This is a genomic window from Streptomyces sp. NRRL WC-3605, from assembly GCF_001509795.1.
GTDB classification, from domain to species: Bacteria; Actinomycetota; Actinomycetes; order Streptomycetales; family Streptomycetaceae; genus Streptomyces; species Streptomyces viridochromogenes.
Map to the genome: position 1 here is coordinate 1 of NZ_LLZN01000062.1, position 108,606 is coordinate 108,606.

Consider the following 108,606-nt stretch of genomic DNA (forward strand, 5'->3'; position numbering starts at 1 on the left):
CACCCCCCAGATCATCAACAACAGGAGGGGGAAGTCATGCCGGACCCGAAGGCCGGAAGCCCCATTGCGGAGCCACGAAAAAGGTAACGGGGGGGGGGAGGCTTCTTCCGTCCCCTACGGCCGGTAGGGCACCCGGTGTTCCGCCAGGCGGGCAAGGACCGCGTGGTTCGCCTCCCAGCCGTCCGGGCTGTGTTCTTCGGCCGCCTCCGGCGGCGGTGCCGGACTCCGTCCGGCGGTCGGGCGGTGCGGGGGTGCCCTACGGCCGGTAGGGCACCCGGTGCTCCGCCAGGCGGGCCAGGACCGCGTGGTTCGCCTCCCAGCCGTCCGGGAACTTCACCAGCGTGCCCAGCTGGACCGGTTCCGTGGACGGGTAGTCGTCCAGGAGTTCCCCGACGCCTGCCCGGCACACCACGATGCACGCGTGCCGGTGCCGGGAGGTCAGGACGCACAGGCGGCCCGTCTCCAGGTGGAACGCCGTGGCGTCGGGGCGGCCGGACAGGGGGTGCAGGACGACCGTCACGTCGTACTCCCGCCCCTGGAGCCGGTTCGCGGTGTCGACGGTGACGTCCGTCACCCCCAGCTCGGCCAGGGCCGCGCGGACCGCCGCCGCCTGGTCCCGGTGCGCGGTGCCGACCGCGATCCGGCCGGCCGCGAGCGGCACCGGGTCGGGGGAGCGCTCCGAGGTGGCCGCGCCACCCCGGTCCAGCAGCCGCCGTACCACCGCGGCGACCGCCCGCACCGCCTCCGGGTCCGTGCGCGGAGTGTGCCGGGCGGGCAGCTCCAGCAGTCCCCAGCCCGACACGGCCGCCTCGTCGATCACCCGGTCGGGGCCGGAGCCGTCCGACGCCACGGCGAAGGAGAGCCGCCGGTCGCCGGGACCGGTGCCGCTGCGGAACGGCGTGTACGGGTAGAACGCGTCGGAGACGAGCGGCGCCGCGGACGCGGGCAGCCGCCACGACACCGGCAGCCGGTGCTGGGGCAGCTCGGGATTGTGGGCCAGCAGCGTGGTGACGGCGGACGCCGCCGGGTCGTACGACAGGCCCGCCCACTGCTCGCCGCCCACGATCGAGAACGGGTCCAGCTGACCCGGGTCACCGACGAACAGCGCCCGCTCGAACAGCCCCGCCACGGCGAGCAGCGCGTCCGAGCGCATCTGGTACGCCTCGTCCACGATCGCGTGCGGCCACGGCTCGTCCGTCTTCACATGCCCCCACTTGGCCGCCGTCGAGACGACCACCGGCAGGCCCGCCAGATCACCTGCCTTCGCGGACGTGCGGACCTGCGGCAAATCGTCCAGCGCCTTGTCGTACGGGTCCGTGTCACTGCTGTGCAGCCGGCCCACGGGCAGCTCGGGGTTCTTCGCGGCGAGCGACAGCACGAGGTCGTCCACCTGTGCGTTCGTCTGCGCCACGATCATCAGCGGCCGCCCCGCCTCGGCGAGTTCCAGCGCCGCGCGCACCACGAGCGTGGACTTGCCCGCGCCGGGCGGGGAGTCGACCACCACACCGCGCGCGGTGCCGTGCAGCGTGTCGTGGAGGATCGCCCCGGTGGCCTCGGCCGCCGCGGCGCCCGGATCGAACGTGACGGTCACAGGACGTCCTCCTCGGTCAGCGCGTCGGCGGCCTCGGGCACCGGCTCCCCGGGCGGCCCGCCGTGCGTCCACGGTGTCTGCTCCGGCTCGGGCAGCTTCGGGCCGCCCCGCTGCTCGTGCTCGAACAGCGTGAAGCACAGCAGGTCGCCCTTCCCGGGCACCGAACCCTCCTCCGGCTCCTTGCCGCGCCCCATCTTGTCCAGCACCCGCAGCACCACCAGGACGTCCCCGTCCGCGCCGAGGGGGCCCTCGTACCCGACGAACTCCGCCGACTGCGGCTTCCCGCCCAGTGAACGGAACACCTTGGCGCGCTCGCCCAGATGCGGCCGGTCCCGCGTGCGGACGGTCACCAGCGGGCGCGGGCTGGGCCGCTTGCCCTCGCTGTACGCCATCACCACGTCGACGACCTCGCCCGCGAACGCCTCACCGGCCAGCCGCCGCCCCGCCATCACCAGCGGGTCGTCCAGAGCCTCCTGCGCCTCCAGCCGGGCCTGCTCCCGCTCGCGCGCGGCGAGCTTGGATGCGGCGGTCACCGCGTCGTCGCGGCGCGGCTGCGGGGGTTCCCCGGCGAGCACCCGGTCGCGGTGGCCGGTGAACGACCAGCGGTCGCGGGTCCAGCGCTCCTCCACCCGGCTCCCCTCGGGCAGCTCCCGCAGCCGGTCGAGGCCCCGCCACACCGCGTCCCAGGTGGGCCGGGTCCGGCTCTCGACGAGGGCCCGGATCTCCCGCTCGGCGGCGGTGAGGTCACCGAGCCGGTCGTCGGCCTCCAGCCCGTCCTCGGCGGTGGCGAGGGCGGTGCGGGCACGGTCGTAGCGCTCGATGGCCGGGGCCAGCAGCTTGTTGTCGAACGCCGGGTCGGTCGCGGGGCCCGCCGGCGGGCACAGCAGCTGGCCGTCCCGGTCCCGGGCGAGCTCGGCGCGCAGGGCCGCCTCGGCGCCCGACCCGCCCTCGGGCGGGTCGATCCAGGCGAGCAGCGCGCCCAGGTGCTGGTCCTCCAGGGTGGACTGCCCGGTCGCCCAGTGCCGGGCCAGGACGTCCGTCATGGCCAGCAGCAGCGAGGAGCCGGGCACCCGGGCCCGCTCGCCGAAGTGGGTCAGCCACCGGCCGAGCAGCGGCACGCGCGGGGGCGCCGGATACGGAGCCTCCGGGTCCTGCTCCGCCGTCCGGCGGAACCGCATCGAGCGGCCCAGCAGCCGCACGAAGTCGACGCCCGCGCGGCTCGGCACGATCAACTGCGGGGCGTCCGCGCACAGGTCCACCTCGACCTTGACCCGCTTGCCGGTCTCCGGGTCGGTCTCGGTGCGCTCCGCCGCCTCCACGGCCTCGGCGTGCGCGTCGATGTACGGCAGGACGATGTCCGCCAGCTCGGCCAGGAAGGCGAACCGCAGGTCGCGGTCGCGCGGCTGCGGCACGGCCAGCAGATGCGGGGCGTCCCGGTCGGTGCCGACCAGCGCGCCGAGCGGGGCTCCGGCCTCACCCGCGGTGGTGAGCGGCACGAAGACCAGCGGACGGTCGGACAGATGCCGGTGCCGCACGGTCGCGGCGGGCTGCGCGCGGCCGGACTCGACCGCCTCCAGCCGGGCGAGGGTGGCGATCAGGGACACGGGACCGCCTCCTTCGCCGCGAGGGCCTCGGCCCGCAGCCGGGCCGCCCGGCGCAGGGCCGCGACCGCCGGGTCGTCCGGGTCTCCGGACATGCCACGGGCCGCCGACAGGACGTCCTCGACCGTGCTGAGGCCGCCGAGCTCGGCCCGCACCGAGCGGCCCAGCGAGGTCACCGCGCCGGACGCGCGGGAGCGGGCCCGGCAGTGGAACGCCAGCTCGCACGCGGACAGGCACTCCGGCGCGTAGCTCGCCGGGACGGACTCGACGGCGGCCGTCAGCGCGGGGGCGGGCAGCTCGGGCGAGAAGCACGTGCCCTCGGGGAGCGCGGCCGCGATGTCCTCGATGCGGGTGAGGCGGGCCAGCTGGCGGGCGGTCACCGCGCGCTGCTTGCGGATGTCCACGGCGGCGGCCGTGGGCAGGTTGGAGAAGTCCTTCGGGCAGACGAGGAGGACGCGGTGGCGCACCCTCGGGACCTCGGCCCCGCTCGCGCCGAGGCGGTCGGCGGCCTCTTCCAGGGCCAGCACGTACACCGCCGCCTGCCGGGCCGCCGCGCCGACCTTCGCGGGGTCCGCCGAGCCGTCCAGCATGGGGAACGACTTGATCTCCACGACGGTCCAGTTGCCGTCCGGGTGCACGACGACCGCGTCCGGCTCCAGGTAGGCCGGTGACCCGGCCACGTCCAGCGCGAGCATCGGATGGTCGAGCAGCGTCCACTCGCCGCGCGCCTCGGCGGCCTCGCGCAGCGCCAGCTCCGTACGGGCCGTCCGCCCCGCGGGGCCGGTCGCGGCGAGCTCGGGCACCCGCGCGCCGCCGGGCGGCTCGGCGCGGCGGTCCAGTCTCTCGTGCACCAGCCTCAGCAGCTCCGCGCCGCCGTCCGCCTTCACCTTGGCCTCGAAGGCGTTCCCCCGGGTGAAGGCGAACTGCGACTGGCCGAAGGCCGAGGGTGCGCCCAGCGCACCGGCCAGCGCCGCCTTGTTCACCCCGGCGCCGTCCAGCAGGGCGCGCCGTCTGCAGCCCGGGTTGGCGGCGAGGGCCGCCAGGGCCCGGGCATCCAGCGCCTTGGCGGGTACCTCGGGACCGCGCAGCTCAGCGAGCCGGTGCCGGAGCCCCGTCCCCCGCGTCCTGGGGGGCGGCACTCGGCTCGGCTCCGGATCCGAACCGGGACTCGCGCTGCCGTGGAATTCGCTCACCCGCGGAAGTCTGGCATCCGGCACTGACAACCGGGACGGGGGCGTCGCCCGTGACCGCCGTGGCGGAGGCGGCGGAGGTGACCGCGCGCCGGGTCGCGTACCGGGAGCGCACGCGCTCGGCGGTCCGCAGCACGTACGGCGTCAGCAGCAGCCCCACGCCCATCACGGCGGCGCCGGCGACCGCGTCGAGGAAGTAGTGGTTGGCGGTGCCCATGACAACGATCGTGGTGATGAGCGGATAGGCGACGGCGGCCGTCTTCGCCAGGCGCGTCCCGCCGTGGCGCCACAGCATGACCCCGCACCACAGCGACCAGCCGACGTGCAGGCTCGGCATGGCGGCGTACTGGTTGGTCATGCCGCCCATGCCGCGCGGAGCGCTCGCCTCGCCGCCCCACCAGCCGTACGAGCTGTACTGGGCCATCGTGTCGACGAAGCCGTGGCCCTCGGCGAGCAGCCGGGGCGGGCAGGTCGGCAGCAGGGTGAAACCGATCAGGCCGATGAAGGTCGACGTCATCAGCCAGGTGCGGGCCGCGCGGTAGTGCACGGCACGGGACCGGAACAGCCAGACCAGGATCACGGGCGTGACCAGGTAGTGCAGCGACGCGTACCAGAAGTCGGCCGGGACGCCGATCCACGGCTCGCGCGTGAAGAGCCGGTTCAGGGGGTGCTCGGCGTTGAGGAACAGCGCCTTCTCGATGTCCAGGATCGCCACGCCGTGGTCGACGGCGGTACTGACGTCGCCCCGGGCGAGCAGGCGGCCCGCCGAGTAGCAGGCGTACACCAGCAGGAGCAGCGGCAGCTCGGTCCACCAGCGCGGGCGGGTTCGAGGCGTCGCCTCCACGCCAGCTATGTCGGCGTGCGGCATCCGATCGCCTCCCCCTTCTCGTCACGGCGTCCGGTGGACAGGTCGTGACACTTTACGGTGTCCTCGGGCGCGTCCGTCGGCCGCCCTGGCCCACTAGACGCAGAGATCGCCCCCCGGGTTGCCCGGGCGGGCCGTACGCGATGATGGACGGGTTCCACCGCTCGTACCTCCCCGGAAGGTCCCCCGCCCATGGCACCGCGCATGCTGCTGGCCCGGCACGGACAGACGTCCTGGTCGCTGGCCGGAAAGCACACCGGCAGGACCGACGTCCCGCTCCTGGAGGAGGGCCGCCGGGGCGCGAAACTGCTGGGCGAGCGCCTGCACCGCGCGCCCTTCGACGGGCTGGCGGACGTCGAGGTGCGCACCAGCCCGCTCTCCCGCGCGCGGGAGACGTGCGACCTCGCCGGCTTCGGCGAGCGCGCGCAGACCTGGGACACGCTCATGGAGTGGGACTACGGCACCTACGAGGGCATGACGCCGGCGGAGATCCAGGCCGTCCGGCCGGGCTGGCTGATCTGGCGGGACGGCGTCCCCGGCGGCGAGAGCCTGTCCGAGGTCACGGCCCGGGCCGACGAGGTCGTCGCCTGGGCGCGCGAGGCGGACCGGGACGTGCTGGTCTTCGCGCACGGCCACATCCTCCGGTCCATCGGCGCACGCTGGCTGGGGCTGCCGCTCGACTTCGCGGCCAGGCTCCGGCTGAACCCGACCTCGCTGTCGGTGCTGGGCTGGGCCTACGGCGAGCCCGCCGTCGAGAGCTGGAACGACCTGGGGCACCTGAACCCCTGACGACGGCCGTCCGCGGTGTTCCTCACGCGGTGCGCGGCAGCGACGCGTGCCGGTCCAGGAACGCCGTCACCCCGCTCGCGCGCCGGTGCGGCAGCAGCACCCGGGCCGTGCCGGCCAGCATGGTCTGCACCCGCGAGGACTGCACCTGGTCCAGCAGGTCCAGCACCCGCATCCCGGCCGCGGCCGCCTCGTCCGGGCTGCCGCCGCGGGCCAGGTCGTCCGCCAGCTCCGCCGTGTACAGCGCGATGTTCCGGGTGAAGTGGGGGTCCTGCAGGTGCGCCGCGCGCCCCGCGTGCCGGGCCGCGCGCCGCCAGTTGCCCAGCGTCGACCAGCACTGCGCCTCAAGGATCTCCAGCTCGGCCTCCCCGTAGAAACTCATCCACTCGGGATCGGCGTCCGAGCGGCCCCGGTCGTAGAGGGCCTGCGCGCGCACCAGGGCCTGTTCGCAGCCGGTGCGGTCGGCGAGCCCGGCCCAGCCGCCCGCCTCGCGCAGCGACAGCAGGCTCATCAGCCGGTTCGAGCCCAGGGCGCGCGCCACGCGCTGGGCGGCCTGCGCGGCGCGGACCGCCTCCCGGGGCCGGCCCGCGTCGCGGGCGAGGAAGGAGGTGTTGCAGAAGGCGTGCGCCTCCAGGGCCGGGTCCCCGGCCATCCGGGCGGTCGCCAGGGCCTCCGCGTAGTGCGAGCGCGCGTCGTCGAACCGGCCGGAGTCATGGGCCAGCCAGCCCACCGAGATGGCCAGTTCGCCCGCGCCGGAGTGCAGCCGGTCGCTGGTCGCCCGCCGGGTCGTGCCCGCGTCGAGCAGTTCGTACGCGGCGCGCAGCGGTGCGGCCGCGCGCCGGTAGAGGCCGTCGGCGCCGTGCCGGTCGTCCAGCAGCCGGATGCGGCGTACGGCGTCCTCGAGCGCGCCGGCCTCGCGTACCCCGACGCGTCGGTAGGGACGGTCGGTGGCGGCGGCGTCGTGGGCCAGGCCCAGGGGGGCCAGTGAGGCGGCGGCCACCGTGGCGCCCCCACCGGTCATGAATGCGCGACGCAGCACGTCGCTCTCCTCGTGGTTCTCGTGGTTCTGCGCGGTGCCGAACGGCACGTGCGCGGCGTACGGATCCTGCGGGTTCTCACGGTCGTACGGCTCGTCGGCCCCTCTCGTCCCACCCGTGGCGCGGGCCGGGCGCGCGATGCGTGCGCCGGGCGCCTCCTCCGCCGCGCGCGCCCGGCGTCCGCGGACGGACGAGCGGGGAGCGAAGCCGAGGTCGGTGAGCGTGCGGCCGGGGAACATGTGCAGGAACACCCGTTCGTACGCGTAGTTGGGACAGCGGATCTCGCCGGCCTCCACCCGCCCGATGTACCGCGCGTCACAGCTGACCCGCTCACCGATCTCGCGAGCGGCCCGGCGGACCGCCGCGGCGAACTCGGCCGGCGAATGCTGCCCGCGCAGCTGCCGGAAGGCGGTGTTCGGCCGCGATGGCCTGGGGGGCTGGGACGAGGTCGGGTCTGACGACGCCATGGCCGGGTCCTCTCGTGCGAACCGTCGAACCATGCCGGGATGTGGACGGGGCGGACCGTGATCCGGTGATCGTGAGCCGTGACCTCTGATCCGTGGGACGTCCTTGTCCCCGGCGGGCATGAACGTACCTGCTGTAGCGAAGCCGCCACACAGTGTTTAGCTACAAAACGGATATCTCATCCGTGATCTGCCATGAACTGCCATCCTTTGCGGCGGACTTCCGCCGTAGCCGTTGACGCCGTGCCGCGTTGAACTCATCGGACTTGCCGAAAGGGTTCCGTCGTGGAGGTCGGGATGGAGACCAGCCGGAGCAGCGTTCCCCGAGCCGCGTCGACGGCGGCGGGGCACACGCCGACCGGAGAGTGCGGCGAGCCGCCGGGCACGGGGTGCGACGTGGTCACGGTCCCGGCGCGCCAGGGCCTCGAGGCGGTCGACATCCTGCGGCGCGGCGCCGGGGACGGGGTCGGGCTCGTCCTGCACGACGACGGCTGCGGCACCCTCGGCTTCGTCGTCCCGCCCGGCACGGCCGCCGCCTGGGACGTGCCCGGCAGCACCTGTACCGAGACGGACGGCAGGGGACTGAGCCTGGACGCCCACCCCGAGCCGCCCGTCGACGGCTCCGACTGGCTGCTGCCGCCCGGCGAGGCCGACCTCGCGACCGACCCGGCGGTGTTGCGGGCGGCGCTCGGCGAGGCCGCCCGGCTGATCCGGGCCGCCGACGACTGCCGGTGACGGACGGCTGAGAGGCGGTTCACGGGCGAGGCGCGTGCCGCACGCCGGGATAATGGCCGCATGGGAAAGTCCAGGAAGTCCCGGCGCGGGGCCGCCGCGGCCTCCGTCACCGAGACGGTCGACGGCGGGCTGGCCGAGCTCGTACCCGACCCGGACCGGGCGCGGGCCTGGACCCTGCTCCTCGACGGGGCACCCCAGTCGCACGTCGACCTGGACGACCCCGCCTACCTCTCCTTCGAGTACCAGCGCCGGCTCGGGCACGTCATCGACCTCGTCGCCCCGCCCGGCAAGCCCGTGCAGGTCGTGCACCTCGGCGGCGGCGCGCTGACCCTCGCCCGGTACGTCGCCGCCACCCGGCCCCGCTCCACCCAGCAGGTCGTGGAACGGGACGCGCCCCTCGTCGGCCTGGTCCGCCGGGAACTCCCGCTGGACCGGAACGCCCGCATCCGGGTGCGCTCCACCGACGCGCGCGAAGGGCTCGCCAAGGTGCCGGACGGCTGGGCGGACCTCGTCATAGCCGACGTCTTCAGCGGCGCCCGCACCCCGGCCCATCTCACCTCTGCCGAGTTCCTCGACGAGGTCCGCCGGGCGCTCGCGCCGGGAGGCTGGTACGCGGCCAACCTCGCCGACGGCCCCCCGCTCACGCATCTGCGCGGCCAGATCGCCACCGCCGCCGCCCGGTTCGCCGAGGTCGCCCTGGTTGCCGACCCCACGGTGCTGCGCGGCCGGCGCTTCGGCAACGCGGTCCTCCTCGCCGCCGACCAGCCCCTCCCGGTCACCGACCTCACCCGCCGCGCCGCCTCCGACCCGCACCCGGGCCGCGTCGAACACGGGCGCACGTTGAGGGACTTCACGGGTGGCGCGACCCCGGTGACGGACGCGTCGGCGGTGGACTCCCCGGCTCCACCGGACTCGGTGTTCACCTAGGTCCGTAGTCCGGCGGTTCCTTCAGAACTGCTGCTGCTTCGCGCCGGGCGGGAGCATGCAGGGGGTGCGCAGAGACGACGGCGGCGCGGAGTGTGCCGGCTCGTGACATCAGCCGAAGTCGTTCGTGCCGGGGGTGGGGCGCGTACTGACGGTCTCGTCGTACGTCGGCATGCTGGTTCCGTAGGAGGCGCGCGGGTCGGGGAGGCCGCCCGGGGTCGGGCGCAGGACGGCGGGCATCACGCCGGGCGTGGCCTGGGTCGTGGTGTCCGTCTTCTCGAAGTCCTGCGACGTCCGCTGGTCGTTCCAGTCATGGCCGTCCGCGGACGACCGGAGGTTGTCCCGGCCGGCCTCGATGCGGGCGTGCAGTCCGTCGAGGGCGGGCTTCCAGCTGGTGGCGATCTCCGTCAGGGCGGGGCCGAGGGACCAGCCGGTGAGGGAAGCGGCCGCCGTCCTCGACTCCTTGACGGCCTTGTCGGCCGGTTCCTTCAGGGTGTGCGCGATGCCGTCGCAGGCGCCGGCGGACGCGCGCAGTTCGGCCGGGTCGACGTCGGTGGTCCGGGACACGTTCGGCTCCTCTCAGCCGGTCAGAACTGCTGCTGCTTCACGCCGGGCGGGAGCATGCAGGGGGTGCGTACGGCGAATGAGAAGCGCTGGGGCTTGAGCTTCCCGGAGCCGACCGTGTCAGCCTCGACCGTGTAGTTGTTCTTCTTGTTGCGAGCCCAGAGTATGGCCGACTCGTAGGCGCTCTTGAACTCTCGGTAAGCGGTCACCTCATAGTCCCGCTCCGTGAGTTCGCTGCGCAGTCGGCGCACGATGCGCGTGTGGTCGCTGGCCGGGGCGGGGGAGTAGATGTAGTAGTAGAGGCTGTACCGGCCGTCCTCGGCCACCTCGTCGTTCTTCCCGAGGCAGTCCTCGAAGTGGACCTTCTCCGTGTCCGGAAGCAGTTCCACGTCGGTGAGCTTCGCTACGTAGGCGGTGTAGTCCTTGGCCCACCGCAATGCCTCGTCCTTCGCCATGCGCGGCAGCGGGGCGTTGACGTCGTCACCCTGGGACACACAACCTCCAGTTGAGAGCAGGATCGCGAAGACAGCGAGCAGCGTGCGGAGAACGGACCTAGAGCCCGGGGACGATGTAGCCCTCGGGGGGCAGTTCGGAGCCTCGCTTCGGAGCCTCCGCGGGCGGCTTGCCCGCGATGATCGCCCCTTGATTGCCCAGCGATCGGCTTCCTTCGTCCCAGTAACCGCTGTGTCCATGCGTGTCGATCCGGATGTTGTTGCCACCGAAGCCTCCCAACGACGGGTCGCGGCCGAGGGTGTAGTCGGAGGTGTTGTTGGCGACGGCGTCGTCGTCCGCGGTGCCGATCCAGACGTGCTCCGGGTCCATCTGGAGGTCGGAGGCGTGGTCCACGGTCATGCCCGGGCTGCCGACCGCGACCACGTCGTCCGCTCCCAGCCCTTCGCCTCCCGCCGCCGCTGCGCCGACCACCGTGGTGCCGTAGCTGTGCCCGAGGACGGTGGTGTGACTGGGCGACCCGTCGTGCGCGGCGTGGGTGCCGGCGACGAACTGCCGCAGATCCGGGGCCGCGTCCTCGGCCCGGTCCCGCGTGGCGACGCTGCCGGGGTCGGTCGGTTTGAACTCGGGGGCGTCGTAGCCGATCCACGTGATCATCGCCACGCTCTCGCCGTCGGCCTGCTTCTCGGCGGAGTTCTGGAGCTTGTCGATGCGGGCGAGCTGGCCGGGCACACCGGACATCTCCGTGTTGGTCCCGGGTACCAGGATCCCGGTGTGCGCCGCGGTGTCCGGGTTGCCCATCGCGATGATGGCCCGGCCGTCGTCCTTGGAGTCGTAGCCGAGGAGGTACAGCTCCTTGCCCTCGGGGGCACTGTCCGACGCTTCGAGCCGGTCGTTGAGCATCAGCAGGTTGTCGAGGCGCTTGTTGACCGTCTCGTCGCTGTCCCCGGGGAACCCCTCGTCCCAGTTGCCTTCCTGGATCAGATTGAGTTCCTGGCCGAGCGCCGTGCGGTTGGCGTCGTCCCGTACGTCCGTCGGCAGACCGTCGGTCGCTCCGATCCGCTTCGGATAGAGCGTGGTGTAGGCCTGGCGCTCCTCCGGGCTGAGGGCCTTCCACCACTCGGCGGCGGCCTTCGGATCGTCCGAGGGGATCTGCGGCGCCTGGACGCCCACGGCCTTCATCGCGTTCTCGACGTCCCGGGCGGACTCCGCCGCCGCGTCATGGCTGAGCGGGTCGGTGAGGATGTCGCCGTTCAGCTCCCCGAGGGCCTTCGCGCCGTCGTCGCTCGCCTTGCGCGCCGCTGTCAGGGCGTCGTCGATGGCGGCGCGGTGCTCCGTGAGCAGGGCGTTGCGGTCGGCGATGATCTGCTGGGTGTCGGGATCCTGGCGGGGGAGGTCCGAGGTCGTCCGGTCGCTCACCCAGCCCTCGTCGTCGACGTCGAAGCCGTCCTGCTCCGCCCGCCGCACCGCGCTGCGCAGGTCGGTCTGGGCCTGCTCCATCCAGAACCGGGTGGTGTCGAGGACCTCGGCGATGGCCATGGCCTCCGTCTCGACCACGCCGATGCGCGACTCGACGTCCTCCAGGTAGAAGAGGGCCGCGTCCGCGTCGTCGCCCTTCCAGGACTGGTGCAGCGGCCCGGTCACCTGCCGGCGGTGGCGGTCGGTGAGCGAGTCCGTGGTCGTCGACAGCCCGCGCCAGACCTTGACGGCGGCTTCCAGGTCGGAGAAGTCCTGCTTCATCAGCCGCGCGAAGTCAGACGCCACGTCGGCTCCCGCCCGGCCGGCCGGAGCGCTCCCCGGAGCATGGCGAAACAGCCCAAGTGCGCATGTGGCAACCCCCGTTGCTACTCACTCATGAGTTCGAAGCACTCAGCGTAGCCGATGCGTTTCCGGGGACTCTCGGGGGTGCCGGGACGGATGGGTCAGTAGGTCCCGATCTCCACCCGAGGCGGCCCGTCGTGCCAGGTGCAGAACACCGACACCCGGTCCGCGCCCGCGCTGAACTCCACCCGGATCCAGGACTCCGTCTTCCACACCTGCATCGACCAGCCCGCGCCGGGCGCGGCCGAGACCAGGGACGCCGAGGACTCGCCGATGTCGAAGACGACCCGGCCGCCGTCGGTGTCGTAGCTCTTGACCCGGCCCGAGGTGTCCGGGGAGGAGGAAGGGCTGGAGGTCTTCGGCGGTGGGGTCGAGGTGGCCGGAGCGCTGGGCGTGCGGGTCGGCTTGGGGGAGCGCGGCGGCGGACTGGGCGACGGCGTCGGCCGGTTGGTGGACGACGCCAGCGGCTCGGAGTCCCCCGCCGTCACGTCGGCCGCCGTGATGGGCAGGGCGCGCGGCCGGTCGTAGACCGTGCCGGCCATGACCGTGTGGACACCCCACCACGACAGCGTGACCGCCGCGCCCGTGGCGAGCGACCACGCGAGTACGTGTACGACTCCTCTGTGCATCGCGGGCCATACTGCCTCACGTGTCCCACGGGTGTCGCCTCCCGTCCACAGGAGCCGAGTTGTCCACAGGCCCGGACCGGTCTCGCCGGCATGGCGTACGGTGCGGCGCATGGCAAGTGTGCTCGTGGTCGAGGACGACCAGTTCGTGCGCTCGGCGCTCATCCGGCACCTGACCGACGCCACCCACACGGTGCGCAGCGTCGGCACCGCGCTGGAGGCGCTGCGCGAGGTCGCCCATTTCCGTTTCGACGTGGTCATCCTGGACCTCGGTCTGCCCGATCTCGACGGCTCCGAGGCCCTGAAGATGCTGCGCGGCATCACCGACGTGCCGGTCATCATCGCCACGGCACGGGACGACGAGGCGGAGATCGTGCGGCTGCTGAACGCCGGCGCGGACGACTATCTGACCAAGCCCTTCTCGGTCGAGCACCTGTCGGCGCGGATGGCGGCCGTCCTCCGCCGGGCCCGCGCCGGCGGAGTGGAGGCGGCACCCTCCAGCGTGCTGCGCGTCGGCGGGCTCACCGTCGACCCGCTGCGCCGCCAGGCCGAGTTGGACGGGGTGCGCCTGGACCTGACCCGGCGCGAGTTCGACCTGCTCGCCTTCCTCGCCGGACGCCCCGGTGTCGTCGTCCCCCGCAAGGAGCTGCTCGCCGAGGTCTGGCAGCAGTCCTACGGAGACGACCAGACCATCGACGTCCATCTGTCCTGGCTGCGCCGCAAACTGGGCGAGACGGCGGCCAACCCGCGCTATCTGCACACCCTCAGGGGCGTCGGCGTGAAGCTGGAGCCGCCGGCCGTGCCGTCCTTCGGCGCGGACAGCCCGGGGGAGCAGCCGCGATGAGATGGGCTCTGGTCAAGGTCAGCCTGGCGGTCACCACCATGGTCGTCCTCGCCTTCGCCGTCCCGCTCGGCCTCGTCATCCGGGAGATGGCCCGCGACCGCGCCTTCTCCAACGCCGAGCGCCAGGCCGCCGCCGTCGCCCCCGCGCTGTCCATCACCACCGACCGGGACCAGCTGGAGCGGGTCGTCGCCTCCGCCGGGTCCGACGACGGCATGGCCGTCCACATCCCGGCGTCGGGCAGGAGCGCCGCCGTCGACCTCGGCCGGCGGCGGGCCGCCGCCGACGACATCGCGACCGTGCGCCGGCTGGGCCGTGCCTCCACCACCGAGGTGGCCGGCGGCTCCACCCTGCTCCAGCCGGTCGCGCTGAGCACCGGCGAGATCGCGGTCGTCGAGGTGTACGTCCCCGACGCCGAGGTCACCAACGGACTCGCCACCGCCTGGGCCGTCCTGGCCGGGGTCGGCATCGCCCTGATCGTCGGCTCGGTCGCGGTCGCCGACCGGCTGGGCGTGCGCATGGTGCGGCCCGCGCAGCGCCTGGTCGAGGGCGCGCACGAGCTGGGCGAGGGCAAGCTCGGCGCCCGCGTCCCGGAGGAGGGGCCGAAGGAACTCCGGCTCGCGGCGGTCGCGTTCAACGCGATGGCGGACCAGGTCGTGCAACTCCTCGCCAACGAACGGGAGCTGGCCGCCGACCTGTCCCACCGGCTGCGCACCCCGCTGACCGTTCTGCGGCTGAACGCGGCCTCCCTCGGGGACGGCCCGGCCGCCGACCAGACCCGGGCCGCGGTGGCCCAGTTGGAGGGCGAGGTCGACACCATCATCCGCACCGCACGCGAGGCCAAGCCGCAGACGGTCGCGGCCGGACCGGGCGCCGGGTGCGACGCGGCCGAGGTCGTGCGCGAGCGGATGGCGTTCTGGTCGGCGCTGGCCGAGGACGAGGGCCGCAAGGTGCGGGTGGCCGGCGTGGACCGGCCGGTGCGCATACCCGTGGCCCGGGCCGACCTGGCGGCCGCGCTGGACGCCCTCCTCGGCAACGTCTTCCGGCACACCCCCGAGGGCACCGCCTTCGCGGTCGACGTGCACAACGGCGAGGACGCCGTGATCGTGCTCGTCTCCGACGCCGGGGCCGGCATCGCCGACCCCGAGGCCGCGATGGCCCGTGGGCACGGCTCGGGGAGCGCCGGCTCGACCGGCCTCGGCCTGGACATCGTGCGGCGGCTCGCCGAGTCCACCGGCGGAGACGTGCGGATCGGCTCGTCCGTGCTCGGCGGGACCGAAGTACGCCTGTGGATACAGCTCGACGGCCGGGCACCGGTCCGCAGGGGGCACCGCGGTGCCGTGCGGCGCCGCCGCCCCGGCCGACTGGTCTCTACCTTTAACCGGTCCCGATCCCTTCCTTAAGCGCACCCTAAGGCCCCCGGCCGCCGTCCGGATCAGGACCTTCGTCCGATTCTCGATCGCTAGCGTGCTGCCGCACCCACCCCCCACCCCCGAACAGCGAAGGCAGACACGCGATGAGCACCCACCGGCGCAGGATCAGCGGCAGGAACAAGGCGATCGGCGGTCTCGTCGCCGCGGCCGTGGTCGGCGGCGGCGCGCTCGTGGTCACCGGCACGGCCCAGGCGGCCGGCGCCGGCGCCGTCTACACGAGGACCAGCGACTGGTCGACCGGGTACACCGCGCAGTACGTCGTCACCAACGACACCGGCGAGGTGAAGAAGGACTGGAAGCTGGAGTTCGACCTGCCGTCCGGATCCAAGCTCAGTTCCCTGTGGAACGCCGAGTCCGGCGTGCGCGACGGCCATGTCACCGTCACCCCGCCGAAGTGGGACACCGACGGCCTCGCGCCCGGCGAGTCCGTCACCGTCGGCTTCGTCGTCAACGGCACCGCGTCGCCGAAGAGCTGTCTCATCGACGGCGCCAAGTGCTCCACCGACGACACCGCGACGCCCGAGCCCAGCGGCCGACCCACCGAGTCCGCGACCCCGAAGCCGACCCCCACGGCGACGGCACCCGAGCCCACCGCGACGCCCTCCGGTTCCGCCACCCCCACCGGCAAGCCCTCCCAGACCCCGGGCACCGGCACCAAGGCCGCCGCCGGCTTCGCCCCGTACATCGACACGTCGCTGTACCCCGCGTTCGACATGGCGGCGAGCGCCGCGGCGACCGGCGTGAAGAACTACAACCTCGCCTTCGTCACCGACGGGGGCGGCTGCACCCCGAAGTGGGGCGGCGTCACGGACATCGGCGCCGACGCCGTGGCCGCCCAGATAGGCGACCTGCGCGCCAAGGGCGGCGACGTGCGCATCTCGTTCGGCGGCGCGGCCGGCAGCGAGCTCGCCACGACCTGCTCCTCGGCGGACGCGCTGGCGGCGGCGTACGCGAAGGTCGTGGACGCCTACCAGCTGACCAAGGCCGACTTCGACGTCGAGGGCGGCGCGCTTCCCGACAAGGCGGCCAACACCCGCCGTGCGCAGGCCATCGCCAAGCTCCAGAAGCAGCACCCGGACCTGGACGTCTCCTTCACCCTCCCGGTCATGCCGGAGGGTCTCACCCAGCCCGGCGTCGACCTCCTCGCCGACGCGAAGCAGAACGGCGTGCGGATCGGCGCCGTCAACATCATGGCGATGGACTACGGCCCCGCGTACAGCGGCGACATGGGCACGTACGCCGAGCAGGCGGCCACCGCCACCCAGGCCCAGATCAAGGGCGTGCTCGGCCTCTCCGACGACGCCGCCTGGAAGGCCGTCGCGGTCACCCCGATGATCGGCGTCAACGACGTCGTCACGGAGATCTTCAAGGTCGACGACGCGAAGCAGCTGGTGGACTTCGCCAAGTCCAAGGGCCTGGCCTGGCTGTCCATGTGGTCGGCGACCCGGGACCAGCAGTGCGCGGGCGGCGAGAAGCCGGCCGCCGACGCCACCTGCAGCTCGATCCTCCAGGACAAGTTCGCCTTCTCGAAGGCGTTCGCGGCCTACAACTGACGGCCTGCAACTGACGGCCTGTGACCGAAGGCTGCAACGAACGTCGCCCGGCTCACGCCCGACGACGCGCGGCCCGCACACGACCGAGCGGGCCGGGCCACCCACGGGGGGCGCGCCCCGGCCGGACCACCCCCCACCCGGCCGGGGCGCGGCGCGTCCCCTATACGCGCCGCGCCCCGCCCCCCGTTCCCGCCACCCCGGTCGGCTAGAACACCTCGTCGACCTCGGGCAGCGTGCCTGTGCGGGCGGCCTTGCCGTACCAGTGGGCGCTCGACTTCGGCGTCCGCTCGAGCGTCGTGTAGTCCACGTACACGGCGCCGAAGCGCTTCTCGTAGCCGTACGCCCACTCGAAGTTGTCCAGCAGGGACCACAGGAAGTAGCCCCGGACGTCCGCGCCGTCGGTGATCGCGCGGCGGACCTCCGCGAGGTGGCCGTGCAGATAGGCGATGCGCTCCGGGTCGTGCACCCGGCCCTCGGGGTCGGGCTTGTCGTCGTAGGCGGCGCCGTTCTCCGTGATGTACAGCGGCAGACCCGGCACCTCGCGCTCGTACCGCATGATCAGGTCGTACAGTCCGGTCGGGTCGATCGACCAGCCCATCGCCGTCCGGTCGCCGGGCGGCTGGTGGAACAGCACGTCGTCCGCGGCGGGCCACGGCGAGTGCTCGCTCGCCCCGTGCCCGTCGGCGCGCGGCCCGGTGTGGTCGGGGCCGGCCGCGGAGACCAGCGCCGGCGTGTAGTAGTTCAGGCCCAGCGCGTCCAGCGGCTGGTTGATCGTGGCGAGGTCGCCGTCCTGGACGTAGGACCAGTCGGTGAGCTGCCGGGTCGCCGTGAACAGGCTCGCCGGGTAGGCGCCGTGCAGGATCGGGCCGTGGAAGATCCCGTTGGCCAGGTCGTCGATCTTGCGGGCCGCCGCCAGGTCCGCCGCGTCCTGCGTCAGCGGGCGCACGGTCGAGGAGTTCAGGCTCAGCGCCACCGTGTTGCGCGCGGGCATCACCGAGCGCAGCGCCTTGGCGCCGAGGCCGTGGGCGAGGTTCAGATGGTGGGCCGCGCGCAGCGTCGCGGCCGGCTCGGTGCGGCCCGGCGCGTGCACCCCGGAGCCGTAGCCCAGGAAGGCGCTGCACCACGGCTCGTTCAGCGTGATCCACTGCTCCACGCGGTCGCCGAGCGCCTCGCCGACGATCTGCGCGTACTCGGCGAAGCGGTAGGCGGTGTCGCGCTCGGGCCAGCCGCCCGCGTCCTCCAGCTCCTGCGGCAGGTCCCAGTGGTAGAGGGTGACGGCCGGCTTGATGTCCTTGGCCAGCAGCTCGTCCACCAGCCGGCGGTAGAAGTCCAGGCCCCGCTGGACGGCGGGCCCGCGCCCCGTGGGCTGCACCCGCGACCAGGAGACCGAGAAGCGGTACGCGCCCAGGCCGAGGCCGGCCATCAGCGCCACGTCGTCGCGGTAGCGGTGGTAGTGGTCGACGGCGACGTCACCGTGATCGCCGCCGGCCGTCCTGCCCGGGGTGTGGGCGAAGGTGTCCCAGATCGACGGGGTGCGTCCGTCCTCCCGGACCGCACCCTCGATCTGGTACGCCGAGGTCGCGGCGCCCCAGAGGAAGGTGGAGGGGAAGGACACGGGGGACATGGGCTCAGGCATGGAAGCGCTCCCATAGGAGGTCGTGGAGACCGACGAGTACGGGTAGGGGGGAGGGGAGGGAGATGGCCGGGGGCCGGGGCGACGGCGACGCGGCCCCCGGTGGCCGTGCGACTTGGAAGCGCGTCAGCCCTTGACCGCGCCCTGCATGATGCCGCCGACGATCTGCTTGCCGAACAGCAGGAAGGCGATCAGCAGGGGCAGCGTGCCGAGCAGGGCGCCCGCCATGATCACCGCCTGGTCCGGGACATAGCCGGTGCCCAGCGAGTTGAGCGCGACCTGCACGGTCGGGTTCTCCTGGTTCAGGGCGATGATCGGCCACAGGAAGTCGTTCCACGCGAACACGAAGGTCAGCAGGCCGAGCACGGCCATGGCCGGCCGGGCCGCCGGGAACACCACGTGCCACACGACCCGCAGACTGCTCGCGCCGTCCACCCGCGCCGCCTCGATCAGCTCCGTCGGCAGCGCCTGGAGCAGGTACTGCCGCATGAAGAACGTGCCGAAGGCCGTGCACAGGGTCGGCAGGATGACCGTCTGGAGCTGGTTCGACCAGCCGAGGTCCGCCATCCACAGGTACAGCGGCACGACCGCCAGCTGCGGCGGGATCATCATGGTGCCGATCGTCAGCAGCAGCAGCACACCGGAGAACCGGAAGCGGAGCTTGGCGAAGGCGAAACCGGCGAGCGTGGAGAACAGCACCGTACTGATGGTGATCATGCTTGCCACGAAGATCGTGTTGAACATGGCCGTGCCGAGGCCGCCCTCCTCCCAGGCCCGCTCCATGTTCTTGAAGAGGTTCCCGCCGAACCACAGCGGCGGCGGTGTCTCGGCGAGGCGCTGGTTGGTGCGCGAGGCCGCGATGGCCGTCCACACCAGCGGCGCCAGCGAGACCAGGGCGAACAGGGTGAGCACGACATAGGTGAGCGGACCGGCGTGCAGCTGCTTGCCGGCACCCATCACCCGGGGCCGCTCGCGGCGGGGCTTCGCGGGCTCCTCGGCCCGAGGGGGCGTGAGTTCTGTCGCGGTCATTGGGACTTCCTCAGCCGTCGGGAGATCAGCAGCTGGATCACGGCGACGATCAGCAGGATCAGGAACATCGTCCAGGCGATCGCCGACGCCTTGCCGAGGTTGCCGATGATCCAGCCCTGGTCGTACATGTACAGGCCGAGCGTCTGGTACTGGTGCTCGGAGCCGCCCTTCGAACCGGAGACGCCGCCGAACAGCAGGGGCTCACCGAAGAGCTGGGTCGCGCCGATCGTCGAGACGACCACGGTGAACAGGATCGTCGGGCGCAGCTGCGGGATCGTCACATGGATGAACTGCTGCCAGCGGTTGGCGCCGTCGATCGCCGCCGACTCGTAGAGGTCGGCCGGGATCGCCTGCATCGCGGCCAGATAGATCAGCGCGTTGTAGCCGGTCCAGCGCCAGATCACGATGGAGGACACCGCGAACTGCGAACCCCAGTCGGACTCCCGCCAGTTGACCGGGTCGATGCCGACGAAGTCCAGCAGCCAGTTGATCATGCCGCCGTCCCACGAGTACAGCAGCACGAACACCAGCGTCGCCGCCGCCACCGAGGTGGCGTACGGGGTGAGCATCACGACCCGCCACACGGTCGAGCCGCGCAGCTTGTAGTTGAGCAGGTGGGCCAGGCCGATGGCCATGACGAGCTGCGGCACCGTGGAGATGACGCCGATGGTGAGCGTGTTCCACAGCGCGTTCCAGAAGAAGTCCGAGGACAGCAGGTTCTCGTAGTTCTTCAGGCCGGCCCAGGTCTGGCCGTCGAGGTTGGCCAGCTGCACGTCGTGCAGCGAGTACCAGGCCGTGTAGAGCAGCGGGACGAGCGAGAACGCCCCGAAGACGATGAAGAAGGGGGCGATGAACGCGTACGGCGACGCCTTCATGTCCCAGCGGTACAGCCGGCTGCGCCAGGAGTCGTTCCCGGGAGGCGGCGTACCGCGACCGTGAGCGCGGGGCGCCGCGCCCGGCTGATCACCGGGCGCGGCGTCGGCGCTCGACGCGGGATGCGCGAGAGCCTGCTTGGGACTGCTCACTGGCCGAGCACGTCCTTGATCTCCGCGGTGGCGGCGTCCCAGCCCTGGGCCGCGGACTTGCCCTTCTGCTCGACCTGGAGGATGCCGATGTCGGTGATCGCGGTGCCGATCGGCTGGTCCTTGGTGCCCAGGTACTGGGTCGGGATCGTCTTGGCGGAGTCCGAGAAGATCTGGGTGATCGGCGCGCCGGAGAAGTACTCCTGGGTGGCGGACGCCGGCTTCAGGCTGCCGTACGCCGACGGGGTCGACGGGAAGCTGGCCTGCTTGGCGAAGACCTTCGCCTGCTGCTCGGGGGCGGTCAGCCACTTCGCCAGGGCGATGGCCTCCTTCTGGTGCTTGCCCGCCGTCGGCACGCCGACGAACGAACCGCCCCAGTTGGCCGCGGTCGGCGCCGCCGCCACGTCCCACTTGCCCTTGCCGGCCTCACCGGACTTCTCCTGGATGTAGCCGATCATCCAGGCGGGGCAGGCCACGGTGGCGAAGGTGCCGTTCGCGTAGCCCTGGTCCCACGGCTTGTCGAACTGCTTGAGCTTGGCGGACATGTCGCTGGTCGCCACGTCCATGGCGACGTTCCAGGCCTTCTTCACACCGGCGGACTTGTCCCAGACGACGTTGCCGTCCTTGTCGTAGTACCGCTCGGTCTCGCCGCCGAGGGCCGCGTTGTAGACGGAGGACGCGGAGTCCACGAACTTGGTGCCGCTCGGCGCCTTCTTCATGTACTGCTTGCCGAGGTCGACGTACTTGCCCCAGTCGCCGTTCCACTGCTCGGCGAGCTTGGCGCGGTCGGTCTCGAGGCCGGCCTTCTCGAAGAGGTCCTTGCGGTAGCAGATCGCCATCGGGCCGATGTCGGTGCCGAGGCCGATGAGCTTGCCGTCCTTGGTGGTGGCCTGGGTGTTCTTCCAGTCCAGCCACTGGGACTTGTCGACCTCCTTGCCGAGGTCGACGAACTTGTCGGCCTGGGTCTGGACGGCCTCGGTGATGTTGCCGACCTCGATCGCCTGGATGTCGTCGGTGCCGGAGCCGGCCTGGAGCCGGGTCAGGGTCTTGGGCCAGTAGACGTCGGTACGCGTGGTGACGTTCTCCTTGATGGAGATGTCGGGGTGCAGCTTCATGTACTCGTCGTAGAGGCCGGCCTGCTTGTAGCCGAAGACACCGAAGGTGCCGATGGTCAGCGTGGTCTTGCCCCCGCCGCCGTTGCCACCGCCCTCGTTCGAAGAGCCGTCGTCCGAGTCCTCGGCGCAGCCGGCGAGCAGCCCTGTCGTCAGCGCGGCTACGGCCGCGAGGGCCATCAGCCGGCGGGACCCGCGGGTACTCGTGCGCATTGCGTCCTCCTGTTGCCTGACGTGCCGACCCCCCGGCCAACTGCACTGTTGGGCCCGTTCATCTTGCTAGCTGCGGCTCGGGCGGGGAACGTGCGGGACATGTATGTGTCAGGTACTGTGGGAGCGCTCCCACAGGTGATGAGTTGAAGGTTCGTCGGTCGGAGCGGGGGTGTCAAGGGACCGGACACGCACTCGTGCGTTCAGTTATCGGCCTGTTAACAAACTCCGCACCCCGAGCACCCGGGGAGCGAAACCGGCCAAAATCGGCGGCACTTGGCCGAGGGGGGAATGTCGATCACTGCCCCCGCACACGGTTCCGTCCCGGACGGGGCTGTTAAATTCCAGGCCGACGACACGGTCAACGGGAGGCGGAGCCCATGGCAACCCACGGAACGCGGGGCCGCAGCGGCGGCCGGCCCACCCTCGAAGAGGTGGCGGCCCGGGCCGGCGTGGGCCGTGGCACCGTCTCCCGGGTGATCAACGGCTCGCCGCGGGTCAGCGACGCCACACGCGCCGCGGTCGAGGCGGCGGTCGCGGAGCTGGGCTACGTCCCGAACACGGCGGCCCGCGCGCTGGCCGCGAACCGCACCGACGCGATCGCGCTGGTCGTGCCCGAGCCGGAGACGCGCTTCTTCGCCGAGCCGTACTTCTCGGACATCATCCGGGGCGTCGGCGCCGAGCTGTCCGACACCGAGATGCAGCTCCTGCTGATCTTCGCGGGCAGCGACAAGGAGCGGCGCCGGCTCGCCCAGTACCTGGCCGCGCACCGCGTGGACGGCGTCCTGCTGGTCTCCGTGCACGCCGACGACCCGCTGCCCGACATGCTGGCCCAGCTGGAGATCCCCGCGGTGATCAGCGGCCCGCGCTCCGCCGCGGAGACCCTGACCTCGGTCGACTCCGACAACTACGGAGGCGCCCGCTCGGCCGTGGAGCACCTGGTGTCCCACGGCCGGAGCCGGATCGCCCACATCACCGGCCGCCTCGACGTCTACGGCGCCCAGCGGCGTGTCGACGGCTACCGCGACGCCCTGCGCGACGTCGGCCGGCCCGCCGACGAGCTGCTGATCGAGGCGGGCGACTTCACCGAGGAGGGCGGTGTCCGGGCGATGCGGGCGCTGCTCGCGCGCTGCCCCGACCTGGACGCCGTGTTCGCCGCCTCGGACGTGACGGCCGCGGGCGCCCGGCAGGTGCTGCGCGAGGCGGGCCGGCGCATCCCGGACGACGTCGCGCTCGTCGGCTACGACGACTCGGCCATCGCCCGTCATATGGATCCGCCCCTCACCAGCGTGCGTCAGCCCATCGAGGAGATGGGCCGCAAGATGATAGATCTCCTGCTCACGGAGATCGCCGACCGGCGGCCCGCGGTGTCCCGGGGCCTGGCGGAGCGGACACAGGTCGTGCTGGCCACGGAGCTGGTGACCCGCGCCTCGTCCTGAGGGCGGGGCCGGGCCGGCAGGGGGCCGGGAATGCGATCAGCCGGTGACCTCGGGGAGGTCACCGGCTGATCGGTGAGGGTGAGTGACGGGACTCGAACCCGCGGCATCCTGGACCACAACCAGGTGCTCTACCAGCTGAGCTACACCCACCATGACCGGCTTCGGGTTTCCCCGACCGGCCGAGAAAAAGTGTACAGGGTCCGAAGGGGTGCTCGCGCACACATTCCGCGGCGCCCCCCGGTACCCCTTCCGCACCCCTACTGAGCAGGCAGGACGTGCTTCGCGGCGATCGCTTTCGCGGTCTCCGAGTCGGGCCCCGGCTGCGGGACGAAGACGGCCTCGCGGTAGTAGCGCAGCTCGGCGATCGACTCGCGGATGTCGGCGAGCGCGCGGTGGTTGCCGTTCTTCTCGGGGCTGTTGAAGTAGGCGCGCGGGTACCAGCGGCGGGCCAGTTCCTTGATCGAGGAGACGTCCACGATCCGGTAGTGGAGGTAGTCCTCCAGCGTCGGCATGTCGCGCAGCAGGAAGCCCCGGTCGGTGCCGACGGAGTTGCCGCACAGCGGCGCCTTGCCCGGCTCCTTCACGTGCTCGCGGACATAGGCGAGGACCTGCTCCTCGGCGTCGGCGAGCGTCGTGCCGCCGGCGAGTTCGTCGAGCAGACCGGACGCGGTGTGCATCTGACGCACCACCTCCGGCATCGTCTCCAGCGCCGAGTCCGGCGGGCGGATGACGATGTCGACCCCCTCGCCGAGGACGTTCAGCTCGGAGTCGGTGACGAGGGCGGCAACCTCGATGAGCGCGTCGTCGGACAGCGAGAGGCCGGTCATCTCGCAGTCGATCCACACCATGCGATCGTTCATGCGACCACCCTAAGGCGGGTGCTCCCGTTTGGGAGGACCGGTGCCGCCCCCGGCGTACGCGGGGCGCGCCCGGACGCCGGGCGGGCGGTGCTCCGCCCGCCCGGCGTCCCTGGGATCACGCTCCGCTGCGCTGCCCGGGAAGGCTCGCCCGGCCGCCGACGTACAGCTCGCGTCCGTGGTCGGCGGACGCGGGCGACCCCACGGAGGCGGGGGTGCGCCGGGTCTGCAGCGGGACCGGTCCGCCCTCCGGGTAGGGGGCGGGCGGCGGGCCCTGCGGTGTGTGGCCGGTGCCGACCGCGGGATCCGGGTCGGTGGACCGCTCGCCCTGCGGGCGCCGGGCCCGGTACGCCGCCCGGTACGCGGCCGGCGACGAGCCGAGCTGGCGGCGGAAGTGCCCGCGCAGCGCGACCGGCGAGCGGAAGCCGCAGCGTCCGGCGACCTCGTCGACCGAGTAGTCGGACGTCTCCAGCAGGCGCTGCGCCTGGAGGACCCGCTGGGTGATCAGCCACTGCAACGGGGCGCTGCCGGTCAGCGAGCGGAAACGGCGGTCGAAGGTGCGGCGGCTCATGTACGCGCGGGCCGCCAGCGTCTCGACGTCGAACTGCTCGTGCAGGTGCTCCAGCGCCCAGGCGACGACCTCGGCGAGCGGGTCGGCGCCGATCTCCTCCGGTAAAGACCGATCGAGGTAGCGCTCCTGACCGCCGGTCCGGCGCGGCGGGACCACCAGGCGGCGGGCGAGTGCTCCGGCCGCCTCGTTGCCGTGGTCCGTCCGCACGATGTGGAGACAGAGGTCGATTCCCGCCGCGGTGCCCGCCGACGTCAGCACGTCGCCGTCGTCGACGAACAGCTCCCGTGGATCGACGTGGACCGACGGATAGCGCTTGGCCAGCGTCGGTGCGTACATCCAGTGGGTCGTCGCCGGACGGCCGTCCAGCAGGCCGGCCGCCGCGAGCACGAAGGCGCCGGTGCACAGCCCGACGATGCGGGCGCCCTCCTCGTGGGCCCGGCGCAGCGCGTCGAGCGCCTCCTCCGGTGGTGGGGAGGTGATCGAACGCCAGGCCGGCACGACGACCGTGCCCGCCCGTGAGATCGCCTCCAGGCCGTGTGGCGCGGTGAGTTCCAGGCCCCCTGTGGTCCGCAGTGGGCCTTCCTCGCCGCCGCACACCAGCAGTCGGTAGCGCGGCACGCCGGCGTCCTGGCGGTCTATCCCGAACACCGACAGCGGTATGGAACTCTCGAAGATGGGGCCGCCGCTGAACAGCAGCACCGCGACGATCTCCTTGCGGCGTCGCCCGGAGAGTTTCCGGGCCGCGGCTTCCGGCGCGGCAGTGGAGTCGTGGCTCATCCTGCTAAGCCCCCCTCGGTGGTCGCGGCTCCTCGGTTGTGTCGCTCCTGCACGTTTCCCCTCGGTCCTGCACGAGTCCCCCGCCGTAGACAGTCAAGATCGAATCTACTGTGTCGCGCCGTGCCGCAGTGGCCGGTTCGGCACTCGGCACATTGTCGACTTGGCAACTTGGCGTGAAGCATTCGATCACGAAGCGTTGCACTCCCGCGCCGTGCAGGGAAGTACGCCTTGTGGCAGTGGCCGATCCCCATACGGTGCGCGGGGGCCTCCGGGACCTTTTCGCGCAGGTGGGGCGGGGGTTGGGGGGTGTGAAGGGCAGGGAACGCCCGCGCGGCGGAAGTTGGCTGAAAACCAACGCACGTGTGCGCGGAAACCGGTCAGCCGCCCGGTGTAATCCGTCCCGTGTGCCGCCCGCCGCGATGCGCACCGGTCCCGGTGCGATGGTGACGGCCGCGCCGGCGCGGGGACGGGCCGGCGCGCTCCATGTCCCGGGCGCGGGCCGCGCCGCGCTCCGACTGACGCAGCAGCAGGCGGCAGGCGGCGGTGACGGCCGCGAGACCGAGGGCGGTGCCGGCGGCGCCGGCGAACGAGGTGCCGTACCAGAGGAGCACGACGGGGACCAGGACACAGCTGAAGGCCGCCCAGCGGACCACCTCGGTCACGCTGTCCTCGGAGGGGGTGCGGGGTCCGGTCATGCGTGCGTGTGCTCCTGGGGTCCCTGGCGGACGGCTCGTGGTGATCAACGCGGGGACGGGCCGTCGGTCACTGGTGGATGATCGGCTTCTCGCCGGGCGGGGCGGGCGTCGGCGCAAACCGCCTGTACACCGCAGCAACCATTGCGTTACGGGCGCACCCTCGTGCATGCTCCCTGGAACCCGTGCGGACCGCTGCGGGTATCTGGGCTAAGGAGGAGTGCCGCCGTACCCTTGGGGTATGGGCTTGGGAAGACCATTCCCGGACACCGCTCAGCCGCAGACCGCCACATCCGTCAAAGAGCTCCGCTCGCGAGCCCATCCATAAAGGATCACAACGCCGAGACAGCCATGGCCGGTCACGAATTCTTCGAACCCGCGGACCGCAAGCGGCCCGTCGCCGATCCCACGGCGGCCGATCCCCTCGCGGCGGAAGAGTCACGCCACCCCTGCGATCCCGCCTTCAAGCACGGCGTCGTCGTGGGCTTCGACGGTTCCACGTCCAGTGAGCGGGCCCTCGCCTACGCCATCGGCATGGCCCACCGCTCCGGGGCGGGCCTGATCATCGTCCATGTCGCCAACCGGCTGCCCACCACGGTGTGGGCGGGCTGCGAGCCGCCGGTCTTCGTCGACGTCCCGGACCACCGCACCGAGGTCCTCGGCCTCGAACTGGCCTGCGCCGACTACCTTGCCGAGGTCCCCTGGATCCTGGTCGAGCGCGGCGGCGACATCTGCCACGAACTCGAGGAGGTCGGGGTGGAGTACGAGGCGGACGCGATCGTCGTCGGCTCCACGCACGGCCTCGTCGGACGGCTCTTCGGCTCGGTCGCCGGGCGGCTCGCCAAGCGGGCCAAGCGCCCGGTCGTCGTCATCCCCTGACGCGCCCTCCCCGCACGGGCCTTCGCGTCCCTCCCCGCACGGGTCCTCGCGTCGCTCCTCGCGCGGATCTTCGCGTCCCACCCCGCCCAGACCTTCGCGCCCTCCGGTGCGCGGAACCCCTCGCGCGCCGTGGCGTCACGAGGGGTTCCGTGGTGTTCCGGGGCCGGTCGGGCTACTCGACGGTGACCGACTTGGCCAGGTTGCGCGGCTTGTCGATGTCCCGGCCCAGCGCCAACGCCGTGTGGTAGGCGAGGAGTTGCAGCGGGATGCCCATGAGGATCGGGTCCAGCTCGTCCTCGTTCTTCGGGACCACGATCGTCTGGTCCGCCTTCTCCTGCGGCTGGTGCGCGACCGCGAGGATCTTGCCGCTGCGGGCCTTGATCTCCTCCATCGCGGCGCGGTTCTTCTCCAGCAGGTCGTCGTCGGGGACGATCGCGACCGTCGGCAGGGCGGGCTCGATCAGGGCCAGGGGGCCGTGCTTCAACTCGGAGGCCGGGTAGGCCTCGGCGTGGATGTACGAGACCTCCTTGAGCTTCAGCGAGGCCTCGCGGGCGACCGGGTAGCCCCGGACGCGGCCGATGAAGAGCATCGAGCGGGCGTCGGCGTACTGCTTGGCCAGCTGCTCGATCTCCGCCTCCTGCTCCATGATCTCGGCGATCTGCGCGGGCAGCTTGCGCAGGCCCTCGATGATCCGCTTGCCGTCGCGCACGGACAGGTCCCGGGTGCGGCCGAGGTGCAGGGCGAGCAGCGCGAAGGCCACCGTGGTGTTGGTGAAGCACTTCGTGGAGACCACGCAGACCTCGGGGCCGGCGTGCACGTAGATGCCGCCGTCGGCCTCACGGGCGATGGCGGAGCCCACCACGTTCACGACGCCGAGGACCCGGGCGCCCTTGCGCTTGAGCTCCTGCACGGCCGCGAGGACGTCGTAGGTCTCGCCGGACTGGGAGACGGCGACGTAGAGCGTGTCGGGGTCCACGACCGCGTTGCGGTAGCGGAACTCGGAGGCCGGCTCGGCGTCCGCGGGGATGCGGGCCAGCTCCTCGATCATCTGGGCGCCGATCTGCCCCGCGTGGTACGAGGTGCCGCAGCCGAGGATCTTCACGCGCCGGATCTGCCGGGCCTCGCGGGCGTCCAGGTTGAGGCCGCCGAGGTGCACGGTGGAGAAGCGGTCGTCGATGCGGCCGCGCAGCACGCGGTCCACGGCCTCGGCCTGCTCGTGGATCTCCTTGTGCATGTAGGTGTCGTGGCCGCCCATGTCGTAGGAGGCGGCCTCCCACTCGACGAGGGTCGGCTCGGCGGTCGTGCGGGTGCCCTCGGTGGTGTACGTGCGGAAGTCGTCGGCCTTGAGGGTGGCCATCTCGCCGTCGTCCAGGGTGACGATCTGCCGGGTGTGGGCGACCAGTGCGGCGATGTCGGAGGCGACGAACATCTCCTTCTCGCCGATGCCGAGGACGACCGGGGAGCCGTTGCGGGCCACGACGATGCGGTCCGGGAAGTCGGCGTGCAGGACGGCGATGCCGTACGTGCCCTCGATGAGGCGCACGGTCTCGCGGACCTTGTCCTCCAGCTTCTCCGCCTCGGAGCGGGCGATCAGGTGGACGAGGACCTCGGTGTCGGTCTCCGACAGGAACTCGACGCCGTCCGCCTCCAGTTTGCGGCGCAGGTCGGCGGCGTTGTCGATGATGCCGTTGTGGACGACGGCGACCTTGCCCTCGGCGTCCAGGTGGGGGTGGGCGTTCGCGTCGGAGGGGGCGCCGTGGGTGGCCCAGCGGGTGTGGGCGATGCCGGTGGTGCCCTTGAAACGCGCCGGGACCTTGGCCTCCAGGTCGCGGACCCGGCCCTTGGCCTTCACGGTCTTGAGGCCGGCGGTCTTCGGGGAGGTGACGGCGATGCCCGCCGAGTCGTACCCGCGGTACTCCAGGCGCTGCAGGCCCTCCAGGAGCAGGGGCGCGACGTCACGCTTCCCGATGTATCCGACGATTCCGCACATATGAACAGGTACCCCTAGCCGTAGACGATCCGGCGCAGCTGCCGGAGCGACAGCTCCGGCGGTGCCACCGCCCGGTATTTCAGGTCCGCCTCGATCCGTTCGAAGATCGTCGCGTTCACCAGGCCCTGGGCCTGGAGCTCGCGGTGGCGGCGACGGACGAACTGCTCGGTCGTCTCGTCGAAGTAGGCGAGCACGTCCTGGATCACCCTCAGCGCCTCGCCCCGGTTCAGGGGCGTGCTGCGGGTCAGATGATCAACAAGGTCGTCGTGCACTCGCTAGATCCTGGGGTATCGGAGATCGCTTCGCAAGAATTCTGCCCGATTTCGGGCAGGCGTGCGCGACTGGTGGGGGTATCTGCTACAAGCGCTTCAGTACGGCCTGCTTGGCGGCCGCGAACTCCTCGTCCGTCAGGACGCCCGTGCGGTGCAGGTCGCCGAGTTCGCGCAGCCGGCGCAGCAGCACGTCGTGGTCCTCGGCGTCCGCCTGCCGTGGGATCGGCTCCCGGGGAGCGGGTGCGGCCGGATGGGGGACACGGGCCTGCACGGCCGCCCCGACCAGCGCCATCAGCGGGTCCTTCTTGAACCCCCACAGCTCCACCGCGTGCGGGTCGTACTTCGCCGGGGTCGTGGCGGACCCGTTGCGCACGACGAAGCGGAGGTGGCCGTTCTCCAGGCCCGCGGCCGGCTGCCACTCCACCGCGCGGACGTCCGCGACGGGGATCGTGCGCGGTCCGCCCGCGGCCTTGGCCTCCTCCGTCTTCCAGTTCCACTCCAGACGGATGTGCTCGCCGTCGAAGGCGGCCGTGCCGTCCCCGGCGGAGAAGGACAGCGGCAGCGAGGGGCCCGGCAGCAGATACCGGTCGACCGGGCCGGCCGGGACCTCGTCCAGCAGCAGCGCGTTGCGGACCTCGTCCACGACGTACTCCGCGACGCCGTACCGGTCGGGCTCCACCACGAGCTGGTACGGGTCGTGCGGCTCGGTGAGCCGGCCGCCCGTGGCGAGCAGCAGCGGGTCGGCGCCGTCCCGCAGTCGCAGCCTGAGCCGGCCGGCCCGCCTGCCCTGCTCGAAGGAGATCCCGGCCAACGCCTCCAGGGGCACGACGAGTTCGCCCAGTGCCGCGCGCAGCAGGCCGACGCTCTTGTCACGGCCGGGGATCAGCCGCAGGGCGTCGCCGTCGAAGATCCACGTGCCGTCCTTCTGGATGATTTCCGCCATGGGGTGGATTGTTCCATCCGGGTCGCGAGAGGGTGGTCCAGACCTCTTGGAGCGTCAACGGCTCATGGAAGGGACGGTTTTGTGAAACACAGAACGCTGCGCCTTCTCGGTTCCCTGTTGCTGGTCGCCACGGGCGTCTCGGTGACGGGGGCCGCTCCCGCCCCCCGCCCGACGGCACCCACCCCGTTCGACCACGTCGTTCCCGCGCCCGCGCACGCCGCCCCGGGCGAGCACCCGTACCGCATCACCCGTGGCACCCAGATCCGGGTCGACGGCTCCCGGGAGGCGCGCCGCGTCGGCGAGTACCTCGCCGGCCTCCTGCGCCCCTCCACCGGCTACCGCCTGCCGGTCACCGACCGCGGTGCCGGGGGCATCCGGCTGCGCCTGCACCAGGGCCCGTTCGGCGCCGAGGGCTACCGCCTTGACAGCGGGCCCGCCGGCGTCACCATCACCGCGGCGGCCCCCGCCGGCCTCTTCCACGGTGTGCAGACCCTGCGTCAGCTGCTCCCGGCCGCCGTCGAGAAGGACTCCGTGCAGCCCGGTCCCTGGCTGGTGGCGGGCGGCACCCTCCAGGACACCCCGCGCTACGGCTGGCGCGGCGCGATGCTGGACGTGTCCCGGCACTTCTTCACCGTCGAGCAGGTCAAGCGGTACATCGACCAGCTCGCCCTCTACAAGATCAACAAGCTGCATCTGCACCTCAGCGACGACCAGGGCTGGCGCATCGCCATCGACTCCTGGCCGCGGCTGGCCACGTACGGCGGCTCCACCCAGGTCGGCGGCGGCCCCGGCGGCCACTACACCAAGGCCGACTACCGAGAGATCGTGCGGTACGCCTCCTCGCGGTATCTGGAGGTCGTCCCCGAGATCGACATGCCCGGGCACACCAACGCCGCGCTCGCCTCGTACGCCGACCTGAACTGCGACGGCGTCGCGCCCCCGCTCTACACGGGCACGGCGGTCGGGTTCAGTTCGCTGTGTGCCGGCAAGGAGATCACCTACGACTTCGTCGACGACGTGATCCGCGAGCTGGCCGCGCTGACCCCGGGCCGCTATCTGCACATCGGCGGTGACGAGGCGCACTCCACCAGCCACGAGGACTACGTGGCGTTCATGGAGCGCGTGCAGCCGATCGTGGCCCGGTACGGCAAGACGGTGGTGGGCTGGCACCAGCTGACCGGCGCCACCCCGGCCGAGGGCGCACTCGCCCAGTACTGGGGCCTGGACGGCACCGGCGCCCAGGAGAAGGAACGGGTCGCCGCCGCCGCGCGCAACGGCACCGGGATCGTCCTGTCCCCGGCCGACCGCGTCTACCTCGACATGAAGTACACGGCCGACACCCCGCTGGGGCTGTCCTGGGCGGGCCTGGTGGAGGTGCGCCGGTCCTACGACTGGGACCCGGCCGCGTATCTGCCCGGGGCGCCCGCGTCGGCGATCCGCGGGGTCGAGGCCCCGCTGTGGTCGGAGACGCTGACCCGGTCCGACGAGATCGAGTACATGGCGTTCCCGCGGCTCCCGGGCGTCGCCGAGCTCGGCTGGTCGCCGGCCTCGACGCACGACTGGGACGCCTACAAGGTGCGGCTCGCCGCGCAGGCCGGGCGGTGGGAGGCGCTGGGCATCGACTTCTACCGGTCGCCGCAGGTCCCCTGGCCGACGGCGTAGCCCGCGACACGACGACGGGCGCCCCCGGAGGACCGTACTCCGGGGGCGCCCGCCTGTCCGTGGGGCTACCGGCCCGCGATGGGGTTCTTCAGGGTGCCGACGAGCTGGAGGGCTCCCGCCGGGTCCGTGAGGTCCACCATCTGCCGGTTGTTGCGCAGCTGGAGGCGGTTGAGGCAGGACAGCGCGAACTCGGGGACGAACATGTCGTACCGCTCGAACTTCTCGGCGAGCTCGGGCACCGACCGCTGGTAGTCGCGCGTGACCTCGGCGACCGTCCGCCAGAAGGCGTCCTCGTCGAGGACGCCCTCGGCGGCGAGGCCGGCCGCGAGGAAGCGGAAGAAGCAGTCGAAGACGTCCGTGAAGATCGACAGCAGCTTCGTGTCCTCGGGCACGTCCACGCGCACCCGCTCGACCGCCGGCGGCAGCACCGCGTCCGGGTCCATGACGGCGATCTCCTCGGCGATGTCCTTGTAGATCGCGCGCCGCACCACCCCGTCCCTCAGGACGAGGATCACGTTCTCGCCGTGCGGCATGTACACCAGGTCGTAGGCGTAGAAGCTGTGCAGCAGCGGGACGTAGTAGGCCCGCAGATAGTGCCGCAGCCACTCCACCGGATCCAGGCCGGACCGCTCGATCAGGGCGCCCGCGAACGACGCGCCCTCGTCGTCGACGTGCACGAGCGAGGCCATGGTGGCGAGGGTCTCGCCGTCCTCCAGACGGGACACGGGGCTCTCGCGCCACAGCGCCGCCAGCATCTTGCGGTACGGCGAGTACCGGTTTGTCGCCGACTCGTACTCCAGGTGCCGGTAGCCGGCCGCGGCCCGCTCCCGGATGATCGACAGGCCCGTCGAGCGCAGCACCGGATCGCTGTCGATGAGCTGGGCCAGCCAGTCGTTGATGGCGGGCGTGGCCTCCATGTAGGCGGCCGAGAGCCCGCGCATGAAGCCCATGTTGAGGACGGACAGGGCCGTCTTCACGTAGTGCTTCTCCGGGCTCGTGCTGTTGAAGAACGTCCGGATGGACTGCTGGGCCAGGTACTCGTCGTCCCCCTCGCCCAGCACGACCAGGTGCTCGCGGGCGACCTCGGCGGCGAAGGTGACGGCCAGCTTGTTCCACCACTGCCACGGGTGCACCGGGATGAGGAGGTAGTCGCCGGGGTCGAGGTCCCGCGCGCGCAGCACCCCGTGGAAGCGGTCGACGGTCTCCGTGCCCAGCTCCTGGCGCAGGAACGACTCGTACTCGACGCCGACGCCCGCCGTGAACGCGGCCCGCGAGCGGTGGGCCGCCAGCCACACCAGCCGGACCGGGCGCGCGGTCTCCGGGGCGTAGTCCAGGTACTCGTGGACGCCGAAGCCGAGCCGCCCGTTGTTGGCGACGAAGCAGGGGTGGCCCTCGGTCATCCCGGCCTCGATGGCCTGGAAGCCGGAGCGGGCCAGCTCGGCGGCCGGGACCCGGGGCTTCGTCAGCTTGTAGCAGGTGCCCGAGAGGGTGGAGGAGATCTCCTCCAGGTACACGGGCAGGATCTCGTCGCTCAGCCCCAGGGACTTCTGCAGCTCGACGAAGAAGTCCAGCGCCTCGAGCGGGAGTTCCTTGTCGTCGCGGTGACGGGTGATCGAGTCGGCGTCGATCTGCCAGTGGTCCAGGGCGCGCCGCACCGCGGTGAACGTGTACCGGGTGCGCCCGTCGTCGCTGCGGACCGTGTGGCGGCCGTCGCCGGACGACTCGGGGGTGAGCAGGCGCTCGTGGGCGAACTCGGCGAGCGCCTTGCGGACCAGGAGGCGGTTGGCCCGCGCCCAGCGGTGGGGGGACAGATGCGCCACGGCGTCGGACAGGGTCATACGGCGGCTCCTCGGGCTGCCTCGAACTGCGCACGGGTGCAGAAGCTCAGCAGCGCCTTCTTCTCGGGCTTCTGGATCTCACGCTCGGGCACGAACCCCACCACCGCGTTCAGCGCGTGGACGGCCTTGTTGGCGATGTCCGGCTCGACGACGACCCGCCGGACCTCGGGGTCCTCGAAGAGGTGCTCCATCACGGCGGTGATGACGGCCCGGGTGAAGCCGTGCTCGGGACGGTCGGTCGCCGGCGTGAGGAAGTGCATGCCCACGTCGCCCGGCAGCGGGTCGTACAGGCCGGCCAGCTCGCGGTGGGCGGGGTCGTACCGCTCCATCAGGAAGGCGGGCGTCCCGCGCTCGTCGAGCCCGAGCAGGGCGTGGTGGTGCTCGTCGGCCGCTATCTCCATGTAGGCGCGTTCGACGTCCTCCAGCCTGGCGTCCTGCATCATCCAGAACGCGGCCTTGGGGTGGGTCACCCAGGAGTGCAGGAGCTCGGCGTCCCTCAGCGGGTCGAGGGGGCGGAAGGTGAAGCTGCGGGTGCTCATACGGAGAACTCCTGGAACGCGATGGTCTTCTCGACCGGGTAGTACTCGGTGCCGAGCAGCTCGCGGATGATGTACGCGTTGCGGTACGGCCCCATGCCCAGGTCGGGGCTGGTGATGCTGTGCGTGTGGACACCGGCGTTCTGCAGGAAGATCCCGCGGCCGGTGACGTCGACGGCGTAGTTGCGGGCGACGTCGAAGTTGCCCCGGCTGTCGCGGACCAGGCGGTCGCGCACCGGACGCAGGAATTCCGGCTCGGCGTACTTGTAGCCGGTCGCCAGCACCAGGCCCTGCGACTCGATCGTGAAGTCCTTGCCCTGCTCCTCCTGGCGGAAGGACAGGGTGTACGTGCCGTTCTCGTGCCGCGCGCCGGTGAGCGCGGAGTTGGTGAGCAGCCTTGTGGGGACCGGGCCGCCGAGGCTCTTCTGGTAGAGCAGGTCGAAGATCTCGTTGATCAGGTCGCCGTCGATGCCCTTGAACAGGCCCTTCTGCTCGGCGGTGAGCCGGTAGCGGGTGTCCTCGGGCAGCTCGCGGTAGTAGTCGACGTACTCCGGGGACGTCATCTCCAGCGTGAGCTTGGTGTACTCCAGCGGGAAGAACCGCGGGGAGCGGGTGACCCAGTTCAGCCGGTAGCCGTGGACGTCGATCTCGCCGAGCAGGTCGTGGTAGATCTCGGCGGCGGACTGCCCGGAGCCGACCAGCGTGATGGACTCCTTCTTCTGCAGCTCCGCCTTGTGCTGGAGATAGCGGGAGTTGTGCAGGAAGTCGCCGCCCAGGCCCTCGCACGCCTCGGGTATGTGCGGCGGGGTGCCGGTGCCGAGGACGAGGTGGCGGGCCCGGTAGAGGTCGCCGGCCTCGGTGCGCACGGCGTAGACCGCGGCCTCGTCCTCGTACGTCACCTCGGTCACCGTCGTGCCGAAGCGGATGCTGCTGAGCCGGCTCGCGGCCCAGCGGCAGTAGTCGTCGTACTCGACGCGCAGGGGGTAGAAGTTCTCGCGGATGTAGAACGAGTACAGCCGCCCCTTCTCCTTCAGGTAGTTCAGGAAGGAGTACGGCGAGGTCGGGTCGGCGAGGGTGACCAGGTCGGACATGAACGGCGTCTGGAGGTGGGCACCGTCCAGGAACATGCCCGCGTGCCACTCGAAGTCGGGCTTCGACTCCAGGAACACGCCGTCGAGTTCGGCGATCGGCTCGGTCAGGCAGGCGAGGCCCAGGTTGAACGGGCCGAGCCCGATGCCCACGAAGTCGTGGATCACGGACGGGTTGTCAGGACGCGCGGTCAAGGGAGTCTCCCAGGTACTGCTCGGCGTGGCCGGCGATCAGGTCGAGAACGGCGGCGATGTCTTCGGTCGTCGTCTCGGGGTTGAGCAGGGTGAACTTCAGGTAGTGGCGGCCTTGGACCTTGGTGCCCGCGACCACCGCGTCGCCGGAGGCGAACAGGGCCTTGCGGGCGTACAGGTTGGCCCGGTCGATCTCGGCCGGGTCGGTGGGGGCGGCCGGGATGTGACGGAAGACGAGGGTGGACAGGCTGGGCTCCACGACCACGTCGAAGCGGGGGTCGGCGGCCAGCAGCCGCCAGCCCGCCGCGGCCAGGTCGCAGACCTCGTCGAAGAGCTGCCCGATGCCGTCGGCCCCCATGGTGCGCAGGGTCATCCACAGCTTGAGCGCGTCGAAGCGGCGGGTCGTCTGGAGGGACTTGTCGACCTGGTTGGGGATGCGCTCCTGGACCATGCGGCGCGGGTTGAGGTACTCCGCGTGGTAGGTGGCGTGCCGCAGGGTGGCGGCGTCGCGGACCAGCACGGCGGACGAACTGACCGGCTGGAAGAAGGACTTGTGGTAGTCGACGGTGACGGAGTCGGCGCGCTCGATGCCGTCGATGCGGTCCCGGTACTTCACGGAGGCGAGCAGGCCGCAGCCGTAGGCGGCGTCGACGTGCATCCAGGTGTCGTACTGCTCGCAGAGCCCGGCGATCTCGGGCAGCGGGTCGATGGAGCCGAAGTCGGTGGTGCCGGCGGTGGCGACGACGGCCATGGGGACGAGGCCGTCCCGGGTGCAGCGCTCCAGCTCGTGGGCGAGCGCGACGGTCTGCAGGCGCTTGTCGTGGTCGACGGGGATGGTGACGACCGCGTCCGGGCCGAGGCCGAGCAGTTTCGCGGACTTCTTCACGCTGAAGTGGCTGACCTCGGAGGCGAAGACACGCAGTTTCGCGAGGCTGTCGGCCTTCGTCTCCTCGCGGGCCAGCAGCAGTGCCTGGAGGTTGGACTGGGAGCCCCCGGAGGTGAACACGCCGTCGGCGGCCGGGCCGAGGCCGATCCGGGCGGCCGTCCAGTCGACGAGCTTGCGCTCGATCAGGGTGCCGCCGGCGGACTGGTCCCAGGTGTCCAGGGAGGAGTTGACGGCGGACAGGACCGCCTCGCCCACCACCGCGGGTATGACGACGGGGCAGTTGAGGTGGGCGAGGTAGCGCGGGTGGTGGAAGTAGACGGCGTCCCGGAGGTAGACGTCCTCCAGTTCGTCGAGGACCGCGGTGGTGTCGTGCAGCGGGCGGTCGAGGTCGATCGCGTCGATGGCGGGGGCGAGGTCGTCGACCGAGACGCCGGTGAACGGACGGTCGGTGGCTGCGAGTTTGGCGGCCACCCGCTCGATGCCTTCGGTCACGGAGCGGCGGTACCGCTCCGCGGTCGTGTCGTTGAGCAGGTGCGAGCGCATGGGGAGGTCCTCCGGTGGGGACGGGGCTCTGGGGTGCGGAGCGGAGATTAACTTAGGTTAGCCTAACCTAAGTTGAACGTTCTTGTGCCGCGTTCGGGCATGTGGCCGGGATCACGGGGGGCGCGCGGGGCGCTCGAGGTCACGCCGACGCGCGCAGCTGTTCCTCGCTCATGCCCTGCCGCCAGTAGCCCACGAAGGTGACCCTGTGGCGGTCCAGGCCGCGTTCGGTGACGAAGTGCCGGCGCAGCGCCTTCACATGACCGGACTCACCGGCGAGCCAGACGTACGGCCGCTCGGCCGCGGGGAGATGGGCGGCCCGGACGCAGTCCAGGGCCAGGGGAGCGCCCTCGGGGTGCGCCCGGTCCCGGATCAGCCAGGTGATCTCGGCGTCGGCGGCGGTCGGCAGCTCCTGGACGTCCCCGGCGTCGCGCACCTCCAGCCACACCTGGGCGCGCGTGCCGGCGGGCAGCGTCTCGAGGACGGCGGCGACGGCGGGTACGGCGGTCTCGTCGCCCCACAGGACGACCGGCCCGGTGTCGGCGGGAGGCCGGAAGCGGATCGCCCGGTTGTCCGCCACGGCGGGGCCGAGCACCAGCACCCGGTCGCCCTCGGCGGCCCGCGCCGCCCAGGAGGAGGCCGGGCCGGCCGGGGTGTGCAGCACGAAGTCGACGTCGATCTCGCCGGCGTCGCGGCGCAGCGCGCGCAGCGTGTACGACCGCATCACCGCCCGTTCGCCGTCCGGCAGTTCGCGCCAGCCCTGCCACCAGCCGTCGCCCAGTTCGACGGGGACGCGGGGCTCGCTCTGTCCCGGCTGCGGCAGGAACAGCGAAAGGGACTGGTCGCGTCCGTCGGAGAGGAAGTGCTCCAGGTCCGCGCCGCCGAAGGTGACCCGGACCAGGGACGGGGTGAACCGCCGGGTCCGTACGACGTGGAGCGCGAAGAAGCGGAAGGGGGCGGCGACGGCGGTGGTCATGGGGGCGGCTCCCGGATCGGGTCGACGTCGGTGTGCCTGCTCGAAGGGGGCGGGGGACCGGTGACCGGTCGGGACCGGCCCGCGGTCGCCCCGCGCCCCGAGTGGCCGCCTGTCAGGCGACCTTCTTGGCCTTCTCGATGGCCTCGGCCAGGTTCGTCAGCAGCGGAGTGCACTTGGCGTACGACAGGATCGGCTCGGGCGAGCGCGGGACGACCTGCCCGGCCTTCACGGCGGGCAGCTTCTTCCAGGTGCCCTCGGAGATGTCGGCCGGCTGGATGGTCTGGGTGCGGTCGTCCATCATGATGATGTCGGCCGGGTACTTGTCGACGTTCTCCCAGCTCAGGCTCTCGTACCAGCCGCCGCCCTCCTTCTTGGCGCTCTCCGGCGGCTCGACGAAGTTCACGCCGAGGGCCTTGAAGTACTCCAGGTCGATGGAGAGGTTGGTGCCGGAGACGTAGAAGATGTCCTGGCTGGCGGAGCCGGCCATGACCTTGATCTCCGGGCGCGCCTTGGCGGCCTTGCGCAGCCGCTCGGCGGCCGCCTCGAACTCCTTCTTGGCCTGGGCGGCCTTGCCGCTCTTCAGGTCGGCACCGAGGGACTCGGCCAGCGCCCACACCCGCTCCAGCGGCTGGGTCAGCTGACGGTCGTAGACGGAGACGGCCACGCTCGGGGCGAGCTTGGCGATCTTGTCCTTGGACGCCTCGGGGACGTACCAGAGGGTGCCGGCGCTGTCGAAGGTCGTGGAGATGAGGACCTCGGGGGCGAACGCCGCGTACTTCTCGACGCTGAACTGGTCCCAGACGTTGCCGAAGACGGTCAGCTTGCTGACGTCCATGTCGCCGGCCTGGACGTCGGCCTTGCCCTCCTTGGTCTTCGTCGGGCCGAAGACGCCCTTGACCTCGATGCCGTAGTCGTACAGGGCGGCCGCCACACCGACGAAGGCGACGATCTTCGTGGGGACCTTGTCCAGCTTCACGGTGGTGCCGCGGTCGTCCTCGAACGTCCAGGGGCCGGACTTGCCGGCGCCCGCGGCCTCGTTCGACCCACCGCTCTTGGCGTCGTCGTCCCCGCAGGCCGCGAGCACGGCGCCGAGGCCGAGGGCGCCGCCGGCGGCGAGGATGCCGCGGCGGGTGAGGTGGGTGGCTCTGGCGTTGGACATGGCTTCGCTGCTTTCGAACAGGGCTGATCACCGCTGGACAGTTCAAAGGTAGGTTAGCCTAACCTCAGCTGATGTCCAGAGGGCGGGGTGCTCCGAACGGTCCCCCGTCCGGCCCCGCACGCCGCGAGGCCCAACGCCCCGGTGCCTCCGGGACGTTGGGCCTCGTGCGGATCGTGCGCGGCGGGTCAGCCCGCCAGCCCCAGCTCCCGCGCGATCAGCATGCGCTGCACCTCGCTGGTGCCCTCGCCGATCTCCAGGATCTTGGAGTCCCGCCACATCCGGGCCACCGGGTACTCGTTCATGAAGCCGTAGCCGCCGTGGACCTGCGTGGCGTCGCGGGCGTTGTCGACCGCGACCGTGGACGAGTACAGCTTCGCCAGCGCCGCCTCCTTCTTGAACGGCTCCCCGGCCACCAGGCGGGACGCCGCGTCGCGCCACGCCAGACGGGCGGTGTGCGCCTTCATCTCCATGTCGGCGATCTTGAACTGGATGGCCTGGTTGGAGCCGATCGGACGGCCGAACGCGTGACGCTCCTTGGCGTACTTGACCGACTCGTCCACACAGCCCTGCGCCAGACCCGTCGCCAGCGCCGCGATCGCGATCCGGCCCTCGTCCAGGATGCGCAGGAACTGCGCGTACCCGCGGCCCTCCTGGCCGAGCAGGTTGGCCGCCGGGACACGGACGTCCACGAAGGACAGCTCACGGGTGTCGGAGGCGTTCCAGCCGACCTTGGAGTAGGGGGCGGCGACCGTGAAGCCGGGGGTGCCGGAGGGCACGATGATCGAGGAGATGAGCGGCTTGCCGTCCGGCTTGCGGCCCGTCACCGCCGTCACCGTCACCAGACCGGTGATGTCGGTGCCGGAGTTGGTGATGAAGCACTTGGTGCCGTTGATCACCCACTCGCCCGTCGACTCGTCGAGGCGGGCCGTCGTCCGGGTCGCGCCCGCGTCGGAGCCGCCGTCCGGCTCGGTCAGGCCGAACGCGCCGAGGATCTCACCGGAGCACAGCTTCGGCAGCCAGGTGCGCTTCTGCTCCTCGGTGCCGAACAGATGGATCGGCATGGCGCCCAGCGAGACGCCCGCCTCCAGCGTGATGGCCACCGAGGAGTCGACGCGGGCCAGCTCCTCCAGGGCGATGCCCAGCGCCAGGTAGTCGCCGCCCATGCCGCCGTGCTCCTCGGGGAACGGCAGGCCGAACAGCCCCATGCGGCCCATCTCCCGCACGATCTCGTACGGGAACTCGTGACGCTCGTAGAAGTCGCCGATCTTCGGCGCCACGACGTCGTGGGCGAACTCCTCCACCGTGCGGCGGAGGTCCTCCAGTTCGGGGGAGAGACGGTGGTCCATGGCGATTTCACTGCTCCTTGTGGGAGAGGGCTCGTACGGTGCGGGAGGGGCTGGGCCGTCCCAGTTGGCCGGCCATCCAGTCGCTCGTGGCGACGAGGAGGCCGAGGTCGACTCCGGTGTCGATGCCGAGGCCGCGCAGCATCCACACGAGGTCCTCCGTGGCGAGGTTGCCGGTGGCGGACTTGGCGTACGGGCAGCCGCCCAGGCCGCCCGCGGAGGCGTCGACGGTGGTGACGCCGTGCTGGAGGGCGGCGTAGGTGTTGGCGAGGGCCTGCCCGTAGGTGTCGTGGAAGTGCACGGCGACGACGTCGGTCGGCACGCCCTCCTCGTTCAGCAGCGAGAGCAGCGCGCGCACGTGGCCCGGGGTGGCCACGCCGATGGTGTCGCCGAGGCTCAGCTCGTCGCAGCCCATCGCGACGAGCGCCTTGCACACCCGGACGACCTGGGGGAGCGGCACGGCGCCCTCCCAGGGGTCGCCGAAGCACATCGACACGTACCCGCGCACGTGCACGCCCTCGCCCTTGGCGCGCCGCACCACCGGCTCGAACACCGCGAGGGACTCGTCCAGCGTGCGGTTGAGGTTGGCCTTGGCGAAGGACTCGGTGGCGCTGGCGAACACCGCGACGCGCCGGGCGCCGAGCGCGAGGGCGCGGTCCAGGCCCCGGTCGTTGGGGACCAGGACGGGCAGCTCGACGCCCTCCAGACCGGAGACGAGCGGGAACAGCTGCTCGGCGTCCGCGAGTTGGGGGACCCACTTCGGGTGGACGAAGCTCGTCGCCTCGATCGTCGTCAGACCGGCCTCGGCGAGCCGGCGGACGAACTCCGCCTTCACCTCGGTCGGCACGGTCGACTTCTCGTTCTGCAGGCCGTCGCGCGCGCCCACCTCGTGGATGCGCACCCGGGCCGGCAGACCCGGCGCCGGGACGGTCACGGGCAGCGTCATCAGTCCTCCTCCGCCGGGGTGACGACCGCCAGGACCTGGTCCATGGCGACCGTCGTGCCGGGTGTGACGTCGAGTTCGGCGACCGTGCCGGCGTGCGGGGCGGAGATGACGTGCTCCATCTTCATCGCCTCCACCACGAGCAGGCTCTGGCCCGCCGTCACCTCGTCGCCCACGGCGACCTTCACCACCGTCACCGTCCCGGGCATGGGCGCGGTGAGCGAGTCGGCGCCCGCGTGGGCGGCACCGGTGAGCGAGGCGGCCACCGGGTCGTGGTCGCGCACGTGCCAGGCGTCGCCGTCGCGGCCCAGCCAGTCGGAGGCCCGGTGGAAGGTGTGCCGGACGCCGTCGAGGGTCACGGACACCTCGTCGTCCGTGACGGTGGCGGAACCGCGCGGGGTGTACTCCACCGGCTCCTGCACCCGCAGGGGGAAGCTCACCGGCCGCGGGGTGCCGCCGAGCCGCCAGCCGCTCGGCACCGCGAACGGGTCCGTCCAGCCGTCGGTCCGGGGGCGCAGCGCGTCGAGGCGGACGGCCGCCGCCGCCTCGTACACCTCCTCGGGCACCTCGGTGGTGACCAGGTCGTCCACCACGCGCTCCACCAGGCCGGTGTCCAGCTCGCCCGCCACCACCGCCGGATGCGCCAGCAGCCGCCGCAGGAAGCCCGCGTTGGTCGGCACGCCCAGCGTGACCGTCCCGGCGAGGGCCGCGCGCAGCTTCCGAAGCGCGGTCGCGCGGTCGGGGCCGTACGCGATCACCTTGGACAGCATCGGGTCGTACAGGCTGCCGACCTCGGTGCCCTCGCTGAGCCCGGAGTCGGTGCGCACGCCGTCGCCCTGCGGCTCGCGCAGCCTGAGGACCGTGCCGCCGGACGGCAGGAAGCCGCGCGCAGGGTCCTCGGCGCAGACACGGGCCTCGACGGCGTGCCCGGTGAGCCGGATGTCGTCCTGCCCGAAGGCCAGGCGCTCGCCGGCCGCCACCCGCAGCTGCCACTCCACCAGGTCGATGCCGGTGATCAGCTCGGTGACGGGGTGCTCCACCTGGAGCCGGGTGTTCATCTCCATGAAGTAGTACGAGGACGGGTCGCCGCCCGGCACGATGAACTCCACCGTGCCCGCGCCCCGGTAGCCGCAGGAGCGGGCCGCCTGCACGGCCGCCTCGCCCATGCCCGCGCGCGTCGCCTCGTCGAGGAGCACGCTGGGCGCCTCCTCGATGATCTTCTGGTGCCGGCGCTGCAGGGAGCACTCGCGCTCGCCGAGGTGCACGACGTTGCCGTGCCCGTCGGCCAGGACCTGGATCTCGATGTGCCGGGGCCGGTCGATCCACCGCTCGACGAGGAGGGTGTCGTCGCCGAAGGAGGCGCGGGCCTCACGGCGGGCGGCGGCGATCTCGTCCGCCAGCAGCGCCGCGTCCCGCACCAGGCGCATGCCCTTGCCGCCGCCGCCCGCCGAGGGCTTGAGCAGCACCGGCATGCCGATCTCGCGGGCGGCGTCGGCCAGTTCGGCGTCGGTGAGGCCGCTGCCGCTGGAGCCCGGCACGACCGGGACACCGGCGGCCTTCACGGTCTCCTTGGCACGGATCTTGTCGCCCATCAGGGAGATGGCGTCGGCGGGCGGCCCGATGAAGGTCAGCCCGGCGTCGGCGCAGGCCCGCGCGAAACCGGCGTTCTCCGCGAGGAAGCCGTAGCCGGGGTGGACGGCCTGGGCGCCGGTGCGGGCGGCGGCCTCCAGCAGCCGCTCCACGGACAGATAGCTCTCGGCCGCCGGCGCCGGGCCGATCCGCACCGCCGTGTCGGCCTCGCGCACATGGCGGGCGTCGGCGTCCGCGTCGGAGAAGACGGCCACCGAGCGCACGCCCAGCGCGCGCAGCGTCCGGACGACCCGGACGGCGATCTCGCCCCGGTTGGCCACGAGTACGGTGTCGAACATGGTCCCCCTCACATCCGGAAGACGCCGAACTGGGGGTCACCCAGGGGCGCGTTGGCACAGGCGGTCAGGGCCAGACCCAGCACCTGGCGGGTGTCCAGCGGGTCGATGACCCCGTCGTCCCAGAGCCGGGCGGTGGCGTAGTAGGCGTTGCCCTGGCGCTCGTACTGCTCGCGCACGGGCGCCTTGAACGCCTCCTCGTCCTCGGCCGGCCAGGACTCCCCGCGCGCCTCCAGCTGGTCGCGCTTGACGGTGGCGAGGACCGAGGCGGCCTGCTCACCGCCCATGACGGAGATCTTGGCGTTCGGCCACATCCACAGGAAGCGGGGCGAGTAGGCCCGGCCGCACATGGAGTAGTTGCCCGCTCCGTACGACCCGCCGACCACGACCGTCAGCTTCGGCACGCGCGTGGAGGCGACCGCCGTGACCATCTTGGCGCCGTGCTTGGCGATGCCGCCGGCCTCGTAGTCCTTGCCGACCATGAACCCGGAGATGTTCTGCAGGAACACCAGGGGGATGCCGCGCTGGTCGCACAGCTCGATGAAGTGGGCGCCCTTCTGGGCGGACTCGGAGAACAGGATGCCGTTGTTGGCGACGATGCCGACCGGGTGCCCGTGGATGCGGGCGAAGCCGGTGACCAGGGTCTGCCCGAACTCGGACTTGAACTCCGCGAAGCGGGAGCCGTCGACCACGCGCGCGATGATCTCGCGCACGTCGTAGGGGGTGCGGGAGTCGACCGGCACGGCGCCGTACAGGCCGTGCGGGTCGACCTTCGGCTCGACGGCGGGGGTGACCTCCCAGGGGAGGTCGCGGCGGGCGGGCAGCGTGGCGACGATGTTCCGCACGATGCGCAGCGCGTGGGCGTCGTCCTCCGCGAGGTGGTCGGTCACACCGGACACCCGGGAGTGGACCTCGCCGCCGCCGAGCTCCTCCGCGGTGACGACCTCGCCGGTGGCGGCCTTCACCAGCGGGGGTCCGCCGAGGAAGATCGTGCCCTGGTTGCGGACGATCACGGCCTCGTCGCTCATCGCGGGGACGTAGGCGCCGCCCGCGGTGCAGGAGCCGAGGACGGCGGCGATCTGCGGGATGCCCGCGCCGGACATCCGGGCCTGGTTGTAGAAGATCCGCCCGAAGTGCTCGCGGTCCGGGAAGACCTCGTCCTGCATCGGCAGGAAGGCGCCGCCGGAGTCGACCAGGTACAGGCACGGCAGCCTGTTCTCCAGGGCCACCTCCTGCGCGCGCAGGTGCTTCTTGACGGTCATCGGGTAGTAGGTGCCGCCCTTGACCGTGGCGTCGTTGGCGACGATCACGCACGCGCGGCCGCTGACCCGCCCGATGCCCGCGATGACGCCCGCCGCCGGGGCCTGTCCGTCGTACATCCCGTCGGCGGCGAGGGGGGCCAGCTCCAGGAAGGGCGAGCCGGGGTCGAGCAGGGTGTCGACCCGGTCGCGGGGCAGCAGCTTGCCGCGCGCGGTGTGCCGGGCGCGGGCCTTCTCACCCCCGCCGAGCCGCACCGCCGCCAGCTTGGCGCGCAGTTCCTCCCCGAGCGCCCGGTGGGCCTCCTCGTTGGCCCGCCAGGTCTCCGACGCGGGATCCGCCGCGCTCTGGAGCTCCGGTGCCTCGTGCATCCTCGCGGTCCCCTCACCTTGTTAATGAGCGTTAACGCATTTCCATCAGGTTAACGACCGCTAACCTCCCTGTCTAGAATCGTTCCCATGGCCACCAGAACCGACGCCCCCACCCGCCGCGAGCAGATCCTCAAGGAGGCCGCGCGGCTCTTCGCCGAGCGCGGCTTCCACGGCGTCGGTGTCGACGAGATAGGCGCCGCGGTCGGCATCAGCGGCCCCGGCCTCTACCGGCACTTCCCCGGCAAGGACGCGATGCTCGCCGAGCTGCTGGTCGGGATCAGCGGCCGGCTGCTGACGGGCGCGAAGCGGCGTCTGGCGGAGGCGGACGGGGTGCCGGCGGAGGAGGTCCTCGACTCCCTGATCGAGGGCCACATCGACTTCGCCCTCGACGACCGCCCCCTGATCACCCTGCACGACCGTGAGCTGGACCGCCTGCGCGACAGCGACCGCAAGCTCGTGCGCCAGCTCCAGCGGCAGTACGTCGAGCTGTGGGTGGAGGTGGTGCGCCGGGTCTATCCGGAGCTCACCGAGCCGGCCGCCCGCTCGGCCGTGCACTCGGTGTTCGGCCTGCTGAACTCCACCCCGCACCTGGGCCGTCCGGGTGTCCTGCCAGGGCGCGGGACCATGGCGGGCCTGCTGCACCGGATGGCGCGCGGGGCCTTCGGGGCGGCCGGGGACGGGGCGCGCACGCCGGCGGAGTGACGAGCGTTACGGTCGTTCCACCCTGGACGTTCTTCGCTACCCGCCGGTACCTTTGATGAGCAAGCGCTTAGACATGTACCGGTGGAGGTGGACGGCGTGCGCCGTACGGTGTTCAACGAGGATCACGAGGCGTTCCGGGAGACCATCCGCGCCTTCATCGAGGCCGAGGTCGTCCCGGTCTACGACGAGTGGTTCGCGGCGGGCCAGGCGCCCCGCGACTTCTACTACAAGCTCGCCGAGCTGGGCGTCTTCGGCATCCGCGTCGACGAGGAGTACGGCGGCGCCGGCATCGACTCGTACAAGTTCGAGGCGATCATGTACGAGGAGACCGCCCGCGCCGGTGTGCAGTTCGGCGGCTCCGGCGTGCACGTGCTGCTCGGCCTGCCGTACCTCAAGATGCTCGCCACCGACGAGCAGAAGAAGCGCTACCTGCCGAAGTTCGTCTCCGGCGAGGAGATGTGGGCGCTGGCGATGACCGAGCCGGGCACCGGCTCCGACCTCGCGGGCATGAAGACCACCGCCAAGCTCTCCGAGGACGGCACGCACTACGTCCTCAACGGCTCCAAGACCTTCATCACCGGCGGTGTGCACGCCGACCGGGTGATCGTGTGCGCCCGCACCGCCGCGCCCACCGCCGAGGACCGCCGCCACGGCATCTCCCTGTTCGCCGTCGACACCAAGTCCGAGGGCTACTCCATCGGCCGCAAGCTGGACAAGCTGGGCCTGCGCACCTCCGACACCGCCGAGCTCGCGTTCGTCGACGTCAAGGTGCCCGTCGAGGACCTGCTCGGCGAGGAGAACAAGGGCTTCTACTACCTCGGCCACAACCTCGCCTCGGAGCGCTGGGGCATCGCCTACGGCGCCTACGCCCAGGCCAAGGCCGCCGTCCGGTTCGCCAAGCAGTACGTGCAGGAGCGCACCGTCTTCGGCAAGCCGGTCGCGTCCTTCCAGAACACCAAGTTCGAGCTGGCCGCCTGCCAGGCCGAGGTGGACGCCGCCGAGGCCGTCGCCGACCGCGCGCTGGAGGCCCTGGACGCCGGTGAGCTGACGCCCGCCGAGGCCGCCTCCGCGAAGCTGTTCTGCACCGAGGTCGCCCACCGGGTGATCGACCGCTGCCTCCAGCTGCACGGCGGCTACGGCTTCATGAACGAGTACCCGATCGCGCGCCTGTACGCGGACAACCGCGTCAACCGCATCTACGGCGGGACCAGCGAGATCATGAAGACGATCATCGCGAAGGACATGGGCCTGTAAGGCCCCTGACGTTCCCTGCCAGTAGAAAAGGTGCCATGAACGAGGCACTTCAGAGCCTCCTCGATCTGCTCGACCTGGAGCAGATCGAGGTGGACATCTTCCGCGGCCGGTCCCAGTCCGCCGTCGTCCCGCGTGTCTTCGGCGGACAGGTCGCGGCCCAGGCGCTCGTCGCCGCGGGCCGCACGGTGCCCGCGGACCGGCCCGCCCACTCCCTGCACGCGTACTTCCTGCGCATGGGGGACCCTGGCGCGCCCATCGTCTACAACGTCGACCGCATGCGCGACGGGCGTTCCTTCACCACCCGCCGGGTGGTCGCCGTCCAGCACGGCAAGCCGATCTTCGCGCTGTCGGCGTCCTTCCAGACGTACGAGGACGGCCTGGACCACCAGGCCCCGATGCCGCCCGCGCCCGACCCGGCGTCGCTGCCCACCTCCGAGGAGCGGCTGCGCGGCTACGGGCACCTCGACCCGGCGGTCGTCGAGCGGTTCCTGGAGGCCCGCCGGGCGGTCGACCTGCGCTACGTCGACGAGCCGCCGTACGGCCGTTACGGCGAGCCGCGCGAACCGCACTCCCAGGTCTGGTTCCGCACCAACGGCAAACTCGCCGACGACCCCCTGCTGCACGTCGTACTCGCGACCTACGTCTCGGACATGACCCTGCTCGACTCCGTGCTGCTCGCGCACGGACGGGGCGGCTGGGCGGTCGGCGACGTCGTCGGCGCCTCCCTGGACCACGCCATGTGGTTCCACCGCCCGTTCCGCGCCGACGAATGGCTCCTGTACGACCAGGAGTCCCCGTCGGCCCACGGCGGCCGCGGCCTCGGCCAGGCCCGCATCTACACCCAGGACGGCCGCCTGGCGGTCTCGGTCATCCAGGAGGGCGTGGTCCGCGTTCCGCGCGCGGACTGACCCCCGGGGCGGGGGACGGTCAGGCGCCCGCCGTGGCGGGCTCGATGTCCCCCGCGAAGACGATCATCTGGTCGATCAGGCCCCGCCGCAGATGGACGACGTCCGTCCCGGCCAGCCGCGGCCCGCCGCCGGGCGTGGTGAAGACCCACCGGTAGCGGGCCCACTCGCCGGGCATGTCCACCCCCGAGCAGCGCACCATGGTGCCGGGCCCGGCCGGGTGGCGGCGCAGCTCCAGCACGAACCGCTCGACCGCCTCCACGCCCTCGCTGCGTCCCAGCGGTCCCCAGAAGACCACGTCGGACGTGAGGGCCTGGGCCAGCAGTTCGGTCACGTGCCGGTCGTCCGGGACGTTGAAGGCGGACAGGAACATGTCGATCGCCGACTCGGCGGCTGCTTCCTCCATGCCCTCAGTCATATCAGCCGCCGCGCCCCGCCCGGCCCGAACGGGCGGGTGCCGTGCGCCGGTTCGGGCACGCCTCAGGCGTCGCCCAGGCCCGCCTCCGACAGGAGGTACGCCGTCATCGGGTCGTAGTGGCGGGGGCTGACCACGTGGTCGTCCAGGGGGACGGCCACCTGGAGCGTGCCCTCGGACTCGGCGAGGAACAGGGCCGGGTCGTTGCAGTCCGCGTAGCCGACGGAGTCCACGCCGTGCTGGGCCGCGTACCCCGCCCAGCCGTGGTCGGCGACCACGAGGTCGGGCAGCGGGCGGCCCTCGCGCTCCAGGCCGGTGAGGATCGCCTTCATCGGGTCGCCGGAGTGCGTGTGCCACAGGGAGGCACCGTGCTCCAGGACGGCCACGTCGGCGAACTGCACGACGTAACCCTCCTCGGTCTGCAGGCCCTCGGGGATGACGACGATCTCGCAGCCGGCGGCGCGCAGCGCCGCGGCCGTCGCGCGGTGGACGTCCAGCAGGCCCCCGGGGTGGCCCGTCGCGAACAGCACCCGCTGCGAGCCGTCGGCCGCCTTGCGCAGCCGGGCCGCCATGCGCTCCAGCGCGGCCACCGTCAGCTCCGGGTCGATGGTGTCCTGGCCGTGGCGGTGCTCGGCGTCGTCGTTCACGCCGACGCGCTCCGCCATCACCGCCAGCACGTCCTGCTCGTCGGTCCAGCGGTCGCCGAGCTCCAGGCCGAGCCAGTAGTGGCGGTTGCCGTTCGCCAGCTGACGGTAGTGGGAGAGGTTGTTCTCGCGGGGGGTCGCGACGTCGCCCGCGATGCGGGTGCGGACGAGGTGGTCGACGAGCTCGGCGCGGCTGGGTGTCCCGGGTATCGGCATGGTTCCCATTGTGAGGCAGGCGGCGTGCCCGGACTCCTGCTCCGGAGCGCGTGCGACGCGGGTCACTGGCCTGAATCGGACGCTTCGGCATGGCGCAGGGCGAACCACAGCTCCATCCGGACGTCCGCGTCGTCCAGGTCGGCCTCCAGCAGCGCCGCGCACCGGGCGATCCGCTGCCGCACGGTGTTGCGGTGCACGGACAGCGCCACCGCCGTGCGGTCCCAGCTGCCGTGCAGCGACAGCCAGGTGCGCAAGGTGTCCGCGAGGGTGCCGGTCAGAGGTGCGAGCAGGGCGCGGGCGTGGTCCCGCGCCGCGTCCCCGGGGACCAGGTCGGCCAGGGCCGGACGGTGCGTGCCGTGCCGGGACAGCGGCGTACGGGTGGCCCGCGCCCGGGCCAGCGCCCGGGCCGCCTGGGTGTCCGCCGCCCGCCACTCCCCGGCCGGCACCGGGGCGCTCACCCCGAGCGTCCAGCCGGGCTGGGCCTCGGGTGCCCGGTCCGCCGGGACGACGACGCGTACGACGTCCCGCCCCAGGTCGACCAGGGGAGTGCCGAACGCGGCGCCCAGCGCGGACGCGGCCACCGGGTCGCACGGGGGCGTGTCCGGCGCCGCGTGCACCACCAGCCAGGTCTCCGCGCCCAGCAGCGGCGCCACCGTGTGCGGCTCCGCCCCGAGCAGCAGCCGCACCAGGGCGGAGGAGCGGGCCGCCCCCGAGCCGCTCTGGTGCTCGCCGGTGAGCAGGGACAGCAGGACGGCGGCGACGGAGGCGACGGTGTGGTCCCCGGACCGGTCGCGCGGCGCGGCCACCCCGAGCACGAAGCCGTGCCCGGCGCCCAGCGCGTAGGCGGCGAGACGGGTGTCGCCGGCCGTGTCGGTGGCGGAGGCGGGCGTGCCGGGCCCCGTGGGCCGTACGACCGCCGCGAGCGCGGCCAGCGCCTGACCGGCCGCCGGGTCCACCGCCCGGCCCGCCGCGGCGACCCGCGTCCCCTCGGGGCCGTACAGGACGGCGTGCCCGCCCACCCGCCGGGCGAGCTGCCGCAGCACCGCCCGCACCGGGTCGGGGCGCGCGGCGGCGGCCGCCAGGCTCTGCTGGGCCTCGGTCACGCGCCGCAGCTCGGCGAGGCGGGCCTGTGCCATGAGCTGCCACACCGCGCGCGCGATCCCGGAGAACGTGGTGCGCGGCGGCACCTCCAGCAGCGGCAGTCCGTGGGCGTCGCAGGCCTCGACGAGGGCGCGCGGCACGGTGTCGTGCACGGGCGCGAGCCCGAAGCCCAGGGCGGCACCCCCGGCCGCGACGATCCGCGCCACGTAGTCGTCGAAGTACGTCCCCGTCCCGGCCGCCTCGGGCACGTGCACGCCTGCCGACAGCAGCAGCTCGCCGCCCAGCAGATAGGGATAGGGATCGGCCATCTCCGAGGTGTGCGCCCAGTGGATCACCGTGTCCGCGTCCATGGGCCCGGCGATCTGGCGCAGCCCCAGGTCCTCACGGGCCAGCAGCGCGGACAGCGGTACGGGCGGGGTGGGCGGAACCGCGTGGTCCGGCATGGATGGTTCCTCCACTCACGGAGTTCCGAATGGATGAAACGTACACTTCGCAGCCGCTTTCCGGCCACCTACTGTCGGTCCAGTCCGGTGGCCGCGGATGGGGGTCCCCCCGCGCGAGCGGGTTCGAGCGTGGGGGAGGGCGGTTGTCCCCGCCGGCGCGCCGGTCGTCCCCACCCCACTGCACGACACGCCACCGGGATGTGCGCGAAGGAGGCCCCACCATGGCCGTCGACTACACCGTGATCGTCGTCTATCTGGCCGGCATGCTGGCCATGGGCTGGTGGGGCATGCGCCGCGCCAGGTCCAAGAGCGAGTTCCTGGTCGCCGGACGCCGGCTCGGCCCCGCGATGTACTCCGGCACCATGGCGGCGATCGTCCTCGGCGGCGCGTCCACCATCGGAGGCGTCGGCCTCGGCTACCAGTACGGCCTCTCCGGCGCCTGGATGGTCTTCACCATCGGCCTCGGCCTGCTCGCCCTCTCGGTCTTCTTCTCCGCGCGGATCGCCCGGCTGAAGGTCTACACCGTCTCCGAGATGCTGGACCTGCGCTACGGCGGCCGGGCCGGTGTCATCTCCGGTGTCGTCATGTGGGCGTACACCCTGATGCTCGCCGTCACCTCGACCATCGCCTACGCCACGATCTTCGACGTGCTGTTCGACATGAACCGCACCCTCGCGATCGTCCTCGGCGGCTCCATCGTCGTCGCCTACTCGACGCTCGGCGGCATGTGGTCGATCACCCTGACCGACATGGTGCAGTTCGTGGTCAAGACGATCGGTGTGCTCCTGCTCCTGCTGCCCATCGCCGTCGTCAAGGCCGGCGGGTTCGGCGAGATGAGGGCGAAGCTGCCGACCGGGTACTTCGACCCGCTGGGCATCGGCGGCGAGACGATCTTCACCTACGTCCTGATCTACACCTTCGGCATGCTCATCGGGCAGGACATCTGGCAGCGCGTGTTCACCGCCCGCAGCGACACCACCGCCAAGTGGGGCGGCACCGTCGGAGGCACCTACTGCCTCGCCTACGCCCTCGCCGGCGCGGTCATCGGCACCGCGGCCAAGGTGCTGTACCCGGACCTCTCCAGCGCCGACGACGCCTTCGCGACCATCGTCAAGGACGAGCTGCCCATGGGCGTGCGCGGCCTGGTGCTGGCCGCCGCCCTGGCCGCCGTGATGTCGACCTCCTCCGGCGCGCTCATCGCCTGCGCGACCGTCGCCAACAACGACATCTGGGCGCGGCTGCGCGGGGTGGTCCGCCCCGACGACGGAGAGGCGCACGACGAGGTGAGGGGCAACCGCGCCTTCATCCTGCTGATGGGTATCGCCGTGATCGGCACGGCCATCGCGCTGAACAACGTCGTCGAGGCCCTCACGGTCGCCTACAACCTGCTCGTCGGCGGGCTGCTCGTGCCGATCCTCGGCGGACTGCTCTGGCGCCGCGGGACCGCGCAGGGCGCGCTCGCCTCGGTCGTGGTCGGTGGTGTCGCGGTGATCACGCTGATGGCCACGCACGGCATCCTCGCCAACGAGCCGGTCTACTACGGCCTGCTGTCCTCCCTCGCCGCGTACGTCGCCGTCTCGCTGCTGACGAAGCCCACCGACGCGGCCGTCCTCGCCGTCTGGCGCGAGCGCCTGGCCGGACGGGACCCCCGGGACGCCGAACGCGCGTCCGAACCGGTGCCGGCCGGCCAGTAGAGTCATAGCCATATCACCCGCATACGCGATGAAGCGTAGGAAAGAAGGCATTTCCTCATGACCAGCAACGAGACGCCCCGCGGCCCCGTCGACTCCTCCCGCGTCCCGCGGTACGCGGGCCCCGCGACCTTCGCCCGGCTCCCGCGCCTCGACGAGGTCGGCCGCGCCGACGTCGCCGTGGTCGGCGTGCCGTTCGACTCCGGCGTCTCGTACCGGCCGGGCGCCCGCTTCGGCGGCAACGCCATCCGCGAGGCGTCCCGCCTCCTGCGCCCCTACAACCCGGCCCAGGACGCCTCCCCGTTCGCCCTCGCGCAGGTCGCGGACGGCGGCGACATCGCCGTGAACCCGTTCAACATCAACGAGGCCGTCGACACGATCGAGGCCGCCGCCGACGACCTGCTCGGCACCGGCGCCCGCCTGATGACCCTCGGCGGCGACCACACCATCGCCCTGCCGCTGCTCAGGAGCGTCGCCAAGAAGCACGGCCCGGTCGCCCTGCTCCACTTCGACGCGCACCTCGACACCTGGGACACCTACTTCGGCGCCGAGTACACCCACGGCACCCCGTTCCGCCGGGCCGTCGAGGAGGGCATCCTCGACACCTCCGCCCTCTCCCACGTCGGCACCCGGGGTCCGCTCTACGGCAAGCAGGACCTCACGGACGACGAGAAGATGGGCTTCGGCATCGTCACCTCCGCCGACGTCTACCGGCGGGGCGCCGACGAGGTCGCCGACCAGCTCCGCCAGCGCATCGGCGACCGCCCGCTGTACATCTCCATCGACATCGACTGCCTCGACCCGGCCCACGCGCCCGGCACCGGCACCCCCGAGGCGGGCGGCATGACCTCCCGCGAACTGCTGGAGATCCTGCGCGGCCTCGCCTCCTGCAACCTGGTCTCGGCGGACGTCGTCGAGGTGGCGCCCGCGTACGATCACGCGGAGATCACGTCGGTGGCCGCGTCCCACACGGCGTACGAACTGACCACGATCATGTCCCGCCAGATCGCGGCGGCGCGCGAGGAGGACGAGGGCAAGTGACCCACGACCACGACCTGGTACTCCGTCCGACGCGGGAGCAGATCACAGCCGCCCTGAATCCGCCGGCCGGCCGCAACGGCGGGGACCTGGTCGTGGAGACGCTGGCCGGGCTCGGCGCGACGACCGTGTTCGGGCTGCCCGGCCAGCACGCCCTCGGCATGTTCGACGCGCTGCGCCGCAGCGACCTGCGCTACATAGGGCTGCGCGTGGAGAACAACGCCGGGTTCGCCGCCGACGCCTACGGCCGGATCACCGGCGAGGCGGCCCCGCTGCTGCTGTCCACGGGACCGGGCGCGCTGACCTCGCTGGCCGCGCTCCAGGAGGCGGCGGCCGCCTCGGCGCCGGTGCTCGCGATCAGCAGCCAGATCCCTACGGCCGGCCTCGGCGGTGGCCGGCACGGCTATCTGCACGAACTCCCGGACCAGGCGGCCTCGTTCCGGGGCGTCGTGAAGTCGGTCCACACCGTGCGCGCCCAGTCCCAGATCCCGTCCGCGATCGAGGCGGCGTGGAAGTCGGCGCTCACCGCCCCGCACGGCCCGGTGTGGGTGGAGATCCCGCAGGACGTCCTGCTCGCCGGGACCTCGATCCCGGTCGTCACCGGCGGCGACGCCTTCCCCGAGGAACTGGTGCCGCGCCCGGAGCTGACGGCGGTGGCGGCCCATCTGCTGTCCCACGCCGAGCGCCCGGCGATCATCGCGGGCGGGGGAGTGGTCCGCGCGGACGCCTCGAAGAAGCTGCTCCAGCTGGCGGAGACCCTTCAGGCACCGGTGGTCACCACCCCCGGCGGCAAGGGCGCGTTCCCGTGGGAGCACCCGCTGTCGCTCCAGTCGTGGATCGAGGACCGGCACACCACCGACTTCCTGGAGGACGCCGACGTTCTGCTGGTGGTCGGCTCCGGGCTCGGTGAACTCTCCTCGAACTACCACACGTTCAGGCCGCGCGGACGGGTCGTCCAGATCGAGGCCGACCTCGGCAAGCTGGAGTCCAACCACCCGGCGCTGGGCATCCACGCCGACGCCCGGCCCGCGTTGCAGGCGCTGCTGGAGACCGTGTCCGGGCGCGACGACCCGGACGCCCCCGGGCGGGTGCGCGAGGTGCTCGCGAAGGTCGCCGCCCGGATCGCCGCCCAGGACCTGACGCTGGAGCAGGAGGTGCTGGCGTCCGTCCGCCGGGCCCTGCCCGCCGGCTCCTCGTCCTTCTGGGACATGACGATCCTGGCGTACTGGGCCTGGTCGGCGTTCGACGCCAAGGGCCCCAACCGCATGCACTCCGCGCAGGGCGCCGGCGGCCTCGGCTACGGCTTCCCGGCGGCGCTCGGCGCGGCCGCCGCCGACCCGACCCGCCCCGTGCTCGCGGTGTCCGGTGACGGCGGCGCCCTCTACTCGATCGCCGAGCTCGCCACGGCCCGGCAGTACGGGCTGGACGTCACCTGGCTCATCGTCGACGACGGCGGCTACGGCATCCTGCGCGAGTACATGAACGACGCCTTCGGCGAGGCCACGGCGACCGAACTGACGCGTCCGGACTACGTGGCGCTCGCCGAGTCGTTCGGCGTCCCCGGGGTCAGGACCACGCCCGAGACCCTGGAGGCGGACCTGGCAAAGGCCCTGTCCGAGCCGGGCCCCTCGGTGGTGGTGCTCCCGGCGGTGCTGCGCATGTTCGCCCCCACGCATCTGGGATCGGAGTGATCCGGGGGGCCGCCTGCGCGAGGGCTACCAGATCGACTCGACCCACTCCGGGTGGTCGATGAAGGGGTTGCGGTTGCCCTGGTACGACGAGTAGATGACGTCGTTGCGGCGCTTCTCGGCGCTGTCCGGCGGGTCCTCGTCGTTCCACTGCTTCAGCACCGACAGACGCCCGTGGTACGGGACGCTGCCGTTGATGGAGTCGTTGGCCTCCAGGTCGGGCCGGCCGTCGTCGCCCTCGTAGCGGACGGCCATGTAGAGGATCATGCGGGCCACGTCGCCCTTGACGGCGTCGCGGGGCTCGAAGGAGTTCGAGTCGGTCAGGCTGCCACCGGAGTTGGTGAAGGCGCTGCCGCCGTTGTCGAAGTCCTTGTTGCCGCGGACGGAGTTGACCTGGACGTCCTCGGGGCGCAGATGGTGCAGGTCGGTGCCGGGTCCGGCCGAGGTCCCGAAGTCGCCGTGGGACTGGGCCCACACGTGCTCGCGGTTCCAGTCGCCGGTGTCGCCGCCGTTCAGTGACTTGCTGCGGGAGATGCCGCTGTAGAGCAGCTTGACGTTGTTGCTGTTGGCCGGGTCCTGGTCGGTGACCTTCAGGGCGTCCCAGACGGCCGAGTAGGAGAGCTTGGTCTGGTTGCTGATGATCCCGTGGAGGGCGCTCTTCAGGGCGGGCCCGGTCTTGCCGAGCGCGGCGGCGTAGTACGTGTCGTCGTACGCCGTGGTGGTCGCGGCGGCCGGGGCCGCGGTCAGGGCCGGGGCGGTGAGCCCGGCCAGGAGGGCGGCCGTGGTGAGGGCCACGGACGTCCAGCGCCGGGGGCGTGGGGATGTCGCCGGCATGGGGGGTCTCCTCTCGCGTGTCTACGCGGGTTGAGCGAAGGCGGCATCCGGAGCGTGACATGGGCATGCAGGCGTGTCGAGATCCGGTGTGTGTCCATCAGGTGAAGGAGTCCCTCAATCCGGCGCAAATGCGGGCGAGTTGCGGCCTCGTGGCGCCAACTCGCGGCCGTATCCGTACAACCATTCGCGCGCCCTCGTTGGTCAACCAGCCATGACTCACGGGACAGCGAGCGAGAACTCCACGGGCGCGGCCAGACGCGCGCGAGCGGTCGTCGCGGCGGGCCTGGGCGCCGGCCTCGTCATAGCGCCTCTCGCCGCCGCCGCACCGGCCGCGGCGGCCACCCCCACCGTCAGCTGCACCTCGGCCAAGGCGGGGCTGGCCGACAAGCTGAAGCGGGACATCACCGCCGCCCTGGCCAACCGCAAGGGCACCGTCGCGGTCGGCCTGTACGACCGCTCCACGAAGACCACCTGCACGCTCCGGGCGACCAGCGCCTACGACTCGGCCAGCGTCGTCAAGGTGACCGTCCTGGCCACGCTGCTGTGGGACGCCAAGAAGCACGACCGGTACCTCACCGACCGCGAGGCGTCCCTCACCAAGGCCATGATCACCAAGTCGGACAACGCGGCGACCACCACCCTGTGGAAGCAGCTCGGCATGACCAAGATCAAGGGCTTCCTCAGCGCCGCCGCCATGACGAAGACCGTCCCCGGCGCGAACGGCTACTGGGGGCTCACCCAGATCAACGTCACCGACGAGCAGAAGCTCCTCAAGCTCGTCACCGCCAAGAACTCCGTGCTCAGCGACAACTCCCGCGCCTACATCCTCAAGCTGATGGGCCAGGTCGTCTCCTCGCAGCGCTGGGGCACCCCCTACGGCGTGCCGTCCGGCGTCTCCGTGGCCGTCAAGAACGGCTGGCTGCAGCGCGCCACCCACGGCTGGCGGGTGCACAGCGTCGGCGCCTTCAAGGGCGGCGGCCACGACTACATGATCACGGTGCTCAGCCACGGCAACAACACCATGAACTACGGCATCGCCACCATCCAGGGCGTCGCCAAGGCCGTCCACAAGGACCTCAAGGCGAGCTGACCGCCCCGCCACCCCCCGCCGGATTGTTGCGGCGGGATGAAATCCGAGCTCACCGGCGTTGGTGCCTTCCGGTAGACCAGGACCAACGGGAGGCACGGGCGTGGCAGCGCAGCCAGGATGGGCACGACGACTGTGGGGCTACGCCTGGCGCTACCCGAAGGACGTGGTCCTCGCCCTCGGCTCCTCCCTCGGCGGCATGGCCGTCATGGCGCTCGTCCCGCTGATCACCAAGGTGATCATCGACGACGTGATCGGCGGCGAGCGCAGGATGGCCGTCTGGGCGGGGCTGCTGATCGTCGCCGCCGTCGCCGTCTACGTCCTCACCTTCGTCCGCCGGTACTACGGCGGCCGGGTCGCCCTCGACGTCCAGCACGACCTGCGCACCGACATGTTCCGGACGATCACCCGGCTCGACGGGCGCAAGCAGGACGAGCTGTCCACCGGGCAGGTCGTCGGCCGCGCCACCAGCGACCTCCAGCTGATCCAGGGCCTGCTCTTCATGCTCCCGATGACCATCGGGAACTTCATGCTCTTCCTGATCTCGCTGGGCATCATGACCTGGCTGTCGCCGCCGCTGACCCTGGTCGCCCTCGCGGTCGCCCCCGCCCTGTGGTGGATCGCCCGGCGCAGCCGCAGCAGACTGCACCCCTCCACCTGGTACGCGCAGGCCCAGGCCGCGGCCGTCGCGGGCGTCGTCGACGGCGCCGTCAGCGGCGTACGCGTGGTGAAGGGCTTCGGGCAGGAGGACCAGGAGACCGGCAAGCTCCGCGAGGTCGGACGGCGGCTCTACGCCGGACGGCTGCGCACCATCCGCTTCAACGCCAAGTACACCCCCGCCCTCCAGGCCGTCCCGGCGCTGGGCCAGGTCGCCATGCTCGCCCTCGGCGGCTGGCTGGCGGTGCGCGGGCACATCACGCTCGGCACCTTCGTCGCCTTCTCCACCTACCTCGCCCAGCTGGTCGGCCCGGTCCGCATGCTCGCCATGGTCCTCACCGTCGCCCAGCAGGCGCGCGCCAGCAGCGAACGCGTCCTGGAGCTGATCGACACCGAACCCTCGATCAAGGACGGCACCCGGACCCTCACGGCCGACGCCCCCGCCACCGTCGAGTTCGACGACGTCTCCTTCGGCTACGACGAGGAGCGCCCCGTCCTCGACGGACTCAGCCTGGAGATCCGCGCCGGGGAGACCCTCGCCGTGGTCGGCGCCTCCGGGTCCGGCAAGTCCACCGTCTCCCTGCTGCTCCCGCGCTTCTACGACGTCACGGGCGGCGCCGTCCTCGTCGGCGGCCACGACGTGCGCGAGCTGACCCTGGACTCGCTGCGGGCCGCGATCGGGCTCGTCCCGGAGGACTCGTTCCTCTTCTCCGACTCCGTCCGCGCCAACATCGCCTACGGCCGCCCCGACGCCACCGACGAGCAGATCGAGGCCGCCGCCCGCGCCGCCCAGGCCGACCGCTTCATCGCCGACCTCCCCGAGGGGTACGGCACCAAGGTCGGCGAGCACGGCCTGACCCTCTCCGGTGGCCAGCGCCAGCGGATCGCGCTGGCCCGCGCGATCCTCGCCGACCCCCGGCTCCTCGTCCTCGACGACGCCACCTCGGCGGTGGACGCCCGGGTCGAGCACGAGATCCACGAGGCGCTCAAGCACGTCATGGAGGGCCGTACGACCCTCCTCATCGCCCACCGCCGCTCCACCCTCGGCCTCGCCGACCGCATCGCCGTCCTCGACGCCGGCCGGCTCGCCGACATCGGAACCCACGAGGAGCTCCAGGAGCGCTCCGCCCTCTACCGCCGCCTGCTCACCGACCCCGACGAGCTCGGCGGGGTCTCGCCCGGTCACACCCAGCCGCCCTCTCCCCAGGAGGACACCTCCGTCCGGGACGAGCTGGACGCCGAGTTCGACGCGGAGCGCGGGGTCACGCCCCGGCTGTGGACCGGCGACCGCGAACCCAAGGACCTCGCGCTGGCCCAGTCCCCGGCCACCCCCGAACTGCTCGCCCAGGTCGAGGCCCTGCCCCCGGCGCGCGACGTCCCCGACGTCGACGAGGCGAGCGCGGTCCGGCCCGAGCGGTCGTACGGGCTGCGGCGGCTGCTGCGGGGCTTCGGGCGCCCGCTGCTGATCAGCCTCGCCCTGGTCGCCGTGGACGCGGGCATGGGCCTGCTGCTGCCGATCCTGATCCGGCACGGCATCGACTCGGGCGTCGGCCAGGCCGCGCTGGGCGCGGTGTGGGCGGCCTCCCTGCTCGGGCTGCTCGCGGTCACCGTCCAGTGGGCCGCGCAGATCGGCGAGACCCGGATGACCGGGCGCACCGGCGAGCGGGTGCTGTACGCGCTGCGGCTGAAGATCTTCGCCCAGCTCCAGCGGCTCGGCCTGGACTACTACGAGCGCGAGCTGACCGGCCGGATCATGACCCGCATGACGACGGACGTGGACGCGCTGTCCACGTTCCTGCAGACGGGCCTGGTCACCGCCTTCGTCTCGGTCGTCACCTTCTTCGGCATCATGGGCGCCCTGCTGGTGCTCGACGTGCAGCTGGCGTTCGTGGTCTTCGCGACCCTGCCGCCGCTGATCGTCGCCACCTACTTCTTCCGCCGGGCGAGCGTGAAGGCGTACGAGCTGGCCCGTGAGCGGGTGTCGGTGGTCAACGCCGACCTCCAGGAGTCGGTGGCGGGCCTGCGGATCGTGCAGGCGTTCCGGCGCGAGCGCGACGGCGGCGCCCGGTTCGCCGAGCGCAGCGACAGCTACCGCCAGGCCCGGATCCGCGGCCAGTGGCTGATCTCGATCTACTTCCCGTTCGTGCAGTTCCTGGCGTCGGCGGCGGCCGCCGCCGTGCTGATCGTGGGCGGGGTGCGGATCGACGCGGCCACGCTGACGACCGGCGCGCTGGTGGCGTACCTGCTCTACATCGACCTGTTCTTCGCGCCGGTCCAGCAGCTCTCCCAGGTCTTCGACGGCTACCAGCAGGCCACGGTCTCGCTCGGCCGCATCCAGGAGCTGCTGCGCGAGCCGACGTCGACGCGGGCCGCCGAGGAGCCGCGCGAGGTGCGGGAGCTGCGGGGCGAGATCGCCTTCGAGGGCGTGCGCTTCGCCTACGGCGACGACGAGGAGGCGCTGTCCGGCATCGACCTGCGCGTCCCCGCCGGGCAGACCGTCGCGTTCGTCGGGGAGACCGGCGCCGGCAAGTCGACCCTGGTGAAGCTGGTCGCCCGGTTCTACGACCCGAGCGCCGGCCGCGTCACCGTCGACGGCACCGACGTGCGGGACCTCGACCTGACGTCGTACCGCCACCGGCTCGGGGTCGTGCCGCAGGAGGCGTACCTCTTCCCCGGGACGGTCCGGGACGCCATCGCCTACGGGCGGCCCGACGCCACCGACGCCGAGGTCGAGGCGGCCGCACGGGCGGTGGGCGCGCACGAGATGATCGCGACCCTCGACGGCGGCTACCTCCACGAGGTCGCCGAGCGCGGCCGCAACCTCTCCGCCGGGCAGCGCCAGCTGATCGCGCTGGCCCGCGCCGAGCTGGTCGACCCCGACGTGCTGCTCCTCGACGAGGCGACGGCCGCCCTCGATCTGGCCACGGAGGCCCAGGTCAACCAGGCGACCGACCGGCTCGCGGGCCGCCGTACGACCCTCGTCGTGGCCCACCGGCTGACGACGGCCGCGCGGGCCGACCGGGTGGTGCTCATGGACCACGGCCGGGTCGCCGAGGACGGTACGCACGAGGAACTGCTGGCGCGCGGCGGACGGTACGCCGAGCTGTGGCGGACCTTCCTCGGGCAGGCCGAACCGGAGGAGCCGGTCGGCGTGGCCCGGTGAGCCCGGCCCCCGCGTGGGCGTGACGGCCGTGCAACCATCCGGCATACGCCAGGCGTCCGTACACCAGTACGCTCATCGCCGGTGTACGGGGAGGACTTCACAGTGGACAAGGGTGGTATACGCCGACGACTGGCTGTCTGCCTGGCGCTGGTGACCGCGTCCGGGCTGCTCGCGATCGCCGTTCCGGCACAGGCGCACGCCGCGCCGAGCCGTTGCGAGGGACGCAAGGTCAGGACGTATCCGTTCTCCACCGGGACGCTGTACGTGTACAAGAAGAACGGCTACGTCTGCGCGATCACGCTGCCGAAGAGCCCCGGGCGCAAGCAGCGCATGATGGTCAGCGTGCGGGCCTACCGGGCCAACCCGGTCACGGACGAGGGCCGGTACACCCGACGGGCCGGACCGGTGACCGTCCACGCCGGGAACCGCTGCGTGTGGGTGAAGGGCAAGGTGGGCGGCGACTCGGTGAGCAAGGGCTGGATCCTGTGCTGACCGGCGGCGCGGGCCGCCCTCACATCCGCCGGGCGCAGCCGACCGGCTTCTCGCCGCCCACCTTCACGTAGAGGGCGGTCGACGAGGGGCACCGGGACCGTCTGTCCACGGTCCGCGTCACCTTGTAGCCCGGCTCGTGCTCGCCCTCGCCGTCGCAGGCCGTCTCCCGGACCTGCCCGTCGCCCGAGCCGTAGACGCAGTCGCCGACGATCGTGCGAGGGCCGCCCCCGCCGCCGGGGTCGCCCGGGTGGGGCGGGGTGAGGTTGCGCATGCAGGCGTAGCCCTGCGGGACGGCGCCGTCGCCGTCCTCGTCGGAGGTCCGGTCCTGGGCGCTGATGTGCAGGACGAAGTCGGTGGTCCCCGGGCACGGCGGGCCGCCGCGGACGGTGCCGTCGTGCCGGGCCACGACCCGCGCGGCCGCCCGCTCGCTCGCGCACGGCACCTCGGTGAAGCTGGTCCGGCCGAACGAACTGCACTCGTCCACCGCGAGGAACACCGCCCTGTGCCCACCGGGCACCGGCGCGGTGGCGCTCGTGCCCGGCGGGCCGTCCTCCGGGGACGCCGTCGGCCCCTGGCACCCCGTCAGCAGCGCGGCGAGCAGCGCCGCCGCCGTGCACACGGCCGCCCCACCTGGTCCTCCACGCATCGCACCCCCCGGTACCCCCGGTCCAGCGTGACCCGCGACAGCGGGTGCACGCCAGACATACGGGGTCCTTTGCGCCGGTCGGTAACGAGTGCGCCCGTTGTGTGACGTACGGGCGCTACGTCTGATGCGTCAGCGGTTCAGTGGCCTCGGTACGACAGCCCGTGGCCGACCGGGAACAGCACCTGGGCCGGGTCGTCCGCGCGCTGCACCGGCACGGGCAGCCTGCCGCGCGGGGCCACCCGCCCGGCGATCACCCGGGCCGCGGCCCGCAGTTCGACGTCCGTCCACGAGTAGGCCGCCAGGAAGGCCTTCACGCCGGGCAGATGGGCCACGTCGTAGGGGTTGCGGACGGCGACCGCGACCACCGGCTTCCCGGTGGCGAGCAACTGTTCGACGAGTGTCTTCTGAGTACTGGACGCCGTGACGTTGTACGTGCCGACCACCACCGCGTCCGCCTCGCGGGCCGCCTCCACCGCCCGCGCGACGGTCGCCGCGGACGGCGCCGTGCCGGTCGACAGGGCGGTCGCCGTGAAGCCCAGCTCGGTCAGGGCCGCCGCGAGCACACCGGTCGGCGGGCCCGTCGTCCCGGACGGGGAGGCCGGGTCGGCGCCGACGACCAGCACCTTGCGGTGGGACCGGCGCGACAGCGGCAGCAGCGACCCCTCGTTGACCAGCAGGGTCGTGGTGCGCTCGGCGATGCGGTCGGCGGCTTTGAGATGGGCCGGCGTGCCGACGTTGCGGTCCACACCCGCCTGGCTGACGTACGGGTCGTCGAACAGTCCGAGCTTCGCCTTCAGGCGCAGGATGCGCAGGATCGATTCGTCGAGCCGGGCCTCGGTCAGCTCGCCGTCCTGCACGGCCTTCAGGACCGCGTTCCACGCCACGTCCAGGTTCGGCGGGTTCAGCAGCTGGTCCACGCCCGCCTTGAGCGCGAGCACCGGGACCCGGTCGTCGCCGTACTTGGTGCGCACGCCCTCCATGCCCAGCGAGTCCGTCACCACCAGTCCGTCGTAGCCGAGTTCCTCGCGCAGGATGCCGGTGAGGATCGGGTGGGAGAGGGTGGCCGGGTCGCCGGAGTCGTCGAGGGCCGGGACCATGAGGTGCGCGGTCATGATCGAGTCGATGCCGGCGCGGACGGCGGCCCGGAACGGCGGCGCGTCCAGCCTCTCCCACTCCTCCCGGCTGTGCGTGATGACCGGGAAGCCGGTGTGGCTGTCGACGGCGGTGTCGCCGTGGCCGGGGAAGTGCTTGGCGGTCGACGCGACCTGACGCGCGTGCTGGTACCCGGCCACCTCGGCGGCGACCAGGCCGGCCACCGCGTCCGGCTCGGAGCCGAAGGAGCGCACGCCGATGACCGGGTTCGCCGGGTTGACGTTGACGTCGGCGACGGGCGAGTAGTTCTGCCGGATGCCCAGCGCCCGCAGCTCCGCACCGGCGAGCCGGCCGAGGGTGCGGGCGTCGGAGCGGGAACCGCCGGCGCCGACGGCCATGGCGCCGGGGAAGAGCGTGGCCGGCTCCCCGACCCGGCACACGATGCCGTGCTCCTGGTCGGTGGAGATGAGCACGGGCAGACCGCGCGGCTGGGCGAGCGACGCCTTCTGGATGCCGTTCGACAGACCGGCGATCTGGTGCGGGTCGCGGGTGTTGTGCGCCCAGGTGAAGTAGATGATGCCGCCGACCCGGTACTTCGCGAGCAGTTCGGCGGCCGTGCGCACGCCGATCTCCTGGAGGTTGGCGTCGATGTCCGCCTGGTCCGGGTCGGTGGCGGAGTGGCCGTAGACCCGCATGACGAAGAGCTGCCCGACCTTCTCGGGCAGCGTCATCCGGTCGATGAGGGCGCGCAACCGCCTGTCGTCGTGCGGGGCGGCGTGCGCGGTGCCGCCGAGGGCCAGGGCGCCGGTGATCCCGGCGGTGGCCGCCAGGACCAGGCGTCTCGACGGCGATGCGGTGCTTCCCATGCTGGTGTCGCTTCCCGTGCTGGTGTCGGGCACGTGCGCTCCTTCCGGAGGTGGCGCTGTGAAGGAAACTTCCAAGGAGTCACCAATATCCAGGAAGTTTCTGCCAGTCAAGGGAATGGACCGTAATCGAAGAGGGGCCGCCATCGGCGCAGTTGGAGGGGGGCGCGCCGATGACGGCGTGCTGCCGGCCGCGGCACGGCTGGAGAGGGTGGTCGGCGATCGCAGCCAGCAGCGAGGCCGACACCGCGCCACGGTGACTCTTCCGGCAGCCTGCCCTTTGGACGAGGGGCGAAGGGGCTGGGTTCCCGGGAACGGGCACCGTCCGCGAAGTCGGGACGCCGGTGGCGGGTGGGGCGGACGAGCCGTCCAGGAGCCGGTCAGTCCTCGGACGGGACGCCGTCCCGCAGCTCCGGCGTGCTCGCCCCGACGTACGTCACCGCCAGCACGCACAGCACGCCGCCGAGGACGAGGGCGGTCGCCCCGGACGTCCAGCCGGCGACCAGTCCGCCGCGCATGTTGCCGAGGTGCGGGCCGCCCTGGCCGACGATCTGCTCGGCCGCCGTGACCCGGCCCAGCAAGGCGTCCGGGGTCCGGGTCTGCACGATCGTGACACGGGAGACCACGGACAGGGAGTCGGCGCCGCCCGCCACCGCCAGCAGCCCGAGCCCCGTCCACGGGTCGCCCACCAGGCCGAACAGGGCCAGCGCCACACCCCAGGTGCCGGCCCCGCACAGCATCACGAGGCCGGGACGGCCCAGCCGGGTGACCGGACCCGACAGCGCCGTCGCCGTGACACCGCCGACCGCCACGGCCGACATGAACAGGCCGAGCGTGCGGGGATCGCCGCCGAAGCGCTCCGCGTTGACGAGCGGGAAGAGGCTGACCGGCATCGCCAGCACAGTGGCCGCCAGGTCGGTGATCAGCGCGCCGCGCACCACGCGGTGCCCGGCCAGGAAGCGCAGGCCGTCCAGGACGCCGTGCACCCCCGCCCGCGACGGCTCGCCCTCGGGCGGCAGCGCGGGCAGCCCGAAGGCGCCGTAGAAGGCGAACACGAAGGTCAGGGCGTCGATCAGATAGCAGGCGCCGACGCCGAACCAGCCGAGGAACAGGCCGCCCACCGCCGGGCCCAGCAGCATCATCGACTGGCCGGAGACCTGGTTGAGGGCCAGCCCGGCCGCCACCTGCTCCTTCGGCAGCAGCCGCGGCACGAACACCCCCGCCGCCGGGCCGCCGATCGCCCCGAAGCAGGAACCGGCGGCCACGAGCACGAGGACCCCGATCACCGGGACGTGCCCGGTGAAGCCCTGCACCGCCAGCAGCAGCGCGCAGACCGCCTGGCCGACGGTGGCCGTCAGATAGATGCGGCGCCGGTCGCCCCGGTCCACCCACGATCCGGCGAGCAGCCCCACGACGACCATGGGCACCACCTGCGCGAGACCGACCGCGCCGCTCCAGACGGCGCTGTGCGTCATGTCCCAGACCTGGTAGAGCACGGTCACCATGGTCATGAAGCCGCCGAGCATGGACACCGTCCGCCCGATCAGCAGCCGCCGGAAGACGGGGGAACCGCGCAGGGGCCCCACGTCGATCAGGGCACGCGTGAGGCTCATGACGGCAGGGCGGGGCGGGGGGCGGGGTCAGGCACGAGGGGGTACGTTATAGCGCCCCTCGAAGCCCGGCCACCGAATTAAGGCAGGCACCCGTCCGGCATCGAGGCAGGCACCCCTCCCGCCTACGCGGACTCGTTCAGCAGCCGGGACAGATGGTCGCGGCCCCGGTCGAGCAGGCCCTCCAGCGGGGCGGCGTCCTCGTGCCACCGCTTCTCGTACTCCCAGCACAGCCAGCCGTCCCAGCCGTGCCGGGACAGCACCTCGACGCACTCGGCGAGCGGCAGCACCCCGGCGCCGAGCGGCAGCGGAGCCGTGTCGTCGGCGCTCGCGATGTCCTTGACCTGGACGTACCCCAGGTGGGGGGCGAGCGCCGCGTAGCTCTCCGCGGGCTGCTCACCGGCCAGCCAGGTGTGCATGACGTCCCACAGCGCGCCCACGTTGCGGTGCCCGACCAGGCCCAGCACCCGCATCGCGTCGGCGGCCGCCCGGTGCGAGTCGTGGGTCTCCAGCAGGACGCGCACCCCGCTGTCCGCGGCGTACTCCGCCGCCGTGCCGAGCCGCCGCGCGGCGATCGCGTCCGTGGCCTCGGAGGTCTGCTCCGGGTCGGCGCCGGGGAAGATCCGTACGTAGGGCGCGCCGATGTCGTGGGCGAGGTCGACGAGCGTGCGCACCTCCTCGATGACCGGCCCGTCGTCCCCGGGTGCCGCGATCCGCGTGTACCCGGCGACGGCCAGCGGCTCCACGCCGGCCGCCTTGAACTCGGCGGCCACATCGGCCCGTTCACCGGGCCCGAGGCCCGGATGCACCGGCTCCTCGGGGTGGGCGCGCAGCTCCACGCCGTGGTAGCCGTGCGCGGTCGCGAGCCGCAGCACGTCGGGGAGGGGGAGACCGGGGACGCCGAGGGTGGAGAACGCCAGCTTCATGTACCTCACCTTGCCAGGGAAACGAGGTCCACACATCCGGCCGCGGACGCGCCGCGCCGGGGCGCGGCGTACCGCCTCAGCCTCGCGGCATCCCGGAGGACCCCCGCACCATCAGTTCCCCGCGGACCGTCGCCAGGTCGCCCGGCGGCGGCTCCTCGCGGCCCATCGCGATACGGCCCGCGCGGGCGCCCGCGTCGGAGAGCGGGAGGCGGACCGTCGTGAGGGAGGGCGCCGCGTCGATGCCGAACGGCAGGTCGTCGAAGCCGGCCACCGAGACGTCGTCCGGGATGCGCAGGCCGGAGTCCCGCAGGGCCGCGCAGGCGCCCAGCGCGACGGAGTCGTTCGCGGCGACCACGGCCGTCAGGGACGTGTCGCGGCGCAGCAGTTCCAGCGTCGCCTCGTAGCCGGACTGCCGGTCGTAGCGGCCGTGCACGATCAGGCGGTCGTCCACCGGTATGCCGTGCGCCTCCAGCGCGGCCCGGTGGCCCTCCAGCCGGTGCCGGGTGGTCGTGCGCTCCAGCGGTCCCGCGATGTACCCGAGCCGCCGGTGCCCGAGCCCGATCAGATGCTCGGTCAGCTCGCGGGCGCCGCCGCGGTTGTCGAAGGCCAGCGCGATCGCGCCGGTGTCCGGAGCGGGCGGCCGCCCGCACAGCACCACCCGGGTGCCGGCGTCCGACAGCTTGCGCAGCTTCGCCGCGACGGCCTCCGCGTGCGGCGCGCTCTCCACGGCACCGCCGGTCAGCACCACCGCGGCCGCCCGCTGCCGCTGGAGCAGGGTGAGATAGGTCAGTTCGCGCTCCGGCGACCCGCCCGTGTTGCAGACGACCGCGAGCCGCTCGCCGCCCGCCCGGCCGCCGGGGCCGCCGATCTCCGACTGGATCGCGCTCGCCATGATCCCGAAGAACGGGTCGGCGATGTCGTGGACGAGGATGCCGACCAGATCGGAGGTGGCGGCGGCCAGCGAGCTGGCGGGGCCGTTCAGCACGTAGTCCAGCTCGTCCACCGCGCGCAGCACCCGCTCGCGGGTGGAGGCGGCGACGGGATAGTTGCCGTTCAGTACGCGCGACACCGTCGCGGGCGAGACCTGGGCGCGGGCCGCCACGTCCGCCAGGGTCACCGTCATCTCGTCGTCCTCCGGTCGCGCATGTCGTGGAACCCCCCGTGGGCCGCCCGTGCTCCGGGCCGCCCCCTCGTAGACAGGCCGATCGCGGCCGCGGTTCCGTGTATGTCGAGCAGACCCTAAGGCCAACCACCCCGGTTGTTCGTCCCCTCGAACAACTCAACCCCGTCACGGTCTTGTCTCCACCGCTGCCCGCGGGCTAGCTTCACCGTGCAGAAAGCGCTTGCTGTGACGCTCCGCGCAGGAACACGTACGCGGTGCGCGCACCCGCGCGACGGACGCGCAGGAACGCCGCGCACGGCACCTCTCGAAGGGAACGACGTGACACGCAGGACGGTGCGTATCGCCATGAACGGTGTGACCGGGCGCATGGGCCACCGCCAGCACCTGGTCCGCTCGATCCTGGCCCTCCGCGGACAGGGCGGCCTCGACCTGGGCGACGGCACCGTGCTGTGGCCGGAACCGGTCCTGGTCGGCCGCCGCGAGCACGCCCTGAAGGCCCTCGCCGAGCAGCACGGACTGGACCCGGCGCACGTCTCCACCGACCTCGACGCGGTCCTAGCCGACCCGACCGTCGACATCTACTTCGACGCCCAGGTGACCTCCGCCCGCGAGGAGGCCCTGCGCAAGGCGATCACCGCGGGCAAGCACGTCTACACCGAGAAGCCGACGGCCACCGGGCCGGCGGGCGCCCTGGAACTCGCCCGGCTCGCGACCGCGGCCGGCGTCCGGCACGGCGTCGTCCAGGACAAGCTCTTCCTGCCGGGCCTGCGCAAGCTCAAGCGCCTCATCGACGGCGGCTTCCTCGGCCGGATCCTGTCCGTGCGCGGCGAGTTCGGCTACTGGGTCTTCGAGGGCGACTGGCAGGAGGCCCAGCGCCCGTCCTGGAACTACCGCGCCGAGGACGGCGGCGGCATCGTCGTCGACATGTTCCCGCACTGGGAGTACGTGCTGCACGAGCTGTTCGGCCGGGTCACGAGCGTCCAGGCCCTCGCCACCACCCACGTCCCGCAGCGCTGGGACGAGAACGGCAAGCCGTACGACGCCACCGCCGACGACGCTGCCTACGGCATCTTCGAACTCGAGGGCGGCGTCGTCGCCCAGATCAACTCCAGCTGGACCGTGCGCGTCAACCGGGACGAACTCGTCGAGTTCCAGGTCGACGGCACCGAGGGCTCGGCCGTCGCCGGACTGCGCCGCTGCCGCGTCCAGCACCGCGGCACCACCCCGAGGCCGGTCTGGAACCCGGACGTCCCGGCCGCGTACTCCTTCCGCGACCAGTGGCAGGAGGTCCCCGACAACGAGGAGTTCGACAACGGCTTCAAGGCCCAGTGGGAGCTGTTCCTCAAGCACGTCTACGCCGACGCCCCCTACCACTGGGACCTGCTGGCCGGAGCCCGCGGCGTCCAGCTCGCCGAACTGGCCCTGAGGTCCTCCGCCGAGGGCCGCCGCCTCGACGTACCGGAGATCACCCTGTGACCCTCCACCTGCCCGGCGCGCGCGGTGCCCTGCGCGCCTACCAGCCCCGCACCGAGCCCCTCGCCCTCGCCCCGGGCGCCCCCTTCGCCTCCCGTACGGTCCTCGCCGCCGCCCACGTCGTCGCCGACCCGTACGCCGACACCACCCCCGACTCCCCGGCCGCCGTCGACTGGGACGCCACCCTCGCCTTCCGCCGGCACCTGTGGTCCCACGGGCTCGGCGTCGCCGAGGCCATGGACACCGCCCAGCGCGGGATGGGCCTGGACTGGGCGGGCGCGGCCGAACTGATCCGCCGCAGCGCCGCCGAGGCCCGGGCGGCCGGCGGCCGTATCGCCTGCGGGGTGGGCACCGATCAGCTCACCGGCGGCCCGAAGGCCCTCCCCGAGGTCCGCGCCGCGTACGAGGAGCAGCTCGCGCTGGTCGAGGAGTCCGGCGCCCAGGCGATCCTGATGGCCTCCCGCGCCCTCGCCGCCACCGCCCGCGGCCCCGAGGACTACTTCACGGTCTACGGCCACCTGCTCCGCCAGGCCGCCGACCCGGTGATCCTGCACTGGCTGGGCCCCATGTTCGACCCCGCCCTCGACGGTTACTGGGGCTCGGCGGACCTCGACGCCGCCACCGACACCTTCCTCCAGGTGATCGCCGCCCACCCCGACAAGGTCGACGGCATCAAGGTCTCCCTCCTGGACGCCCGGCGCGAGGTCGAGCTGCGCCGCCGCCTCCCGAAGGGCGTGCGCTGCTACACCGGCGACGACTTCCACTACCCCGAGCTGATCGCGGGCGACGACCACGGCTTCAGCCACGCCCTGCTCGGCGTCTTCGACCCGCTCGGACCGCTCGCCGCGCAGGCGGTCCGCGTCCTCGACACCGGCGACCGGGACGGCTTCCGCGCCCTCCTCGACCCGACCGTCGAGCTGGCCCGCCACCTCTTCCAGGCACCCACCCGCTTCTACAAGACCGGTGTGGTGTTCCTGGCGTGGCTGGCCGGCCACCAGTCCCACTTCACGATGGTCGGCGGCCTGCAGTCCGCGCGCTCCCTGCCCCATCTCGCCCGCGCCTACGAACTCGCCGACCGCCTCGGCCTGTTCCCCGACCCGAAGCGGGCCGAGGACCGGATGAGGACCCTGCTGTCCCTGTACGGAGTGACCCCGTGAGCGACCTCGCCCGCTTCAGCGTCAACCAGATGACCGTCAAGCAGCTCCCGCTCCCCGACCTGGTCGCCGCCTGCCGCGACCTCGGCGTCCCGGGCGTCGGCCTGTGGCGCGAACCGGTCCAGGAGTACGGCGTGGAGGCGGCCGCCAAGCTCGTCCGGGACGCCGGCCTGACCGTCACCACCCTGTGCCGGGGCGGCTTCCTCACCGCCACCGACCCGGCCGGGCGCGCCCGGGCCCTGGACGACAACCGGCGGGCCGTCGGCGAGGCGGCCACCCTGGGCACGGACGTCCTCGTGCTGGTCTCCGGCGGCCTGCCCGCCGGCTCCCGCGACCTGCCGGGCGCACGGGAGCGCGTCGCCGACGCCCTGGCCGAGCTCGGGCCGTACGCCGAGGCGCACGGCGTGAAGCTGGCCGTCGAACCGCTGCACCCGATGTTCGCCGCCGACCGCTGTGTCGTGTCGACCCTCGCCCAGGCCCTGGACCTCGCGGAACGCTTCCCGGCGCGGCAGGTCGGCGTCACCGTGGACACGTACCACGTCTGGTGGGACGAGGACGCGCCCGCGCAGATCGCCCGGGCGGGCGCGGGCGGCCGTATCCACACCTTCCAGCTCGCCGACTGGGTCACCCCGCTGCCCGCCGGCGTCCTCAACGGCCGGGGCCAGCTCGGCGACGGCTCGGTCGACCTGCGCCGCTGGCGGGAGCTCGTGGAGGCCGCCGGCTACACCGGGCCCATCGAGGTGGAGCTGTTCAACGACGCCCTGTGGGCCCGCGACGGCCGGGAGGTGCTGGCGGAGACGGTGGAGCGCTTCACCCGGCACGCCGTCTGAGGCACGCGCCTGCCCTAGGTCGTGTCCGCAAAGTCCCGCCTGCCGCCCGGTGCCCGGCACGCACTCTCGCCGCACCGGCCGGCCACCCGCGTACAACCAGTACGCGGGAGCCCGTCCGGCACGCCGAGAGCACGCACCGGACACCGCTCGGCCCGCCCTGCGGGCGAACGACGGGACTTTACGGACACGACCTAGGGGGTGTCTTGCCGATCAGGCCGGGCTCCCGGTGTCTGGCACCGCGCCTCGCCGCGTTGTCGTCGGTCGCCGATGCGCCGCATCGACTCCCTCCTCCCTAGGCGTCGGCACCGGCTCTCCGGCGCCGGCGTCACGGGGCCGCGGCCTCACCGCCCGGCCGCCCGCCGGTCCAGCGCCGTCAGGACCGCCGGGACCAGCGCGCCCACCGTCCGGGCGACGGCCGGCCGGGGCAGCCCGGTCCTGGCGGCCACGGCGGTGGTCAGCGGGCCCGCCTCCTCGGCGAGCAGGCCGGCCATCAGGCCGCCGGTCGCGGGACCGCCCACGGTGGCCACACCGGTCAGCGGGGCGCCGGGCGGGGTGGCGACCGTCTCCGCCTCCCCGGACAGCGCCGCCACGGTCGTGCAGATGACCTGCCGCGCCCCGGTCTCGTCCGTGCCCAGCAGTCGCGCGATGTCCCCGACCGCCTCGTCACCGAGCTCGTCGAGCACGTCGTCCTGGAGGGACACGAGGGGAATCTCGTCCAGCTCCTGCATACCCCAAACGCTACGTCCGCCCAGGTGGAACGGCATGCCGAGGGAAGCGCGGAGGACGGCGGAAAAAATCATGGAAGAACCGTGCAACCCTCCTCGCACCTCGCGGGTCGTACTTCGCGTCAGGACCTTTGGAGGGGGATCTGGGGGGATCGCGGGGGTTCTGACGGGAGGGGACGCGAGGGGCCCGGTCGACGGACCGGGCCCCTCGAAACGTCTCCGCCGCCGGCGGGACCGGTCAGAAGAAGACGCCGCAGCGCAGCAGCACGTTCGCGTACGGCCGGGCCTCACCCGTGCGCACCACCAGCCGCGCCCCCGCCGACAGCTCCTTGAGCCGCTCGTGCGGCACCAGCTCCAGGGCGGGGCACGTCTGAGCGAGCAGCGCGGCCGTCTCCGGGTTCGCGTCCCGGACCTCCGTCGCCGCCGTCGCGCCCTCCACCACCAGCTCGGCCAGCAGCCCGTCCAGCACCTCGGCGAACGACGGCACCCCGGCCCGGAACGCCAGGTCCACGACCCGCGGCCCCGCCGGGATCGGCATCCCCACGTCACACACCAGGACGCCGTCGCCATGGCCCAGCTCGGCCAGCGCGCCGGACAGCCCCCTGTTCAGGATTCCGGCCCGCTTCACAGCGCCTCGACCTCCGCCGCCGTCGGGAACGACACCTGCGCGCCCTCCCGGGTCACCGCCACCGCACCGACCCGGGCCGCGTACGCCGCCGCCTCGGCCAGGCCGGCGCCGGTGCCCAGCCGCCAGGCCAGCGCCGCCGTGAACGAGTCGCCCGCACCGGTCGTGTCCACCGCCCGCACCTTCACCGCCGGCACCCGTACGACCCCCTCGGCGGAGGCCACCAGCGCGCCCTCGGCGCCGAGCGTCACGACCACCGAACGGGGCCCCTTGGCGAGCAGGATCCGCGCCCAGTCCTCGGGGGCGTCGCCGACCGCCGCGTCACCGAGGATGACCCGGGCCTCGTGCTCGTTGACGATGAGCGGGTCGCAGGCGGCCAGGACGTCGGCCGGCAACGGCCGCGGCGGCGACGGGTTGAGCACGAAACGGCTGCCGTCCGCCAGACTGCGCACGACCTCCGCGACGGTCTCCAGCGGGATCTCCAACTGCGTCGAGACCACCCGCGACGCCTGGAACAGGCTCGCGGCGGCCCGCACGTCGGCCGGGGCGAGCCGCCCGTTGGCGCCGGGGGAGACCACGATGCTGTTGTCCCCGGACGGATCCACGGTGATCAGCGCGACCCCGGTCGGCGCACCGCCGACCAGCACCCCGACCGTGTCCACGCCGGCCGCGCGCTGCGAGTCCAGCAGCAGCCGGCCGTACGCGTCGTCGCCGACCCGCGCGAGCAGGGCCGTACGGGCGCCGAGCCGGGCCGCCGCGACGGCCTGGTTGGCGCCCTTGCCGCCCGGGTGGACGGCCAGATCGGAGCCGAGCACGGTCTCGCCGGCGTCCGGCCGGCGCTCGACACCGATCACCAGGTCGGCGTTGGCCGACCCCACGACCAGCAGGTCGTAGTCGTACATGAGGTTGCTCCCCTGATTCCGGTCCCCGTGATGACGCCGGGACGGGCGGCCGCCACCGGATCCATGCTCCGGCAACGGCCGCCCACCCGTGGGCCGTTCGGCCGATGTCAGCCCTTGAAGCCGGCCACGTTCTGCCGCGTGACCACCTTCACGGGCACCTTCACCGTCTGCGCGACCTTGTCGCCGTCGAGGGCCTTGAGGGCGTTGTCCACGGCGATCCTCCCGAGCTGGCTCGGCTGCTGGGCGACGGACGCGTACAGCGAGCCGCCCTCGACCGCCTTCAGCCCGTCCGGCGTGCCGTCGAAGCCGACCACGGACACCGACTTCCCGGCCTTCGACCCCAGCGCCTTGATGGCACCGAGGGCCATCTCGTCGTTGGCGGCGATGACGCCCTGGACGTCCGGGTGCGCCTGGAGCAGGTTCGACATCACGTCGAGGCCCTTGGTGCGGTCGAAGTCGGCGGGCTGCTGGGCGACGACCTTGATGCCCGGGAACGCCTTGAGGCCGGCGGCGAAGCCCTGTGCCCGCTCGCGCGCGGCCGAGGTGCCGGCCTGGCCCTGAAGGATCACGATCTTGCCGTTGCCGCCCAGCTTCTCGGCGATCGACTTGGCGGCCAGCTCACCGCCGGCCACGTTGTCGGAGGCCACGAGCGTCGCGGTCTTCGCGTTGTTGACCCCGCGGTCGACGGCGACGACCGGGATGCCGGCCTTGTCGGCGGCCTTCACGGAGTTGCTCGCCGCGTCCGAGTCCACCGGGTTGACGACGATCGCGCCGACACCGGAGCTGGTGAAGTTCTGCAGCTGGTTGGCCTGCTGCGAGGCGTCGTTCTGGGCGTCCGTCACGGTCAGGTCCACGCCCAGCTTCTTCGCCTCCGCCTGGGCGCCCGCCCGGATCTGCACGAAGAAGGGGTTGTTGAGCGTCGACAGCGACAGCCCGATCCGCTGGTCGGACGCCTTCGAGCCGTCGTGCAGGAACGAGGTCGCGCCGACGATCGCCACGGTCACGACGGCCGCGAGCGCGTACGTCCCCGCCTGCCTGCCCTTGCCGCCGCCCGAACCGGTGCCCGCGGCGAGCGGCGTGGCGCCCGCCTTGCGGCGCAGCGTGTCGAAGAGGACGGCCAGCGCGATCACGACACCGATGACGACCTGCTGCCAGAACGCGGAGACGTTCAGCAGGTTCAGGCCGTTGCGCAGCACCGCGAGGATCAGCGCGCCGATCAGCGTGCCGGACGCCTTGCCGGTGCCGCCCGCGAGGGAGGCACCGCCGATGACGACCGCGGCGATCGCGTCCAGCTCGTAGCCGTCGGCGGCCTGCGGCTGGGCGGAGGACAGCCGGGAGGCGAGCACGACACCCGCGACGGCGGCGAACACACCGGACAGCGCGTAGATGGCGAGCTTCTGCCGCTTCACCCGCAGCCCGGACAGCCGGGCCGCCTCCTCGTTGCCGCCGATCGCGTACATCGACCGGCCGATGTAGGTCCGGCCCAGCACGAACGCGGCGATCAGGCCCATCACGATCATCACCAGGACCGGCACCGGCAGCCAGCCGCCGAGCGTGTCACCGAGGTGCGAGACCGAGTCCGGGAACGGGATCGGCGAGCCCTCGGAGATCACCAGCGACAGACCGCGCGCCACCGACAGCATCGCGAGCGTCGCGATGAACGGCGGGAGCTTGCCGTAGGCGATGAGGAAGCCGTTGACGAGTCCGGCCGCGATGCCGGTCGCCACCGCCAGCAGCACCGCTATGACGACCGGCACCCCGTGCGAGGTCGCCGACCAGGCCAGCACGGTGGCCGAGAGTGCCGCCACCGAACCCACCGACAGGTCGATGCCCGCCGAGACGATGACGAAGGTGACGCCGAAGGCGAGGACGGCGGTCACCGCCGCCTGCACACCGACGTTGAGCAGGTTGTCGGTGGTCAGGAAGTCGCCCGACAGCGCCGACATGGCGATCACCAGGACGATCAGCGCGGTGAGGGCGCCGTTGTCGAGGAGCAGGCGGCGCAGCCCGCCGGTCGCGCCACCGGCGCCCGGGTTCCTCTTGAGCGTGTCAGTGGCCACGAGCGGCCTCCTTGTCGGTCGTGGGGTTGCTGACGGCGAGTGCCATCACGGAGTCCTGGGTGGCCTCGTCGGCGGACAGTTCGCCCGCGATCCGGCCCTGGGCCATCACCAGCACCCGGTCGCTCATGCCGAGCACCTCCGGGAGATCGCTGGAGATCATGAGGACGGCGGCGCCGTTCGCGGTCAGTTCGTTGATGAGCTGGTAGATCTCGACCTTGGCGCCGACGTCGATCCCGCGCGTGGGCTCGTCGAGGATCAGCACCCGGGTGTCGGCGAGCAGCCACTTGCCGATGACGACCTTCTGCTGGTTGCCGCCGGAGAGCGTGCGCACGTGCTGGCCGAGCCCGGCCATCCGCACGCCCAGCTGCTTCGCGATGCGAGCGGCCGCCTCCTGCTGCCCCTTGCGGTCGACGAGCCCCGCGCGCGTGGCGGCCCGCAGGGTCACCAGGCCCAGGTTCTCCTCCACCGACTGGTCGAGGACCAGCCCCTGGCCCTTGCGGTCCTCGGGGATCAGCCCGATCCCGGCGGCCATGGCGGCGTTGACGTCGTGGCCCTTCAGCGAGGCGCCGCCGACCTTCACGGCGCCCTTGTCGTACGGGTCCGCCCCGAACACCGCCCGCACCACCTCGGTACGGCCCGCGCCGACCAGCCCGGCGATGCCGACCACCTCTCCGGCGCGCACCTCGAAGCTGACGTCGTGGAAGACGCCGTCGCGGGTGAGGCCCTCGACGGTGAGCAGTGCCGGCCCGGCGTCGGCCCTCTCGCGCGGGTACTGCTGCTCGATGGAGCGGCCCACCATCAGCCGGACCAGCTCGTCCTCCGGCGTGGAGGCGGGGACCTGCCCGACGCTCCGGCCGTCCCGGATGACGGTGACCCGGTCGCCGAGGGCGGCGATCTCCTCCAGGTGGTGCGTGATGAAGACGATCCCGACGCCGTCCTCGCGCAGCCGCCGCACGATCCCGAACAGCGTCTCGACCTCCTCGGAGGTGAGCACGGCGGTCGGCTCGTCCATGATGAGCACGCGCGCGTCCAGGCTGAGCGCCTTGGCGATCTCGACCATCTGGAGCCGCGCGATGCCGAGTTCACGCACCCGCGCGCGGGGGGAGACGCTGAGGCCGACCCGCTTCAGCAGGACCTCGGCGTCGGCCTCCATCCGGCCCCGTTCGATCATCCCGAACCGGCGCGGCTGCCGCCCCAGGAAGATGTTCTCGGCGACCGTCAGATCGGGGACCAGGTTGAACTCCTGGTAGATCGTGGCGATCCCGAGGCGCTCGGAGTCCTGCGCCCCGTGGATGCGCACCTCCTCGCCGCCGACCAGGATCCGGCCGCCGTCGGGCGTGTACGCGCCGGAGAGCATCTTGATGAGGGTGCTCTTCCCGGCGCCGTTCTCACCGAGCAGCACATGGACCTCGCCCCGGCGCAGGTCGAAGTCGACGCCGTCCAGCGCGACCACGCCCGGGAAGGTCTTCCGGATGCCCTCGATGCGCAGCAGTTCGTCCGGATCGCTCACGACGTGCTCCTTTGCACTGCGGTGGGGTTCTGCCCCGAGGCGGGGTCCGCGCCGCAGGAGCGGCGCACCACGAGTCGGGCGGGCAGGGTGACGGACTCGCCGGTCCGCCCCTCGACGCGGTCGATCAGGGCCCGTACGGCGGCCCGGCCGAGCTCGTCGGTCGGCTGGGCGATGGCGGTGATCGGCGGGTCGGTGTGCACGAACCAGCGGATGTCGTCGAACGCGGCGAGCGCGATGTCGTCCGGCACCCGAAGGCCCCGCGCGCGGACGGCGTCCAGCGCGCCCAGCACCATCAGGTTGTCGGCGGCGAAGACGACCTCGGGCGGCTCGGGCAGGTCGAGGAAGCCCTCGGTGACCCGGCGCCCGCTCTCGGCCTGGAAGTCGCCCTGCCCTATGTAGGCGTCGGGGAGTTCGAGCCCGAAGGCGGCCAGGGCCTCCCGGAAGGCGTCCACGCGCTCACGGCCGGTCGTGGTGGCCGCGGGCCCCGCGATGATCGCGAGCCGGCGGTGCCCGAGCGCGTGCAGGTGGGCCACGAGGTCCCGCACGGCCGAACGTCCGTCGGCGCGCACGACAGGGACGTCCACGCCGGGGATCCAGCGGTCGACGAACACCATCGGCGTCCCCGCGCGGGCGGCGTCCAGCATTCCCGGGGAGCCGCCGTCGGTGGGGGAGACCAGCAGCCCGTCGATACGGCGGTCCAGCAGGGTGCGTACGTGGTGGTCCTGGAGGTCGGGGCGCTCGTCGGCGTTGCCGATGATGACGCTGTACCCGAGCGCGCGGGCCTCCTCCTCGACGGAGCGGGCCAGCTCGGTGAAGTAGGGGTTCAGCACATCGCTGATGACCAGGCCGAGCGTGCGGGTCTGGTCGGTGCGCAGGGACCGGGCGACGGCGTTCGGGCGGTAGCCCAGGGCCGTCACGGCGGCCGTCACGCGCCGGCGGGCGTCCTCGCTGACCGAGGGGTGCCCGTTCAGGACGCGCGACACCGTGGCGACGGAGACGCCTGCCTCGGCGGCGACGTCCTTGATGCTCGCCATGACCGTTCCACCTCCGCGTGGAATCGATTACACGAAGGATTGGAATCGATTACACGAGCGGAAGCAAGAGTTGGCGGGTGGCCGAAACCAAACCTTTACCGGCGGGTGGCCGGAGCCGGAGCCCGGCCCGGGGTGCGGCTGTCGGCTCCGGCCACCCGTGCGCGTGCGTCAGACGGCCCGCCGGGCACGGCCCAGGCGCAGGGCGGAGACGAGGAAGAACACCCCGCCGAGGAAGGCGTATCCGGCCAGGGCGCTCAGGGAGGGGTCGGCCTGACCGGCCTGCCCGAAGAACGATGCCCCGGCGAGCGTCGAGATCCCGCCACTGGCGATCATGGCCCACTGCCCGCCCATCCGCCGCCGGGAGGCGCCGACGAGCAGTTGCACGAGCCCCGCGGTGATCGCCCAGACGCCCCAGACGCGCAGCACGGCCGGGATGCCGGAGGTGGCGGCGACGGCGAGGCCGGCGGCGGTGAGGGTGCTGAGCGCGACGTTCACGTACAGCTGGCGGACGGGTCCGCCGCTCTCGCGGGCGGAGCGGAGGTCGACGACGGCACAGGCCACGTCGAACAGCGGATAGATCACGAGCAGGGTGGCGGAGGCCGGCGTCAGGCTGTCCGCGGTGGCGAACAGCAAGGCGGCCCAGAGGGCGGCGAAGGCGAAACGCAGCAGGTAGAGCTTGCGGAGGGCGGTGGAGGCTTCGGTGGCGGGGGGTGTGGCGAGGGCGGTGTCCATGGCAGGCCTTCCGGAAGGCTAGATAGCGAGGGAGAACGTTCGGTCTCCTTGCTACTCATCAAAGGTGCGAGGGGTGACACCTGTCAAGACCGAACGTTCTCCCTCATGGCTTGGTAGCCTCGGGGCCATGAGTCAGGGCACAGCGAAACGGGGCAGGTCGGGCGGCGTGTCGGAGGCGCGGGAGCGGCTGCTCGGCACGGCGACCAAAATCTTCTACGCCGAGGGCATCCACTCCGTGGGAGTCGACAGGATCATCGCCGAGGCGCAGGTGACCCGGGCGACGCTCTACCGCCACTTCACGGGCAAGGAGGAACTGGTCCTCGCCTACCTGGACGTGGCGGACCGGGGGATCCGGTCACAGGTGGCGAGCGCGCGCGAGGGCGCGGGGTCCCCGGCGGACGAGGTCAGGGCGGTGGCCGCGGCGATCGCCGACGGTATCCGTTCGCCCGGCTTCCGGGGGTGCGCGTTCCTCAACGCGGTGGCGGAGTACCCGGACCCGGCGCATCCGGTCCACCAGGCCGTGCTGGCGCACCGGCAGTGGTTCCTGGAGACGGTGACGGACCTGCTGGCCCAGGCCGGTCACGAGCCCGCCGACGAGGCGGGGCGGCATGTCGTGATGCTGCGGGACGGGGCGATGGCGGCGGGGTGCCTGTTCGATCCGGAGCTGGTCTGCGCGACGTTCTTGCGGGGGGTGGAGGGCGTCCTCAGTCGACGGGCCGAATGAGGCCGTTGTCCCAGGCCCACTGCCAGATCGCGCTCCACCGGTGGTCGTCCTCGTGGACGGCGCCGACACTTCGGATCCTGTGGTACGCCTCTGCGGTACGGGGGTCGTCGCGCAGAGCGAGCCCGTAGCCGGCCTCCAGCACTGTCGGTGCATCGTCGCGCTCCAGGAGTGCGGCCAGGGCGTCGGCGACGGCGGGGGTGCGGTCCGGGCAGGACGCGAGGTGGGACGCCGCAGGGGCATGCAGCTCGGGGTCCGGTTCCTCGGCCAGCCGGAGCAGTTCCCGTACGGCGTCCTGGAGGAGGCCGGCGTCACGCACGGCCACGCGGCAGGCGCCGAGCCGTACCTCGGCGTCCGGGTCATGGAGGAGGGCGCACAGCGTCCGGCGGGCCTCCGGTGCCATGGGAAGGGCGTCCTCGAAAGGGAAGAGGAGCAGGGGAACCACCCGGCGTACCACCACGTCGGGGTGGGCGGCGTAGCGCAGCGCGGCGGCCTCCCGTCCCGGATGCTCGTACTCGTCCAGGGCCCGCAGCACCCTTTCGAGCATCGCGGGGTCGGTCTCCTCGGCGGCCCAGGCGCTCACGAAGTCGCCTTCGCGGCGGGCGCAGGGCGAGTCGTCCGCGACGACCCCGCGAACGCGTACGTACTCCGCCACGAAGCGGCGGTGCGCCGGGTCGGGGTGGTGCCGGTGGGACACCACCGCAGACCAGGTCTCCTCGCTCCGTCGGTCGAGGAGGACCTGCAACACCTCCCACCAGGTCGCGTGGTCCTCGTCCGGCTGGGCGACGGCCCGGGCGATGATCTCGTCGACCGGGGTCAGGATCCGGAAGGCCCACTCCAGCGCGGTGAGGATGCCGGCGTGGCCGTCCCGTACGGACTGGCCGTCGAGGGACACCTGGTGGGTGAAGTTGAACCCGTCGGGGTCGTCGTCGACCCGTACCGTCTCCACCGGCCCGGACGCCCCGGTGCGGCGCCTCAACTCATCGGCCACGCCGGTCTCGTGCCAGTTCCTGGCCAGGGCGAGGAGCCGCTCGCGAGCGGCCTCCGCCAGCCGCAGCCGGGGCTCGCGCCCGAGAACGGCGGTGACGAGCGCGGGGGAACCGCTGTCGACGGCCCGCCACAAGGGGGTGGTCCCATCGGGCAGCACACGGTCGGGATCGGCCCCGCCCTCCACCAACACCCCGGCGACGGGGGAGTCGAAGGCGGCGACGGCCTCGCACAGGAGCGGCAGCCCGTCCGCGCCCGGCGTGTCCGGATCGGCGCCGTCGTCCACCAGCGTCATCACGGCCAGGTGGTCCCCGGCCCGGACGGCGTCCACCAGCGGTCGGCTCAAGCGGCACTCCCTCGAACGAGACGAGCGTCGAGCATCGGTTGTGTTCTGGCTCGCGGGCAACTGCATTTCTTACGGCGCTCACCCCGCCGCCAGCTCGCACCAGACGTACTTGCCCCGGTTGCCGTCCCGGGCGGAGGGCTGCCACCCCCACACGTCGGCGCAGGCCCGCACGAGGGCGAGACCGCGCCCGTCCTCGTCGTCGGCGGTGAGCGCGAACGCGCGGGGCGGCTGCGGGGGTTCGGGATCGGCGTCCCAGGCGCCGATCCGCAGGGTGCCGGGAGGCGCCCAGCGCACGCGGAGGGCGGCAGGGCCCTTGGTGTGCCGTACGGCGTTGGACACCAGCTCGGCGGCGAGCAGTTCGGCGACGTCCACGAGTCGGATGAGCCCGTGCATGGTCAGGATCAGGCGCAGGGTCCGACGACTGACGGTGACGGCGCGGAGGTCGTTGGGGAGGTGGAGGGAGTACTCCCAGGGGGCGCTCTCGGGCATGCGGAAGTCCGTTTCGGTGAGGGGGGATCGTGTGAGCGGCCTCGGTGTCATTGCCGCATCCGCCAGGGCATGGCGGAGCGGTGCGCTTCCGGGGGTCGGCTTCGCAAAGTGTTCGCTACGTCACTGACGGTAGATATAAATCTAGAGACGGGGCAAGCCTGTCGCGTAATCTGACCCCGAACGAGTCGCCCGTGAGGGCGCGTTGGTCCAGAGGGCGGTCGAGGCTTTGAGGCGCGAACCAACAGCACGGCAGATGCGGCTGGCGACGGAACTGCGCCGACTTCGCGAAGCGGCGGGCCTCACGTCACGCCAGGCGGCGGCCCTACTGGGGGTGAGCCCGGCCCAGATCACCCACATCGAGTCCGCCCTCGCGGGCGTCAGCGAAAAGCGGTTACGCCGGCTGGCGGCGCACTACGCCTGCACGGACGAGGAGTTCGTCGACGCGCTGGTCGCGATGGCGACGGACCGGACGCGGGGCTGGTGGGAGGAGTACCGCGGTCGGCTGCCGACGTCGTTCCTCGACCTCTCCGAGCTGAACCACCATGCCGTGTTCCGGCGAGATGTGGCTGTCCTGTACGTGCCCGGACTGCTCCAGACCGAGGCGTACGCCCGTGCCGTCTTCTCGGGCAGGGTCCCAGAACTCGCGGAAGAGGAATTGGGACTGCGCGTCCGCCACCGCATGGCCAGCCAGGACATCAGCATGCCGTACGAACTGGTCATCCATGAGGCCGCCCTGCGAATCCGAGTGAGTGATCGAGCCGCCTCCAAGGCGCAGCTCGCGAAGCTCCTCGAGCTGTCCGAGAAGGACAACATCTCAGTACGCGTCATTCCGTTCGACCTGGACGGCTTCGCCCGGGCAGCGAGCAGCATGTCGTACGTGGGCGGCCCTGTGCGGAAGCTGGACACGGTGGTGCGCGACGTGCCGCATGGCTCGGCTTTCATTGATTCCGAAGCGCAACTCAACGCCTTTCGAATGCGCTTCCGTAAGGTGGAGGCGGTATCGCTCGACGAGGAACGGTCACGTGACTTCATCAACCGACTGGTGAAAGAGCTGTGATACGCATGGACAACTGGCGCAAGTCATCCTATTCAGGTCCCGATGACGGCAACGAGTGTGTGGAGATTGCGCACTCGCCCACCCGTGTGGCCGTCCGCGACTCCAAAGACCCACAACGGGCCACCCTCACCTTCCCGGCCCCCGCATTCGCCAGCTTCCTCGCGGGGCTCAAGGAGAGCTGAAGTCCGTCGGGAGTGCCGTCGGAGACGTCCCGTGGCCCGGCACAAAGAGCCGCACGCGCGTCAGGTCCTCCGCCTCCACCCGTACCCGCAGGCCCCAGTGGGCGCTGAGGTGGTGGGCCACGTCGACCAGGCGGCGGCGGTCCTCCACGGTGTACGCCGGGTAGCGGGCGTACCCCTTGTCGGCGATCTCGTTGCCGAGTTCGCGGAAGAGGAGCGCCCGGTAGCGCCGTTCCTCGTCGTCCGTCAGGGGCGAGACGGTCTCCTCGCCGGGCAGCAACCGGACGTTGTAGAGGTCGCGTACCACCGGTGCCCGCCTTCCGTCGCGCTGTCGTGCGCGCGAGCCTACCCGGCCGTGGCCGGACAGCCTCCGGACTGTCACACCCCACGGGTACCGTCGGATCATGTCCAACCAGTCCGCACCGGCCGGAGGGGAACGGCGGCTCGCCACGCTCGAAGGCGTGCTGGAGCGCGTCACCTACGCCAACGAGGAGAACGGCTACACGGTCGCCCGCGTCGACACCGGCAGGGGCGCCGGTGACCTGCTGACCGTCGTCGGCGCGCTGCTCGGCGCGCAGGTGGGGGAGTCGCTGCGGATGGAGGGCCGCTGGGGCTCGCACCCGCAGTACGGCAAGCAGTTCCACGTCGAGAACTACACGACCGTGCTGCCCGCCACCATTCAGGGCATCCGTCGCTACCTCGGCTCGGGCCTGGTGAAGGGGATCGGGCCCGTCTTCGCCGACCGCATCACCCAGCACTTCGGCACGGACACCCTCCGCGTGATCGAGGAGGAGCCCAAGCGGCTCATCGAGGTTCCGGGGCTCGGGCCCAAGCGGACGAAGAAGATCGCCGACGCCTGGGAGGAGCAGAAGGCGATCAAGGAGGTCATGCTCTTCCTCCAGACCGTCGAGGTGTCCACCTCCATCGCCGTGCGCATCTACAAGAAGTACGGCGACGCCTCGATCTCCGTCGTGAAGAACGAGCCGTACCGCCTCGCCGCCGACGTCTGGGGCATCGGCTTCCTCACCGCCGACCGGATCGCCCAGTCCGTCGGCATCCCGCACGACAGCCCGGAGCGCGTCAAGGCCGGTCTGCAGTACGCCCTGTCGCAGGCCACCGACCAGGGCAACTGCTACCTCCCCGAGGAGCAGCTGATCAAGGACGCGGTGAAGCTCCTCCAGGTCGACACCGGCCTCGTCATCGACTGCCTGGCCGAGCTGGCGCAGGTCCCGGAGGACGGCTCGGACCCCGGTGTCGTACGGGAGAAGGTGCCGGGCCCCGACGGCGCCGCCGAGCCGGTGACGGCCGTCTACCTGGTGCCGTTCCACCGGGCGGAACTGTCCCTGTCCGCCCAGCTGTTGCGGTTGCTGCGGACGGACGAGGACCGGATGCCGGGCTTCGGTGACGTGGACTGGGGCAAGGCGCTCGGGTGGCTCAAGGGCCGTACCGGCACCGACCTCGCGCCCGAGCAGGAGGCCGCCGTGAAGCTGGCCCTGACCCGGAAGGTCGCCGTCCTGACCGGCGGGCCGGGCTGCGGCAAGTCGTTCACGGTCCGATCGATCGTGGAGCTGGCGCGCGCGAAGAAGGCGCGGGTCGTCCTGGCCGCCCCCACCGGCCGGGCCGCCAAGCGCCTCGCCGAGCTGACCGGCGCCGAGGCGTCCACCGTCCACCGCCTGCTGGAGCTGAAGCCCGGCGGCGACGCCGCGTACGACCGGGACCGGCCGCTGGAGGCCGACCTGGTCGTGGTCGACGAGGCGTCCATGCTGGACCTGCTGCTGGCGAACAAGCTGGTCAAGGCCGTCCCGCCGGGCGCCCACCTGCTGTTCGTCGGGGACGTCGACCAGCTGCCCAGCGTCGGCGCGGGCGAGGTGCTCAGGGATCTCCTCGCCGACGGCAGCCCCGTCCCGGCCGTCCGGCTCACACGCGTGTTCCGCCAGGCCCAGCAGTCCGGGGTGGTCACCAACGCGCACCGGATCAACGCCGGACAGCACCCGGTCACCGACGGCATGAAGGACTTCTTCCTCTTCGTGGAGGACGACACCGAGGAGGCCGGCCGGCTCACGGTGGACGTGGCGGCCCGCCGCATCCCGGCCAAGTTCGGCCTCGACCCGCGCCGGGACGTGCAGGTGCTGGCCCCCATGCACCGCGGACCGGCCGGGGCGGGCACGCTCAACGGCCTGCTCCAGCAGGCGGTCACGCCCGGCCGCCCCGACCTGCCGGAGAAGCGCTTCGGTGGCCGGGTCTTCCGCGTCGGAGACAAGGTCACCCAGATCCGCAACAATTACGAGAAGGGGGAGAACGGCGTCTTCAACGGCACCGTGGGCGTGGTCACCTCGCTCGACCCGGTCGACCAGCGCCTGACGGTGCTGACGGACGAGGACGAGGAGGTGCCGTACGACTTCGACGAGCTGGACGAGCTGGCGCACGCGTACGCGGTGACGATCCACCGCTCCCAGGGCAGCGAGTATCCCGCCGTGGTGATCCCCGTCACGACCGGAGCATGGATGATGCTCCAGCGGAACCTGCTGTACACGGCGGTGACCCGTGCCAAGCGCCTGGTCGTCCTCGTGGGCTCGCGCAAGGCGATCGGGCAGGCGGTCCGCACGGTGTCGGCGGGGCGGCGCTGCACCGCCCTCGACTTCCGGCTCGCGGGCAGCTGAACGCGCCGTCCGGGCCTCCTGCGGACGCTTCCCTGACCAGCGGTTTCGTAAGGCCGTGAAAAAAATGATCGATCAAATGAGTCGTGAAGGTCACAGACCACTTCCGGATGGGCAAGACAGGGGGCAGGATGGCAGGTTGGCGGCACTCAGTGCCGCCAATAGGCCCAATGGTCGACCCCGAGTGCACTCTCCTGAGCCGAATGGGGGAGGGTAGAGACAGTCAGGGCAACCTCGAAGATGAGGCACAACGTCGGTGAGGGAAGACGTGAGCGACAACTCTGTAGTAGTGCGGTACGGCGACGGCGAGTACACCTACCCGGTGATCGACAGCACCGTCGGCGACAAGGGCTTCGACATCGGCAAGCTCCGCGCCCAGACCGGTCTGGTGACGCTGGACAGCGGCTACGGCAACACGGCCGCCTATAAATCCGCCATCACCTACCTCGACGGCGAGGCGGGCATCCTCCGCTACCGCGGCTACCCGATCGAGCAGCTGGCCGAGCACTCCACCTTCCTGGAGGTCGCCTACCTGCTGATCAACGGCGAACTGCCGACGGTCGACGAGCTCTCGACGTTCAAGAACGACATCACGCAGCACACCCTGCTGCACGAGGACGTAAAGAACTTCTACAAGGGCTTCCCGCGCGACGCCCACCCGATGGCCATGCTGTCGTCGGTCGTCTCCGCGCTGTCCACCTTCTACCAGGACAGCCACAACCCGTTCGACGAGACGCAGCGCAACCTTTCGACGATCCGGCTGCTCGCGAAGCTTCCGACGATCGCCGCGTACGCGTACAAGAAGTCGATCGGTCACCCGTTCGTCTACCCGCGCAACGACCTCGGCTACGTCGAGAACTTCCTGCGCATGACGTTCTCGGTGCCGGCCCAGGAGTACGACCTCGACCCGGTCGTCGTCTCGGCGCTGGACAAGCTGCTGATCCTGCACGCGGACCACGAGCAGAACTGCTCGACCTCCACGGTCCGCCTCGTCGGCTCGTCGCAGGCGAACATGTTCGCCTCGATCTCCGCCGGCATCAACGCCCTGTGGGGCCCGCTGCACGGTGGCGCCAACCAGTCGGTGCTGGAGATGCTCGAGGGCATCCGCGACGCCGGCGGCGACGTCGACTCCTTCATCCGCAAGGTGAAGAACAAGGAGGACGGCGTCCGCCTGATGGGCTTCGGCCACCGGGTCTACAAGAACTTCGACCCGCGCGCCAAGATCATCAAGGCTGCCGCGCACGACGTCCTCTCCGCTCTCGGCAAGTCCGACGAGCTGCTGGACATCGCGCTCAAGCTGGAGGAGCACGCGCTCTCCGACGATTACTTCGTCTCGCGCAGCCTCTACCCGAACGTGGACTTCTACACCGGCCTGATCTACCGGGCCATGGGCTTCCCGACCGAGATGTTCACGGTCCTGTTCGCCCTCGGCCGCCTGCCGGGCTGGATCGCCCAGTGGCACGAGATGATCAAGGAGCCGGGTTCCCGTATCGGCCGCCCGCGCCAGATCTACACGGGCGTCGTCGAGCGCGACTTCGTCCCGGTCGAGGAGCGCTGAGCCGCCCCCTCCGCTTCCTGGAGCCCCGTGTCCGGCCGTTCGGGTCGGGTGCGGGGCTTCCGTGCGTCACGGGGACAGGACGCCGGGGGCGGAACGCCGGGGCAAGGGGCGGGGGGCGAAAGGTCGAGGGGGGTAGGCCGGAGGCCGGGGCCGGCGACAAGAGGCGCGGCATAGAAGAAGGCGCCCTGGCGGCGGTCCCCCCACGGGCCGACGTCCAGGGCGCCTTCCCATGTCCCGGTGCGGATTCCCCCCACGGGATCCGGCCGGGCGTCTGTGAGGACAGCGCCTGAATCGCTGTTGAGCACAATGAGCAGAACTCGACGTACTCATGTATGCGGTTGTTCTGTGCGGTCTGCCGGGACAGCGCACGCTCGGGAGGGCCGCTCAAAGCTTCCCGAGATGCGTGCCCCGGCAACGCAACTCTGAGGAAGTCCCCCAAGACATCCTCAGATGTCAGTGGGCGCCCCCCAAGACGCCGCCTGACATCGCCAACTTAGACCTTCGAACCCCTTCGATGGTTACGTTCGCGTCACTGTGATCTGCGTCTCTTGCATATGTCCGTTAGATACGCAAGAGACCCGATACGGAGACCGGGACTCCAGCGTAAGGATGATGCGTGAGCCTTGTGAAGAGCTTATGTGAGCCTGGCGCCGGACTCCAGGGGGGTCCGGGGGGGTTCTTCCTACGAATTCACCGGAACGTCCGCAGACGCAGGCTGTTGGTCACCACGAACACGGACGAGAAGGCCATCGCCGCCCCCGCGATCATCGGGTTCAGCAGCCCCGCCGCGGCCAGCGGCAGCGCGGCGACGTTGTAGCCGAAGGCCCACACCAGATTGCCCTTGATGACGGCCAGCGTCCGCCGGGACAGCCGGATCGCGTCCGCCGCCACGCGCAGGTCGCCACGGACCAGGGTCAGATCGCTCGCCTCGATCGCCGCGTCCGTACCCGTGCCCATGGACAGGCCCAGATCGGCGGTGGCGAGCGCGGCCGCGTCGTTGACGCCGTCGCCGACCACGGCCACCGAACGCCCCTCGCGCTGGAGCCGCCGTACGGCCTCGACCTTGTCCTCCGGCAGGACCTCCGCGATCACCTGATCGATACCGACCGTGTGCGCCACCGACTCGGCCACCCGCCGGTTGTCCCCGGTCAGCAGTACCGGGGTGAGTCCCAGCGCGCGCAGGGCCCGTACCGCCTCGGCGCTGCTCTCCTTCACGGTGTCCGCGACCGCGAGGACACCCCGTGCCACCCCGTCCCAGCCGACCACGACGGCCGTACGGCCCTCCCGCTCGGCCTCCTCGGCCGCGCTTGCCAGTTCGGGAGGCAGGGCCGTCGTGTTCTCGGCGAGGCGCCCCACGGCGACCTCATGGCCCTCCACACGCCCGCGGACGCCCTTCCCGGGCACGTTGGTGAAGTCCTCGACCGAGGGCAGCAGTCCGGCCCGCTCCTCGGCGCCGGCGGCGACCGCGCGGGCCACCGGGTGCTCCGAGGCGTGCTCCACGGCTCCCGCGAGCCGCAGCAGCGTCTCCTCGTCCACCCCGTCGGCTGCGTACACGCCCTGGAGCGTCATGCGGCCCGTGGTGACCGTGCCCGTCTTGTCCAGCAGGACGGTGTCGACGCGGCGCGTGGACTCCAGCACCTCGGGGCCCTTGATGAGGATGCCGAGCTGGGCGCCGCGCCCCGTGCCGACCATCAGGGCCGTCGGAGTGGCCAGGCCCAGCGCGCACGGGCACGCGATGATCAGCACCGCGACGGCGGCGGTGAACGCGGCCGCCGTGTCGTCGGTGGCGCCGAACCAGACGCCGAAGGTGGCGACCGCGAGGGCGATGACCACGGGCACGAAGACGGCGGAGACCCGGTCGGCGAGCCGCTGCGCCTCGGCCTTGCCGCTCTGCGCCTCCTCCACCAGCCTCGCCATGCGCGCCAGCCGTGTGTCCGCGCCGACCCGGGTCGCCTCCACGACGAGCCGGCCGCCCGCGTTGACCGTGGCCCCGGTGACGGCGTCCCCGACGCCCACGTCCACCGGCGCCGACTCCCCGGTCAGCAGGGCGGCGTCCACGGCGGCCGCGCCCTCCACGACGGTGCCGTCGGTGGCGATCTTCTCGCCGGGCCGTACGACGAACCGGTCCCCGACGGCCAGCCGGTCCACCGGGACGCGGACCTCGCGTCCGTCCCGCAGGACCCCGACGTCCTTCGCGCCCAGCTCCATCAGAGCGCGCAGCGCGTCGCCCGCGCGGCGCTTGGCCCGTGCCTCCAGGTGGCGGCCGAGGAGGATGAACGTGATCACCCCGGAGGCGACCTCCAGGTAGATCTGGGAGGCGCCGTCCCCGCGGGACACCGTGAACGTGAATCCGTCGCGCATCCCGCTCATGCCGGCGTCGCCGAGGAACAGGGCCCACAGCGACCAGCCGTACGCCGCCAGCGTGCCGACCGAGACCAGCGTGTCCATGGTGGCCGCGCCGTGCCGGGCGTTGGTGAACGCGGCCCGGTGGAAGGGCAGTCCGCCCCACACCACGACCGGGGAGGCGAGGGTCAGCGCCAGCCACTGCCAGTTGTCGAACTGCAGGGCCGGGACCATGGACAGCAGGACGACCGGGAGGGACAGCAGCGCGGAGACGGTCAGGCGCTGCCTGTAGGAGTCCGGCCCGGAGTCCTCCGTGCCCTCGGGAGCCGCGGCGGGCTCCTCGGGTGCGGGCCGGGGCGGCTCCGGCTCGTGCGCGGTGTACCCCGTCCGCTCCACGACGGCGATCAGGTCGGCGACGGAGACCTCGGCGGGGTGGCTGACCTTCGCCTTCTCGGTCGCGTAGTTCACCGAGGCGGTCACGCCGTCCATGCGGTTGAGCTTCTTCTCGACGCGGGCCGCGCAGGACGCGCAGGTCATCCCGCCGATGAGCAGCTCGACCTCCGAGGCGGGGGGTGCCTCGGAGGTGGCCGGGGCCTCGGTTATCGCCGGTTCGCCGGTGGTGGTGCGGGGCATGGCGGGATCAGATCCGGCCGACCAGCTCGAAACCGGCCTCGTCGACGGCCTCGCGCACGGCGGCGTCGTCCAGCGGGGCGGCCGAGACCACGGTGACCTCGCCGGTCGCGGCGACGGCCTTCACGGAGCTGACGCCGGCCAGCTCGGAGATCTCGCCGGAGACGGCCCCCTCGCAGTGCCCGCAGCTCATGCCGCTCACCTTGTAGACGGCGGTGACGGAACCGGTGGTGTCGGTCTGGGCGGTCATGTCGTTCTCCTCGTCGAGGCGTGTGGGGCCGAGGGGGTCCGAGGGTCCCCTTCCGGTTTCAACCGTATACCCCTATGGGGTACTGCTCAAAGACGGGTCGGCCCTGTCGGTGCAGCACGCGCGTTCGACGGGTACCGCGCTGAGGCGCCGGGATGCGAGGGCGCGCCGGGATGCGGGTCGCGTCACGATCCGGTGCGCGTCATGACCGGGGGTGCGTCACGATCCGAGCGTGCGTCACGCCGTGGGCGCCGGTCCCGGGGTGCCCGCGCGGCCCAGCCGGTCGCCGACCAGCGGTGCGAGGTAGCGGATCAGGACGTGCTTCAGCTCCCGTACGTACGCCTCGCGCTCGGCGCCCTCGTGGGCGAGCACCAGCTCCAGGCCCGTCTTGTACAGGCCCAGGCACATCTGGGCGGTGCGGTTGAGCTCCGCCGGGTCCGCGTCGGGCAGCAGCGAGGAGAGCAGGGCCTCGATACGGCCCAGCAGCGTCGCGTGCAGGGCGTCGTGCTCCTCCGCCATCCGGCCGGGGACGTCCGGGCCGTGCATCAGGGTGAAGAACACCGGGTGCTCGCAGTTGAACGCGATGAACCGGTCCACGGCCGCGGTGACCGCCTCCTCCAGGGAGGTGGTGGGGTCGACCGGCGCGAGCGCCTCGCCGTACGTCTCGCGCATCTGCCGCATGAGGCGCCCGCCCAGCTCGATGGCGATCGCCTCCTTGTTGGGGAAGAACTGGTAGAGCGTCCCCGGTGACACGCCGGCCTCACGGGCGATGGCGTTGGTGCTGGCCGCCGAGTAGCCGGTGGTCGTGAAGACGGCGGCCGCGGCCTCCAGCAGCTGGGCGATACGGCGCTCGCCGCGGGCCTGCCGGCGGCGCGGCTGCTCCTTCTCCTGGCCGTCCTGGCCGTCCTGGCCCGCTTGGCCCTCCTGGCTCTGCGGGCCGTCCTTCTCCCGGTTGGCGGACACGCGTCATCCCCAGCTTTCCGAACGCGATTGACAAACGCGAGTCACCGCTCGCATTCTAGAAACGCGAGCGATCGCTCGTGTTTGCCAGTCTATGGCAGTGACGCTTCCATGCTGCCCTCCTTGCGCAAGCCGGATCAGGGTGAAGGGGACACCGCACCATGAAGGACGCCGACAGCTCACCCCGGGTCGGAGGCTGGACCCGCTTCGTGACGGCCCGGCCCCGGTTGTCCCTGCTGGTGGCCCTGGTGGTCACCGCGCTCGCCGTGCTGGCGGGCAGCGGTGTCGCCGACCGCCTGGGCAGCGGCGGCTGGGAGGACCCGGACGCCGAGTCCACCTACGCCACCCGGGCCCTGGAGCGGGCGTTCCCCGCCTCCCAGCCCAACCTGCTGCTCCTGGTGGACGCGGGCGAGGCCTCCGTCGACGACCCCGGAGTCGCCGCCGAGGCCGAGAACCTCACCTCCCGTCTCGCCCGCGAGAAGGGCGTCGTCGGAGTCGGTTCCTACTGGAAGGCGGACGCCGCCGCGGCCCCCGCCCTGCGTGCCGAGGACGGGCACGAGGCGCTGATCGCCGCCCGCATCACCGGCGACGAGAAGCAGATGGGCGAGACCCTGGACCGCATCGCACCGGAGCTGCGCGGCGCGCACGGCCCGGTGCAGGTGTCCGTCGGCGGCCCGGTCGCCGTGCGGCACGAGATGCAGACGACCATCCAGGAGGACCTGATCCGGGCCGAGATGATCGCCCTGCCGGTCACCCTCGTGCTGCTCGTCATGGTCTTCGGCAGTGCGGTGGCGGCCCTGCTGCCCCTCGGCATCGGCATCGTCGCGATCCTCGGGACCAACGCGGTGCTGCGCGGGCTCACCGAGCTGACCGACGTGTCGGTCTTCGCCATGAACCTCACCACGGCCCTCGGCCTCGGACTCGCCGTCGACTACGCCCTGTTCATCGTCCGCCGCTTCCGGGAGGAACTGGCCGCCGGTGCGGAACCGCTGACGGCGGTCGGCACCACCCTGCGCACCGCCGGGCGCACCGTCCTGTTCTCGGCGCTCACGGTCGCCGTCTCCCTCGCCGCGATGCTGGTCTTCCCGCAGTACTTCCTGCGGTCCTTCGCCTACGCCGGTATCGCCGTGGTCCTGCTGGCCGCGGCGGCCGCGCTGATCCTGCTCCCGGCGGCCCTGATCCTGCTCGGGCACCGGGTCGACGCGCTCGACCTGCGCCGCCTCTTCCGGCGCGGACGCCGGCCGGAGGCCGCCGAGGACACCGCGCGCCCTCAGGGCGGGGCATGGGCCCTCACCGCACGGGTCGTCATGCGCCGCGCCCCCTTCTTCGCCCTCGGCACCACGGCGGTGCTGGTCCTGCTCGGGCTGCCCTTCCTGGGCGTGAAGTTCGGCACCGCCGACGACCGGCAGCTGCCGTCCAGCGCCGAGTCCCATGTCGTCCAGCAGCACATCCGCGACGGGTTCCCGGGCAGCCCCGGCGGCGGCCTGGAGGTGCTCGCCGAGGGGCGGGCCACCCCGGCCGAGTACACCGCGTACAAGGAGCGGATCTCGGAGCTGCGGCAGGTGCTCCGGGTCGACGGGCCGCTGGTGCGGGGCGAGACGGCGTACTTCACCGTGCTGCCCAAGGGTGAGGCGGTGGACGACCCTGCCCAGACCCTCGTGGGCGAGCTGCGTGCCGCACCGGCGCCGTTCGACACCAAGGTGACCGGGGCGGCGGCGGTCCTCGTCGACTCCAAGGACGCCATAGCCGAGCGTCTGCCGGTGGCGGTCGCCTTCATCGCCGTCGTCACCCTGCTGCTGGTGTTCCTGCTGACCGGCAGCGTGCTGATCCCGCTCCAGGCCGTGGTGCTCAACGCGCTCAGTCTCACGGCGATGTTCGGCGCGGTGGTCTGGGTCTTCCAGGACGGGCACCTGTCCGGCCTGCTGGGCTTCACCAGCCCCGGCTCGATCGAGACGACCTTGCCGGTGCTGATGTTCTGCGTCGCCTTCGGGCTCTCCATGGACTACGGCGTGTTCCTGCTGTCCCGCATCAAGGAGGAGTACGACACGACCGGCGACCACGAGCAGGCCGTCCGGCACGGACTCCAGCGCACCGGAGGTCTGATCACCGCCGCCGCCGTGATCCTCGCGGTCGTGATGGTCGCCATCGGCACCTCCCGGGTGACCAACACCAAGATGCTCGGCCTCGGGATCGCGCTGGCGGTGCTGATGGACGCGATGATCGTCCGCAGTCTGCTGGTGCCGGCCGTCATGCGGCTCACGGGCCGGGCGACCTGGTGGGCACCGGGACCGCTGCGACGGTTCCACGAGCGCTTCGGCGTGAGCGAATCGGACGGCACCCCGGCGGGCGGGGACGGGGCCAAGGCGGGCGGGACGGCCGTCGAGGAGCCGGACCAGGCGCGGGACAAGGTGACCGCACGCGGATAGCGTGACGCGGACCCGCCGGGGAGCGGGACTTCGTGGACACGATCCAGGGGCCGAAGGAGCCGGGGATGCGCGCTGTGGTGTTCGAGCGGTTCGGGGAGCCGGCTCAGGTGCGGGACGTGCCCGACCCGGCCCCCGCGCCGCACGGCGTGACCGTGCGGGTCGAGGCGACCGGGCTGTGCCGCAGTGACTGGCACGGCTGGCAGGGGCACGACCCGGACATCACGCTGCCGCACGTGCCCGGGCATGAACTGGCCGGGGTGGTCGAGGCCGTCGGCGACCGGGTGACCGGCTGGCGGCCCGGCGACCGGGTCACCGTGCCGTTCGTCTGCGCCTGCGGATCGTGCGGGGCGTGTGCGGCGGGCGACCAGCAGGTGTGCGAGCGGCAGACCCAACCCGGCTTCACCCACCGGGGCTCCTTCGCCCAGTACGTCGCCCTGGACCACGCCGACGTCAACCTCGTCGCCGTGCCCGAGGAGATGTCCTTCGCGACGGCGGCCTCCCTGGGCTGCCGGTTCGCCACCGCGTTCCGGGCGGTCGTGCGGCAGGGCCGGGTCGCGGCGGGGGAGTGGGTCGCCGTGCACGGCTGCGGCGGGGTCGGCCTGTCCGCGGTGATGATCGCGGCGGCCTCCGGCGCCCGGGTCGTCGCGGTCGACGTCTCACCGCGCGCCCTGGACCTGGCCCGGAAGTTCGGCGCGGCGGAGTGCCTGGACGTGTCCGGCGTCCCCGACACCGCGGCGGCCGTCCGCGACCTCACCGGCGGCGGCGCGCACCTCTCCCTGGACGCCCTCGGCTCCCCGGTCACCTGCGCGGCCTCCGTCGGTTCGCTGCGCCGCCGCGGCCGGCACGTCCAGGTCGGCCTGCTGCCCTCGGAGTCCGGCACGACCCCCGTCCCCATGGCCCGCGCGATCGCCCTGGAGCTGGAGATCCTCGGCAGCCACGGCATGGCGGCCCACGACTACCCGCCGATGCTGGAGCTGGTGCGCTCCGGTGTGCTGCGGCCCGATCTGCTGGTCACGTCGACGATCCCGCTGGACGGCGTGCCGGACGCGCTGGAGGCCATGGGAGCGGCGCCGGGCGCCGGGGTGACGGTCATCGACCCGTGGAGCCGGACCCGCTGAGCGAGCGGTCGTCGGGGAGACCCGGGTGGCCGCGATGGGCCGCCCACTCCTGCTCGAGCATCGCCATCAGCACCCAGTCCAGCCACCGGCCGTCCCGGAAGTCGGCCTCGCGCCGCACGCCCTCCCGTACGAAGCCGACCTTCTCGTAGACCCGCAGGGCACGGGCGTTGTGGCCGTACGCCTCCAGCTCGATCCGGTGCAGACCGAGCTGCTCGAAGCCGTGGCCGACGATCAGACGGGTGGCCTCCGTGCCGAGCCCCCGCCCGCGTCCCCGCGGCCCGATGAGTGTGCGGAACGTACAGCCGCGGGCGCGCGCGTCCCACTCGAACAGCACGACTTCGCCGACGAGTTCGCCGGTGGCCCGGTCGGTGACGGCGAGATCGAGACGGTCGGTCTGCGCGGACCGCGAGCCGTACCAGTCGCGCAGCCGCTCGACCGTCAGCTCGGCTGAGGGCTCGCCGGTGAAGCGGACGACGTCGGGATCCTCGATGATCTCCGCCATGACGGCGGCGTCGGCCTCGGTGAACGGCCGCAGCACGGTCCGTTCGCCGGTGAGCACGGGTTTGACGGAGAAGTCGCTCATGGGCACGACTGTGCCCCACGGGTCAGGTGGGGCACAGGTGGTTTTTCGTGGGTCAGTCCGGCCTCAGGCCCCGGTTGCGGGGTCGTGAGGCCACCCAGGCGCGGACGGTGTCGGCGTACCAGAAGGGCTTGCCGCCCTCCACGTGGTCGGGCGGGGGCAGCAGTCCGTGTTTGCGGTAGGAGCGCACGGTGTCCGGCTGCACCTTGATGTGCGCCGCGATCTCCTTGTACGACCAGAGCCTTCGGTCGGTCATCGGTGGCACCTCCTCGCGCGCGCCGCGGTGGCGACCGGGGGCCGGCCGTCGGGGGGACCGGGCGCTGCGCCTGGCGTTCACAAGCCTGTGTCCGGTCAACGACGCTCCGTGACGGCGGGCAGGGTCTGTGCGCCGGGTGTGACGCAGGTCCCGCGTACGCACGACATGCGTGACACGGGGGTGGTCTTTGTGACAGGCGTGCAGCAAAGGCGTATGCGGGCGCGTCGGCGTGGCGCGTTGACAACCCCGGCGGTTCACGGACGGTGTCCCAACCCTGCCCGACGGCACCCTCGTTCGAATGTCTGGACAAAACATTGACATGCTTCCCGGGGCGGGCTAGAAAGCCGTGGAGGGCCGCCTCGCCGCGACCCGCGACCGCTGCTCGTGACGAGGGAGACCGAGGGCACCGATGGCGTACGACGTGATCACCATGGGCCGGATCGGAGTGGACCTCTACCCGTTGCAGACCGGCGTCCCGCTGTCGCAGGTCACGTCCTTCGGCAAGTTCCTCGGCGGCTCGGCGGCCAACGTCGCGGTCGCGGCCGCCCGCCTGGGCCGCCGGACGGCCTTGATCACCCGTACCGGCGACGACCCCTTCGGCACCTACCTCCACGAGGCCCTCCAGGGTTTCGGCGTCGACGACCGCTGGGTCACCGCGGTCCCCGGACTGCCCACGCCCGTGACGTTCTGCGAGGTCTTCCCGCCGGACGACTTCCCGCTGTACTTCTACCGGCAGCCCAAGGCCCCCGACCTGGAGATCGACGCCCACGAGCTCGACCTCGACGCCCTGCGCGACGCGCGCGTCCTCTGGGTCACCGGCACCGGCCTGAGCGAGGAGCCCAGCCGGACGGCGACGCTCGCGGCCCTCGCCCACCGGGCCAAGTCCGGTGTCACGGTCTTCGACCTCGACTGGCGCCCCATGTTCTGGAAGGACCCGGAGGCGGCCCGCCCGTTCTACGCCGAGGCGCTGAAGCACGCCACCGTCGCCGTCGGCAATCTCGACGAGGTGGAGGTGGCGACCGGCGTCCGCGAACCCGACGACGCCGCCCGCGCGTTGCTGGACGCCGGGGTCGAGATCGCCGTCGTCAAACAGGGCCCCAAGGGCGTCCTCGCCGTCGACCGGGACGGCGGCCGGGCCGAGGTGCCGCCGCTGCCCGTGACGGTCCTCAACGGGCTCGGCGCCGGTGACGCGTTCGGCGGCTCCCTCTGTCACGGCCTGCTGGAGGGCTGGGACCTGGAGACGGTGATGCGGCACGCCAACGCGGCCGGCGCCATCGTCGCCTCCCGTCTGGAGTGTTCCTCCGCCATGCCGACGACCGGCGAGATCGAGGCCGCGCTCGCCGCGGGGGCCGTCCGGTGAGCGTCGTCGTCGCCGAGCCCGTCCGGCCGCGCGCCCGGCACCCGCGGGCCGCCTCCGAGGCCGCGGACCGCCGGACCCTGCCCGGCGGCGAGGTCGGCGAGCACCAGGACCGGGCATACGAGAACTGGCGGGGCGCCCCTGCGGCTGCCCACGTTGCGCGGTGTGACGGCCGGACGGTCGCTGCTCCACCCGGCCGACGGCGACGTGGCCGCCACGGTGGACACGGCCGTTCACACCGCCGTGGGGCTGTTGTGAGCCCGCCCTGACGACCGGCCGGACGCCCGTGCCCCGCAGACGCGCAGACGCACAGACACACAGCCGTGCAGACGCGCACAAGCGCGGAAGCACGCACGGTCCGGCCAGCACGACCGCCGGCCCGCCCCTCGCGGCGCCGGCCCACCGACGCCTCCGGCGCGGGAGGCCGCTTTGCTTTGGCAGGAGCGAAGAGCGAGCGATGACTCCCCGCCCGCTACGGCCCCGCGCCGGAGGTCCCCGACCCGCATCATGGACTCGTGGGAGGACGCGGCCCTTGACCCCCTCAGCCCTGGACACCGTGAGCGCGAGCACCGCACGGGATCTGCGGGCGGCGCTCGCCGAGGCCCGCGCCGCCGACACTCCCACATGTGTCTACGTCGAGACCGAAACGGCCGACACTGTGTCGGGCCCGCCACCCGCGCAGGCCTGGTGGGATGTACCTGTGGCCGAGACCGCGACCGGAGCGTCGGCGGTGAAGGCCCCCGAGCTGTACGAACGGCACGTGTCCTCCCGACGCCGCCATCTGTGAAGGAGTAACCGGGCATGACGAAGATCGTCAACCACTGGATCGGCGGGAAGACCGCCGAAGGCGCGTCGGGCACGTTCGGGCCGGTCACCGACCCGGCGACCGGCGCGGTCACCACGAAGGTCGCCTTCGCCTCGGTCGAGGAGGTGGACGCGGCGGTCGCGGCCGCCAAGGAGGCGTTCCTGACCTGGGGCCAGTCCTCGCTGGCGCAGCGCACCTCGATCCTGTTCAAGTTCCGGGCGCTGCTGGACGCCAACCGCGACGCGATCGCCGAGCTGATCACCGCCGAGCACGGCAAGGTGCACTCCGACGCCCTCGGCGAGGTGGCGCGCGGCCTGGAGATCGTGGACCTCGCGTGCGGCATCAGCGTCCAGCTCAAGGGCGAGCTGTCCACGCAGGTCGCCAGCCGCGTCGACGTGTCGTCGATCCGGCAGCCGCTGGGTGTCGTCGCCGGCATCACGCCGTTCAACTTCCCGGCGATGGTCCCGATGTGGATGTTCCCCATCGCCATCGCCTGCGGCAACACCTTCGTGCTCAAGCCGTCCGAGAAGGACCCCTCGGCCTCCATCAAGATCGCCGAACTGCTCGCCGAGGCGGGTCTGCCCGACGGCGTCTTCAACGTCGTCCACGGCGACAAGGTGGCCGTGGACCGGCTGCTGGAGCACCCGGACGTCAAGGCCGTCTCCTTCGTCGGCTCGACCCCGATCGCCCGCTACATCCACACCACCGCATCCGCCAACGGCAAGCGCGTCCAGGCGCTCGGCGGCGCCAAGAACCACATGCTGGTCCTGCCGGACGCCGACCTCGACGCGGCCGCCGACGCCGCCGTGTCGGCCGCCTACGGCTCCGCCGGCGAGCGCTGCATGGCCATCTCCGCGGTGGTCGCCGTCGGCGCGATCGGCGACGAACTGGTGGAGAAGATCCGCGAGCGCGCCGAGAAGATCAAGATCGGTCCCGGCGACGACCCCACCTCCGAGATGGGCCCGCTGATCACGGCCGTGCACCGCGACAAGGTGGCGTCCTACGTGAAGGGCGCGGCCGACGAGGGCTGCGAGGTCGTGCTCGACGGCACCGGCCACACCGTCGACGGCTACGAGGACGGGCACTGGATCGGCATCTCGCTGCTCGACAAGGTGCCCACGTCCGCGAAGGCGTACCAGGACGAGATCTTCGGCCCCGTCCTGTGCGTGCTGCGCGCCGAGACGTACGAGGAGGGCCTGGCCCTCATCAACGCCTCGCCGTTCGGCAACGGCACGGCGATCTTCACCCGGGACGGCGGCGCCGCCCGCCGCTTCCAGCTGGAGGTCGAGGCCGGCATGGTCGGCGTGAACGTGCCGATCCCGGTGCCGGTCGGCTACCACTCCTTCGGCGGCTGGAAGGACAGCCTCTTCGGGGACCACCACATCTACGGCAACGACGGCACGCACTTCTACACCCGCGGCAAGGTCGTCACCACCCGCTGGCCCGACCCGGCCGACGGCCCCACCGGCGTCGACCTGGGCTTCCCGCGCAACCACTGACGCGGCCCCCGGGGCCGTCCGCATCGCGGACGGCCCCGTTTTTCTGTCCCGGTCCGCTGCGGTTCCCGCACCTGCGGATCCCGTACGGGCGTAGGGCTTGACGCGACGTTAACGCGCGAAATCATGATCGCGGACAACTGATTCCGTAGCAGGACACCCATTGACGTGACGGTTTCCGTCGATGTTGCATCCCCCTCGTGACCGACACCCTCACCCCCGCCGAGGCCCCCGCCGTCGAGGCGTCGGACAGTCCTCGGCAGCTCAAGCGCTCCATCGGCGTGGTCGGCGGCACGCTGCTCACGCTCTCCTGTGTGACCCCCGCGTCCACGCTCTTCGTGGTGGTCCCCGACCTGTTCGGCTCGCTCGGCACCGCCACGGCCCTCACCATCGCCGTGGGCTCCCTGCTGTGCGTCGCCGTCGCCTTCTGCTACTCGGAGCTCGGCACCCTCATCCCGAGCGCCGGCGGCGAGTACGCGATGGTGTCCACGCTCGCCGGGCGCCTCGCGGGCTGGCTGGTGTTCGTGCTGTCCCTGCTGGTCGTCATGGTCGTACCGCCCGTGATCGCGATGGGCACCGCCGACTACCTCGCCCCGATCGCGCACCTCGACCCCGCCCTGACCGGCGCCGGCGTCATGCTGCTGGCCACCCTCGCCGGCCTGCTCGACCTGCGCGCCAACGCCTGGATCACCGGGGTCTTCCTGGTCCTGGAGGTCATCGCGGCGGCCGTCGTGGCCGTCCTGGGCTTCGCCCACGCCGAGCGCGGCCCCGCGAGCCTCGCCTCCCTCGAGGTGGCCGGCGCGGACGGCCGCACCGACACGGTGACGGCGCTGCTGGTCGTCTCCGGGCTCGCCATCGCCCTGTTCATCACCCAGGGCTTCTCGACCGCCGTCTACCTCTCCGAGGAGCTGGAGAACCCGCGCCGCAACGTCGCCCGCACGGTCCTGGCCACCCTCGCCATCTCGACCGTCATCATCCTGGTGCCGGTCGTCGCCATCACTCTGGGCGCCTCGGACGTCGCCGAACTGACCGGCGGCGACCTCTCCGCCATGGTCACCGCCTGGTCGAACTCCGCCGTCGGAACCTTCGTCAGCCTCTGCGTGGCCCTCGCGATCATCAACGCGGGCATCGTCATGGTCATCCAGAACTCCCGGGTGCTGTTCGCCTCGGCCCGCGACAAGGCGTGGCCCCGGCCCGTCAACGAGGGCCTGGCCCGCCTCGGCCGCTTCGGCTCCCCGTGGGTCGCCACCCTCGCCGTCGGCGTGCCCGGCGCGGCCCTGTGCTTCGTCAACCTGGACACCCTGTACGGCGTCACGGGCGTCTCCGTCACCGGCATGTACCTGCTCGTCGCCGTCGCCGCTCTGCTCGCCCGGCGCGGGCACCACCGCCACACCTCGGCCTGGCGGATGCCGCTGTGGCCCGCGGTGCCGGTCGTGCTGATCGTGGTCCTCGGCTACATCCTCACCCAGCAGGAACCCGTCCATCTCGCGTGGACCGGCGGCATCACCGCCGTCGCCACCCTCTACTGGGCCCTGTACCTGCGCCCCCGCCGCACCACCCGCTGGCTGGTGACCCTGCCCGACGACGCCCGGGACTGACCGGCGTACCGCGCCTGGTGTACGCGGACGGCCCGGCGTACCTCCACAGGAGGTGGCGGAGTTCGGTCCCCGGTCGACAACGGACCGACAGGTTCCACCCGTACCGTTGACGCATGGATCTTCGACTGCCCGGACGGGGCGCACTGCGCGGGCCGCGGCGGCTGCTGGCCGCCGCGGCCGCCGTCGTGGTGCTGGCCGGCGCCGGGACCTGGACCGCGGTCGCCTCCGACGGCGACGCCCCGAAGGTACGGCGCGCCGACCGGGTCATGGCGATGGACGGCGGAGTGCGCGTCGACACCTCGTACTTCACGGCGCCGGGCGGCGGGCGGCGCCCCGCGGTCCTCCTCGGGCACGGCTTCGGCGGCAGCAAGGACGACGTACGGCAGCAGGCCGAGGACCTCGCGCGGGACGGGTACGCCGTCCTCACCTGGTCCGCGCGCGGGTTCGGCAGGTCGACCGGCGCGATCGGCCTGAACGACCCGAAGGGAGAGGTCGCCGACGTCTCCCGGCTGCTGGACTGGCTCGCCCGGCAGCCCGAGGTCCGCCTCGACAAGCCCGGCGACCCGCGCGTCGGCATGGCGGGCGGCTCCTACGGCGGCGCGATCGCGCTGCTGGCCGCCGGACACGACGACCGCGTCGACGCCATCGCCCCGGCCGTCACCTACTGGGACCTCGCCGACGCCCTCTTCCCGAACGGCGTCTTCAAGAAGCTGTGGGCGGGCATCTTCGTCAACTCCGGCGGAGGCTGCGCCGAGTTCGAGCCCACGCTCTGCGCGATGTACGAGCGGGTCGCCGAGTCCGGCGTCCCCGACGCCAAGGCCCGCGAGCTTCTGGAGGAGCGCTCCCCGTCCGCCGTCGGTGACCGCATCAAGGTGCCCGCTCTGCTGTTCCAGGGCCAGTCCGACTCCCTCTTCCCGCTCGGCCAGGCCGACCGGGCGGCCCGCGCGATCCGGGCCAACGGCGCCCCCGTGGACGTCGACTGGATCGCCGGCGGGCACGACGGCGGCGACATGGAGGCGTCCCGCGTCCAGGCCCGCACCACCGCCTGGTTCGACCGGTACCTCAAGGGCGACAAGGGCGCCGACACCGGCCCCGCCTTCCGGGTCACGCGGACCGGGGGCATCGACTCCACCGACGGCGAGGCCCAGCTGCGGGGCGCGAGCGCCGGCACCTACCCCGGACTGGCCGACGGCGTACGGCGGGTGCCGCTCACCGGCGGCGAGCAGTCCGTCGCCAACCCGGCCGGCGCCAGCCCGCCCGCCGTCTCCGCCCTGCCCGGCCTCGGCGGCTCCGGCGGCCTCTCGCAACTGTCCTCGCTCGGCGTCGGGGTCTCGCTGGACTTCCCCGGCCAGTTCGCCCGCTTCGAGTCCGCGCCCGTCGCCGACAACCTGCACATCACCGGCTCCCCGACGGCCACCGTGCACGTGCGCTCCAGCGGCACGGACGCCGTCCTGTTCGCCAAGGTCTACGACGTCGGCCCCGACGGCCGGCAGCAGGTGCTGCCCTCCCAGCTGGTCACCCCGCTACGGGTGATGGACGCCAAGTCCGGCAAGGACGTGCGGATCACCCTCCCCGCCATCGACCACGACGTCGAGAAGGGCCACCGGCTGCGCCTGGTGCTGTCCTCCACGGACCTCGGCTACGCCTCCCCGGCCGCCCCGGCCACGTACACGGTCGGTCTGAAGAGCGAGCTGTCCGTCCCGACGGCCCCCGGCGTCACCAGCGCCGCCACCCCCCTGCCGTCCTGGGTCTGGTGGCTGCCCGCCGCAGGTGCCGCGGTCGCCCTGGCCCTGCTGCTGACGGCCCGCCGCCGCACCGCGGCCCCCGCGCCCGACCCGGAACTGGCCGAGGTCCCGCTGCGGATCACCGGCCTGAGCAAGCGGTACGCCCGCGCGCAGGACCGGTACGCGGTGCGGGAGCTGTCGTTCCAGGTGGAGAAGGGCCAGGTGCTCGGCCTGCTCGGCCCGAACGGCGCGGGCAAGACGACGACCCTGCGCATGCTGATGGGCCTGATCCGCCCCGACGCCGGGGAGATCCGCGTCTTCGGGCACGCCATCCGCCCCGGCGCCCCGGTCCTGTCCCGGGTCGGCGCCTTCGTGGAGGGCGCCGGCTTCCTGCCGCACCTGTCGGGGCGGGAGAACCTGGAGCTGTACTGGAAGGCCACCGGCCGCCCGCCGGAGGACGCCCACCTGGACGAGGCCCTGGAGATCGCCGGGCTCGGCGACGCGCTCGCCCGCGCGGTGCGCACCTACTCCCAGGGCATGCGCCAGCGCCTCGCCATCGCCCAGGCCATGCTCGGCCTGCCGGACCTGCTCATCCTCGACGAGCCGACCAACGGCCTCGACCCGCCGCAGATCCGCGAGATGCGCGAGGTGATGATCCGGTACGCGGCCGCGGGCCGCACGGTGATCGTCTCCAGCCATCTCCTCGCGGAGGTCGAGCAGTCCTGCACCCACCTCGTGGTCATGGACCGAGGCCGGCTCGTGCAGGCGGGCCCGGTCGCCGAGATCGTCGGCTCCGGCGACACCCTCCTCGTCGGCACGGCCACCGCCCTCGACGGACCCGTCGTCGAGAAGGTCGCCGCGCTGCCCGGGGTGGTCTCGGCCGTCGCCACCGACGACGGGCTCCTCGTCCGGCTCGACGCCGACGGCAGCGCCGAGGCCCTGGTCGCCGAACTCGTCCGGCTGGAGGTGCCCGTCCGGTCGGTCGGCCCGCACCGCCGTCTGGAGGACGCCTTCCTCACCCTGATCGGAGGTTCCGCATGAGCACGCTCACCGAGCGCACCGAGGTCGCCTCCGGCTACCGGGCGGGCCGCACCCTGCCCGTGCGGGTCGAACTGCTCCGCCAGCTCAAGCGGCGCCGCACGATGGTCATGTTCGGCATCCTCGCCGTGCTGCCGTTCGTGCTGGTCGCCGCCTTCGCGATCGGCGGCGAACCGGACGGGCGCGGCAACCGCATCACCCTGATGGACACGGCCACGGCCTCCGGCGCCAACTTCGCCGCCGTGAACCTCTTCGTCTCGGCGGGCTTCCTGCTCGTCATTCCCGTCGCGCTGTTCTGCGGGGACACCGTCGCCTCGGAGGCCGGCTGGTCGTCCCTGCGGTATCTCCTCGCCGCGCCCGTTCCGAGGGCCCGGCTGCTGTGGTCCAAGCTCGTGGTCGGACTCGGTCTGAGCCTGGCCGCGATGGTGCTGTTGCCGGTGGTCGCGCTGGCCGTGGGCTCGGCCGCGTACGGCTGGGGCCCGCTGCAGATCCCGACCGGGGGCTCGCTCGCCACGGGTACGGCGGCGCAGCGATTGCTGGTCGTCGTGGCCTACCTCTTCGTGTCCCAACTGGTCACCGCCGGGCTGGCGTTCTGGCTGTCGACGCGGACGGACGCCCCGCTGGGCGCGGTCGGCGGCGCGGTCGGCCTCACCATCGTCGGCAACGTCCTGGACGCCGTCACCGCCCTCGGCGACTGGCGTCACTTCCTGCCCGCGCACTGGCAGTTCGCCTGGGCGGACGCCGTCCAGCCGCACCCGGAGTGGTCCGGCATGATCCAGGGCACCGCGGTCTCCGTGACGTACGCCCTGATCCTCTTCGCGCTGGCCTTCCGGCACTTCACGCGCAAGGACGTCGTGTCGTAGCGCCGGACGGGCCCCAGGTCCCCGCCAGGTCAACGGAGGGTCACCCACCGGTCTCGGCGGGGGCCCGCCGTGCCCGCTTCGAGACCCATCCGCAACGCCCCGTACCGCACGTTCCGGCCCTCTGGCCCGTCACAGTCACAGAAGTCGGCGTCAACGGAACGAGGGGGAACGGACGATGGAGCGACACCACGTGCGACGGCTGAGGGGTGCGCTGCTCGCGCTCACGGCGGGCGGCCTGCTGCTCACCGGCTGCAGCGCACAGGACGGCGGCATGTCGAAGGCGGACCGGAGAACGGACGAGAGGGGCTTCCCGGCCGCCCCCGAGTACGACGGCGACAGCGGTCCGGACGAGCAGAAGAACGGCGACGACAGCCGCGAGTTCGCGCCCGAGCCCGACCTCGTCTCCACCTTCGCCCTGGACGTGGACACCGCCTCCTACGGCTACGCCCGCCGGACGCTCGCCGAGGGACGGCTGCCCGACCCGGCGACGGTCCGCCCAGAGGAGTTCGTCAACAGCTTCCGCCAGGACTACGACCGCCCCGACGGCAACGGGTTCACCGTCACCGTGGACGGCGCCCGCACCGCGCGCGAGGACTGGTCCCTGGTCCGGGTGGGGCTCGCGACCCGGCCCGCCGAGGACTCCGGTGAACGCCCGCCCGCCGCCCTCACCTTCGTCGTCGACATCTCCGGCTCCATGGCCGAACCGGGCCGCCTGGACCTCGCCAAGGACTCCCTCGGCGTCATGACGGACCGGCTGCGCGACGACGACTCGGTCGCCCTGGTCACCTTCAGCGACGAGGCCGAGCGGGTGCTGCGGCCGACCCGCGTCGGCGGGCACCGGGACGAGATCCACGACGCCATCGACAGCCTGGAGCCCACCGACTCCACCAACCTCGGCGCCGGTGTGGAGACCGGGTACGAGACCGCCGAGGACGGCCTGCGCAAGGGCGCCACCAACCGGGTCGTGCTGGTCTCCGACGCCCTGGCCAACACGGGCGACACCGACGCCGACACCATCCTGGAGCGCATCGCCTCCGAGCGCCGCGAGCACGGCATCACCCTGTTCGGGGTGGGCGTCGGCAGCGACTACGGCGACGCCCTGATGGAGCGCCTCGCCGACAAGGGCGACGGCCACACCGTGTACGTGTCCGGGGAGCGCGAGGCGCACAAGGTCTTCAGCCAGGACCTGCCCCGCAACGTCGATCTGACCGCCCGCGACGCCAAGGCCCAGGTGGCCTTCGACCCGAAGACGGTGAAGGAGTTCCGGCTGATCGGCTACGACAACCGGCAGGTCGCCGACGAGGACTTCCGTGACGACCGCGTCGACGGCGGCGAGGTCGGCCCCGGCCACACGGTCACCGCCCTGTACGCCGTGCGCACCGCACGGGACGCCGAGGGGCATCTCGCCACGGCGAGCGTCCGCTGGCTCGACCCGCGCACCCGCGCCCCGCACGAGGAGTCCGGCGGCATCGAGACGGACACCCTGGAGGACTCGGTGTGGAGCGCGAGCCCCCGCTTCCAGGTCACCGCCACGGCGGCCTACTTCGCGGACGCCCTGCGCGGCGGCGACGACCGCCGGACCGTGCTGCCCGGGCGGGACGGCCTGGACGAACTCGCCGAGCGGGCCGAGGAGTTGGGTGCGAGGACCGAGGACCAGGACGTGGCCCGGCTCGCCGACGCGATCCGGCAGGCGAGCCGTCTCACCGGACGGGACTGAGAGGGCCGGGCCCATTGACCTTTACTTACGCATGAGTAAGTTTACTCTCCGGTAAGTACGACGGGCACCGGGAGCCGACATGGGCGTACGCAAGGATCTGAAGCGGGCCGGACAGCGCACGGAACTGCTGGAGCGCTCCGAGGCCGAGGTCGTCAGGGACGCCGGGGGCGTGGTGCGCGAGGCCCGCACCCCGGCCCTCGCGTCCCGCCCCACCACCGGCAGCACCGCCGACCTGCCCTACACCAACGCGGCCCAGGCGCCGGACGCCGTGGTGCTGCGCCGCCACACCGGCGACGGCTGGCGGCCGGTGACCGCGGCGGAGTTCGCCCGTGAGGTCACCGCCGTGGCCAAGGGGTTCGTCGCGGCCGGCCTGGAGCCCGGCGGCCGGGTCGCCGTGATGTCCCGCACCCGCTACGAGTGGACCGTGCTGGACTTCGCGATCTGGGCGGCCGGCGGGCAGACCGTGCCCGTCTACGCCACCTCCTCCGCGGACCAGGTCGAGTGGATCGTCCGTGACTCCGGCGCCCGGCACGTCGTCACCGAGACGGCGCAGAACACCGCCACGGTATCGACGGGCACCGCCGGGCATGAACAGCCCCCGCGCGTCTGGGAGCTGGACGGTGACGCACTCGGCACGCTCACCGCGCTCGGCCGTGACCTGTCCGACGAGGAGGTCGTCAAGCGCCGCGCCGCCCTCACCCCCGACACGGTCGCGACGATCTGCTACACCTCCGGCACCACCGGCCTGCCCAAGGGCTGCGTCCTCACCCACGGCAACCTGCACGCCGAGGCCGCCAATACCGTCGAACTGCTGCACCCCGTCTTCCAGGCCGTCACCGGGCAGGCCGCCTCGACCCTGCTCTTCCTCCCGCTCGCCCACATCCTCGGCCGCACCATCCAGATCGCCTGCCTGATGGGCCGTATCGAGATCGGCCACTGGCCCAGCATCAAGCCCGACGAACTGCGGCCCGCACTCCGGGAGTTCCGGCCCACCTTCCTCGTCGGCGTCCCCTACCTCTTCGAGAAGATCCACGACACCGGCCGGGCCACCGCCGAGAAACTGGGCCGCGGCGCCTCCTTCGACCGCGCCCACCGCGTCGCCGTCCGCTTCGCCGAGGCCCACCTCAGCCACTTCCTCGGCACCGGCAAGGGCCCCGGCCCCGGACTCCGGGCCGCCTTCGCCCTGTACGACCTGCTGGTCTACCGCCGGGTCCGCAAGGAGCTCGGCGGCCGCCTGCGCTACGCCATCAGCGGCGGCTCCCCGCTCGACCGCGACCTCAACCTGTTCTTCTACGCCGCCGGCATCCTGGTCTACGAGGGTTACGGCCTCACCGAGACCACCGCGGCCGCCACCATCGTCCCGCCGCTCAGGCCCCGCCCCGGCACGGTCGGACGGCCCGTCCCCGGCACGGCCGTCCGAATCGCCGACGACGGCGAGGTGCTCATCCAGGGCGGCATCGTCTTCGGCGCCTACCGGGGCGACCCGGCCGCCACCGACGCCGTGCTGCGCGACGGATGGTTCGCCACCGGCGACCTCGGCGCCCTCGACGAGGACGGGTACCTCACCATCACCGGCCGCAAGAAGGACATCCTGGTCACCTCCGGCGGCAAGAACGTCTCCCCGGCCGTCCTGGAGGACCGTCTGCGCAGCCGCCCGCCCGTCGGCCAGTGCCTCGTCGTCGGCGACGACCGCCCCTTCGTCGGCGCCCTGATCACCCTCGAACCGGAGGCGGTGGCGCACTGGCTCGCCGTACGGGGGATGCCCGCCGGCACCCCCATGTCCGAGGTCGTCCAGGACCCCCGGATGCGCGCCGACGTCCAGAAGGCCGTCGACCATGCCAACGCGGCCGTCTCCCGCGCCGAGTCGATCCGCGCGTTCCGGCTCGTCGAGGGGGAGTGGACCGAGGAGAACGGGCTGCTCACCCCTTCGCTCAAGGTGAAACGGCACGCCGTGACCCAGGCGTACGCGGCCGACATCGAGGCGCTGTACGGCAGCTGATGGCCCGTTCGGCGGCGCTCCGATGGTGCCGTCCCGACGGACATGACTTCCTGTCACCTACAGGGAAGGTGCCCGCCGAGGAGGACGCATGGCCCGTGACCGCCGACGGTCCGCCCCGAGAGGACCGGCGCTGATCACCGCCGCGGTGATCGCCGCGTCGGCCCTCACGCCGGGCACGGCCCTCGCGGCCTCCCACCCCGACCCGGCCCACCCGGCCCCCGCGGCCGCCCCCGCGCCTCCCCCCGCCACCTCGCCGCCTCCGCCCGCCGCCTCGCCGCAGCCGCAGCAGGGCGCCCACGCCCCGGCCGGGGCGCCCGCGCACGCCCCCGCGTTCGGGGCGTACCTGCACTACGGGCCCGCCGGGGTGCAGCGGATGCAGCAGCTCACCCACTGGCTCGGCGGGCAGGAACCACGCGTCGGACACACCTATCTGCCCGGTGACCTGTGGACCAACATCGAGGGCGGGCACGGCTTCCTCGACAGCTGGGCCGCCTGGCGGCGCGCCAAGTCCGACCGGATGCTCGTGCTCAACGTGCCGATGATGGAACGCAACGAGAGCGGCCTTTCCGACGCCACCGTCCGGACCCTGCTGCGGCGCGCCGCGTCCGGCGCCTTCGACGAGCACTACGAAGCCCTCGCCGAACGCCTGGTCGGCCTCGGTGTCCCGGACACCGTCATCGTGCTCGGGTGGGAGATGAACGGCATCACCTACACCCACCGCTGCGGCCCGGACCCGGAGAGCTGGAAGCGGTACTGGCGCCGCATCGTCCGCGTCATGCGCGCGGTCGACGGGCAGCGCTTCCGCTTCGACTTCGCCCCCAGCCGCGGCAGGGACGCCGTCCCCTGGCCCGCGTGCTACCCCGGCGACGACGTCGTCGACATCATCGGCATGGACGCCTACGACCAGCCGCGCGGCCTCACCTTCGACCAACAGGTCTCCGAGCCCTACGGGCTGCAGCACCACGTGGACTTCGCCCGCCGCCACGGCAAGCCGATCTCCTACCCGGAGTGGGGCCTGTTCCGCAACGGCGACAACATCACGTACATGCTGCGCATGCTGGCCTGGATGGACCAGCACAAGCCGCTCTACAACACCATCACCGACTACTGCCCGCACGGCGTGTGGCTGTGCTCCGACAACCCCCGCGCCTCCGCCCTGTACCGCCTCCTGCTGTCCGCCCCCCTGTACTCCCGCCC

The 108,606-nt window shown here is 72.3% G+C and carries 89 protein-coding genes, 1 tRNA gene and 2 pseudogenes; 38 read left to right on the plus strand and 54 right to left on the minus strand.

From position 1 onward, the window contains the following. Nucleotides 1–256: 256 nt before the first annotated feature. Genes ADL34_RS19865 through ADL34_RS19880 form a run of 4 tightly spaced genes read right to left on the minus strand, consistent with a single transcriptional unit; the run spans nt 257 to nt 5,250 of the window. Nucleotides 257–1,591, minus strand: coding sequence for an AAA domain-containing protein (locus tag ADL34_RS19865; protein ID WP_062670285.1), 1,335 nt, complete (start codon nt 1,589–1,591; stop codon nt 257–259). Beyond that, nucleotides 1,588–3,195: a hypothetical protein gene (locus ADL34_RS19870; protein ID WP_062670283.1), complete on the minus strand. Its 1,608-nt coding sequence runs from the start codon at nt 3,193–3,195 to the stop codon at nt 1,588–1,590. Before ADL34_RS19870 ends, ADL34_RS19865 begins: the two co-directional genes overlap by 4 nt. Continuing rightward, nucleotides 3,186–4,331 carry a hypothetical protein gene (locus ADL34_RS19875; RefSeq protein ID WP_062670281.1) on the minus strand — a complete coding sequence of 382 codons (1,146 nt, stop codon included), beginning with the start codon at nt 4,329–4,331 and terminating at the stop codon, nt 3,186–3,188. Before ADL34_RS19875 ends, ADL34_RS19870 begins: the two co-directional genes overlap by 10 nt. Then, nucleotides 4,282–5,250: a phosphatase PAP2 family protein gene (locus ADL34_RS19880; protein WP_062670279.1), complete on the minus strand. Its 969-nt coding sequence runs from the start codon at nt 5,248–5,250 to the stop codon at nt 4,282–4,284. Before ADL34_RS19880 ends, ADL34_RS19875 begins: the two co-directional genes overlap by 50 nt. 189 nt (nt 5,251–5,439) lie before the next feature. Here ADL34_RS19880 and ADL34_RS19885 point away from each other — a divergent pair, with 189 nt between their 5' ends. Next, nucleotides 5,440–6,036 (plus strand): histidine phosphatase family protein, encoded by a 597-nt coding sequence (locus tag ADL34_RS19885; protein WP_062670278.1) that lies wholly within the window; start codon nt 5,440–5,442, stop codon nt 6,034–6,036. A gap of 22 nt (nt 6,037–6,058) precedes the next feature. Here ADL34_RS19885 and ADL34_RS19890 read toward each other — a convergent pair whose 3' ends face one another. Continuing rightward, nucleotides 6,059–7,537 carry a hypothetical protein gene (locus tag ADL34_RS19890; protein WP_062670276.1) on the minus strand — a complete coding sequence of 493 codons (1,479 nt, stop codon included), beginning with the start codon at nt 7,535–7,537 and terminating at the stop codon, nt 6,059–6,061. A gap of 294 nt (nt 7,538–7,831) precedes the next feature. Between ADL34_RS19890 and ADL34_RS19895 the strand changes: the two genes are divergently transcribed. Beyond that, nucleotides 7,832–8,269 carry a hypothetical protein gene (locus ADL34_RS19895; RefSeq protein ID WP_234375057.1) on the plus strand — a complete coding sequence of 146 codons (438 nt, stop codon included), beginning with the start codon at nt 7,832–7,834 and terminating at the stop codon, nt 8,267–8,269. Between the two features lie 60 nt (nt 8,270–8,329). Continuing rightward, a complete protein-coding gene (locus ADL34_RS19900) occupies nt 8,330–9,196 on the plus strand; it encodes a spermidine synthase (RefSeq protein WP_062670272.1) in 867 nt (288 codons plus the stop codon). A 108-nt stretch (nt 9,197–9,304) separates the two neighbouring features. On the opposite strand, the gene ADL34_RS19905 is transcribed toward ADL34_RS19900, so the two are convergent. The 4 genes from ADL34_RS19905 to ADL34_RS19920 all read right to left on the minus strand — a co-directional run bounded on the left by ADL34_RS19905 (nt 9,305) and on the right by ADL34_RS19920 (nt 12,657). Beyond that, a complete protein-coding gene (locus tag ADL34_RS19905) occupies nt 9,305–9,760 on the minus strand; it encodes a type VII secretion target (protein ID WP_062670270.1) in 456 nt (151 codons plus the stop codon). Nucleotides 9,761–9,780: 20 nt separating this feature from the next. Next, complete coding sequence (locus tag ADL34_RS19910; protein ID WP_062670268.1) at nt 9,781–10,251, minus strand: hypothetical protein; 471 nt, start codon at nt 10,249–10,251, stop codon at nt 9,781–9,783. 58 nt (nt 10,252–10,309) lie between these two features. After that, nucleotides 10,310–11,971, minus strand: coding sequence for an alpha/beta hydrolase (locus ADL34_RS19915; protein WP_062670266.1), 1,662 nt, complete (start codon nt 11,969–11,971; stop codon nt 10,310–10,312). Nucleotides 11,972–12,129: 158 nt separating this feature from the next. Further along, a complete protein-coding gene (locus ADL34_RS19920) occupies nt 12,130–12,657 on the minus strand; it encodes a hypothetical protein (protein WP_062670264.1) in 528 nt (175 codons plus the stop codon). Nucleotides 12,658–12,766: 109 nt separating this feature from the next. On the opposite strand from ADL34_RS19920, the gene ADL34_RS19925 reads away from it, so the two are divergent. The 3 genes from ADL34_RS19925 (at nt 12,767) to ADL34_RS19935 (ending at nt 16,481) form a co-directional block, all read left to right on the plus strand. After that, nucleotides 12,767–13,498: a response regulator transcription factor gene (locus ADL34_RS19925; RefSeq protein ID WP_062739802.1), complete on the plus strand. Its 732-nt coding sequence runs from the start codon at nt 12,767–12,769 to the stop codon at nt 13,496–13,498. Next, nucleotides 13,495–14,898 carry a sensor histidine kinase gene (locus ADL34_RS19930; protein ID WP_062670260.1) on the plus strand — a complete coding sequence of 468 codons (1,404 nt, stop codon included), beginning with the start codon at nt 13,495–13,497 and terminating at the stop codon, nt 14,896–14,898. Before ADL34_RS19925 ends, ADL34_RS19930 begins: the two co-directional genes overlap by 4 nt. A gap of 113 nt (nt 14,899–15,011) precedes the next feature. Beyond that, entirely contained in the window at nt 15,012–16,481 is a 1,470-nt protein-coding gene (locus tag ADL34_RS19935) for a cellulose binding domain-containing protein (protein WP_062670257.1), read from the plus strand. A gap of 205 nt (nt 16,482–16,686) precedes the next feature. Here the strand turns inward: ADL34_RS19935 and ADL34_RS19940 are convergent, their stop codons facing one another. From ADL34_RS19940 to ADL34_RS19955, 4 genes are all read right to left on the minus strand, one after another. Further along, nucleotides 16,687–18,117 carry a GH1 family beta-glucosidase gene (locus ADL34_RS19940; RefSeq protein WP_062670255.1) on the minus strand — a complete coding sequence of 477 codons (1,431 nt, stop codon included), beginning with the start codon at nt 18,115–18,117 and terminating at the stop codon, nt 16,687–16,689. 123 nt (nt 18,118–18,240) lie between these two features. Then, nucleotides 18,241–19,143, minus strand: a complete 903-nt coding sequence (locus ADL34_RS19945; protein WP_179199462.1) for a carbohydrate ABC transporter permease — start codon at nt 19,141–19,143, stop codon at nt 18,241–18,243. Further along, complete coding sequence (locus ADL34_RS19950; RefSeq protein ID WP_062670251.1) at nt 19,140–20,168, minus strand: carbohydrate ABC transporter permease; 1,029 nt, start codon at nt 20,166–20,168, stop codon at nt 19,140–19,142. Before ADL34_RS19950 ends, ADL34_RS19945 begins: the two co-directional genes overlap by 4 nt. Next, complete coding sequence (locus ADL34_RS19955; RefSeq protein WP_062670249.1) at nt 20,165–21,490, minus strand: ABC transporter substrate-binding protein; 1,326 nt, start codon at nt 21,488–21,490, stop codon at nt 20,165–20,167. The genes ADL34_RS19950 and ADL34_RS19955 overlap by 4 nt, the downstream gene beginning before the upstream one ends. 377 nt (nt 21,491–21,867) lie before the next feature. On the opposite strand from ADL34_RS19955, the gene ADL34_RS19960 reads away from it, so the two are divergent. Further along, nucleotides 21,868–22,926: a LacI family DNA-binding transcriptional regulator gene (locus ADL34_RS19960; RefSeq protein ID WP_062670248.1), complete on the plus strand. Its 1,059-nt coding sequence runs from the start codon at nt 21,868–21,870 to the stop codon at nt 22,924–22,926. A 77-nt stretch (nt 22,927–23,003) separates the two neighbouring features. On the opposite strand, the gene ADL34_RS19965 is transcribed toward ADL34_RS19960, so the two are convergent. From ADL34_RS19965 to ADL34_RS19980, 4 genes are all read right to left on the minus strand, one after another. After that, nucleotides 23,004–23,076: transfer RNA gene (locus ADL34_RS19965), tRNA-His, on the minus strand. 107 nt (nt 23,077–23,183) lie between these two features. Beyond that, on the minus strand, nt 23,184–23,786 hold the full coding sequence (gene orn, locus ADL34_RS19970) for an oligoribonuclease (protein ID WP_062670245.1): 603 nt from the start codon (nt 23,784–23,786) through the stop codon (nt 23,184–23,186). A 115-nt stretch (nt 23,787–23,901) separates the two neighbouring features. Further along, complete coding sequence (locus ADL34_RS19975) at nt 23,902–25,131, minus strand: helix-turn-helix domain-containing protein (protein ID WP_062670242.1); 1,230 nt, start codon at nt 25,129–25,131, stop codon at nt 23,902–23,904. A 377-nt stretch (nt 25,132–25,508) separates the two neighbouring features. Next, the gene (locus ADL34_RS19980; protein WP_062670240.1) at nt 25,509–25,826 is read right to left on the minus strand and encodes a hypothetical protein; all 318 of its coding nucleotides are present in this window, start codon (nt 25,824–25,826) and stop codon (nt 25,509–25,511) included. A gap of 348 nt (nt 25,827–26,174) precedes the next feature. Here ADL34_RS19980 and ADL34_RS19985 point away from each other — a divergent pair, with 348 nt between their 5' ends. Continuing rightward, nucleotides 26,175–26,702, plus strand: coding sequence for a universal stress protein (locus ADL34_RS19985; protein ID WP_062670238.1), 528 nt, complete (start codon nt 26,175–26,177; stop codon nt 26,700–26,702). A gap of 172 nt (nt 26,703–26,874) precedes the next feature. Here ADL34_RS19985 and glmS read toward each other — a convergent pair whose 3' ends face one another. From glmS to ADL34_RS20000, 3 genes are all read right to left on the minus strand, one after another. After that, the gene (gene glmS, locus ADL34_RS19990; RefSeq protein ID WP_062670236.1) at nt 26,875–28,692 is read right to left on the minus strand and encodes a glutamine--fructose-6-phosphate transaminase (isomerizing); all 1,818 of its coding nucleotides are present in this window, start codon (nt 28,690–28,692) and stop codon (nt 26,875–26,877) included. A 14-nt stretch (nt 28,693–28,706) separates the two neighbouring features. Then, the gene (locus ADL34_RS19995) at nt 28,707–28,964 is read right to left on the minus strand and encodes a hypothetical protein (RefSeq protein WP_055623450.1); all 258 of its coding nucleotides are present in this window, start codon (nt 28,962–28,964) and stop codon (nt 28,707–28,709) included. Nucleotides 28,965–29,049: 85 nt separating this feature from the next. Continuing rightward, on the minus strand, nt 29,050–29,907 hold the full coding sequence (locus tag ADL34_RS20000) for a DUF4429 domain-containing protein (protein WP_062670234.1): 858 nt from the start codon (nt 29,905–29,907) through the stop codon (nt 29,050–29,052). A gap of 81 nt (nt 29,908–29,988) precedes the next feature. Between ADL34_RS20000 and ADL34_RS20005 the strand changes: the two genes are divergently transcribed. Further along, nucleotides 29,989–31,569 (plus strand): beta-N-acetylhexosaminidase, encoded by a 1,581-nt coding sequence (locus ADL34_RS20005; RefSeq protein WP_062670232.1) that lies wholly within the window; start codon nt 29,989–29,991, stop codon nt 31,567–31,569. Between the two features lie 65 nt (nt 31,570–31,634). On the opposite strand, the gene ADL34_RS20010 is transcribed toward ADL34_RS20005, so the two are convergent. The 10 genes from ADL34_RS20010 to ADL34_RS20055 all read right to left on the minus strand — a co-directional run bounded on the left by ADL34_RS20010 (nt 31,635) and on the right by ADL34_RS20055 (nt 44,623). Then, a complete protein-coding gene (locus ADL34_RS20010; protein ID WP_062670230.1) occupies nt 31,635–33,407 on the minus strand; it encodes an IucA/IucC family protein in 1,773 nt (590 codons plus the stop codon). Next, complete coding sequence (locus tag ADL34_RS20015) at nt 33,404–33,946, minus strand: GNAT family N-acetyltransferase (protein WP_062670228.1); 543 nt, start codon at nt 33,944–33,946, stop codon at nt 33,404–33,406. Before ADL34_RS20015 ends, ADL34_RS20010 begins: the two co-directional genes overlap by 4 nt. Beyond that, on the minus strand, nt 33,943–35,226 hold the full coding sequence (locus ADL34_RS20020) for a lysine N(6)-hydroxylase/L-ornithine N(5)-oxygenase family protein (protein WP_062670226.1): 1,284 nt from the start codon (nt 35,224–35,226) through the stop codon (nt 33,943–33,945). The genes ADL34_RS20015 and ADL34_RS20020 overlap by 4 nt, the downstream gene beginning before the upstream one ends. Next, nucleotides 35,210–36,652 (minus strand): lysine decarboxylase DesA, encoded by a 1,443-nt coding sequence (gene desA, locus ADL34_RS20025; RefSeq protein WP_062670224.1) that lies wholly within the window; start codon nt 36,650–36,652, stop codon nt 35,210–35,212. The genes ADL34_RS20020 and desA overlap by 17 nt, the downstream gene beginning before the upstream one ends. Nucleotides 36,653–36,791: 139 nt before the next feature. After that, nucleotides 36,792–37,625, minus strand: a complete 834-nt coding sequence (locus ADL34_RS20030; protein WP_062670223.1) for a siderophore-interacting protein — start codon at nt 37,623–37,625, stop codon at nt 36,792–36,794. Between the two features lie 112 nt (nt 37,626–37,737). Beyond that, complete coding sequence (locus tag ADL34_RS20035) at nt 37,738–38,784, minus strand: ABC transporter substrate-binding protein (RefSeq protein ID WP_062670221.1); 1,047 nt, start codon at nt 38,782–38,784, stop codon at nt 37,738–37,740. A 185-nt stretch (nt 38,785–38,969) separates the two neighbouring features. After that, on the minus strand, nt 38,970–40,130 hold the full coding sequence (locus ADL34_RS20040) for an acyl-CoA dehydrogenase family protein (RefSeq protein ID WP_062670219.1): 1,161 nt from the start codon (nt 40,128–40,130) through the stop codon (nt 38,970–38,972). 7 nt (nt 40,131–40,137) lie between these two features. Further along, nucleotides 40,138–41,073 carry a hydroxymethylglutaryl-CoA lyase gene (locus ADL34_RS20045; RefSeq protein ID WP_062670217.1) on the minus strand — a complete coding sequence of 312 codons (936 nt, stop codon included), beginning with the start codon at nt 41,071–41,073 and terminating at the stop codon, nt 40,138–40,140. Next, a complete protein-coding gene (locus ADL34_RS20050) occupies nt 41,073–42,998 on the minus strand; it encodes an acetyl-CoA carboxylase biotin carboxylase subunit (protein ID WP_062670213.1) in 1,926 nt (641 codons plus the stop codon). Before ADL34_RS20050 ends, ADL34_RS20045 begins: the two co-directional genes overlap by 1 nt. Nucleotides 42,999–43,006: 8 nt before the next feature. Further along, nucleotides 43,007–44,623 (minus strand): carboxyl transferase domain-containing protein, encoded by a 1,617-nt coding sequence (locus tag ADL34_RS20055; protein ID WP_062670211.1) that lies wholly within the window; start codon nt 44,621–44,623, stop codon nt 43,007–43,009. A gap of 87 nt (nt 44,624–44,710) precedes the next feature. On the opposite strand from ADL34_RS20055, the gene ADL34_RS20060 reads away from it, so the two are divergent. The 3 genes from ADL34_RS20060 to ADL34_RS20070 all read left to right on the plus strand — a co-directional run bounded on the left by ADL34_RS20060 (nt 44,711) and on the right by ADL34_RS20070 (nt 47,487). Beyond that, entirely contained in the window at nt 44,711–45,325 is a 615-nt protein-coding gene (locus tag ADL34_RS20060) for a TetR/AcrR family transcriptional regulator (protein ID WP_062670210.1), read from the plus strand. Nucleotides 45,326–45,421: 96 nt separating this feature from the next. Further along, nucleotides 45,422–46,579, plus strand: coding sequence for an acyl-CoA dehydrogenase family protein (locus ADL34_RS20065; protein ID WP_062670294.1), 1,158 nt, complete (start codon nt 45,422–45,424; stop codon nt 46,577–46,579). A gap of 35 nt (nt 46,580–46,614) precedes the next feature. Then, entirely contained in the window at nt 46,615–47,487 is an 873-nt protein-coding gene (locus ADL34_RS20070) for an acyl-CoA thioesterase (protein ID WP_062670209.1), read from the plus strand. A 19-nt stretch (nt 47,488–47,506) separates the two neighbouring features. On the opposite strand, the gene ADL34_RS20075 is transcribed toward ADL34_RS20070, so the two are convergent. The 3 genes from ADL34_RS20075 to ADL34_RS20085 form a co-directional block, all read right to left on the minus strand. Beyond that, nucleotides 47,507–47,890 carry a nuclear transport factor 2 family protein gene (locus ADL34_RS20075; protein ID WP_062670208.1) on the minus strand — a complete coding sequence of 128 codons (384 nt, stop codon included), beginning with the start codon at nt 47,888–47,890 and terminating at the stop codon, nt 47,507–47,509. A gap of 74 nt (nt 47,891–47,964) precedes the next feature. Continuing rightward, nucleotides 47,965–48,759 carry a phosphatase gene (locus tag ADL34_RS20080; protein ID WP_062670207.1) on the minus strand — a complete coding sequence of 265 codons (795 nt, stop codon included), beginning with the start codon at nt 48,757–48,759 and terminating at the stop codon, nt 47,965–47,967. A 62-nt stretch (nt 48,760–48,821) separates the two neighbouring features. Beyond that, nucleotides 48,822–50,303: a helix-turn-helix domain-containing protein gene (locus ADL34_RS20085; protein WP_062670206.1), complete on the minus strand. Its 1,482-nt coding sequence runs from the start codon at nt 50,301–50,303 to the stop codon at nt 48,822–48,824. 221 nt (nt 50,304–50,524) lie between these two features. Here ADL34_RS20085 and ADL34_RS20090 point away from each other — a divergent pair, with 221 nt between their 5' ends. From ADL34_RS20090 to ADL34_RS20100, 3 genes are read left to right on the plus strand one after another with little or no spacing between them, the layout of a single operon-like run. Next, nucleotides 50,525–51,997, plus strand: a complete 1,473-nt coding sequence (locus ADL34_RS20090) for a sodium:solute symporter (RefSeq protein WP_062670205.1) — start codon at nt 50,525–50,527, stop codon at nt 51,995–51,997. A gap of 57 nt (nt 51,998–52,054) precedes the next feature. Next, a complete protein-coding gene (speB, locus tag ADL34_RS20095) occupies nt 52,055–53,035 on the plus strand; it encodes an agmatinase (RefSeq protein ID WP_062670203.1) in 981 nt (326 codons plus the stop codon). Beyond that, complete coding sequence (locus ADL34_RS20100) at nt 53,032–54,723, plus strand: thiamine pyrophosphate-binding protein (protein WP_062670201.1); 1,692 nt, start codon at nt 53,032–53,034, stop codon at nt 54,721–54,723. The genes speB and ADL34_RS20100 overlap by 4 nt, the downstream gene beginning before the upstream one ends. Nucleotides 54,724–54,747: 24 nt before the next feature. Here ADL34_RS20100 and ADL34_RS20105 read toward each other — a convergent pair whose 3' ends face one another. After that, on the minus strand, nt 54,748–55,554 hold the full coding sequence (locus ADL34_RS20105; protein ID WP_062670199.1) for an endonuclease I family protein: 807 nt from the start codon (nt 55,552–55,554) through the stop codon (nt 54,748–54,750). Nucleotides 55,555–55,765: 211 nt separating this feature from the next. On the opposite strand from ADL34_RS20105, the gene ADL34_RS20110 reads away from it, so the two are divergent. The 3 genes from ADL34_RS20110 to ADL34_RS20120 all read left to right on the plus strand — a co-directional run bounded on the left by ADL34_RS20110 (nt 55,766) and on the right by ADL34_RS20120 (nt 60,953). Continuing rightward, on the plus strand, nt 55,766–56,644 hold the full coding sequence (locus tag ADL34_RS20110; RefSeq protein ID WP_062670197.1) for a serine hydrolase: 879 nt from the start codon (nt 55,766–55,768) through the stop codon (nt 56,642–56,644). A gap of 100 nt (nt 56,645–56,744) precedes the next feature. Continuing rightward, entirely contained in the window at nt 56,745–60,461 is a 3,717-nt protein-coding gene (locus ADL34_RS20115; RefSeq protein WP_062670196.1) for an ABC transporter ATP-binding protein, read from the plus strand. 102 nt (nt 60,462–60,563) lie between these two features. Continuing rightward, the gene (locus ADL34_RS20120) at nt 60,564–60,953 is read left to right on the plus strand and encodes a hypothetical protein (RefSeq protein ID WP_079034295.1); all 390 of its coding nucleotides are present in this window, start codon (nt 60,564–60,566) and stop codon (nt 60,951–60,953) included. A gap of 19 nt (nt 60,954–60,972) precedes the next feature. Here the strand turns inward: ADL34_RS20120 and ADL34_RS20125 are convergent, their stop codons facing one another. From ADL34_RS20125 to ADL34_RS20145, 5 genes are all read right to left on the minus strand, one after another. After that, the gene (locus tag ADL34_RS20125) at nt 60,973–61,599 is read right to left on the minus strand and encodes a hypothetical protein (protein ID WP_062670193.1); all 627 of its coding nucleotides are present in this window, start codon (nt 61,597–61,599) and stop codon (nt 60,973–60,975) included. 137 nt (nt 61,600–61,736) lie between these two features. Further along, on the minus strand, nt 61,737–63,557 hold the full coding sequence (locus ADL34_RS20130) for a glycoside hydrolase family 3 protein (protein ID WP_062670290.1): 1,821 nt from the start codon (nt 63,555–63,557) through the stop codon (nt 61,737–61,739). Between the two features lie 377 nt (nt 63,558–63,934). Then, nucleotides 63,935–65,167 carry an MFS transporter gene (locus ADL34_RS20135; protein WP_062670191.1) on the minus strand — a complete coding sequence of 411 codons (1,233 nt, stop codon included), beginning with the start codon at nt 65,165–65,167 and terminating at the stop codon, nt 63,935–63,937. A gap of 122 nt (nt 65,168–65,289) precedes the next feature. Further along, on the minus strand, nt 65,290–66,090 hold the full coding sequence (locus ADL34_RS20140; protein ID WP_062670189.1) for a sugar phosphate isomerase/epimerase family protein: 801 nt from the start codon (nt 66,088–66,090) through the stop codon (nt 65,290–65,292). 76 nt (nt 66,091–66,166) lie between these two features. Continuing rightward, on the minus strand, nt 66,167–67,213 hold the full coding sequence (locus ADL34_RS20145; protein WP_062670187.1) for a LacI family DNA-binding transcriptional regulator: 1,047 nt from the start codon (nt 67,211–67,213) through the stop codon (nt 66,167–66,169). A 318-nt stretch (nt 67,214–67,531) separates the two neighbouring features. On the opposite strand from ADL34_RS20145, the gene ADL34_RS20150 reads away from it, so the two are divergent. Genes ADL34_RS20150 through ADL34_RS20160 form a run of 3 tightly spaced genes read left to right on the plus strand, consistent with a single transcriptional unit; the run spans nt 67,532 to nt 70,670 of the window. Beyond that, nucleotides 67,532–68,689, plus strand: coding sequence for a Gfo/Idh/MocA family protein (locus ADL34_RS20150; RefSeq protein WP_062670186.1), 1,158 nt, complete (start codon nt 67,532–67,534; stop codon nt 68,687–68,689). Beyond that, complete coding sequence (locus tag ADL34_RS20155) at nt 68,686–69,843, plus strand: dihydrodipicolinate synthase family protein (protein ID WP_062670184.1); 1,158 nt, start codon at nt 68,686–68,688, stop codon at nt 69,841–69,843. Before ADL34_RS20150 ends, ADL34_RS20155 begins: the two co-directional genes overlap by 4 nt. Then, nucleotides 69,840–70,670, plus strand: a complete 831-nt coding sequence (locus ADL34_RS20160) for a sugar phosphate isomerase/epimerase family protein (RefSeq protein WP_062670182.1) — start codon at nt 69,840–69,842, stop codon at nt 70,668–70,670. Before ADL34_RS20155 ends, ADL34_RS20160 begins: the two co-directional genes overlap by 4 nt. A 341-nt stretch (nt 70,671–71,011) precedes the next feature. Here ADL34_RS20160 and ADL34_RS20165 read toward each other — a convergent pair whose 3' ends face one another. The 7 genes from ADL34_RS20165 to ADL34_RS20195 form a co-directional block, all read right to left on the minus strand. Continuing rightward, a complete protein-coding gene (locus tag ADL34_RS20165) occupies nt 71,012–71,398 on the minus strand; it encodes a DUF937 domain-containing protein (protein WP_062670180.1) in 387 nt (128 codons plus the stop codon). Nucleotides 71,399–71,633: 235 nt separating this feature from the next. Beyond that, the gene (rbsD, locus tag ADL34_RS20170) at nt 71,634–72,023 is read right to left on the minus strand and encodes a D-ribose pyranase (RefSeq protein ID WP_062670178.1); all 390 of its coding nucleotides are present in this window, start codon (nt 72,021–72,023) and stop codon (nt 71,634–71,636) included. Further along, nucleotides 72,020–72,922, minus strand: coding sequence for a ribokinase (locus tag ADL34_RS20175; RefSeq protein ID WP_062670176.1), 903 nt, complete (start codon nt 72,920–72,922; stop codon nt 72,020–72,022). Before ADL34_RS20175 ends, rbsD begins: the two co-directional genes overlap by 4 nt. Before the next feature lie 107 nt (nt 72,923–73,029). Further along, the gene (locus tag ADL34_RS20180) at nt 73,030–74,982 is read right to left on the minus strand and encodes a substrate-binding domain-containing protein (protein ID WP_062670174.1); all 1,953 of its coding nucleotides are present in this window, start codon (nt 74,980–74,982) and stop codon (nt 73,030–73,032) included. Beyond that, nucleotides 74,972–76,492 carry a sugar ABC transporter ATP-binding protein gene (locus ADL34_RS20185; RefSeq protein ID WP_062670172.1) on the minus strand — a complete coding sequence of 507 codons (1,521 nt, stop codon included), beginning with the start codon at nt 76,490–76,492 and terminating at the stop codon, nt 74,972–74,974. Before ADL34_RS20185 ends, ADL34_RS20180 begins: the two co-directional genes overlap by 11 nt. Next, nucleotides 76,489–77,526, minus strand: coding sequence for a LacI family DNA-binding transcriptional regulator (locus tag ADL34_RS20190; RefSeq protein ID WP_062670170.1), 1,038 nt, complete (start codon nt 77,524–77,526; stop codon nt 76,489–76,491). Before ADL34_RS20190 ends, ADL34_RS20185 begins: the two co-directional genes overlap by 4 nt. A 168-nt stretch (nt 77,527–77,694) precedes the next feature. Beyond that, nucleotides 77,695–78,258, minus strand: a complete 564-nt coding sequence (locus tag ADL34_RS20195; protein ID WP_062670168.1) for a hypothetical protein — start codon at nt 78,256–78,258, stop codon at nt 77,695–77,697. A gap of 127 nt (nt 78,259–78,385) precedes the next feature. Here ADL34_RS20195 and ADL34_RS20200 point away from each other — a divergent pair, with 127 nt between their 5' ends. Next, entirely contained in the window at nt 78,386–78,982 is a 597-nt protein-coding gene (locus tag ADL34_RS20200) for a TetR/AcrR family transcriptional regulator (protein WP_062670166.1), read from the plus strand. Here the strand turns inward: ADL34_RS20200 and ADL34_RS20205 are convergent. After that, nucleotides 78,963–80,312, minus strand: coding sequence for a HEAT repeat domain-containing protein (locus ADL34_RS20205; RefSeq protein ID WP_062670164.1), 1,350 nt, complete (start codon nt 80,310–80,312; stop codon nt 78,963–78,965). The two genes, ADL34_RS20200 and ADL34_RS20205, sit on opposite strands and share 20 nt — an antisense overlap. Before the next feature lie 78 nt (nt 80,313–80,390). Then, entirely contained in the window at nt 80,391–80,801 is a 411-nt protein-coding gene (locus ADL34_RS20210) for an ATP-binding protein (protein WP_062670163.1), read from the minus strand. 253 nt (nt 80,802–81,054) lie between these two features. Between ADL34_RS20210 and ADL34_RS20215 the strand changes: the two genes are divergently transcribed. After that, complete coding sequence (locus ADL34_RS20215; protein ID WP_062670161.1) at nt 81,055–81,858, plus strand: helix-turn-helix domain-containing protein; 804 nt, start codon at nt 81,055–81,057, stop codon at nt 81,856–81,858. A 5-nt stretch (nt 81,859–81,863) separates the two neighbouring features. Further along, nucleotides 81,864–82,040, plus strand: a complete 177-nt coding sequence (locus ADL34_RS34950; RefSeq protein WP_079034296.1) for a DUF397 domain-containing protein — start codon at nt 81,864–81,866, stop codon at nt 82,038–82,040. On the opposite strand, the gene ADL34_RS20220 is transcribed toward ADL34_RS34950, so the two are convergent. Beyond that, nucleotides 82,027–82,344, minus strand: coding sequence for a hypothetical protein (locus ADL34_RS20220; RefSeq protein ID WP_062670159.1), 318 nt, complete (start codon nt 82,342–82,344; stop codon nt 82,027–82,029). The two genes, ADL34_RS34950 and ADL34_RS20220, sit on opposite strands and share 14 nt — an antisense overlap. Before the next feature lie 97 nt (nt 82,345–82,441). On the opposite strand from ADL34_RS20220, the gene ADL34_RS20225 reads away from it, so the two are divergent. Then, on the plus strand, nt 82,442–84,697 hold the full coding sequence (locus ADL34_RS20225) for an ATP-dependent RecD-like DNA helicase (protein WP_062670157.1): 2,256 nt from the start codon (nt 82,442–82,444) through the stop codon (nt 84,695–84,697). A 265-nt stretch (nt 84,698–84,962) separates the two neighbouring features. Further along, entirely contained in the window at nt 84,963–86,252 is a 1,290-nt protein-coding gene (locus tag ADL34_RS20230) for a citrate synthase (RefSeq protein WP_062670155.1), read from the plus strand. Nucleotides 86,253–86,942: 690 nt separating this feature from the next. Here ADL34_RS20230 and ADL34_RS20235 read toward each other — a convergent pair. From ADL34_RS20235 to ADL34_RS20245, 3 genes are all read right to left on the minus strand, one after another. Further along, a complete protein-coding gene (locus ADL34_RS20235) occupies nt 86,943–89,228 on the minus strand; it encodes a heavy metal translocating P-type ATPase (protein WP_062670153.1) in 2,286 nt (761 codons plus the stop codon). Nucleotides 89,229–89,235: 7 nt separating this feature from the next. After that, nucleotides 89,236–89,475, minus strand: a complete 240-nt coding sequence (locus tag ADL34_RS20240; protein ID WP_062670151.1) for a heavy-metal-associated domain-containing protein — start codon at nt 89,473–89,475, stop codon at nt 89,236–89,238. A gap of 234 nt (nt 89,476–89,709) precedes the next feature. Next, nucleotides 89,710–90,315, minus strand: a complete 606-nt coding sequence (locus ADL34_RS20245) for a TetR family transcriptional regulator (RefSeq protein ID WP_062670287.1) — start codon at nt 90,313–90,315, stop codon at nt 89,710–89,712. 278 nt (nt 90,316–90,593) lie between these two features. Here ADL34_RS20245 and ADL34_RS20250 point away from each other — a divergent pair, with 278 nt between their 5' ends. Both ADL34_RS20250 and ADL34_RS20255 read left to right on the plus strand, forming a co-directional pair. Next, a complete protein-coding gene (locus tag ADL34_RS20250) occupies nt 90,594–92,858 on the plus strand; it encodes an MMPL family transporter (protein ID WP_062670149.1) in 2,265 nt (754 codons plus the stop codon). 65 nt (nt 92,859–92,923) lie between these two features. Continuing rightward, the gene (locus tag ADL34_RS20255; RefSeq protein WP_062670147.1) at nt 92,924–93,976 is read left to right on the plus strand and encodes a zinc-dependent alcohol dehydrogenase family protein; all 1,053 of its coding nucleotides are present in this window, start codon (nt 92,924–92,926) and stop codon (nt 93,974–93,976) included. On the opposite strand, the gene ADL34_RS20260 is transcribed toward ADL34_RS20255, so the two are convergent. Further along, the gene (locus ADL34_RS20260; protein ID WP_062670145.1) at nt 93,948–94,559 is read right to left on the minus strand and encodes a GNAT family N-acetyltransferase; all 612 of its coding nucleotides are present in this window, start codon (nt 94,557–94,559) and stop codon (nt 93,948–93,950) included. The two genes, ADL34_RS20255 and ADL34_RS20260, sit on opposite strands and share 29 nt — an antisense overlap. Before the next feature lie 52 nt (nt 94,560–94,611). Then, nucleotides 94,612–94,812, minus strand: coding sequence for a helix-turn-helix transcriptional regulator (locus ADL34_RS20265; RefSeq protein ID WP_062670143.1), 201 nt, complete (start codon nt 94,810–94,812; stop codon nt 94,612–94,614). 409 nt (nt 94,813–95,221) lie between these two features. Here ADL34_RS20265 and iolC point away from each other — a divergent pair, with 409 nt between their 5' ends. From iolC to ADL34_RS20310, 10 genes and pseudogenes are all read left to right on the plus strand, one after another. Further along, on the plus strand, nt 95,222–96,172 hold the full coding sequence (gene iolC, locus ADL34_RS20270; protein ID WP_062670141.1) for a 5-dehydro-2-deoxygluconokinase: 951 nt from the start codon (nt 95,222–95,224) through the stop codon (nt 96,170–96,172). 71 nt (nt 96,173–96,243) lie between these two features. After that, nucleotides 96,244–96,427 (plus strand): annotated as a pseudogene (locus ADL34_RS34955) (Cgl0159 family (beta/alpha)8-fold protein); the annotation flags it as partial. Between the two features lie 304 nt (nt 96,428–96,731). Beyond that, nucleotides 96,732–96,956: pseudogene (locus ADL34_RS20275) on the plus strand (3D-(3,5/4)-trihydroxycyclohexane-1,2-dione acylhydrolase (decyclizing)); the annotation flags it as partial. 14 nt (nt 96,957–96,970) lie between these two features. Then, the gene (gene mmsA / locus ADL34_RS20280) at nt 96,971–98,473 is read left to right on the plus strand and encodes a CoA-acylating methylmalonate-semialdehyde dehydrogenase (protein ID WP_062670137.1); all 1,503 of its coding nucleotides are present in this window, start codon (nt 96,971–96,973) and stop codon (nt 98,471–98,473) included. Between the two features lie 197 nt (nt 98,474–98,670). After that, nucleotides 98,671–100,068, plus strand: a complete 1,398-nt coding sequence (locus tag ADL34_RS20285; protein WP_062670136.1) for an APC family permease — start codon at nt 98,671–98,673, stop codon at nt 100,066–100,068. 113 nt (nt 100,069–100,181) lie between these two features. Continuing rightward, a complete protein-coding gene (locus tag ADL34_RS20290; RefSeq protein ID WP_062670134.1) occupies nt 100,182–102,833 on the plus strand; it encodes an alpha/beta fold hydrolase in 2,652 nt (883 codons plus the stop codon). After that, nucleotides 102,830–103,693 carry an ABC transporter permease gene (locus tag ADL34_RS20295; protein WP_062670131.1) on the plus strand — a complete coding sequence of 288 codons (864 nt, stop codon included), beginning with the start codon at nt 102,830–102,832 and terminating at the stop codon, nt 103,691–103,693. Before ADL34_RS20290 ends, ADL34_RS20295 begins: the two co-directional genes overlap by 4 nt. A 175-nt stretch (nt 103,694–103,868) precedes the next feature. Beyond that, nucleotides 103,869–105,410 carry a vWA domain-containing protein gene (locus tag ADL34_RS20300; protein WP_062670129.1) on the plus strand — a complete coding sequence of 514 codons (1,542 nt, stop codon included), beginning with the start codon at nt 103,869–103,871 and terminating at the stop codon, nt 105,408–105,410. A gap of 79 nt (nt 105,411–105,489) precedes the next feature. After that, the gene (locus tag ADL34_RS20305; RefSeq protein ID WP_062670126.1) at nt 105,490–107,409 is read left to right on the plus strand and encodes an AMP-dependent synthetase/ligase; all 1,920 of its coding nucleotides are present in this window, start codon (nt 105,490–105,492) and stop codon (nt 107,407–107,409) included. Nucleotides 107,410–107,497: 88 nt separating this feature from the next. Beyond that, on the plus strand, nt 107,498–108,606 hold a 1,109-nt coding region (locus tag ADL34_RS20310; RefSeq protein ID WP_107116128.1), incomplete at its 3' end, for a glycoside hydrolase family 26 protein.

Coding starts and splice junctions, on each gene's coding strand:
- ADL34_RS20105 (WP_062670199.1), bottom strand. CDS start 55,554: ATGCCGGCGACATCCCCACGCCCCCGGCGCTGGACGTCCGTGGCCCTC.
- ADL34_RS20190 (WP_062670170.1), bottom strand. CDS start 77,526: ATGGCGAGCATCAAGGACGTCGCCGCCGAGGCAGGCGTCTCCGTCGCC.
- ADL34_RS20215 (WP_062670161.1), top strand. CDS start 81,055: ATGCGGCTGGCGACGGAACTGCGCCGACTTCGCGAAGCGGCGGGCCTC.
- ADL34_RS20010 (WP_062670230.1), bottom strand. CDS start 33,407: ATGACCCTGTCCGACGCCGTGGCGCATCTGTCCCCCCACCGCTGGGCG.
- ADL34_RS20265 (WP_062670143.1), bottom strand. CDS start 94,812: ATGACCGACCGAAGGCTCTGGTCGTACAAGGAGATCGCGGCGCACATC.
- ADL34_RS20070 (WP_062670209.1), top strand. CDS start 46,615: ATGAACGAGGCACTTCAGAGCCTCCTCGATCTGCTCGACCTGGAGCAG.
- ADL34_RS20250 (WP_062670149.1), top strand. CDS start 90,594: ATGAAGGACGCCGACAGCTCACCCCGGGTCGGAGGCTGGACCCGCTTC.
- ADL34_RS20165 (WP_062670180.1), bottom strand. CDS start 71,398: ATGCAGGAGCTGGACGAGATTCCCCTCGTGTCCCTCCAGGACGACGTG.
- ADL34_RS20045 (WP_062670217.1), bottom strand. CDS start 41,073: ATGACGCTGCCCGTGACCGTCCCGGCGCCGGGTCTGCCGGCCCGGGTG.
- ADL34_RS19955 (WP_062670249.1), bottom strand. CDS start 21,490: ATGCGCACGAGTACCCGCGGGTCCCGCCGGCTGATGGCCCTCGCGGCC.
- ADL34_RS20030 (WP_062670223.1), bottom strand. CDS start 37,625: ATGACCACCGCCGTCGCCGCCCCCTTCCGCTTCTTCGCGCTCCACGTC.
- ADL34_RS20235 (WP_062670153.1), bottom strand. CDS start 89,228: ATGCCCCGCACCACCACCGGCGAACCGGCGATAACCGAGGCCCCGGCC.
- ADL34_RS20035 (WP_062670221.1), bottom strand. CDS start 38,784: ATGTCCAACGCCAGAGCCACCCACCTCACCCGCCGCGGCATCCTCGCC.
- ADL34_RS20145 (WP_062670187.1), bottom strand. CDS start 67,213: ATGACGGTGACCCTGGCGGACGTGGCGGCCCGCGCCCAGGTCTCGCCC.
- ADL34_RS20305 (WP_062670126.1), top strand. CDS start 105,490: ATGGGCGTACGCAAGGATCTGAAGCGGGCCGGACAGCGCACGGAACTG.
- ADL34_RS20200 (WP_062670166.1), top strand. CDS start 78,386: ATGAGTCAGGGCACAGCGAAACGGGGCAGGTCGGGCGGCGTGTCGGAG.
- ADL34_RS20040 (WP_062670219.1), bottom strand. CDS start 40,130: ATGGACCACCGTCTCTCCCCCGAACTGGAGGACCTCCGCCGCACGGTG.
- ADL34_RS20055 (WP_062670211.1), bottom strand. CDS start 44,623: ATGCACGAGGCACCGGAGCTCCAGAGCGCGGCGGATCCCGCGTCGGAG.
- ADL34_RS20080 (WP_062670207.1), bottom strand. CDS start 48,759: ATGCCGATACCCGGGACACCCAGCCGCGCCGAGCTCGTCGACCACCTC.
- ADL34_RS20135 (WP_062670191.1), bottom strand. CDS start 65,167: ATGAGCCTCACGCGTGCCCTGATCGACGTGGGGCCCCTGCGCGGTTCC.
- glmS (WP_062670236.1), bottom strand. CDS start 28,692: ATGTGCGGAATCGTCGGATACATCGGGAAGCGTGACGTCGCGCCCCTG.
- ADL34_RS20225 (WP_062670157.1), top strand. CDS start 82,442: ATGTCCAACCAGTCCGCACCGGCCGGAGGGGAACGGCGGCTCGCCACG.
- ADL34_RS19960 (WP_062670248.1), top strand. CDS start 21,868: ATGGCAACCCACGGAACGCGGGGCCGCAGCGGCGGCCGGCCCACCCTC.
- ADL34_RS19945 (WP_179199462.1), bottom strand. CDS start 19,143: ATGACCGCGACAGAACTCACGCCCCCTCGGGCCGAGGAGCCCGCGAAG.
- ADL34_RS19925 (WP_062739802.1), top strand. CDS start 12,767: ATGGCAAGTGTGCTCGTGGTCGAGGACGACCAGTTCGTGCGCTCGGCG.
- ADL34_RS20295 (WP_062670131.1), top strand. CDS start 102,830: ATGAGCACGCTCACCGAGCGCACCGAGGTCGCCTCCGGCTACCGGGCG.
- ADL34_RS19985 (WP_062670238.1), top strand. CDS start 26,175: ATGGCCGGTCACGAATTCTTCGAACCCGCGGACCGCAAGCGGCCCGTC.
- ADL34_RS20050 (WP_062670213.1), bottom strand. CDS start 42,998: ATGTTCGACACCGTACTCGTGGCCAACCGGGGCGAGATCGCCGTCCGG.
- ADL34_RS19980 (WP_062670240.1), bottom strand. CDS start 25,826: ATGACCGGACCCCGCACCCCCTCCGAGGACAGCGTGACCGAGGTGGTC.
- ADL34_RS19895 (WP_234375057.1), top strand. CDS start 7,832: ATGGAGACCAGCCGGAGCAGCGTTCCCCGAGCCGCGTCGACGGCGGCG.
- ADL34_RS19975 (WP_062670242.1), bottom strand. CDS start 25,131: ATGAGCCACGACTCCACTGCCGCGCCGGAAGCCGCGGCCCGGAAACTC.
- ADL34_RS20140 (WP_062670189.1), bottom strand. CDS start 66,090: ATGAAGCTGGCGTTCTCCACCCTCGGCGTCCCCGGTCTCCCCCTCCCC.
- ADL34_RS19940 (WP_062670255.1), bottom strand. CDS start 18,117: ATGCCTGAGCCCATGTCCCCCGTGTCCTTCCCCTCCACCTTCCTCTGG.
- ADL34_RS19920 (WP_062670264.1), bottom strand. CDS start 12,657: ATGCACAGAGGAGTCGTACACGTACTCGCGTGGTCGCTCGCCACGGGC.
- ADL34_RS20175 (WP_062670176.1), bottom strand. CDS start 72,922: ATGTACGACTACGACCTGCTGGTCGTGGGGTCGGCCAACGCCGACCTG.
- ADL34_RS19885 (WP_062670278.1), top strand. CDS start 5,440: ATGGCACCGCGCATGCTGCTGGCCCGGCACGGACAGACGTCCTGGTCG.
- iolC (WP_062670141.1), top strand. CDS start 95,222: ATGGCGTACGACGTGATCACCATGGGCCGGATCGGAGTGGACCTCTAC.
- ADL34_RS20130 (WP_062670290.1), bottom strand. CDS start 63,557: ATGGGAAGCACCGCATCGCCGTCGAGACGCCTGGTCCTGGCGGCCACC.
- ADL34_RS20085 (WP_062670206.1), bottom strand. CDS start 50,303: ATGCCGGACCACGCGGTTCCGCCCACCCCGCCCGTACCGCTGTCCGCG.
- mmsA (WP_062670137.1), top strand. CDS start 96,971: ATGACGAAGATCGTCAACCACTGGATCGGCGGGAAGACCGCCGAAGGC.
- ADL34_RS20260 (WP_062670145.1), bottom strand. CDS start 94,559: ATGAGCGACTTCTCCGTCAAACCCGTGCTCACCGGCGAACGGACCGTG.
- ADL34_RS19880 (WP_062670279.1), bottom strand. CDS start 5,250: ATGCCGCACGCCGACATAGCTGGCGTGGAGGCGACGCCTCGAACCCGC.
- ADL34_RS19930 (WP_062670260.1), top strand. CDS start 13,495: ATGAGATGGGCTCTGGTCAAGGTCAGCCTGGCGGTCACCACCATGGTC.
- ADL34_RS20090 (WP_062670205.1), top strand. CDS start 50,525: ATGGCCGTCGACTACACCGTGATCGTCGTCTATCTGGCCGGCATGCTG.
- ADL34_RS20195 (WP_062670168.1), bottom strand. CDS start 78,258: ATGGACACCGCCCTCGCCACACCCCCCGCCACCGAAGCCTCCACCGCC.
- ADL34_RS19935 (WP_062670257.1), top strand. CDS start 15,012: ATGAGCACCCACCGGCGCAGGATCAGCGGCAGGAACAAGGCGATCGGC.
- ADL34_RS20000 (WP_062670234.1), bottom strand. CDS start 29,907: ATGGCGGAAATCATCCAGAAGGACGGCACGTGGATCTTCGACGGCGAC.
- ADL34_RS20210 (WP_062670163.1), bottom strand. CDS start 80,801: ATGCCCGAGAGCGCCCCCTGGGAGTACTCCCTCCACCTCCCCAACGAC.
- ADL34_RS19900 (WP_062670272.1), top strand. CDS start 8,330: ATGGGAAAGTCCAGGAAGTCCCGGCGCGGGGCCGCCGCGGCCTCCGTC.
- ADL34_RS19890 (WP_062670276.1), bottom strand. CDS start 7,537: ATGGCGTCGTCAGACCCGACCTCGTCCCAGCCCCCCAGGCCATCGCGG.
- ADL34_RS20125 (WP_062670193.1), bottom strand. CDS start 61,599: ATGCGTGGAGGACCAGGTGGGGCGGCCGTGTGCACGGCGGCGGCGCTG.
- ADL34_RS20075 (WP_062670208.1), bottom strand. CDS start 47,890: ATGGAGGAAGCAGCCGCCGAGTCGGCGATCGACATGTTCCTGTCCGCC.
- ADL34_RS34950 (WP_079034296.1), top strand. CDS start 81,864: ATGGACAACTGGCGCAAGTCATCCTATTCAGGTCCCGATGACGGCAAC.
- desA (WP_062670224.1), bottom strand. CDS start 36,652: ATGCGCTCGCACCTGCTCAACGACACGACCGCGGAGCGGTACCGCCGC.
- ADL34_RS20300 (WP_062670129.1), top strand. CDS start 103,869: ATGGAGCGACACCACGTGCGACGGCTGAGGGGTGCGCTGCTCGCGCTC.
- ADL34_RS20110 (WP_062670197.1), top strand. CDS start 55,766: ATGACTCACGGGACAGCGAGCGAGAACTCCACGGGCGCGGCCAGACGC.
- ADL34_RS20290 (WP_062670134.1), top strand. CDS start 100,182: ATGGATCTTCGACTGCCCGGACGGGGCGCACTGCGCGGGCCGCGGCGG.
- orn (WP_062670245.1), bottom strand. CDS start 23,786: ATGAACGATCGCATGGTGTGGATCGACTGCGAGATGACCGGCCTCTCG.
- speB (WP_062670203.1), top strand. CDS start 52,055: ATGACCAGCAACGAGACGCCCCGCGGCCCCGTCGACTCCTCCCGCGTC.
- ADL34_RS20015 (WP_062670228.1), bottom strand. CDS start 33,946: ATGAGCACCCGCAGCTTCACCTTCCGCCCCCTCGACCCGCTGAGGGAC.
- ADL34_RS20240 (WP_062670151.1), bottom strand. CDS start 89,475: ATGACCGCCCAGACCGACACCACCGGTTCCGTCACCGCCGTCTACAAG.
- ADL34_RS20255 (WP_062670147.1), top strand. CDS start 92,924: ATGCGCGCTGTGGTGTTCGAGCGGTTCGGGGAGCCGGCTCAGGTGCGG.
- ADL34_RS20060 (WP_062670210.1), top strand. CDS start 44,711: ATGGCCACCAGAACCGACGCCCCCACCCGCCGCGAGCAGATCCTCAAG.